Origin of the sequence: Streptomyces sp. NBC_00670, assembly GCF_036226765.1 — a bacterium.
Classification (GTDB): Bacteria; Actinomycetota; Actinomycetes; order Streptomycetales; family Streptomycetaceae; genus Streptomyces.
In genome coordinates this window covers 4212672-4324642 of the sequence record NZ_CP109017.1, presented here as the reverse complement: position 1 = coordinate 4324642, position 111971 = coordinate 4212672, and the positions used below count along the sequence as shown (strand labels likewise).

Annotated in this window: 105 protein-coding genes, 3 tRNA genes, 1 pseudogene and 1 riboswitch (2 of these 110 cut by a window edge); of the genes and pseudogenes, 37 read left to right on the top strand and 72 right to left on the bottom strand. The window is 71.9% G+C overall.

The window, feature by feature from the left end; all coding sequences use genetic code 11:
• Positions 1-817, top strand: partial view of a pyridoxal phosphate-dependent aminotransferase gene (locus tag OIE12_RS19220; protein ID WP_329136975.1) — the 3' portion only. Its footprint begins 410 nt before the window's first position; the window shows 817 of its 1227 coding nt (coding positions 411-1227); its start codon lies beyond the left edge, outside the window; the stop codon is at positions 815-817.
• Positions 818-951: 134 nt separating this feature from the next.
• Positions 952-2070, top strand: a complete 1119-nt coding sequence (locus OIE12_RS19215) for an adenosine deaminase (RefSeq protein WP_329136973.1) — start codon at positions 952-954, stop codon at positions 2068-2070.
• Here the strand turns inward: OIE12_RS19215 and OIE12_RS19210 are convergent.
• The 3 genes from OIE12_RS19210 to OIE12_RS19200 form a co-directional block, all read right to left on the bottom strand.
• Positions 2030-3091, bottom strand: coding sequence for a UDP-N-acetylmuramate dehydrogenase (locus OIE12_RS19210; RefSeq protein WP_329136971.1), 1062 nt, complete (start codon positions 3089-3091; stop codon positions 2030-2032). The genes OIE12_RS19215 and OIE12_RS19210 overlap by 41 nt on opposite strands.
• Positions 3092-3261: 170 nt before the next feature.
• The gene (locus OIE12_RS19205) at positions 3262-4707 is read right to left on the bottom strand and encodes a DHA2 family efflux MFS transporter permease subunit (RefSeq protein WP_329136969.1); all 1446 of its coding nucleotides are present in this window, start codon (positions 4705-4707) and stop codon (positions 3262-3264) included.
• A 112-nt stretch (positions 4708-4819) separates the two neighbouring features.
• Positions 4820-5389: a TetR/AcrR family transcriptional regulator gene (locus tag OIE12_RS19200; RefSeq protein ID WP_329136966.1), complete on the bottom strand. Its 570-nt coding sequence runs from the start codon at positions 5387-5389 to the stop codon at positions 4820-4822.
• 177 nt (positions 5390-5566) lie between these two features.
• On the opposite strand from OIE12_RS19200, the gene OIE12_RS19195 reads away from it, so the two are divergent.
• Positions 5567-5995, top strand: coding sequence for a hypothetical protein (locus OIE12_RS19195; RefSeq protein ID WP_329136964.1), 429 nt, complete (start codon positions 5567-5569; stop codon positions 5993-5995).
• A gap of 68 nt (positions 5996-6063) precedes the next feature.
• Here OIE12_RS19195 and OIE12_RS19190 read toward each other — a convergent pair whose 3' ends face one another.
• From OIE12_RS19190 to OIE12_RS19170, 5 genes are all read right to left on the bottom strand, one after another.
• Positions 6064-6492, bottom strand: coding sequence for a MaoC family dehydratase (locus OIE12_RS19190; RefSeq protein ID WP_329136962.1), 429 nt, complete (start codon positions 6490-6492; stop codon positions 6064-6066).
• Between the two features lie 5 nt (positions 6493-6497).
• Positions 6498-6953 (bottom strand): MaoC family dehydratase N-terminal domain-containing protein, encoded by a 456-nt coding sequence (locus OIE12_RS19185; protein WP_329136960.1) that lies wholly within the window; start codon positions 6951-6953, stop codon positions 6498-6500.
• Between the two features lie 120 nt (positions 6954-7073).
• Positions 7074-7238, bottom strand: a complete 165-nt coding sequence (gene rpmG / locus OIE12_RS19180) for a 50S ribosomal protein L33 (RefSeq protein ID WP_003948671.1) — start codon at positions 7236-7238, stop codon at positions 7074-7076.
• Positions 7239-7327: 89 nt separating this feature from the next.
• Positions 7328-7400, bottom strand: a tRNA-Met gene (locus OIE12_RS19175).
• A gap of 47 nt (positions 7401-7447) precedes the next feature.
• Positions 7448-7520: transfer RNA gene (locus OIE12_RS19170), tRNA-Thr, on the bottom strand.
• Between the two features lie 422 nt (positions 7521-7942).
• Here OIE12_RS19170 and OIE12_RS19165 point away from each other — a divergent pair.
• Positions 7943-9208 carry an amidohydrolase family protein gene (locus tag OIE12_RS19165; protein WP_329136957.1) on the top strand — a complete coding sequence of 422 codons (1266 nt, stop codon included), beginning with the start codon at positions 7943-7945 and terminating at the stop codon, positions 9206-9208.
• 106 nt (positions 9209-9314) lie between these two features.
• Positions 9315-9971 carry an SDR family oxidoreductase gene (locus OIE12_RS19160; RefSeq protein ID WP_329136956.1) on the top strand — a complete coding sequence of 219 codons (657 nt, stop codon included), beginning with the start codon at positions 9315-9317 and terminating at the stop codon, positions 9969-9971.
• A gap of 77 nt (positions 9972-10048) precedes the next feature.
• On the opposite strand, the gene OIE12_RS19155 is transcribed toward OIE12_RS19160, so the two are convergent.
• Complete coding sequence (locus OIE12_RS19155) at positions 10049-10261, bottom strand: hypothetical protein (protein WP_329136954.1); 213 nt, start codon at positions 10259-10261, stop codon at positions 10049-10051.
• Positions 10262-10461: 200 nt separating this feature from the next.
• On the opposite strand from OIE12_RS19155, the gene OIE12_RS19150 reads away from it, so the two are divergent.
• A complete protein-coding gene (locus OIE12_RS19150) occupies positions 10462-11526 on the top strand; it encodes a terpene synthase family protein (protein WP_329136953.1) in 1065 nt (354 codons plus the stop codon).
• Between the two features lie 87 nt (positions 11527-11613).
• On the opposite strand, the gene OIE12_RS19145 is transcribed toward OIE12_RS19150, so the two are convergent.
• Positions 11614-12237, bottom strand: a complete 624-nt coding sequence (locus tag OIE12_RS19145; RefSeq protein WP_329136951.1) for a CAP domain-containing protein — start codon at positions 12235-12237, stop codon at positions 11614-11616.
• A gap of 253 nt (positions 12238-12490) precedes the next feature.
• Between OIE12_RS19145 and OIE12_RS19140 the strand changes: the two genes are divergently transcribed.
• The gene (locus OIE12_RS19140; protein WP_030380893.1) at positions 12491-12727 is read left to right on the top strand and encodes a hypothetical protein; all 237 of its coding nucleotides are present in this window, start codon (positions 12491-12493) and stop codon (positions 12725-12727) included.
• An 84-nt stretch (positions 12728-12811) separates the two neighbouring features.
• Here OIE12_RS19140 and OIE12_RS19135 read toward each other — a convergent pair whose 3' ends face one another.
• From OIE12_RS19135 to OIE12_RS19120, 4 genes are all read right to left on the bottom strand, one after another.
• On the bottom strand, positions 12812-13597 hold the full coding sequence (locus OIE12_RS19135; RefSeq protein ID WP_329136948.1) for an ABC transporter permease: 786 nt from the start codon (positions 13595-13597) through the stop codon (positions 12812-12814).
• On the bottom strand, positions 13594-14478 hold the full coding sequence (locus tag OIE12_RS19130) for an ABC transporter ATP-binding protein (protein WP_329136946.1): 885 nt from the start codon (positions 14476-14478) through the stop codon (positions 13594-13596). Before OIE12_RS19130 ends, OIE12_RS19135 begins: the two co-directional genes overlap by 4 nt.
• A 186-nt stretch (positions 14479-14664) precedes the next feature.
• A complete protein-coding gene (locus tag OIE12_RS19125) occupies positions 14665-15708 on the bottom strand; it encodes a polyprenyl synthetase family protein (protein ID WP_329136944.1) in 1044 nt (347 codons plus the stop codon).
• 279 nt (positions 15709-15987) lie between these two features.
• Positions 15988-16069 (bottom strand) — tRNA-Tyr (locus OIE12_RS19120).
• Positions 16070-16278: 209 nt separating this feature from the next.
• Here OIE12_RS19120 and OIE12_RS19115 point away from each other — a divergent pair.
• Complete coding sequence (locus OIE12_RS19115; protein ID WP_329136942.1) at positions 16279-16767, top strand: YajQ family cyclic di-GMP-binding protein; 489 nt, start codon at positions 16279-16281, stop codon at positions 16765-16767.
• Positions 16768-16877: 110 nt separating this feature from the next.
• Here the strand turns inward: OIE12_RS19115 and OIE12_RS19110 are convergent, their stop codons facing one another.
• From OIE12_RS19110 to OIE12_RS19050, 13 genes are all read right to left on the bottom strand, one after another.
• The gene (locus OIE12_RS19110; protein ID WP_030382339.1) at positions 16878-17144 is read right to left on the bottom strand and encodes a GlsB/YeaQ/YmgE family stress response membrane protein; all 267 of its coding nucleotides are present in this window, start codon (positions 17142-17144) and stop codon (positions 16878-16880) included.
• A gap of 215 nt (positions 17145-17359) precedes the next feature.
• The gene (locus OIE12_RS19105) at positions 17360-17752 is read right to left on the bottom strand and encodes a YccF domain-containing protein (protein WP_329136940.1); all 393 of its coding nucleotides are present in this window, start codon (positions 17750-17752) and stop codon (positions 17360-17362) included.
• Complete coding sequence (htpX, locus tag OIE12_RS19100; RefSeq protein ID WP_329136938.1) at positions 17749-18612, bottom strand: zinc metalloprotease HtpX; 864 nt, start codon at positions 18610-18612, stop codon at positions 17749-17751. Before htpX ends, OIE12_RS19105 begins: the two co-directional genes overlap by 4 nt.
• Before the next feature lie 156 nt (positions 18613-18768).
• Positions 18769-20280 (bottom strand): NADH-quinone oxidoreductase subunit N, encoded by a 1512-nt coding sequence (locus OIE12_RS19095; protein ID WP_329136936.1) that lies wholly within the window; start codon positions 20278-20280, stop codon positions 18769-18771.
• Positions 20277-21851: a complex I subunit 4 family protein gene (locus OIE12_RS19090; RefSeq protein ID WP_329136934.1), complete on the bottom strand. Its 1575-nt coding sequence runs from the start codon at positions 21849-21851 to the stop codon at positions 20277-20279. The genes OIE12_RS19095 and OIE12_RS19090 overlap by 4 nt, the downstream gene beginning before the upstream one ends.
• Positions 21852-21857: 6 nt before the next feature.
• Complete coding sequence (locus tag OIE12_RS19085) at positions 21858-23849, bottom strand: NADH-quinone oxidoreductase subunit 5 family protein (protein ID WP_329136932.1); 1992 nt, start codon at positions 23847-23849, stop codon at positions 21858-21860.
• Positions 23846-24298 (bottom strand): NADH-quinone oxidoreductase subunit NuoK, encoded by a 453-nt coding sequence (gene nuoK / locus OIE12_RS19080; RefSeq protein ID WP_329136930.1) that lies wholly within the window; start codon positions 24296-24298, stop codon positions 23846-23848. The genes OIE12_RS19085 and nuoK (OIE12_RS19080) overlap by 4 nt, the downstream gene beginning before the upstream one ends.
• Positions 24298-25008, bottom strand: coding sequence for an NADH-quinone oxidoreductase subunit J family protein (locus tag OIE12_RS19075; protein WP_443053859.1), 711 nt, complete (start codon positions 25006-25008; stop codon positions 24298-24300). The genes nuoK (OIE12_RS19080) and OIE12_RS19075 overlap by 1 nt, the downstream gene beginning before the upstream one ends.
• Positions 25005-25565, bottom strand: a complete 561-nt coding sequence (locus OIE12_RS19070) for a NuoI/complex I 23 kDa subunit family protein (protein WP_329136928.1) — start codon at positions 25563-25565, stop codon at positions 25005-25007. The genes OIE12_RS19075 and OIE12_RS19070 overlap by 4 nt, the downstream gene beginning before the upstream one ends.
• Positions 25565-26533, bottom strand: coding sequence for a complex I subunit 1/NuoH family protein (locus OIE12_RS19065; protein WP_329136926.1), 969 nt, complete (start codon positions 26531-26533; stop codon positions 25565-25567). Before OIE12_RS19065 ends, OIE12_RS19070 begins: the two co-directional genes overlap by 1 nt.
• A complete protein-coding gene (locus OIE12_RS19060; protein ID WP_329136924.1) occupies positions 26530-27840 on the bottom strand; it encodes an NADH-quinone oxidoreductase subunit C in 1311 nt (436 codons plus the stop codon). Before OIE12_RS19060 ends, OIE12_RS19065 begins: the two co-directional genes overlap by 4 nt.
• Positions 27837-28613: an NADH-quinone oxidoreductase subunit B gene (locus tag OIE12_RS19055; RefSeq protein WP_443053858.1), complete on the bottom strand. Its 777-nt coding sequence runs from the start codon at positions 28611-28613 to the stop codon at positions 27837-27839. Before OIE12_RS19055 ends, OIE12_RS19060 begins: the two co-directional genes overlap by 4 nt.
• Positions 28604-29014, bottom strand: coding sequence for an NADH-quinone oxidoreductase subunit A (locus OIE12_RS19050; RefSeq protein WP_329136922.1), 411 nt, complete (start codon positions 29012-29014; stop codon positions 28604-28606). Before OIE12_RS19050 ends, OIE12_RS19055 begins: the two co-directional genes overlap by 10 nt.
• A 272-nt stretch (positions 29015-29286) precedes the next feature.
• On the opposite strand from OIE12_RS19050, the gene OIE12_RS19045 reads away from it, so the two are divergent.
• From OIE12_RS19045 to OIE12_RS19025, 5 genes are all read left to right on the top strand, one after another.
• On the top strand, positions 29287-30543 hold the full coding sequence (locus OIE12_RS19045; protein ID WP_329136920.1) for a sensor histidine kinase: 1257 nt from the start codon (positions 29287-29289) through the stop codon (positions 30541-30543).
• A gap of 128 nt (positions 30544-30671) precedes the next feature.
• Entirely contained in the window at positions 30672-32054 is a 1383-nt protein-coding gene (locus OIE12_RS19040; RefSeq protein WP_329136919.1) for a sensor histidine kinase, read from the top strand.
• Positions 32055-32170: 116 nt separating this feature from the next.
• Complete coding sequence (locus OIE12_RS19035; RefSeq protein ID WP_030379791.1) at positions 32171-32842, top strand: response regulator transcription factor; 672 nt, start codon at positions 32171-32173, stop codon at positions 32840-32842.
• Between the two features lie 185 nt (positions 32843-33027).
• A complete protein-coding gene (locus OIE12_RS19030; RefSeq protein ID WP_329136916.1) occupies positions 33028-34968 on the top strand; it encodes a 2-oxoacid:acceptor oxidoreductase subunit alpha in 1941 nt (646 codons plus the stop codon).
• Between the two features lie 130 nt (positions 34969-35098).
• Complete coding sequence (locus OIE12_RS19025) at positions 35099-36100, top strand: 2-oxoacid:ferredoxin oxidoreductase subunit beta (protein WP_329142057.1); 1002 nt, start codon at positions 35099-35101, stop codon at positions 36098-36100.
• Between the two features lie 17 nt (positions 36101-36117).
• On the opposite strand, the gene OIE12_RS19020 is transcribed toward OIE12_RS19025, so the two are convergent.
• On the bottom strand, positions 36118-36579 hold the full coding sequence (locus OIE12_RS19020; protein WP_329136914.1) for a winged helix-turn-helix transcriptional regulator: 462 nt from the start codon (positions 36577-36579) through the stop codon (positions 36118-36120).
• Between the two features lie 123 nt (positions 36580-36702).
• Between OIE12_RS19020 and OIE12_RS19015 the strand changes: the two genes are divergently transcribed.
• Together OIE12_RS19015 and rarD are read left to right on the top strand one after the other, a co-directional pair.
• Entirely contained in the window at positions 36703-37557 is an 855-nt protein-coding gene (locus OIE12_RS19015) for an SDR family oxidoreductase (RefSeq protein WP_329136912.1), read from the top strand.
• A gap of 234 nt (positions 37558-37791) precedes the next feature.
• On the top strand, positions 37792-38739 hold the full coding sequence (gene rarD, locus OIE12_RS19010; protein ID WP_329142055.1) for an EamA family transporter RarD: 948 nt from the start codon (positions 37792-37794) through the stop codon (positions 38737-38739).
• Positions 38740-39034: 295 nt separating this feature from the next.
• Here the strand turns inward: rarD and OIE12_RS19005 are convergent, their stop codons facing one another.
• Positions 39035-40513 carry a tetratricopeptide repeat protein gene (locus OIE12_RS19005; protein ID WP_329136910.1) on the bottom strand — a complete coding sequence of 493 codons (1479 nt, stop codon included), beginning with the start codon at positions 40511-40513 and terminating at the stop codon, positions 39035-39037.
• 286 nt (positions 40514-40799) lie between these two features.
• On the opposite strand from OIE12_RS19005, the gene OIE12_RS19000 reads away from it, so the two are divergent.
• On the top strand, positions 40800-41372 hold the full coding sequence (locus tag OIE12_RS19000) for a DUF6668 family protein (RefSeq protein WP_329136907.1): 573 nt from the start codon (positions 40800-40802) through the stop codon (positions 41370-41372).
• A gap of 96 nt (positions 41373-41468) precedes the next feature.
• Here the strand turns inward: OIE12_RS19000 and OIE12_RS18995 are convergent, their stop codons facing one another.
• The 4 genes from OIE12_RS18995 to OIE12_RS18980 form a co-directional block, all read right to left on the bottom strand.
• Positions 41469-42389: an ABC transporter permease gene (locus tag OIE12_RS18995; protein WP_329136905.1), complete on the bottom strand. Its 921-nt coding sequence runs from the start codon at positions 42387-42389 to the stop codon at positions 41469-41471.
• Positions 42376-43389, bottom strand: a complete 1014-nt coding sequence (locus OIE12_RS18990; protein ID WP_329136903.1) for an ABC transporter ATP-binding protein — start codon at positions 43387-43389, stop codon at positions 42376-42378. The genes OIE12_RS18995 and OIE12_RS18990 overlap by 14 nt, the downstream gene beginning before the upstream one ends.
• A 48-nt stretch (positions 43390-43437) precedes the next feature.
• Positions 43438-44736, bottom strand: coding sequence for a LolA family protein (locus OIE12_RS18985; protein ID WP_329136901.1), 1299 nt, complete (start codon positions 44734-44736; stop codon positions 43438-43440).
• 293 nt (positions 44737-45029) lie between these two features.
• Entirely contained in the window at positions 45030-46040 is a 1011-nt protein-coding gene (locus OIE12_RS18980; protein WP_329136899.1) for a polyprenyl synthetase family protein, read from the bottom strand.
• Between the two features lie 550 nt (positions 46041-46590).
• Positions 46591-46764, top strand: a riboswitch (cyclic di-AMP (ydaO/yuaA leader).
• A gap of 5 nt (positions 46765-46769) precedes the next feature.
• Between OIE12_RS18980 and OIE12_RS18975 the strand changes: the two genes are divergently transcribed.
• Complete coding sequence (locus OIE12_RS18975) at positions 46770-47255, top strand: transglycosylase SLT domain-containing protein (protein ID WP_329136897.1); 486 nt, start codon at positions 46770-46772, stop codon at positions 47253-47255.
• 69 nt (positions 47256-47324) lie between these two features.
• Here the strand turns inward: OIE12_RS18975 and OIE12_RS18970 are convergent, their stop codons facing one another.
• A complete protein-coding gene (locus tag OIE12_RS18970; protein ID WP_329136894.1) occupies positions 47325-48140 on the bottom strand; it encodes an HAD family hydrolase in 816 nt (271 codons plus the stop codon).
• Positions 48141-48566: 426 nt separating this feature from the next.
• Here OIE12_RS18970 and fahA point away from each other — a divergent pair, with 426 nt between their 5' ends.
• The 7 genes from fahA (at position 48567) to OIE12_RS18935 (ending at position 57023) form a co-directional block, all read left to right on the top strand.
• A complete protein-coding gene (fahA, locus tag OIE12_RS18965) occupies positions 48567-49790 on the top strand; it encodes a fumarylacetoacetase (RefSeq protein WP_329136892.1) in 1224 nt (407 codons plus the stop codon).
• A 195-nt stretch (positions 49791-49985) separates the two neighbouring features.
• Positions 49986-50771, top strand: coding sequence for a GntR family transcriptional regulator (locus OIE12_RS18960; RefSeq protein WP_329136890.1), 786 nt, complete (start codon positions 49986-49988; stop codon positions 50769-50771).
• A gap of 45 nt (positions 50772-50816) precedes the next feature.
• Positions 50817-51044, top strand: coding sequence for a 4Fe-4S dicluster domain-containing protein (locus OIE12_RS18955; RefSeq protein ID WP_030379773.1), 228 nt, complete (start codon positions 50817-50819; stop codon positions 51042-51044).
• A 37-nt stretch (positions 51045-51081) separates the two neighbouring features.
• Entirely contained in the window at positions 51082-52422 is a 1341-nt protein-coding gene (locus tag OIE12_RS18950) for an ABC transporter substrate-binding protein (protein WP_329136887.1), read from the top strand.
• Positions 52419-53291 (top strand): ABC transporter permease, encoded by an 873-nt coding sequence (locus OIE12_RS18945; RefSeq protein ID WP_329136885.1) that lies wholly within the window; start codon positions 52419-52421, stop codon positions 53289-53291. The genes OIE12_RS18950 and OIE12_RS18945 overlap by 4 nt, the downstream gene beginning before the upstream one ends.
• Positions 53275-54135, top strand: a complete 861-nt coding sequence (locus OIE12_RS18940) for an ABC transporter ATP-binding protein (RefSeq protein WP_329136883.1) — start codon at positions 53275-53277, stop codon at positions 54133-54135. The genes OIE12_RS18945 and OIE12_RS18940 overlap by 17 nt, the downstream gene beginning before the upstream one ends.
• Before the next feature lie 11 nt (positions 54136-54146).
• On the top strand, positions 54147-57023 hold the full coding sequence (locus tag OIE12_RS18935; protein WP_443053857.1) for a fumarate reductase/succinate dehydrogenase flavoprotein subunit: 2877 nt from the start codon (positions 54147-54149) through the stop codon (positions 57021-57023).
• 136 nt (positions 57024-57159) lie between these two features.
• Here the strand turns inward: OIE12_RS18935 and recQ are convergent, their stop codons facing one another.
• Entirely contained in the window at positions 57160-59097 is a 1938-nt protein-coding gene (gene recQ, locus OIE12_RS18930; RefSeq protein ID WP_329136881.1) for a DNA helicase RecQ, read from the bottom strand.
• Between the two features lie 208 nt (positions 59098-59305).
• Between recQ and OIE12_RS18925 the strand changes: the two genes are divergently transcribed.
• Complete coding sequence (locus tag OIE12_RS18925; protein ID WP_329136879.1) at positions 59306-59908, top strand: Uma2 family endonuclease; 603 nt, start codon at positions 59306-59308, stop codon at positions 59906-59908.
• A gap of 89 nt (positions 59909-59997) precedes the next feature.
• Here the strand turns inward: OIE12_RS18925 and nuoN are convergent, their stop codons facing one another.
• The 14 genes from nuoN to OIE12_RS18855 form a co-directional block, all read right to left on the bottom strand.
• Positions 59998-61656, bottom strand: coding sequence for an NADH-quinone oxidoreductase subunit NuoN (gene nuoN / locus OIE12_RS18920; RefSeq protein ID WP_329136877.1), 1659 nt, complete (start codon positions 61654-61656; stop codon positions 59998-60000).
• Complete coding sequence (locus tag OIE12_RS18915; RefSeq protein WP_329136875.1) at positions 61653-63224, bottom strand: NADH-quinone oxidoreductase subunit M; 1572 nt, start codon at positions 63222-63224, stop codon at positions 61653-61655. The genes nuoN and OIE12_RS18915 overlap by 4 nt, the downstream gene beginning before the upstream one ends.
• A 5-nt stretch (positions 63225-63229) precedes the next feature.
• Positions 63230-65176: an NADH-quinone oxidoreductase subunit L gene (gene nuoL / locus OIE12_RS18910; RefSeq protein WP_329136873.1), complete on the bottom strand. Its 1947-nt coding sequence runs from the start codon at positions 65174-65176 to the stop codon at positions 63230-63232.
• A gap of 15 nt (positions 65177-65191) precedes the next feature.
• Positions 65192-65491, bottom strand: a complete 300-nt coding sequence (gene nuoK / locus OIE12_RS18905; protein ID WP_006138880.1) for an NADH-quinone oxidoreductase subunit NuoK — start codon at positions 65489-65491, stop codon at positions 65192-65194.
• Positions 65488-66342, bottom strand: a complete 855-nt coding sequence (locus OIE12_RS18900; RefSeq protein ID WP_329136870.1) for an NADH-quinone oxidoreductase subunit J — start codon at positions 66340-66342, stop codon at positions 65488-65490. The genes nuoK (OIE12_RS18905) and OIE12_RS18900 overlap by 4 nt, the downstream gene beginning before the upstream one ends.
• Complete coding sequence (nuoI, locus tag OIE12_RS18895) at positions 66339-66980, bottom strand: NADH-quinone oxidoreductase subunit NuoI (protein WP_329136868.1); 642 nt, start codon at positions 66978-66980, stop codon at positions 66339-66341. Before nuoI ends, OIE12_RS18900 begins: the two co-directional genes overlap by 4 nt.
• On the bottom strand, positions 66973-68352 hold the full coding sequence (gene nuoH, locus OIE12_RS18890) for an NADH-quinone oxidoreductase subunit NuoH (protein WP_329136866.1): 1380 nt from the start codon (positions 68350-68352) through the stop codon (positions 66973-66975). Before nuoH ends, nuoI begins: the two co-directional genes overlap by 8 nt.
• Positions 68349-70865 (bottom strand): NADH-quinone oxidoreductase subunit G, encoded by a 2517-nt coding sequence (locus OIE12_RS18885; protein ID WP_329136864.1) that lies wholly within the window; start codon positions 70863-70865, stop codon positions 68349-68351. Before OIE12_RS18885 ends, nuoH begins: the two co-directional genes overlap by 4 nt.
• Entirely contained in the window at positions 70862-72250 is a 1389-nt protein-coding gene (gene nuoF / locus OIE12_RS18880) for an NADH-quinone oxidoreductase subunit NuoF (RefSeq protein ID WP_443053856.1), read from the bottom strand. The genes OIE12_RS18885 and nuoF overlap by 4 nt, the downstream gene beginning before the upstream one ends.
• Positions 72247-73107, bottom strand: a complete 861-nt coding sequence (gene nuoE, locus OIE12_RS18875) for an NADH-quinone oxidoreductase subunit NuoE (protein WP_329142052.1) — start codon at positions 73105-73107, stop codon at positions 72247-72249. Before nuoE ends, nuoF begins: the two co-directional genes overlap by 4 nt.
• Positions 73108-73139: 32 nt before the next feature.
• Complete coding sequence (locus OIE12_RS18870; RefSeq protein WP_329136859.1) at positions 73140-74450, bottom strand: NADH-quinone oxidoreductase subunit D; 1311 nt, start codon at positions 74448-74450, stop codon at positions 73140-73142.
• Positions 74451-74512: 62 nt separating this feature from the next.
• On the bottom strand, positions 74513-75325 hold the full coding sequence (locus OIE12_RS18865; RefSeq protein ID WP_329136857.1) for an NADH-quinone oxidoreductase subunit C: 813 nt from the start codon (positions 75323-75325) through the stop codon (positions 74513-74515).
• A complete protein-coding gene (locus tag OIE12_RS18860) occupies positions 75322-75876 on the bottom strand; it encodes a NuoB/complex I 20 kDa subunit family protein (RefSeq protein ID WP_307067722.1) in 555 nt (184 codons plus the stop codon). The genes OIE12_RS18865 and OIE12_RS18860 overlap by 4 nt, the downstream gene beginning before the upstream one ends.
• Before the next feature lie 13 nt (positions 75877-75889).
• Positions 75890-76249: an NADH-quinone oxidoreductase subunit A gene (locus OIE12_RS18855; RefSeq protein ID WP_030379754.1), complete on the bottom strand. Its 360-nt coding sequence runs from the start codon at positions 76247-76249 to the stop codon at positions 75890-75892.
• A gap of 800 nt (positions 76250-77049) precedes the next feature.
• Here OIE12_RS18855 and OIE12_RS18850 point away from each other — a divergent pair.
• Positions 77050-77862 carry a C40 family peptidase gene (locus OIE12_RS18850; protein ID WP_329136851.1) on the top strand — a complete coding sequence of 271 codons (813 nt, stop codon included), beginning with the start codon at positions 77050-77052 and terminating at the stop codon, positions 77860-77862.
• 107 nt (positions 77863-77969) lie between these two features.
• Here OIE12_RS18850 and OIE12_RS18845 read toward each other — a convergent pair whose 3' ends face one another.
• Positions 77970-79259: a geranylgeranyl reductase family protein gene (locus OIE12_RS18845; protein ID WP_030379752.1), complete on the bottom strand. Its 1290-nt coding sequence runs from the start codon at positions 79257-79259 to the stop codon at positions 77970-77972.
• A gap of 206 nt (positions 79260-79465) precedes the next feature.
• Between OIE12_RS18845 and OIE12_RS18840 the strand changes: the two genes are divergently transcribed.
• Positions 79466-79798, top strand: coding sequence for a PASTA domain-containing protein (locus OIE12_RS18840; protein WP_329136848.1), 333 nt, complete (start codon positions 79466-79468; stop codon positions 79796-79798).
• A gap of 22 nt (positions 79799-79820) precedes the next feature.
• Here OIE12_RS18840 and OIE12_RS18835 read toward each other — a convergent pair whose 3' ends face one another.
• From OIE12_RS18835 to OIE12_RS18820, 4 genes are all read right to left on the bottom strand, one after another.
• Positions 79821-80516, bottom strand: a complete 696-nt coding sequence (locus OIE12_RS18835; RefSeq protein ID WP_329136844.1) for a demethylmenaquinone methyltransferase — start codon at positions 80514-80516, stop codon at positions 79821-79823.
• A gap of 72 nt (positions 80517-80588) precedes the next feature.
• Complete coding sequence (locus tag OIE12_RS18830; RefSeq protein ID WP_329136842.1) at positions 80589-81917, bottom strand: acyltransferase family protein; 1329 nt, start codon at positions 81915-81917, stop codon at positions 80589-80591.
• On the bottom strand, positions 81914-84283 hold the full coding sequence (locus OIE12_RS18825) for a bifunctional polysaccharide deacetylase/glycosyltransferase family 2 protein (RefSeq protein WP_329136840.1): 2370 nt from the start codon (positions 84281-84283) through the stop codon (positions 81914-81916). Before OIE12_RS18825 ends, OIE12_RS18830 begins: the two co-directional genes overlap by 4 nt.
• A 19-nt stretch (positions 84284-84302) precedes the next feature.
• Positions 84303-84692, bottom strand: coding sequence for a hypothetical protein (locus tag OIE12_RS18820; protein ID WP_329136838.1), 390 nt, complete (start codon positions 84690-84692; stop codon positions 84303-84305).
• Between the two features lie 252 nt (positions 84693-84944).
• Between OIE12_RS18820 and OIE12_RS18815 the strand changes: the two genes are divergently transcribed.
• Positions 84945-85982, top strand: a complete 1038-nt coding sequence (locus OIE12_RS18815) for a chitinase (protein ID WP_329136836.1) — start codon at positions 84945-84947, stop codon at positions 85980-85982.
• A 109-nt stretch (positions 85983-86091) separates the two neighbouring features.
• Here the strand turns inward: OIE12_RS18815 and OIE12_RS18810 are convergent, their stop codons facing one another.
• Positions 86092-86295 carry a cold-shock protein gene (locus tag OIE12_RS18810; RefSeq protein ID WP_030379745.1) on the bottom strand — a complete coding sequence of 68 codons (204 nt, stop codon included), beginning with the start codon at positions 86293-86295 and terminating at the stop codon, positions 86092-86094.
• A gap of 300 nt (positions 86296-86595) precedes the next feature.
• Between OIE12_RS18810 and OIE12_RS18805 the strand changes: the two genes are divergently transcribed.
• The 4 genes from OIE12_RS18805 (at position 86596) to OIE12_RS18790 (ending at position 89977) form a co-directional block, all read left to right on the top strand.
• Positions 86596-87441, top strand: a complete 846-nt coding sequence (locus OIE12_RS18805) for a menaquinone biosynthetic enzyme MqnA/MqnD family protein (protein ID WP_329136834.1) — start codon at positions 86596-86598, stop codon at positions 87439-87441.
• Between the two features lie 54 nt (positions 87442-87495).
• On the top strand, positions 87496-88224 hold the full coding sequence (locus OIE12_RS18800; RefSeq protein ID WP_443053855.1) for a prepilin peptidase: 729 nt from the start codon (positions 87496-87498) through the stop codon (positions 88222-88224).
• 81 nt (positions 88225-88305) lie between these two features.
• Complete coding sequence (mqnC, locus tag OIE12_RS18795; protein ID WP_329136832.1) at positions 88306-89505, top strand: cyclic dehypoxanthinyl futalosine synthase; 1200 nt, start codon at positions 88306-88308, stop codon at positions 89503-89505.
• 22 nt (positions 89506-89527) lie between these two features.
• Positions 89528-89977, top strand: a complete 450-nt coding sequence (locus OIE12_RS18790; protein WP_329136830.1) for an imidazolonepropionase-like domain-containing protein — start codon at positions 89528-89530, stop codon at positions 89975-89977.
• A 13-nt stretch (positions 89978-89990) separates the two neighbouring features.
• Here OIE12_RS18790 and OIE12_RS18785 read toward each other — a convergent pair whose 3' ends face one another.
• Entirely contained in the window at positions 89991-91976 is a 1986-nt protein-coding gene (locus OIE12_RS18785) for an AMP-dependent synthetase/ligase (RefSeq protein ID WP_443053854.1), read from the bottom strand.
• Positions 91977-92344: 368 nt separating this feature from the next.
• On the opposite strand from OIE12_RS18785, the gene OIE12_RS18780 reads away from it, so the two are divergent.
• On the top strand, positions 92345-93286 hold the full coding sequence (locus tag OIE12_RS18780) for a MaoC family dehydratase (RefSeq protein WP_443053853.1): 942 nt from the start codon (positions 92345-92347) through the stop codon (positions 93284-93286).
• Here the strand turns inward: OIE12_RS18780 and OIE12_RS18775 are convergent.
• From OIE12_RS18775 to OIE12_RS18750, 6 genes are all read right to left on the bottom strand, one after another.
• Positions 93283-93954 (bottom strand): TetR/AcrR family transcriptional regulator, encoded by a 672-nt coding sequence (locus OIE12_RS18775; protein WP_329136828.1) that lies wholly within the window; start codon positions 93952-93954, stop codon positions 93283-93285. The genes OIE12_RS18780 and OIE12_RS18775 overlap by 4 nt on opposite strands.
• Positions 93955-94012: 58 nt before the next feature.
• Positions 94013-94333 carry a DUF4229 domain-containing protein gene (locus OIE12_RS18770; RefSeq protein WP_329136826.1) on the bottom strand — a complete coding sequence of 107 codons (321 nt, stop codon included), beginning with the start codon at positions 94331-94333 and terminating at the stop codon, positions 94013-94015.
• A gap of 150 nt (positions 94334-94483) precedes the next feature.
• Positions 94484-95008, bottom strand: a complete 525-nt coding sequence (locus OIE12_RS18765) for a GNAT family N-acetyltransferase (RefSeq protein WP_329136824.1) — start codon at positions 95006-95008, stop codon at positions 94484-94486.
• A gap of 7 nt (positions 95009-95015) precedes the next feature.
• Positions 95016-96179: an aminofutalosine synthase MqnE gene (gene mqnE / locus OIE12_RS18760; protein ID WP_329136822.1), complete on the bottom strand. Its 1164-nt coding sequence runs from the start codon at positions 96177-96179 to the stop codon at positions 95016-95018.
• A gap of 103 nt (positions 96180-96282) precedes the next feature.
• Positions 96283-96741, bottom strand: a complete 459-nt coding sequence (locus tag OIE12_RS18755) for an Lrp/AsnC family transcriptional regulator (RefSeq protein ID WP_329136820.1) — start codon at positions 96739-96741, stop codon at positions 96283-96285.
• Between the two features lie 18 nt (positions 96742-96759).
• Positions 96760-97473, bottom strand: a complete 714-nt coding sequence (locus tag OIE12_RS18750) for a UbiX family flavin prenyltransferase (RefSeq protein WP_329136818.1) — start codon at positions 97471-97473, stop codon at positions 96760-96762.
• 111 nt (positions 97474-97584) lie between these two features.
• On the opposite strand from OIE12_RS18750, the gene OIE12_RS18745 reads away from it, so the two are divergent.
• Positions 97585-98220, top strand: coding sequence for a rhomboid family intramembrane serine protease (locus OIE12_RS18745; RefSeq protein WP_329136816.1), 636 nt, complete (start codon positions 97585-97587; stop codon positions 98218-98220).
• Positions 98221-98250: 30 nt separating this feature from the next.
• Here OIE12_RS18745 and mqnP read toward each other — a convergent pair whose 3' ends face one another.
• Entirely contained in the window at positions 98251-99156 is a 906-nt protein-coding gene (mqnP, locus tag OIE12_RS18740) for a menaquinone biosynthesis prenyltransferase MqnP (protein ID WP_329136814.1), read from the bottom strand.
• The gene (locus OIE12_RS18735) at positions 99153-100610 is read right to left on the bottom strand and encodes a menaquinone biosynthesis decarboxylase (protein ID WP_329136812.1); all 1458 of its coding nucleotides are present in this window, start codon (positions 100608-100610) and stop codon (positions 99153-99155) included. Before OIE12_RS18735 ends, mqnP begins: the two co-directional genes overlap by 4 nt.
• 123 nt (positions 100611-100733) lie before the next feature.
• Between OIE12_RS18735 and OIE12_RS18730 the strand changes: the two genes are divergently transcribed.
• Entirely contained in the window at positions 100734-101033 is a 300-nt protein-coding gene (locus OIE12_RS18730; protein WP_329136810.1) for a PLD nuclease N-terminal domain-containing protein, read from the top strand.
• 98 nt (positions 101034-101131) lie between these two features.
• Here the strand turns inward: OIE12_RS18730 and ccsB are convergent, their stop codons facing one another.
• The 7 genes from ccsB to hemL all read right to left on the bottom strand — a co-directional run bounded on the left by ccsB (position 101132) and on the right by hemL (position 109146).
• On the bottom strand, positions 101132-102220 hold the full coding sequence (ccsB, locus tag OIE12_RS18725; RefSeq protein WP_329136809.1) for a c-type cytochrome biogenesis protein CcsB: 1089 nt from the start codon (positions 102218-102220) through the stop codon (positions 101132-101134).
• A complete protein-coding gene (resB, locus tag OIE12_RS18720; RefSeq protein ID WP_329136807.1) occupies positions 102220-104103 on the bottom strand; it encodes a cytochrome c biogenesis protein ResB in 1884 nt (627 codons plus the stop codon). Before resB ends, ccsB begins: the two co-directional genes overlap by 1 nt.
• Before the next feature lie 3 nt (positions 104104-104106).
• Positions 104107-104838, bottom strand: a complete 732-nt coding sequence (locus OIE12_RS18715; protein ID WP_329142042.1) for a cytochrome c biogenesis CcdA family protein — start codon at positions 104836-104838, stop codon at positions 104107-104109.
• Positions 104839-104872: 34 nt separating this feature from the next.
• A complete protein-coding gene (locus tag OIE12_RS18710; RefSeq protein ID WP_329136805.1) occupies positions 104873-105514 on the bottom strand; it encodes a TlpA family protein disulfide reductase in 642 nt (213 codons plus the stop codon).
• An 84-nt stretch (positions 105515-105598) separates the two neighbouring features.
• Entirely contained in the window at positions 105599-106930 is a 1332-nt protein-coding gene (locus tag OIE12_RS18705; protein ID WP_329136803.1) for a hypothetical protein, read from the bottom strand.
• Between the two features lie 189 nt (positions 106931-107119).
• On the bottom strand, positions 107120-107830 hold the full coding sequence (locus tag OIE12_RS18700) for a histidine phosphatase family protein (protein WP_329136801.1): 711 nt from the start codon (positions 107828-107830) through the stop codon (positions 107120-107122).
• A complete protein-coding gene (gene hemL, locus OIE12_RS18695) occupies positions 107827-109146 on the bottom strand; it encodes a glutamate-1-semialdehyde 2,1-aminomutase (RefSeq protein WP_329136800.1) in 1320 nt (439 codons plus the stop codon). Before hemL ends, OIE12_RS18700 begins: the two co-directional genes overlap by 4 nt.
• A 139-nt stretch (positions 109147-109285) precedes the next feature.
• Between hemL and OIE12_RS18690 the strand changes: the two genes are divergently transcribed.
• Entirely contained in the window at positions 109286-110038 is a 753-nt protein-coding gene (locus OIE12_RS18690; RefSeq protein WP_329136798.1) for a hypothetical protein, read from the top strand.
• Between the two features lie 112 nt (positions 110039-110150).
• Here OIE12_RS18690 and OIE12_RS18685 read toward each other — a convergent pair whose 3' ends face one another.
• Positions 110151-110912 carry a ZIP family metal transporter gene (locus OIE12_RS18685; protein WP_329136796.1) on the bottom strand — a complete coding sequence of 254 codons (762 nt, stop codon included), beginning with the start codon at positions 110910-110912 and terminating at the stop codon, positions 110151-110153.
• 268 nt (positions 110913-111180) lie between these two features.
• Between OIE12_RS18685 and OIE12_RS18680 the strand changes: the two are divergent.
• Positions 111181-111971, top strand: a pseudogene (locus OIE12_RS18680) (hypothetical protein); it runs 410 nt beyond the window's last position.

Here is a 111971-nt window from a genome sequence, read left to right as displayed (position 1 = left end):
CCCCGAGTCGATCCGGCTGGCCGGCGGCGTCCCGGTGGAGGTCGTCGCGGACGAGACCACCGGCTACCGGGTGAGCGTCGAGCAGCTCGAGGCCGCGCGCACCGAGAAGACCAAGTGCGTGCTGTTCGTCTCCCCGTCCAACCCGACGGGCGCGGTCTACGGCGAGGCCGAGGCGGAGGCGATCGGCCGCTGGGCAGTCGAGCACGGCCTGTGGGTGCTCACCGACGAGATCTACGAGCACCTCGTCTACGGCGACGCCACGTTCACCTCGCTCCCGGCGATCCTGCCCGAGCTGCGCGACAAGTGCGTCGTCGTCAACGGCGTGGCCAAGACGTACGCGATGACCGGCTGGCGGGTGGGCTGGATCATCGGCCCCAAGGACGTCGTCAAGGCGGCCACCAACCTCCAGTCGCACGCCACGTCGAACGTGAACAACGTGGCCCAGGTCGCCGCGCTGGCCGCCGTCTCCGGCAACCTGGACGCCGTCGCACAGATGCGCGAGTCCTTCGACCGGCGCCGCAAGCTCATCGTGCGGATGCTCAACGAGATCGACGGCGTGCTCTGCCCCGAGCCGGAGGGCGCCTTCTACGCGTACCCCTCGGTCAAGGAGCTGTTCGGCAAGGAGATCCGCGGCAGGCGCCCGCAGTCCACGGTGGAGCTGGCCGCGCTCATCCTGGAGGAGGCCGAGGTCGCGGTCGTCCCGGGCGAGGCCTTCGGCACGCCGGGCTATCTGCGGCTGTCGTACGCGCTGGGCGACGAGGACCTCGTCGAGGGCGTGAGCCGCATCCAGAAGCTGCTGGCGGAGGCGCGGGACTGAGGCTCGTCCGCCTGCGAACGCGGGCCTCGAGGTACTCGTGTGAGTACCTCGAGGCCCGCGTTCGTCTGTGCGAGCAAGACCACTATCGGGGAAAGCGGTACCGGGACGGTCCGGGCGTGCGGCAGGATCATGCAATGGAGCGTGTACGTGAACTCTCCGAGCAACGCGGTGCCCGCGATGTCTCCGAGCTGCCGAAGGCCCATCTGCATCTGCACTTCACCGGGTCGATGCGGCCCGCCACCCTGCTGGAACTCGCCGACAAGTACGGCGTGCGCCTGCCCGACGCGCTGACCGAGGCGCTCCTCGGCGGCGAGCCGCCGAGACTGCGGGCGACGGACGAACGCGGCTGGTTCCGCTTCCAGCGGCTGTACGACGCCGCCCGCTCGTGCCTGCGGGAGCCGGACGACATCCGGCGGCTGGTGCGGGAGGCGGCCGAGGAGGATCTGCGGGACGGCTCCCGGTGGCTGGAGATCCAGGTGGACCCGACGTCGTACGCCCCGCGCCTGGGCGGGCTGATCCCGGCGCTGGAGATCATCCTGGACGCGGTCGACTCGGCGCGCCGGGACACGGGCCTCGACATGCGCGTCCTGGTGGCCGCGAACCGCATGAAGCACCCGCTGGACGCCCGCACCCTGGCCCGGCTGGCGGTGCGGTACGCGGACCGGGGCATCGTCGGCTTCGGGCTGTCGAACGACGAACGGCGCGGCATGGCCCGCGACTTCGACCGCGCGTTCGCCATCGCGCGCGAGGGCGGTCTGCTGTCCGCCCCGCACGGCGGCGAGCTGACCGGCCCCTCCTCGGTCCGCGACTGCCTCGACGACCTGCACGCCGGCCGGCTCGGCCACGGCGTCCGGGCGGCGGAGGACCCGCGGCTGCTGGCGCGGCTGGCCGAGGCGGGCGTGACCTGCGAGGTGTGTCCGGCGTCGAACGTGGCGCTCGGCGTCTACGAGAAACCGGAGGACGTCCCGCTGCGCACGCTGTTCGAGGCGGGCGTGCCGATGGCGCTGGGCGCCGACGACCCGCTGCTGTTCGGCTCCCGGCTGGCGGCCCAGTACGAGATCGCCCGCCGCTACCACGGCTTCACCGACGCGGAGCTGGCGGAGCTGGCCCGCCAGTCGGTACGGGGGTCGGCGGCGCCGGAGGACGTACGGGCCGGGCTCCTGGCGGACATCGACGCCTGGCTCGCGGCCCCGCCGGCCGCGGCTCCCTCCGCTATGCCCGGAGATCGACGCCAATCATCACCGGCTCGTTGACGAGGGTGATGCCGAACGCCTCGCGGACGCCGGTGACGACCTCGCGGGCCAGCGCGAGGAGGTCCTCGGTGGTGGCCCCGCCCCGGTTGGTGAGGGCGAGGGTGTGCTTGGTGGAGATGCGGGCGGGGCCGCTGCCGTAGCCCTTGGTGAAGCCGGCTCTGTCGATCAGCCAGGCCGCCGAGGTCTTGGTGCGGCCGTCTCCCGCCGGGTAGGCGGGGGGCTCGACGCCGTCGCCGAGCCGCTCCCGTACACGCGTGCGGAAGGCCGCGAAGGCCCCGTCGTCGAGGATCGGGTTGGTGAAGAAGGAGCCGGCGGACCAGGTGTCGTGGTCCTCGGGGTCCAGCACCATGCCCTTGCCGGCGCGCAGCTTGAGCACGGTTTCGCGCGCGTCGGCGAGCGGCACGCGTTCCCCCGGCTCGACGCCCAGTGCCCGCGCGGTCTCGGCGTACCTCAGGGGCGCCGACAGTCCGCCGGCGTCCTCCAGTGCGAACCGGACGCGCAGGACGACGTACCGCTCGGGGTCGGCCTTGAAGCGGCTGTGCCGGTAGGAGAAGGCGCACTCCTCGTTGGAGAGGGTCACCGTCTCGCCGGCGCGGCGGTCGTAGGCGATCACCTCGGTGAGGGTGGCGGAGACCTCCTGGCCGTACGCGCCGACGTTCTGCACGGGGGTCGCACCGGCGGAGCCGGGGATTCCGGCGAGGCACTCGATGCCGGCGAGCCCGGCCTCGACGGTGCGCGTGACGACGTCGCTCCACACCTCGCCGGCCGCGACCTCCAGCCGGTTCCCGTCGAGCTCGATCCCGCGGGTGGCGATGCGCAGCGCGGTCCCGGCGAACCCCTTGTCCCCGACCACGAGGTTCGACCCCCCGCCGATCAGCAGCAACGGCGTCCCGGAACCGTCGGCCTCCCGCACGGCCTCGACCACCTCGGCATCGGAGTCCGCGGTGACCAACCGATCCACGGCCCCTCCGAGCCGGAAGGTGGTCAGGGGCGCGAGCGAAGCATCATGAAGTACCTGCACGCCATAAGCGTACGGTCCACCGTGCCCCTTCAGGGGCGCGGGGAACTGCGCGACAAGCCCCCACCGGCGGTCACCCGACAACGAATCCACGGGGTCCAAGGGGCGAAGCCCCTTGGGAGGACGGGAAGGGCAGGGGCGGCGGGGGCGAAACCCCCACCGCCCACCCGCCCTCAGCGCTCCGCCAACTCCCGCACACCCCCCGCCACAGCCACCGTCTCCTCCACCACCGCGGCCTTCCGCGAGCGCCGCCCCGGAATCAGCAGCGCCGCGCCCCCCGCAAGGGCGACAACCCCCGCCCCCACCACCAACGCCGGCCGCAACCCGTCCACGAACGACGCCGCCGTCTCGTAACCCCCCTGCGCCGAGAAGATCGACGACATCACGGCGACCCCCAGCGCACCCCCGATCTCACGCAACGCGTTGTTCGCCCCGGAAGCGATCCCCTGCTCCCCCACCCGCACACTCGACATCACCAGATGCGAGGCCGGCGCGAAGTACAGCGACATCCCCACCCCGCTCACGATCAGTCCCGGCAACTGCGCCGCGTACGACACGTCGGCCGTGACCACCGCGGCGAGATACGCCAGCCCCAGCGCCTGGAGGAAGAGCCCCGCGGCGACGACCGGCCGTCCCCCGACCCGGTCGGCGAGGTACCCCGCGACCGGCGCGATGAGCATCGGCATGCCCGTCCACGGCAGCATCCGCAGCCCCGCCTCGGTGGGCGAGTACCCGAGCACCCCCTGCATGTACTGGCTGAGCAGGAAGATCGAGCCGAACATGCCGAGGAACATCAGCAGGCTCGCCGCGTTGATGCCGGAGAAGGCGCGGGAGCGGAACAGCCGCATCGGCAGCATGGGGTTGGCGGCCCGCGCCCCGTGCACCACGAACCCGGCCAGCAGCGCGGCCCCGGCGAACAGCCCGGTCAGCACCAGGCTGCTGGTCCAGCCGTCGGCGGGCCCGCGGACCAGCCCGTAGACGATGCCGAAGAGGCCCCCGCTGACGAGCACGGTGCCGGTCGGGTCGAGCGGCGCGCCGGTGCCGTAGGACTCGGCGAGGCGCAGCCGGGCGAGCGGCAGCAGGGCGAGGCCTATCGGCACGTTCAGCCAGAAGATCCAGTGCCAGGACACGTGTTCGGTGAGGCTGCCGCCGATGAGGGGTCCGGAGGCGACGGCGAGTCCGTTGACGGCGCCCCAGATGCCGAAGGCCATGCCGCGCTTGGCGGCGGGCACGGCGGCGGTGAGCAGGGTCAGGGTGAGCGGCATCATGACGGCGGCCCCGACGCCCTGCACGGCCCGGGCGGCGATCAGTGAGTCGATGCCGGGCGCCATGGCCGCGGCGGCCGAGGCGCCGGTGAAGACGGTGAGTCCGGCCAGGAAGAGCCGCCGTCGGCCGAACCGGTCGCCGAGCGCGGCGCCGAACATGAGGAGGACGGCGAAGGTGAGCGTGTAGGCGCTCACGGTCCACTCCAGGTCGTCCAGCGCGCCGCCGAGATCCTCGCGGATGGAGGGCAGGGCGGTGGTGACGACGAGGTTGTCGAGCGCCGCCATGAAGCCGGCGGCGCTGGTGAGGAGGAGGGCCCAGACGGTCCCTCCCCGGTGTGCGGTCTGCTGTGACACGGTGACTCCCCCAGATTAGTAATTGACCACTAACTTTCTTGGACAGACGACGGCACGGCTCATGGCCGCACGCGTCACGGAACGGTGGGCCCGCGAGCCCCACCCCCGTCCCCTACTTCTCCAGCCGGCCCTTGATCCGGGCCGACGGGTACAGCCCTTCCCACACCCGGTGCTGGGGCGGGAACCCCATGGCGACGAGGCAGTTGATGAGCATCCCGTACGCCAGGAAGTCCGTCGTCTGGTCGATGTCCGCGCCGAGCGGGATGTGGACGGTGTCCCACATCTTCATCCACTCGGCGCGCACGGCCTCGCCGAACCCGTGGTCGCCCTCCTGCTCGGCGGCGGCCACGGCGACGTACATCTGCATCTGCAACTGCAACAGCTCGGGCCGGTCGGCGATGAGCTGCGTATAGGCATTGGCCATGGCGTGCAGGGCCTCCTCGCCCCTCAGCCCCTCCGACGCCCTCTCGAACGTTCTGGTGATCTCGGCCGTACAGCGCTCGGTCGCCGCGCGGAAGATCGCCCGCTTGTCCGGGAAGAGCCGGAAGAGGTACGGCTGCGACACCCCGACGCGTCTGGCGATCGCCTCGGTGGACGTGCCGTGGTAACCGCCGCGGGCGAACTCGCTCGTCGCCGCACGGATGACGCTCTCGCGCCGCTCCTCCGCGCTCATCCTGACCATGCGAGTAAGTTAGTGCTCAATCACTAACTAAGTCAAGCGGCCCCTGAAAAATGGCATGTGAGGGTCAACCAGCCGCCCCTAGGATCATGGTGACCTCGGCGGGCACCGCGGCGGGTCGCCCGGCGGCGACCCTCGGACAGGGGCGGAAGCCGCCGACCGACGGAAGGGGAACAGCACGTGAAGCCGGAGAAGTCGCGTACCCGCTGGATGCGCTCCGCCTCCCTGCTCCTGGGCGCGCTCGGACTGGTGGTCGTGACGGCCAACTCGGCCAGCGCCCAGACGATCAAGACCTACGGGGCCTACGAGGGCGGCGGCTGGGGTGCCTGGTCCCAGGATCCCGGCACCGACCAGTACGGCGACGCCACCCCGGGCGACTCGATCCAGGCGTGCGACAGCATCGCGGACGGGTGGGGCATCGAGGTGCGGCTCGACATCGGCCGGGACGGCGACATCGACCGCACGGTGAGCACCCGCGGGCACAGCTCGTTCTACTGCTCGGCCTGGAAGACCGGCAACATCGCGGAGGACACCCCGATCCGCATGTGGGTCGTGAAGGTGAAGGGCGACACGAGCTACCACCCGGTGTACTGGGACGGCCACGCGTAGGACAGCGGACGGGGACGGGCCCGCGCCTCCTCACGAGGGGCGCGGGCCCGTCCGCGTACCGGCGTACCTCAGGCCAGCCGGACGACCGCGCGGGACATGCCCAGGACCTTCTGCCCGGCGCTGGTGGCCGTCAGGTCCACGCGGACGGTGTTGTCGCCGAGCTTGGCGGCGACCTTGGCGCCGACCTCGATGAGCGCGCCCTTGTCGTCGTCCGGGACGACCACCGGCTTGGTGAAGCGGACGCCGTACTCGACGACCGCGCCCGGGTCGCCGGCCCAGTCGGTGACCACGCGGACCGCCGAGGCCATGGTGAACATGCCGTGCGCGATGACGTCCGGCAGCCCGACCTCCTTGGCGAACCGCTCGTTCCAGTGGATGGGGTTGAAGTCGCCGGAGGCGCCGGCGTACCGGACCAGGGTGGCGCGGGACACCGGGAACGTCCTCGCGGGCAGCTCGGTGCCGACCTCGACGTCGGCGTACGCGATCTTCGCCGTCATCGTCCTCACGCCTCCTCTGCGGCCGCGCGGGCCACGAGCTTGGTCCAGGCGGTCACGACGTGCTCGCCCGACTCGTCGTGCACCTCGCCGCGGATGTCCAGGATGTCGTTGCCCGCCAGGGACTTGACCGCCTCGATGGTCGAGGTGACCGTGAGCCGGTCGCCGGCGCGCACCGGACGGGTGTAGGCGAACTTCTGGTCGCCGTGCACGACGCGGCTGTAGTCCAGTCCGAGCTGCGGGTCCTCGACGACCTGGCCCGCGGCCTTGAAGGTGATCGCGAAGACGAAGGTCGGCGGGGCGATCACATCGGCGTGCCCGAGCGCCTTGGCGGCCTCGGGGTCGGTGTACGCCGGGTTGACGTCCCCCACGGCCTCCGCGAACTCACGGATCTTCTCCCGGCCCACCTCGTAGGGGTCGGTGGGCGGGTAGGACCGCCCCACGAAGGACTGGTCGAGCGCCATCGGCTCGGCACCTCCTGCTATTGGGTGAGTGGTTGGACGAACGCTTGGGTGGGCCGAGCCTACAAAACGACACGAGGCCGCCCCCCGGACTGCGGGGGCGGCCTCGTGTACGAGCCTTGTTTATCGCGTCTCGCGGTGCGCGGTGTGCGCGTTGCAACGCGGGCAGTGCTTCTTCATCTCAAGACGGTCCGGGTTGTTACGCCGGTTCTTCTTGGTGATGTAGTTCCGCTCCTTGCACTCCACGCAGGCCAGCGTGATCTTCGGGCGGACGTCGGTGGCAGCCACGTGAGTGCTCCTTGACGAACGGGTTGACTGTATGAACGCAGAAAAGAGTAGCCGATCGAAGGACCGACCCCGCAATCGGCTACTGAGAGTAGCGGTGACCGGACTTGAACCGGTGACACAGCGATTATGAGCCGCTTGCTCTACCGACTGAGCTACACCGCTGCAGGTGCGATCGGAGCCCGCCTTGCGACGGGAACCTCACTCACCAGAGCCCCAAAACGGAATCGAACCGTTGACCTTCTCCTTACCATGGAGACGCTCTGCCGACTGAGCTATTGGGGCGAGCGAGGAAGACATTACACGGTCGCCCGCCGTTCGCCCAAATCCGTTTCGTGCCGTGGGGCCCGACCTGTTCCGGGCCGGCTCGCGGGCCCGTCGCGGCGGCGGTTCCTCCCCCGTTCCCGCGGGGCTGCCGGGCTGGTGGCGGCTGGGCTTTCGGGTTCGTGGCGGCTGGGGCTGCCGGGCTTGTGGCGGCTGGGCTTTCGGGTTCGTGGCGGCTGGGGCTCAGGGCTTGTGGCGGCTGGGTTTCCGGGTCCGTCGCGGCGGTCTCGTGGGGCCCTGGAGCCACACCGGTACGACTATTTCGCTCCTCCCCGTCGCCGCCGGGCCGCCGCCCTAGGCTCGGCCTCACTCCGCGTGATCTTGGCCCTTCCGCCTCACGCGTCCGCCCGTGCCGCCTCGTGGCGCCCGATCCCAGGAGTGCGATGCCCGACGAGCGCCCGCAGCCGCCCCGCTCCCCCTTCCCGGCCCCCTCGGCGGCCCCGGGGTTCCCCGCCGGACCGGCCGGACTGCTGTTGTGCGGAGCCCGGCTCGTCGACGGCCGGACGGTCGACGTACGGCTGGGCGGCGACCGGATCGAGGCGGTCGGCACCGCCGGCAGCCTGGTGCCCGGCCCGGGCGGCTCCCGTCTCGACCTCGGCGGCCATCTGCTCCTCCCCGCCCCCGCCGAACCCCACGCCCACGGCGACACCGCCCTGTCCGCCGACGGCGACGGCCCGCCCGACTCCGACGCCGAGGAGGTCCAGCGGCGGGCCACCGAGGCCGCGCTGCTGCAGCTCGGGCACGGCGCCACGGCGCTGCGCTCGCATGTACGGGTCGGCGAGGTGCAGGGGCTCGACGCGCTCGCCGCCGTGCTCCGGGCCCGCCGCTCCCTGCACGGCCTTGCCGAGCTGACGGCGGTGGCGATGCCCCGCGTACTGACCGGGGCGGCCGGCGCGGACGGGCTCGCGCTGCTGCGGGACGCGGTGAAGATGGGCGCGGCGGTCGTCGGCGGCTGCCCGGACACCGACCCGGATCCGGCGGGGTACATGGAGGCGGTCCTGGAGGTCGCCTCCGAGCACGGCCTCCCCGTCGACCTGCACACCGACGCCGCCGACCCGGCGCGGCTCACGCGGATCGCGGCGATGGCGGGCGGGCTGCGGCCCGGCGTGACGCTGGGCCCCTGCGGGGGTCTGGCCCGGCTGCCGGAGGAGGCCGCGGCCCGGGTCGCCGACCAGCTGGCGGCGACCGGCGTCGGCGTGGTCTGCCTCCCGCAGGGCGGCTGCGGCGCGGCCGGCCTGCGCGAAACGCCTCCGGTGCGGCTGCTGCGCGCGGCCGGGGTGCGGGTCGCGGCGGGCAGCGGGGCGCTGCGGGACGTGTCGAACCCGGTCGGCCGGGGCGACCCGCTGGAGGCCGCCTACCTGCTGGCCTCGCGCCAGGGGCTGCGCCCGGAGACGGCGTACGGGACGGTGAGCACGGCGGCGCGCGCCGCGCTGGGGCTGCCGGAGGTACGGGTCGAGGCGGGGTTCCCGGCCGAGCTGCTCGCGGTGCGCGGTACGGATCTGGCGGGCGCGCTGTCGCTCGCGTACAGCAGGATCGTGGTGCACCGGGGGCGCGTGGTGGCGCGGACCAGTGCGGTGCGCGAGTACTGCGACTCGGCGGCGACGGCGGCGCTGGGGCTGCCGAGGCAGGGGCGGGGCGGGGTGTCGTAGGGGCGGGCCGGGGTGCCCGTCGTCTGGTCGGGGGCGCACGGCCGGGCGGGGTGCGCGCCGGGGCGTACGGCGGCGGGAGTGCCGCTCCCGGCGTACCGTCGGAATCATGCGCATTGTCATCGCTGGGGGTCATGGTCAGATCGCGCTGCGGCTGGAGCGGTTGCTCGCCGCGCGCGGCGACGAGGTGGCGGGGATCATCCGCCGTGCGGAGCAGGCCGACGACCTGCGGGCGGCCGGCGCCGAACCGCTCGTGTGCGATCTGGAGTCCGCGTCGGAGGACGAGGTCGCCGGGTTGCTGCGGGGCGCGGACGCGGTGGTGTTCGCGGCGGGCGCGGGGCCGGGCAGCGGGACGGACCGCAAGGAGACGGTGGACCGCGGCGCCGCCGTGCTGCTCGCGGACGCGGCCGCGCGCGCGGGCGTACGCCGGTATGTCGTCGTGTCCTCGATGGGCGCCGATCCCGAACACCCGGGGGACGAGGTGTTCGACGTCTATCTGCGGGCCAAGGGCGCGGCCGACGCGTACGTCCGCGGTCACTCGGCCCTGGACTGGACGATCCTGCGGCCGGGCCGGCTGACGGACGACGCCGGTACGGGTCTGGTGCGTCTGGAGGCGGCGACGGGCCGCGGCCCGGTCCCGCGCGACGACGTGGCGGCGGTCCTCGCGGAGCTTCTGGACACCCCGGCGACGGCGGGTCTGACGCTGGAGCTGATCAGCGGTTCGGCGCCGGTGTCGGTGGCGGTGAAGGCGGTCGCCGGGAACTGACGGGAGCCGAGGGGCGGGGGGCCTTCAGCGGTGGGCGGCGGCCGTTTCAGCGGTGGTACGTCGGGTGTCCGGAGGGTTCAGAAGAGGGGGAGTTGCCCGGGGAACTCGGGCACGGCGTAGCCGTCCAGCGCGGGCTGGGCGGCGTCCGGCCCGGCGGACCGCCGGGAGCCGGGGCAGGAGACGAGCTCCCCGGCGGCCCGTGCCCCGGGCGGATCGTGCCGCGCGAACCGCCCGGCGACGACGGCGATCTCCCGACGGCACTCGGGACAGGTCCTGCGACGCGACGACATGCCTTCAGCGTACGGGGAATGTCAATGGGAAATGCGGCGCCACCCGTTCGGCTGGCACCGCTTCGGCGGCGGGCATGGCTGGTCGCATTGCCGGCCCGGATTTCCGGATGATCGGGAATCCTTCGTCGTCCCTTCACCGGAAGGGTCGTCCTTTCACCGGAAGGTGTGTGCCCGTGTCCGTGCCCGCAAGGAAAACCCGCGTGTCCGAGGTGGAACTTCCTCCTCTTTACTGCCCGCTGGAATCCGCCGTGCATCCGCGGGTGCGGCGGGTCGAGAAACGGGCGGTGAAATGGATCGGCGACAGCGGTATGTGCGCCGACGAGCGGGAGAAGGCGTGGGTCGTGGCCACCCACAGCGCCGATTTCTTCGCCCGCTTCGCACCGGACGCCCCGGACGAGGACCGGCTGCTGGCCGCGGCCCTGTGGGTGTACTGGGGCTTCGCCTTCGACGACGCGCGCTGCGACAGCGGGCCGCTGAGCACCCGCCCCGCCCAGTTCAACGCGCTGGCCGGGCAGGTGCAGCGGGCGTGCGAGACGTCGTCCGCCAAGGGCGAGGACCGGTACATCGGCGCCCTTCAAGACATCGTCGACCGGTTCCGCGGCTTCGCGCCGCCCACGCAGGTCGCGCGGTTCGCCCACGCGCACCGGGCGTGGCTGTCGGGGGTGGCCTGGCAGGTCGGCAACCAGGCCGTCGGCCGGATGCCGGGGCTGGACGAGTTCCTCGCCATGCGGCTGCTCTCCTCCGGCGGCGAACCCACCTTCGCGCTGCTGGAGTTGGCGACGGGCGCCGAGGTGCCCGACCGTGACCTGCACCGTCCGGCGGTGCGCGCGCTGACGGAGATGGCCATCATGGTGGCCGCCCTCGACAACGACCGGCACTCGCTGCGCAAGGAGTTGGCCCGGAACCAGGCCGACCAGAACCTCTACACCGTGCTGATGCAGGAGCGGGGCATCGCGCTGCAGGAGGCGGTCGACATGGCGAACGGGCTGCGCGACCGCGTGCTGCAACGGTTCCTGCACCTCCACGACCGCGTCCGGCCGACCGCCGGCTTCGATCTCGCCATCTATGTGCAGGGGCTGCGGCACGGCATCCGCGGCAACAACGAGTGGGGGCTGCGGGTGCCGCGCTATCTGAGCCGGGGTCATTGGCCGGACGAGCGCGAGGAGATGCCGTTGAGCTGGGCCGACGCCCCGTCCGACACGCGGCCGGGGCCGGTGGAGGGGGCGCCGTCCATCGCCTGGTGGTGGGATCCGGACCTGAGGTGAGTCCGCGTACGGGTCACGGGTCACGGGCGCGGCGGGGCTTGTGCGAGGCGGGCGGTGGGGGTTTTCGCGGGCGGTGGGTGGGGATCCTCAGCGGCCCGAGGCCAGGTCCAGCGTCCACCACGGCCCGCCGGAGCCCGCCGCGACGCCGACCCCGGCGTCGCGGTATCCGCAGGTCAGGATGTTGGCGCGGTGCGGCGGGCTGCCCATCCACGCGTCGACGGCGGCACGGGCGGTGCGGGTGCCGGCGACGACGTTCTCGCCGCCGGCGCGCGGGTGATAGCCGGCGGCGCGCATCCGGTCGACCGGTGTGCTGCCGTCCGCCCCGGCGTGGCCGAGGCGGTGGTGGCGGGCCATGTCGACGCTGTGCGCCTGCGCGGCCCGGTTCAGCGCGGCGCGCAGCCGCAGCGGCCGGCAACCGGCCCTGGTACGGCTCCGGTTGACGGCGGCGATCACGCGCGCGGCGGCCTTGCTCCCGGCGCCGCGCCCGGGTGCGGTGCGGGACGGTTCGCGCGGGGTCGAGTCGCGGTCGCCGACCGGGGCGGGGACGTACGGGTCCGGGGCGCCGGGAGCCGGCTGCCAGCGGCCGGGAACCGCCACGGACCACGGGGGCGCCAGCCGGGCGGGCGAGGGCGGGACGGGGTCCGCCGGAGCGGCCGTGGCGGCGGGCGCCACGCACACGGGCGGCATGACGAGAAGAACGCTCCCGAGCACAAGCGCCCATCTTTTCATTCGACTCATCGGCGAATGCGTCCCCTCACTGTGCACATGATCCCAGGTCATCGTTTTTTCTTTTCCTTTTGTCATCGCCGCCCGGCCTGTCGCGGCGCACACCGTATCCACTTTCCCCCTTCGAGGGAAAAACGCATTCCCGGGACGGTCCCGGCGGGAACGCCGGACAACGGCGGATAGGGTGGGGCCCGCTCACTTCCCCATTCCCTTTCCGCTTTTCCAGGGAGGCTTCCCCATGCCCATGCGGATTCGCCGACTCGCCCTCGTGTCCCTCGCCGCACTGGCCCTGACGACGGGCGGTGCGGCGACGGCCGCCAGTGCCGCCCCGGCACCGGCCCGGCCCGTCACCGGCCCGGGTCCCGACGGCGGCTACCCGGGCGGCGGCCACGAGCGTCCGCTGCACTTCGGCCCGTTCGAGTTCCCCCGGTACGGCACCGTCTCCGGCGGCTTCTCCTGGGGCGTGCGGGACTAGGGCGTGTCCGGCACGAGCGGCGCGGCCCCCTTCCGGGAACTGTCCGGAAGGGGGCCGCGCGGCTGTGCGTGTCCACCGGTGCCGTCAGCGCTTGAGCGTGGCGGCGCTGGCCACGAGCACCAGGATCACGCACAGCAGGATCAGCAGGGCGTCCCGCACGAACAGCCCGGTGACGCCGGTGTGCGTGGCGGCCTCGCTCGCGGCCTGGACGGCGTACGTCATCGGCATCACCTTCGCTGCGGCCCCCAGGGCGCCGTGCATCTCGTCGCGCGGCACGAACAGCCCGCAGACGAGGAACTGCGGGAGGACCCCGGCGGGCAGGAACTGCACCGCCTGGAACTCGTTGCGGGCGAAGGCGCTCACCAGCAGTCCCAGCGCCAGCCCGAGGAGCGCGCCGAGCATGGCGATGACCATGAGCAGATAGGCGGGCCCCTTGATGTCGAGCCCGAGCGGGCCGACGGTCAGGAGGGTGGAGAGGACGGCCTGGAGCAGGGCCAGGACGGTGAAGGCGAGGCTGTAGCCGAGCACGATGTCCAGCCGTCGCACCGGCATGGTCAGCAGCCGTTCGGCGGTGCCGGTGGTGCGCTCGCGCAGGGTGGAGACCGAGGCCACCAGGTACATGACGATGACCGGGAAGATGCCGAAGACCTGAGGCCCGACCCGCTCGAACGAGGCGTCCGAACCGTCGAACATCAGCTTGAGCAGCACCATCAGCATGCAGGGGATGCCCAGCAGCAGGGCCGTGCTGCCGCGGTCGCGGGAGATCTGCTGGAGGACCCGTACCGCCGTGGCGCCGGTGATGGTGGGCGAGAACGGCAGCCGGTCGGCCAGGGGGGAGGTGCTGGAAGCGGTGCTGGAGGCGGTGCTCATGACAGCGAGTCCACGGCGAAGAAGGCCCGCTCGGCCTCGGGCGCGGGGGCCTGGTCGAGCAGGGTGGGCAGGGCGAGCGACGGGGGCTGGGCGGCAGCCCCTTGCCGGGCGCGCGCCTCGGCCTCGCTCGCGGCCCTGACCAGGTGCAGGAACGCCTCCTCCACATCCGCACAGCCGGTGTGTTCGAGGAGGGTGGCGCGGCCGGCGTCGGCGAGGAGGCGGCCGTCGCGCATCAGCAGCAGCCGGTCGCAGCGGTCGGCCTCGTCCATGACGTGGCTGGAGACCAGCAGCGTCGTCCCCTCCCGGACCAGCCGCTGGAACACCTGCCACAACTCCCGGCGCACCATGGGGTCGAGGCCGACGGTCGGCTCGTCCATCACGAGCAGGTCGGGCTTGTTGAGCAGCGCCACCGCGAGCGACACCCGCGAGTACTGGCCGCCGGACAGCCGGGCCACCAGCTTGTCCGCGTACGAGGCGAGGTCGACCTCCTTCACCACGCGCACCACGGCGTCCTCCCGGCGCCAGCCGCGCATGCCGAGCGCGGCGGCGAAGTAGCGCAGGTTCTCCAGCACCGTCAGGTCCGCGTAGACGGAGGGTGCCTGGGTGACGTAGCCGACGCGGGTGCGCAGCTGCGGGGCGCCGGCCGCGTAGCCCAGGACCTGGACATGGCCGGCGGTGGGCTGCTGGACGCCGACGACGGACCGCAGCAGTGTCGTCTTGCCGCAGCCGCTGGGACCGAGCAGCCCGACGACGCACCCGCGCGGAATCGTGAAACCGAGGTGCCGCAGGACGGTGTGGGAGCCGCGGACGACCTGCAGCCCGTAGGCGGCGACGGCCGGGAGGTCGCCGGGGAACGGCGCGTCGGATGCGATCTGCTGCACGACTCCACTGAGTTTCGTCACATCGGGCACTCGATTACGAATCATCCCGTTGCGGGACGACAGTCGTACTGCCGGGCATACGCGGCAAATACCCACCGAAGAGTCAACGGACCAGGGGGAGCAAAGTCACGCGCGGGGCGGAACGGGAATGCCGGGGTGCCCTACGCGGACCGGCGGTGGTCGCCGTCACACGTCACGGCGGGTCATCGCCCGGGCGATGTCGTGCAGTTGCCGGTAGGCCTCCGCCGTCGGCCGGGCGCACGACAGCGCGCGCAGGGCGGCGGACAACTGCCGGTGCGCCTCCTGCTGCGCCCCTTCGCGCCCGCCGGCCTCCTCGGCCAGTTCGCGCGCCAGGGCGACGTCATCGTCGTCCAGGGCGCCCGGGGAATCGTAGAGCTCCCGCAGCCGCCGTGCGGCCGTGCTGCCGCCGCCCAGGGCGATCACCACGGGCAACGACTTCTTCCGGGCCGCGAGGTCCGCCCCCACCGGCTTTCCGCTGCGCGCCGACCGGCCCCAGATGCCGAGGAGGTCGTCCACGCACTGGAACGCCACCCCGAGCCGGCGCCCGAACTCCCGTAGTCCGCACACCTGTACGTCGTCGGCTCCGGCCAGTACGCCGCCCAGGGCGCAGGCGCAGCCCATCAGCGAGCCGGTCTTGCCCTCGGCCATGGCCAGGTACTGCGCCACCGACACCTCGGGCGCCTTCTCGTAGGCGACGTCGCGGCTCTGGCCCTCGACCAGTTCCACCAGCGCGTCCACCAACTCCTTCACCGCGGCGGCGGCCCGCCGGGGCTGCGCCTCCGTCAACGCACGCATCGCGGCCACCAGGAGGGCGTCACCGGTGAGCACCGCGGCGGGCGTCCCGAAGACGGACCAGGCGGCCGGGCGGTGCCGGCGCAGGGCGTCCCCGTCGATGACGTCGTCGTGCAGCAGCGTGAAGTCGTGCACGAGTTCGACGGCGACGGCTCCCGGGACCGCGCCCTCGGCGCTACCGCCGACGGCCATCGCGGACAGCAGCGTCAGCGCCGGGCGGACGGACTTGCCCCCGCCGGCCGCCGGGGGCGTCGGCGTGCCGTCGGCCTCGCACCAGCCGCGGTGGTACCCGGCGACCCGGCCCTCGGCCGCGGGCAGCGCGGCCAGGGCGCCTCGCAGGGCGGGGCCCAGCAGGTCGTCGACCCAGCCCAGACGCGGGAACGTGCCGGCCGGAGCGGGGTCGGTGATCTGCGGCATGCACTACTCCTCGGAACTCGCACCGGAGACCGCGCCGGCGCCCACGGGCACGTCACGTACACACGCCAGTCAACCGGCTGCCGCCCACCCCGAAGAGACCACACCCCACCCTCACCCCAAGGATCACCGAGGCGGCCCAGCCCCATGACAGTGCACCCACCGGACAATCAGCCCGCCGCGCCGGCACACGACAAAAGGCCCTCGGCCCACCGCACCGATACACGACAAAGGGTCCGTAACCTGCTTCTGCAGCAGGTCACGGACCCTGTCTTTCCCGTGTGGCGGCGCCAGGATTCGAACCTGGGAAGGCTGAGCCGGCAGATTTACAGTCTGCTCCCTTTGGCCGCTCGGGCACACCGCCGGGGTGATCGCCGTGGAGGCCGCTCGTGCGGTGCTCCGTGGCAACGACGTAAACGATACCTGATGCAGGGGGGTGCTCCGCCACTCGGTTGATCAGTACCGGGGGTGCCTCGGGTGACTAGGCTTATGCGGATGCGGCCCCGGTCCGCGGTGCGTGCCGGGACCGTCGCGTACGCACCCCGATCCACCCGATACAAGGAGCCACAGGACATGGCCGACTCCAGTTTCGACATCGTCTCGAAGGTCGAGCGGCAGGAGGTCGACAACGCCCTCAACCAGGCCGGCAAGGAGATCTCCCAGCGCTACGACTTCAAGAACGTCGGCGCCTCGATCGCCTGGTCCGGCGAGAAGATCCTGATGCAGGCGAACTCCGAGGAGCGGGTGAAGGCCATCCTCGACGTCTTCCAGTCGAAGCTGGTCAAGCGCGGGATCTCGCTCAAGGCGCTGGACGCCGGTGAGCCGCAGCTCTCCGGCAAGGAGTACAAGATCTTCGCCTCCATCGAGGAGGGCATCTCCCAGGACAACGCCAAGAAGGTAGCGAAGATCATCCGTGACGAGGGGCCCAAGGGCGTGAAGGCCCAGGTGCAGGGCGACGAGCTGCGCGTCAGCTCCAAGAGCCGGGACGACCTCCAGGCCGTCATCGCCCTCCTCAAGGGCAAGGACTTCGACTTCGCACTGCAGTTCGTCAACTACCGGTGAGGCGGATCCTCGACCGCCGGTGAGGCCGGTGGCCTTCGACCGCCGGTGAACCGGGAGAGGGCGGGCGCCCCTGTGCGGGGTGCCCGCCCTCCGGCGTGGTCCGTGCGTGCTCAGCGGCGGGAGTCGCCGAACAGGATGCGGTAGACGATCAGCAGCACCAGGGAGCCGCCGATCGCCGCCGCCCAGGTGGCGCTGTCGAAGAAGTTCTTGGTGATCGTGTGGTCCAGCCAGCGTGCGGAGATCCAGCCGCCGATGAAGGCGCCCGCGACGCCGATGAGGGTGGTGCCCACGAAGCCGCCCGGGTCCTTGCCCGGGAGCAGGAACTTGGCGATGGCTCCCGCCAGCAGCCCCAGAATGATCCAGCCGACAATGGTCATGCCCTCAGCCTGCCTCTCCGCGCTGTGCCTGTGCTGTGCCCGCGCCGTTGGGTCGCGTCCCGGCCGGGCGCGGTTGTCTCGGGCCGCCCTGCGCCTTCCCGCCTCGTGCCTGCGACATGGTGTTCTTGTCGGGGAGGACGGTCTCCGCCGCGTCCGCGGTTGCAGTCGGCGCCGGGCCGTCGCCCGTGCGGGCGGCGTCCGGCGTGCCGGTGCCGTCAGCGCGTCGCGAAGGGCTGGTCCGTGCGGACGATCTCGCGGCCCAGCGGCACCAGGGAGACGGGTATGAGCTTGAAGTTGGCGATGCCGAACGGGATCCCGATGATCGTGAGGCACAGCATGACGCCGGTGACGATGTGGGCGAGCGCCAGCCACCAGCCGGCGAGTACCAGCCACAGCACGTTGCCGACGCAGGACGGGGCGCCCGCGTCGCGCCGCTCCACCGTCGTATAGCCGAACGGCCACAGCGCGTAGACGCCGATACGGAACGCCGCTATGCCGAACGGAATGCCGATGATCGTGATGCAGAGCAGCGCGCCGGCGAACAGATAGCCCAGGAACAGCCAGAAGCCGCTCAGTATCAGCCAGATGACGTTCAGAATGGTCTTCACCGCTGTCGACCTGCCATTTGTTCGAGTCGGGTGATGCGCTCCGCCATCGGCGGGTGGGTGGAGAACAGTCTGGAGAGCCCCTGACCGGGCCGGAACGGGTTGGCGATCATCATATGGCTGGCCGTCTCGATGCGCGGCTCGGGCGGCAGCGGAAGCTGCTTGGTGCCCGTCTCCAGCTTGCGCAGGGCGCTCGCCAGGGCCAGCGGGTCGCCGGTGAGCTGGGCGCCGGAGGCGTCCGCCTCGTACTCCCGGGAGCGGCTGATGGCGAGCTGGATGAGGGTGGCGGCGAGCGGGCCGAGGAGCATGATCATCAGCATGCCGAGGAGGCCGGGGCCGTCGTCGTCCCCGGAGCGGCCGATCGGGATCAGCCAGGCGAAGTTGACCAGGAACATGATCACGGAGGCGAGGGCGCCCGCGACGGAGGAGATCAGGATGTCGCGGTTGTAGACGTGGCTCAGTTCGTGGCCGATCACGCCGCGCAGTTCCCGTGCGTCCAGCAGGCGCAGGATGCCGTCGGTGCAGCACACCGCTGCGTTGCGCGGGTTGCGGCCGGTGGCGAAGGCGTTGGGGGCCTCGGTGGGCGAGATGTACAGGCGGGGCATGGGCTGGCGGGCCTCGGTGGAGAGCTCGCGCACCATGCGGTAGAGGGCGGGGGCCTCGAACTCGCTGACCGGACGGGCGCGCATCGCGCGCAGCGCCAGCTTGTCGCTGTTCCAGTACGCGTACGCGTTGGTGCCGAGGGCGACCAGGACCGCCACGATCAGGCCGGTGCGCCCGAAGAGCGAGCCGATGACGATGATGAGTGCGGACAGTCCCCCGAGGAGAACCGCGGTCCTGATCCCGTTGTGCCGGCGGTGCACGGTACGCCCTCCAAGTCGTGCGGCAGGGGAACCCTTTGTCTGGGGATGCTGTTGACGCCACTTCTCAGTGGATCCTCCCGGTCTGGTCAACGCCAGACGGGGTGGGCGAGTTCCCTTGTGCGCGCGGGGGCGTGCCCGTGGCGTACGGGTGACGCGTCAGAACAGCCCGGTGTCGGAGAAGCGCAGGACCAGCTGCGGCGCGCCGGACAGGGCGATGCCGACGACGCCGGTGAGGGCGAGCGCGGCGGTGAGCGGGGCCGGCAGCGGGTGCCGTACGGGGTCGCCGTCGGGGGCGCGGAAGAGCAGGGCCGTCCACTTCAGGTAGTAGAAGAGGGCGATCACGACGTTGACGGCCATGACGACGGCGAGCCAGCCGAGGCCCGCGTCGACGGCCGCGGAGAACACGGTGACCTTGGCGAACAGGCCGATGACGCCCGGGGGCAGTCCGGCCAGGCAGAGCAGGAAGAAGGCCAGCAGCAGCGCGGTGAGCGGGTTGGTGGCGTACAGGCCTCGGTAGTCGGCGACGCGGTTGCGGGCGTGGGCGCGGCCGACGAGGGCGGCGACGGCGAAGGCGCCGAGGTTGACGGCCGCGTACATGAGGGCGTAGGCGACGGTCGAGCCGACGGCGCGGTCGGTGTCCTTGGAGTAGGCGGCCGCGGCGATCGGCACCAGGAGGTAGCCGGCCTGGCCGACGGAGGACCAGGCGAGCAGGCGTACCGCGCTGTACGCGCGCGTGGCGCTCTGCCGCAGGGCGCCGACGTTGCCGACGGTCATGGTGAGGGCGGCCAGGGCGGCGAGCGCGGGGCCCCAGACGTCGGCGTACGAGGGCAGGGCGACGACGGTGACCAGGATGAGGCCGGTGAAGCCGACCGCCTTGCCGACGACCGAGAGGTAGGCGGCGATCGGCAGGGGTGCGCCCACATAGGTGTCGGGCACCCAGAAGTGGAACGGCACGGCGGCGGTCTTGAAGGCGAAGCCGACCAGGGTGAGGACGACGCCGGCCTGGGCGAGGGTGTGGAACTGGCCGTCGACGTGCTGGACGCGGCCGGCGAGCTCGGTGAGGTAGAGGGTGCCGGTGGTGGCGTAGAGGAAGCTGACACCCATGAGGGTGACGGCGGTCGCGGTCACCGAGGAGAGGAAGAACTTCAGGGCCGCCTCGGAGGACTTCCGGTCGCCGTGGCGCAGGCCGACGAGGGCGAACGCGGGCAGGGAGGCGACCTCCAGGGCGACGACGAGGGTGGCGAGGTCACGGGAGGCGGGCAGCAGGGCGGCACCGGCGGCGGAGGACAGCAGCAGGAACCAGTACTCGCCCTCGGGCAGGCCGCGGTCGGAGTCCTTGAGGGCGGTGACCGAGAGCAGGGCCGCGAGGAGGGCGCCGCCGAGGACGAGGAACTGGATGACGAGGGTGAAGGTGTCCACGGTGTAGCTGCACGCGCGCGTGGAGCCCTCTCTGCAGAAGGTGGCGCGGTCACCGTCCAGGAGGGGCAGCAGCAGGAGGCCGGCGGCGGCGAGGCCGGCCACCGAGACCCAGCCGAGCAGGGGCTTCCTGGACTCGGTGAGGAAGAGGTCGGCCACCAGTACGACGAGTCCCACGGCGGCGGTGAGCACGGTGGGCGCGAGCGCGAGCCAGTCGACGGACTGGACCGCGGAGGCGGCGAGGGGACTCATCGGGTGCCTCCTGCGAGGAGTTGCTGCACGGCTGGGTCGGTCAGGCCGAGGAGGGCCTTGGGCCACAGGCCGGCGACGACGGTGAGGACGACGAGCGGGGTCCAGGCCGCAAATTCGAACGTGTGGACGTCGGCGAGTTCCGGGGCCCCCTGTGGTACGGCGCCCATGCAGACGCGGCGGACCACGACGAGCATGTATCCGGCCGTGAGCAGGGTGCCGAACGCGGCGATCGCCATGAAGGTTAGGAAGGCGGGGCGGCTGAGGCCGGCGGCCGGGTCGAACGCGCCGAACAGCGCGAGCATCTCGCCCCAGAACCCGGCGAGTCCGGGCAGGCCGAGGGAGGCGACGGCGGCGAAGGCGAGCAGTCCGCCGAGGCGGGGCGCCCGGCCGTAGAGCGCGGCTCCGGCGCCCTTCGCCAGGGTGTCGAGGTCGATGGTGCCGGTGCGGTCCTTCACCCCGCCGACCAGGAAGAACAGCAGGCCGGTGATGAGGCCGTGGGCGATGTTGGCGAAGAGGGCGCCGTTGACGCCGGTCGGGGTCATGGTCGCGATGCCGAGCAGCACGAAGCCCATGTGGCCGACGGAGGAGTAGGCGATCAGGCGTTTGAGATCGCCCTTCGCACCCCGCCGGGCCAGCGCGAGGCAGGCCAGGGAGCCGTAGATGATCCCGGCGACGGCGAGGGCGGCGAGGTAGGGCGCGAAGGTGTGGAACCCGTGCGGCGCGATGGGCAGCAGAATGCGGACGAACCCGTACGTACCCATCTTCAGCAGGACACCCGCCAGCAGGACCGAGCCGACGGTGGGCGCGGCGGTGTGCGCGTCGGGCAGCCAGCTGTGCAATGGCCACATCGGCGTCTTCACCGCGAACCCTATCCCGATCGCCAGAACGGCGATGACCTGCACGGATGCGGAGAGTGACCGGCCGTTGTCAGTGGCGAGTGCCATCATGTCGAACGTGCCCGCCTTGAGCCCGATCAGGAGCAGGCCGAGCAGCATGACCACGGATCCGAGCAGGGTGTAGAGGATGAAGCGCCAGGCGGCCCGGGTCCGGTCCGCACCGCCCCAGCGGGCGATGAGGAAGTACATCGGGATGAGCACGGTCTCGAAGGCGAGGAAGAACAGCAGCAGGTCGAGGACGGCGAAGGTGGCGAGGGTGCCGCCCTCGAGCAGGAGCAGCAGGGCGACGAACGCCTTCGGGGACGGGCCCGCGGGCAGCTTGAAGTAGGAGTAGAGCGCGCAGAGGAAGGTCAGCAGCGCGGTCAGGACCAGAAGGGGGAGGGAGATGCCGTCGACGCCGAGGTGGAGGCGCACGTGGAGTGCGGGGATCCAGCTGATGTCGGTCGTGGCCTGCATCTTCGACGGCTGGTCGTGGTCGAAGCCGAGCGCGAGGACGATCGCCGCGATGAGGACGGCGCCGGTGACGGTCACACCGTGCCGCAGCACGGCCTGCTCGGGTGACTTCCCCTTCAGTCCGGGGGGCGCCGGCAGGAGGGCGGCGAGCGCCCCGAGAAGCGGGGCGAGGACGAGGAACGCCAGAAGGAACTGCATCACGGACTCGCTGATATCGATCACGCCTGCTCACGCTCCCGTGGCGACGAGGACGGCGGCGACCGTCAGGACGACGGTGCCGGCGAGCAGCGCGCTCACATAGGTCTGCACATTGCCGGTCTGGGCCCGCCGTACGGCACCGCCCAGCAGGCGGGGCAGGGCGCCCGCGCCCTGGACGTAGGTGTCGACGACCGCGCGGTCGAGGAACCGGACGAGCCGTGCGCCGGCCTGGACGGGGCGGACGAAGAGCGCCGTGTAGACGGCGTCGAGGCGGAAGCCGGCGGCCGCGGGGCGGTGCAGCGGACCGAGCAGCAGCCGTCCGGGGTCCGCCGGGTCGGGAGCGGAGGCCACGTCGCCGTAGGCGGGGGTGTGGCTGGCGATGGCCTCGGCCTCCACCTCGGCCGCGTCGCCCTCGGGGTGCGCGGCGACGGCGCCGAGCGGGGTGCGGGACGCGAGGGCGCTGGTGTGCCGCCAGGCGCCGTAGGTGACGACCACGCCGACCAGGGCGAGGCCGGTGCCGAGGACGGCGGTCTGGAGGGTGGGCGTCAGGTCCCGGCCGTCGAACCAGTCGGGCAGCACGCCGTAGGCGAGACCGAAGGCGAGGGAGGGGACGGCGAGCACCCACAGCACGGCGTTCATGACGACGGGCTGCCGGCCGTGGTCGGGGGCCTCGGTGCCCCGGCCGTGGAAGGCGAGCAGCCACAGGCGGGTGGCGTAGGCACCGGTGAGGAGGGCGGTGAACAGCCCGGCGACCAGGACGATCCAGCCCGCGGCGCCGGGTGCGTGCGCGGTGTGGCCGGTGGCCACGTGCTCGGCGGCGCCGAGGACGGCCTCCTTGGAGAAGAAGCCGCTGAACGGCGGGATCGCGGCGAGCGCGAGCAGTGCCACGGTCATCGTCCAGAAGGCGTCGGGGACGCGGGCGCGCAGGTTGCCCATGCGGGACATGGCGGCCAGCGAGTTGGTACCGGCGGCGTGGATGACCACGCCGCCGGCGAGGAAGAGGAGCGCCTTGAAGGCGCCGTGGGCGAGGAGGTGGAAGACGGCGGCGCCGCGGTCGCCGACGGCGAGGGCGCCGCTGAGATAGCCGAGCTGGCCGATCGTCGAGTAGGCGAGGACGCGCTTGATGTCGTCCTGGGCGAGCGCGGCGAGTGCCGAGCCGGCCATCGTGACGGCGGCCATGACGGCGAGGACGACCATCGCGGCCCGGGAGGCCTCGAAGACCGGAAGGAGGCGGGCGACGAAGTAGATGCCGGCGGCGACCATGGTCGCGGCGTGGATCAGCGCGGAGACCGGGGTGGGACCGGCCATCGCGTCGGGGAGCCAGGTGTGCAGCGGGAACTGCGCCGACTTGCCCGCCACGCCGGCCAGGAGCAGCAGGGCGATCAGGGTCGGGTGGTCGAGCCCGCCGTGCGCGACGGCGCCGAGGATCTTCGTCAGACGGAAGGAGCCGGTGTCGGAGGCGAGGGCGAGCAGGCCGATGAGGAAGGGGACGTCACCGAGTTTGGTCACCAGGAAGGCCTTGATCGAGGCGGCACGGGCCTCGGGGGTCTCCCAGTAGTGGCCGACCAGGAAGTAGGAGCAGATGCCCATGATCTCCCAGCCGACCAGCAGCACCATCAGGTCGCCGGAGTAGACGACGAGCAGCATCGCGGAGGTGAAGAGGGAGACGAGGGCGGCGTAGGAGGGGTAGCGCGGGTCGTGGCGCAGGTAGCCGGTCGAGTAGAGCTGCACACAGGTGGCGACGGTGCCGACGAGGACGGCGACGAGGGCGGCGAAGCCGTCGATGTGCAGGGCGAGCTCGATGGGGACCGAGCCGGTGGGGGTGAGTTCGGTGGCGGCGTCGACCGCGCCGTCGCCGCCCTGGCGGGCCGCGACCAGCACGGCCAGGACGAACGCCGCGAGGGTCGGCAGGACGGCGAGGGGACGGACGAAGACGGGGGCGGTGCGGCCGAGGAGCAGGCCGGCCGCGGCGCCGAGGAAGGGGAGGAGGGGGACGAGGACGGCGAGGGTGGTCGTGGTCACGCGGTGGCCTCAGCCTTCTGGGCCGCGGTGGCTGCCGGGCCGTCGCTGTCGTGATCGTCGCCGTCGGGGCCGTGGGACCCGCCGGATCCGCCGGGGCCCCGGTCGTCGTCGGACGGATCGTCGGGGCCGGGGAGTTCGGCGGTGTCGCGGAGCTTGTCGATGTCGGAGGTGCCGCGGTTGCGGTGCACGGCGAGGACGATCGCCAGGCCGATGCCGATCTCGGCGGCGGCGATGGCGATGGTGAACAGGGTCAGGGCCTGGCCGGAGTGGAGGTGGTCGCGGGCGGCGCGGTCGAGCCAGACGTCGAAGGCGACGAGGTTGAGGTTGACGGCGTTGAGCATCAGCTCGACCGACATCAGGACCAGGATCGCGTTGCGCCGGGCGAGGACGCCGTACAGACCGGTGCAGAACAGGAGGGCGGAGAGCACGGCGGGATAGGCGAGGTGCATCAGCGGACACCTTCCTCGGCCGGCCGCCGGCCGCCGCGGGCGCCCGGGACGGCGGGGGGCGTGGCGGCGTCGGCCTTGGCCTTGCGGGACAGGACGATCGCGCCGACGAGGGCGGCGAGGAGGAGGACGGAGAGGGCCTCGAAGGGGAGGACCCAGTTCTGGAAGAGGGCCTCGCCGGTGACCTCGGTGGAGCCGGCCGGGGCGCCGTCCAGGTCGACCCAGGTGGTGCGGAAGGCGTCGACGACCACCCAGACGAGGGCGGCCGCGGCGGCGACGGCCACGGTGAGGGCGGCCCAGCGGTTGCCGGAGTCGGCGTCCGGGGAGCGGCCGATGGGGGCGCGGGTGAGCATCAGACCGAACAGGAGGAGGACGACGATGGAACCGACGTAGATGAGGACCTGCACCCAGGCGATGAACTCGGCGGTGAGCAGGAGGTACTCGACGGCGAGTCCGCCGAGGGACACCACCAGCCACAGGGCGGCGTGCACGAGCTGCCGGGTGGTGACGGTGACCAGGGCGGCGCCGAGGGTGACCAGGCCGACGAGGAGGAAGGCGATCTCGACGCCGGTCGGGGAGAGGAAACCGTGGGTCTGCGCGGTGGCGGCGGTCGTCGTGACGTGCGTGGCGTGCGCCGCGGTGGTGTGCGCGGCGTGGGCGGCAGCGGTCGTCGCGGCGTGCGCCGCGGTGGCGGCGGCTGCGGTGAGGGTCACGACTCGCCTTCCTGCGGAGTGGATGCCTCGGACTGGGCGGTCGCGAGCTTGTCGGCGGTCTTGCGGGCGGCGGCGATCTCCTTGGGCTCCTCCGCGCCGGGGTCGAGGGCGGGCGGGGCCGGGACGGTCCACATCCACTCGCGGAGCTTGTCGCGCTCGTGGGTGAGGTCGCGGATGTCGGTCTCGGCGTACTCGAACTCCGGGGACCAGAACAGTGCGTCGAAAGGACAGACCTCGATGCAGATACCGCAGTACATGCACAGGGAGAAGTCGATGGCGAAGCGGTCGAGGACGTTGCGGCTGCGTTCGCGGCCGCCGGGGGCGGCCGCCGGGACCGTCTCCTTGTGGGAGTCGATGTAGATGCACCAGTCCGGGCACTCGCGGGCGCACAGCATGCAGACCGTGCAGTTCTCCTCGAACAGTCCGATCACGCCGCGGCTGCGGGGCGGGAGTTCGGGCTGGGCGTCCGGGTACTGCGCGGTGACGGTCTTCTTCGTCATCGTGCGCAGGGTGACGGCCAGACCCTTGGCCAGGCCGGAGCCGAAGACGGGGGACATCAGGAGATCACCACCTTGACGACGCCGGTGAGGGCGATCTGGGCGAGGGCGAGGGGGACGAGGACGGTCCAGGAGAGCTTCTGCAACTGGTCCTCGCGCAGCCGGGGATAGGTGACGCGGAGCCAGATGACGACGAAGGCGAGGACGGCGGTCTTCAGCAGGGTCCAGACCCAGCCGAGGCCGTCGGCGCCCCAGGGGCCGTGCCAGCCGCCCAGGAAGAGGACGGTGGTCAGACCGCACAGGACGACGATGCCGGCGTACTCGGCGAGGAGGAACAGAGCGAAGCGCAGGCCGGTGTACTCGGTGTACGCACCGAAGATGATCTCCGAGTCGGCGACGGGCATGTCGAACGGGGGGCGCTGCAGTTCGGCCAGTCCGGCCACGAAGAAGACCAGTGCGCCGACGATCTGCCAGGGCAGCCACCACCACTCGAAGGCGTCGAGGATGCCGGTGAGGGAGACGGTGCCGGCCGCCATCGCCACGGAGGCGGCGGTGAGCAGCATCGGGAGTTCGTAGGACAGCAGCTGCGCGGCGGTGCGCAGGCCGCCGAGGAGGGAGTACTTGTTGGCGGAGGCCCAGCCGGCCATGAGCGAGCCGAGGACGCCGATGCCCATGACGGCGAGCACGAAGAAGATGCCCGCGTCGACGGCCTGGCCGACGGCCCCCTCCCCGGGGCCGACCGGGATGACCAGCAGGACGAGGAGGTAGGGCAACAGGGCGACGGCCGGGGCGAGCTGGAAGACGCGGCGGTCGGCGTCGGCCGGAACGACGTTCTCCTTCTGGGCGAACTTCACGCCGTCTGCGACGAGTTGGGCCCAGCCGTGGAAGCCGCCGGCGTACATCGGGCCGAGGCGGCCCTGCATGTGGGCCATCACCTTGTGCTCGGTCTGGCCGACGATCAGGGGGAAGGTCAGGAAGACGATGAAGACGACGAGGAGTCGCAGGGCGACGTCGAGGGCGTCGTTCACTGCGTGCCTCCGGGGGTGGGGTGATCGTCGTCGTCCGGGCCGGGGGCCGGGGCCTCCGGGGCGGAGGTCGGGTCCTCCGGGTCGGAGGTCGGGTCCTCCGGGCCGGGGGCCGGGTTCTCCGGGTCGGAGGTCGGGTCCTCCGGGTCGGGGGCCGGGCTCTCCGGGTCGGGAGCGGCTTGCCGCGGGCGCGGCTCGGCGGGCGGTTCGGGGGTGGGCTCGGCCGGCGGTTCGGGGGTGGGGTCCTCGAAGGCCGGGCGGGCGTGGTGCCAGGGGGCGTCGGAGCCGCGGGGGGCGGGGTTCGCGTCCTCGGTGACGCCCGGCTCCGTGCGCTGGGAGGCCGAGCCGCCGCTCGCGGTGCGGGTGCGGCGCGGGCCGGCCGGGGTTTGGCCCCCGGCGTCGGGGCGCTGCGAGGCCGAGCCCTCGCCCGCCGAGCGGGCACGGCGGGGCGGCCGTGCGGGGGCGGTGCCCTCGGTGCCCTCCGTCGGCTGCGGCTCCGTCGGCCCCGCGGGCGCCGCCGTCGCGTCGGGCGCCGTCGTCACCTCGGGCGTCGCCTTCGCGTCGGGCGCCGCCGTCGTCGCTTCGGGCGCCGTCGCACCGGGAGCCGTCGCCCCCGGTGTCTGGCTCGCCGAGCCCTGGCTCGCCGTGCGGGTGCGGCGTGGGGGGCGGTCGGCCGGGGTGCGGGCGGGACGGTCGCCGGCCGCGCGGGCGCCGCGTGCCGGGCGGGCCGGGGCGGCCGGGAGCTGTCCTCTCAGCGGGCCCCACTCGTTCGGGTCGGGGACGCCCGGGGGCAGCATCTGGCGGCGCTTGGGCCCGCCGTGCTCCGACTCCCCCGGCTCCTTCGCGCCCGGCCACGCCTTGGCGACGCGGGCGGCGAGGACGAAGTCCTTGCGCAGCGGGTGGCCCTCGAAGGTCTCGGGGAGCAGCAGGTGGTCGAGGGCCGGGTGGCCCTCGAAGCCGACGCCGAACATCTCGTGGGTCTCGCGCTCGTGCCAGCCGGCGCCCGCGTAGACGTCCACGGCGGTGGGCAGGACGGGGGCCTCGTGCGGGACGGTCGTACGGACGAGCAGCCGTCGCACCGGGGAGAGGGCGACGACGTGGGCCGAGACGCGGAAGCCGGTGCCCGGTTCGTCGACCGCGCTGAGCCAGTCGAAGTAGGTGCAGGCAAGGGTGTCACGGGCGGTGCACAGCGCGGTGATCCACGCGGTGGGCGGTACGTCGACGGTGAGGAGGTCGTACGACTCCTCGGCGGTGGCGTCCGGACCGAAGAGCTCACCGACGGGGGCGGGCAGCCAGCCGGCCTCGGTCATCGCGCGCCTCCCCCGGAGCCCTCGGGGCCCTCGGAACGGCCGGCACCCTCCGAGCCCTCGGCGGCCCCGCTGCTCGCGGCACCCCCGGCGGTCCCGGCAGGCTCCGCACCCCCCACCGCCCCCGGAGGCCGTACCAGCCCCGACCGCAGCGCGGCCGTCGACGGGCGCGCCGCGCCAGCCTCCCCGTACCGCTCCCCGAGCGACTCGCGGGCGATCTTCTCCTGGAGCTTGATGATCCCCTGGAGCAGCGCCTCCGGGCGGGGCGGGCAGCCGGGGACGTAGACGTCCACGGGGATGATCTGGTCGACGCCCTTGGTGACGGCGTACGAGTCCCAGTACGGGCCGCCGCAGTTGGAGCAGGCGCCGAAGGAGATGACGTACTTCGGCTCGGGCATCTGTTCGTACAGCCGCTTCACGGCGGGCGCCATCTTGTCCGTCACCGTGCCGGAGACGACCATCAGGTCGGCCTGGCGCGGCCCCGGCGCGAAGGGGATCACGCCGAGCCGCATGAAGTCGTGGCGGGACATCGACGCGGCGATGAACTCGATGGCGCAGCAGGCGAGTCCGAAGTTGAAGACCCACAGCGAGTAGCGGCGGCCCCAGTTCAGGACCACCTTCATGGGTTCGGGCGCCAGCCGCGCCAGCGTGCCGAGCCGCCGGGGCTCGAGCGCGCCCGACGGCCCGGACGAGGCCGTCGACCCGGAAGGGGCCGGCGTGGGATCCGGCAGGAACACCGACTGGGAGCCGCCGGAAGGGGTGGGGGTCACGTCCATGTCAGGACGCCCTTCTTGTACGCGTAGAGCAGTCCGACGGCCAGGAAGCCGAGGAAGAGGAACATCTCGACGAGGGTCGCCGCGCCGTAGCCGGGCGCGGCGAACACCGTCGCCCACGGGAAGAGGAAGATCGAGTCGACCGCGAAGATCACGTAGAGGAACGCGTAGACGTAGTAGCGGACCTGGGTGTGGGCCCAGCCCTCGCCGACGGGGTCGACGCCGCACTCGTACGTCAGGAGTTTCTCGGGCGTGGGCACGGCGGGACGCAGCAGCCGGTTGGCGCCGAAGGCGACGGCGACGAAGAGCACGCCCACGACGGCGAGCAGTCCGACGACCGAGTAGGAGGAGAAGTAGTCCGCCGCGACGACGACCGTCTGTCCCGGCTGTTCCGGCTCCGGCACGCCCGCCCCTCGCTCCCTGACCTCGTGACTTCTGTGACTTCTGTGCACCTTCGCGGACCGTGTGGGTCCGGCGATCCGTACGCACGGGAGTCTAGGCCCTGCTAAAGAGACGGTAAGCAGCCCGTCACACCTTGAGATGCGGGGGTACCCTCCGCGCGCGCCGGCGCACGGCCGGGAGACCGGGAACGTCCCGCCGAGGTGGGGTTTTCCCCCGGTCGTCCGAGGCGGCCCTCCTCATGGCGTTCCCGCCGCCCGACCGGCACGCTGACGGCATGACCGAACACCTGACGACACCGACAGCGGGGACAGAGGGGCCGGCGGCGACAGCCGGGACCGCCGCGGACGGCGCGCGGCTGCCGCCCGCGCGCCTCGCCCTCACCGGGCAGACCTGGCGGGAGATCGCGCATCTGCTGGGGAACCTGCCGATGGCCCTCGTCGGCTTCGTCTACTCGGTGACGCTGCTCACCGTGGGGTCGGGGCTGGCGGTGACCGTGATCGGGTTCCCGCTGCTGGCCCTCGGGCTGGCCGGCGCCCGGCAGCTCGGCCGGGTGGAGCGGGCCAGGGCGCGGGCGCTGCTCGGCGTGCGGGTGGCGGAGCCGACGCCGCTGCCCGTGCTGGCGGGGGGCCGCTGGAGCCGCCGGCTGTGGCTGGCGCTGAAGGATCCGGTGGGCTGGCGGACGGTGCTGTACGACGTCATACGGCTGCCGTGGGCGGTCTTCACCTTCACCGTGACGGTGGTGTCGCTGTTCCTGCTGTGGCCCGTGCTGCCGTTCCTCACCCGTGGGCTGACCAATGTGGACCGGGTGATGGTGCGCGCGCTGCTCTCCCCCTCCGACGAGCTGGAGCGGCGGATCCGCGAGCTGGAGTCCGACCGCGGCTTCGTGGTGGACACGGCGGCGGCGGACCTGCGGCGGATCGAGCGCGATCTGCACGACGGGGCGCAGGCCCGGCTGGTCAATCTGGCGATGGGACTCGGTCTGGCCAAGGAGAAGCTGCTGGAGGACCCGGACGCGGCCGCGGCGATGGTCGACGAGGCGCACGGCGAGGTGAAGCTGGCCCTCCAGGAGCTGCGGGACCTGGCGCGCGGCATCCACCCGGCGGTCCTCACCGACCGGGGCCTGGACGCGGCGCTGTCCTCGGTCGCCTCGCGCTGCACGGTACCGGTGAAGGTCGCCGTCGAGCTGGCCGTCCGGCCGGCGGCCGCGATCGAGGGGATCGCCTACTTCACCGTCTCCGAGCTGCTGCAGAACATCAGCAAGCACAGCGGGGCGCGGTCGGCGGCGGTCGACGTGTGGCGGAGCGAGAACCGGCTGCTGATCCAGGTGTGGGACGACGGCCGGGGCGGGGCGCGGCTCGACGGCGGTACGGGCATGGCGGGGCTCGCGGACCGGCTCGGCGCGGTCGACGGACTGTTCGTCATCGACTCACCGGAGGGCGGCCCGACGACGGTCACGGCGGAACTGCCGTGGTGGGACCGGGACGGCCACCGGGAGGGGGCGGGCCGGGGCTCCGGGACGCGCCCGAAGTAACCCCGCACTCCCGGAGGTGGGGAAAACCCCCGCATCGGGACGCCGACCCGCTCCATGGCCCTGCGGCCCCCGGACGCGGAGGCTTGTGCACAGTGACGGAGCGACGACGACACGAACGGACGGCGGCGATGGCCACGCAGTACGGGCAGGGCTACGGGGCGGGGACGGGGTACGAGCAGGGCCCCGGGCAGGGGTACGGGCCCGGGTACGGCTCCGGGGGGCGGGAGCGGCGGCACCGGCTGCCGGCCGGGCTGCGGGCGCCGTTCGAGGGGCGGAGCTGGCGCGAGTTCTCGTACCTCATGCTCAGCCTCCCGCTCAGCATCATCATGTTCACGCTGGCCGTGACGATGGTGTCGCTCGGGGCCGGGCTGCTGGTCACCTTCGTCGGCATCCCGCTGCTCGCGGCGACGCTCGCCACCTGCCGCGGCTTCGGCACGCTGGAGCGGGCGCGGGCGCGGGCCCTGCTGGGCCTCGACGTGGCCGAGCCGGGGCCGCTGCGGCCCCGGGAGCGGGGGGTGCTGGCCTGGACGGGGGCGGTGTTCCGCAGCGGCTCCTCGTGGCGGCATCTGCTGTACGCGCTGCTGCACCTGCCGTGGGCGGTGTTCGCGTTCGCCGTCGCGCTGAGCTTCTGGGCGTACGGCTGGGCGATGCTGACGTATCCGCTGTGGTTCTGGGTCTTCCCGATGTGGGCCGGGCAGGGCGGCATCCAGCTGTTCGGCGACGAGGCGCACCGCGTCTACCTCGACAACCCGTTCGAGATCGGCGTGACGGCGCTGGTGGGGCTGCTGTTCACGATGGCCACGCCGTGGATCGTGCGCGGGCTGACCACCGTCGACCGGGTGCTGGTGTACGGGCTGCTCGGGCCGTCGCGGCTGTCGGCGCGGGTGGTGGAGCTGGAGTCGGACCGGGGGGTCGTCGTCGACACGGCGGCGGCGGATCTGCGGCGGATCGAGCGCGATCTGCACGACGGGGCGCAGGCGAGGCTGGTGGCGCTGGCGATGGACCTGGGGCTGGCGAAGGAGAAGGTCACCGAGGATCCGCGGGCGGCGGCGCGGATGGTGGAGGAGGCGCACGGCGAGGTGAAGACGGCGCTGCAGGAGCTGCGGGACCTGGCGCGCGGGATTCACCCGGCGGTGCTGACCGACCGGGGGCTCGACGCGGCGCTGTCGGCGGTGGCGTCGCGGTGCACGGTGCCGGTGCGGGTGGAGGTCGACCTGCCGGCGCGGCCGGCGCCGGCGATCGAGGGGATCGCGTACTTCACGGTGTGCGAGCTGTTGCAGAACATCAGCAAGCACAGTGGGGCGCGGCGGGGGGTCGTGGACGTGTGGCGGGTGGAGGACCGGCTGATGGTGCAGGTGGAGGACGACGGAGTGGGCGGGGCCGACGCGGGGACGGGGTCGGGGCTCGCGGGGCTGGCGGAGCGGCTGGACGCGGTCGACGGGATCCTGGTGGTGGATTCCCCGGTGGGCGGGCCCACGAGGGTGACGGCGGAGTTGCCCTGGCGGACGTGACGGTTCTCCCCCCCCGGGGGGAAAGAAGGCGCCTGGGAGGGACAGCTCCTGCACGCCCCCAACCCCTGCGATGCTTGTGCTGTCCGCAGCACAGGCAGCACAGGGGGTACATCGTCGTGGAGGACAGGGTGCGGGTCGTGATCGCGGAGGATTCCGTGTTGTTGCGCGAGGGGCTGACCCGGCTGCTCACCGACCGGGGGCACGACGTCGTCGCCGGGGTCGGGGACGGGGACGCGCTGATCAAGACGATCACCGAGCTGTCCGCCGACGGCGCGCTGCCGGACGTCGTCGTCGCCGATGTGCGGATGCCGCCCACCCACACCGACGAGGGCGTGCGCGCCGCCGTCGAGCTGCGGCGCAGGCACCCCGGGCTGGGCGTGCTCGTGCTGTCGCAGTACGTCGAGGAGCGTTACGCCACCGAACTGCTGGCCGATTCCAGCAGGGGCGTCGGCTACCTGCTCAAGGACCGAGTCGCCGAGGTCCGCGAGTTCGTGGACGCCGTGGTCCGGGTGGCGCGCGGCGGCACCGCCCTGGACCCCGAGGTGGTCGCGCAGCTGCTGGGCCGCAGCCGCAAGCAGGACGTGCTCGCGGGGCTCACCCCGAGGGAGCGCGAGGTGCTGGGGCTGATGGCGGAGGGCCGGACCAACTCCGCGGTCGCGCGGCAGCTGGTGGTGAGCGACGGCGCCGTCGAGAAGCACGTCAGCAACATCTTCCTGAAGCTGGGGCTGTCCCCGAGTGACGGGGATCACCGTCGCGTCCTGGCCGTACTGACGTACCTGAATTCCTAGACTGCCCGGCAGCCGTCGTTGACAATTTGTCAACAAGGGTGGTGCGTACGAGGCCATGCGGTCTCATTTCCACGTCCATCATGCGAACGGTCGAGGGAAGGCCACCCTTACCGACGTAGGGTTGTGCCGGAAAGGTCGGCGGGACGACCGCTCCCGGCCAGCCGCCTCGAGGGAGGTCCAGTTCAGTGACCAGCAAGGTCAGCAGCACAACGGAACAGGCCGACGGGGCCGACGGGGCCCTCGTGGGAGGACAGCGCAAACCGGCGGGCACCAAGGACGTCCGCCGGCTGGACCGGGTGATCATCCGGTTCGCGGGCGACTCCGGTGACGGCATGCAGCTCACCGGTGACCGTTTCACCTCCGAGACCGCTTCGTTCGGCAACGACCTGTCGACCCTGCCGAACTTCCCCGCCGAGATCCGCGCCCCCGCAGGGACCCTGCCGGGCGTCTCGTCGTTCCAGCTGCACTTCGCCGACCACGACATCCTCACCCCGGGCGACGCGCCGAACGTCCTGGTGGCGATGAACCCGGCGGCGCTGAAGGCGAACGTGGGCGACCTGCCGCGCGGCGCGGAGATCATCGTCAACACGGACGAGTTCACCAAGCGCGCGATGCAGAAGGTCGGCTACGCCGTCTCCCCGCTGGAGGACGGCTCGCTGGACGGCTACCAGATCCACCCGGTGCCGCTGACCACGCTCACCGTGGAGGCGCTCAAGGAGTTCGACCTCAGCCGCAAGGAGGCCGAGCGCAGCAAGAACATGTTCGCGCTGGGCCTGCTGTCGTGGATGTACCACCGGCCGACCGAGGGCACGGAGAAGTTCCTGCGGACGAAGTTCGCCAAGAAGCCGGACATCGCGGCGGCGAACATCGCCGCGTTCCGCGCGGGCTGGAACTTCGGCGAGACGACGGAGGACTTCGCCGTCTCCTACGAGGTCGCCCCGGCCGCGACCGCGTTCCCGACCGGCACCTACCGGAACATCTCCGGCAACCTCGCCCTGTCCTACGGCCTGGTCGCCGCCTCGCGCCAGGCGGATCTGCCGCTGTACCTGGGCTCGTACCCGATCACCCCGGCCTCCGACATCCTGCACGAGCTCAGCAAGCACAAGAACTTCGGCGTACGCACCTTCCAGGCCGAGGACGAGATCGCGGGCATCGGCGCGGCGCTGGGCGCGGCCTTCGGCGGCTCGCTCGCCGTGACCACGACCTCCGGACCCGGCGTGGCCCTGAAGTCGGAGACGATCGGGCTCGCCGTCTCCCTGGAACTGCCGCTGCTGATCGTCGACATCCAGCGCGGCGGCCCCTCCACCGGCCTGCCCACCAAGACCGAGCAGGCGGACCTGCTGCAGGCGATGTACGGCCGCAACGGCGAGGCACCGGTCCCCGTCGTCGCCCCGTGCACCCCCGCCGACTGCTTCGACGCGGCCCTGGAGGCGGCCCGCATCGCGCTGACCTACCGCACCCCGGTCTTCCTGCTCTCCGACGGCTACCTCGCCAACGGCTCCGAGCCGTGGCGCATCCCGGAGCCCGACGAGCTGCCCGACCTGCGGGTGCGGTTCGCCCAGGGCCCCAACCACACCCTGGACGACGGCACCGAGGCGTTCTGGCCGTACAAGCGCGACCCGGAGACCCTCGCCCGCCCCTGGGCCGTCCCCGGCACGCCCGGCCTCGAACACCGCATCGGCGGCATCGAGAAGCAGGACGGCACCGGCAACATCTCCTACGACCCGGCCAACCACGACTTCATGGTCCGCACCCGGCAGGCCAAGGTCGACGGCGTCGAGGTCGCCGACCTGGAGGTGGACGACCCGAGCGGCAGCGCCCGCACCCTGGTCCTCGGCTGGGGCTCGACGTACGGGCCGATCACGGCGGCGGTACGGCGGCTGCGCACGGCCGGCGAGCACATCGCCCAGGCCCATCTGCGCCACCTCAACCCCTTCCCGAAGAACCTGGGCACGGTGCTCGGGGCGTACGACAAGGTGGTGATCCCCGAGATGAACCTCGGCCAGCTCGCCACCCTGATCCGGGCGAAGTACCTGGTGGACGCCCACTCGTACAACCAGGTCAACGGCATGCCGTTCAAGGCCGAACAGCTCGCCACGGCTCTGAAGGAGGCCATCGATGGCTGAGACGACGACGGAGAGCACCGCCAGGCCGGCGGGCGGGGCCGCGGGTTCCGCGAACGGTTCCGCGGGCCGTTCCGCGGGTGGGGCGTTCGAGGCGCTTTCCCTCGTGCCGAAGGCGGCCGCCAAGCAGTCGATGAAGGACTTCAAGTCCGACCAGGAGGTCCGCTGGTGCCCGGGCTGCGGGGACTACGCGATCCTCGCCGCCGTGCAGGGCTTCATGCCGGAGCTGGGCGTGGCGAAGGAGAACATCGTCTTCGTCTCCGGCATCGGCTGCTCCTCCCGTTTCCCGTACTACATGAACACCTACGGGATGCACTCGATCCACGGCCGCGCCCCGGCCATCGCCACCGGGCTCGCGACCTCGCGGCGGGACCTGTCGGTGTGGGTCGTCACCGGTGACGGCGACGCGCTGTCCATCGGCGGCAACCACCTGATCCACGCGCTGCGCCGCAATGTGAACCTGAAGATCCTGCTGTTCAACAACCGGATCTACGGGCTCACCAAGGGCCAGTACTCGCCGACGTCCGAGATCGGCAAGATCACCAAGTCGACGCCGATGGGCTCGCTGGACGTGCCCTTCAACCCGGTCTCGCTCGCGCTCGGCGCGGAGGCGTCCTTCGTCGCCCGCACGGTGGACTCCGACCGCAAGCACCTCACCGAGGTGCTGCGCCAGGCGGCCGCCCACCCGGGCACCGCGCTGGTGGAGATCTACCAGAACTGCAACATCTTCAACGACGGCGCGTTCGAGCCGCTGAAGGACAAGCAGCAGGCCGAGGAGGCCGTGATCCGGCTGGAGCACGGGCAGCCGATCCGGTTCGGGGCCGACGGAGGGCGGGGCGTCGTCCGGGATCCGGCGACCGGGGACCTCCAGGTGGTCGAGGTGACGCCGGAGAACGAGGGGCGGGTGCTGGTGCACGACGCGCACTCCGCCTCGCCGACGACGGCGTTCGCGCTGTCGCGGCTCGCCGACCCGGAGACGCTGCACCGGACCCCGATCGGGGTGTTCCGCTCGGTGGACCGTCCGGTCTACGACACGCTGATGGCGGACCAGCTCGACGCGGCCGTCGAGCAGCACGGCAAGGGCGACCTGGCGGCGCTGCTGGCCGGCGGCGACACGTGGACGGTGGTCGGCTGAGCCGGCCGCCGACGCCCTTACGAAGCCCGGACCGCGGAGGTGGTCCGGGCTTCGTCATGTGCGGCGTGCGGCTCGTGGCGCGCCTTGTCGTGCGCCGCGCGCGCCTCGTCGTACGTGGTGCGGGCGCGTTGTACGTCGTCCATGCGCCGCTTCGACCACAGGGCGAGCGCGCGGACCTGTTCCGCCGCCTCGCGGCCCAGGTCCGTCAGCCAGTAGTCGACGCGGGGCGGGATCACCGGCTTGGCGTCCCGGTGGACCAGGCCGTCGCGCTCCAGGGTCTGCAACGTCTGCGCGAGCATCTTCTCGCTGACGGCCCGGCCGCCGGCCCCGTTCACCTCGCGGCGCAGCTCGCCGAAGCGATAGGGGCGGTCCAGCAGCGCGGTGAGCACGAGGACGGCCCAGCGACTGGTCACGTGTTCGAGGACGAGGCGGTGGGGGCACATCGCCTCACCGGTGACGTCCACCTTGCTCGTGGTCATTCCGGAACCCTACCCCGACACCAGTACCTTACTTCAAAGTGGGTACTGTCTTTTGGTTAGTGCAGCTCCTAGGGTGAGTGATGCCAGCGAACGTCCGCCCACCCCACAGGAGAGCACCTCACCATGAGCATCGTCGTCACCGGAGCCACCGGACACCTCGGCCGGCACGTCGTGGAGCAGCTGCTGGAGAAGGTCCCGGCCGAGCAGGTCACCGCCGTCGTGCGCGACGAGTCCCGGGCCGCCGACCTCGCGGCGCGCGGCGTACGGCTGGCCGTCGCCGACTACAACGCGCCCGAGACCTTCGACGGCCTGTTCTCGGCCGGCGACAAGGTGCTGCTGATCTCCGGCAACGAGTTCGCCAAGGGCCGGGTCCAGCAGCACACGGTCGTCATCGAGGCCGCCCGCGCCGCCGGAGTCGCCCTGCTCGCCTACACCAGCGCCCCGGACACCCTGAAGGCCTCGCTCGCCGACGACCACCGGGCCACCGAGCAGGTGCTGCTCGCCTCCGGCGTGCCGTACGCGCTGCTGCGCAACGGCTGGTACCACGAGAACTACACCGAGCAGCTCGCCCCCGTCCTGGAGCACGGCGCGGTCGTCCACGCCGCGGGCGACGGCCGGCTCTCCTCGGCCTCGCGCGCCGACTACGCGGCCGCCGCGGTGGCGGTGCTGACCGGCGAGGGCCACGAGAACACGACGTACGAGCTGGGCGGCGACGAGGCGTGGGGCTTCGCGGAGTTCGCGGCCGAGGTGGGCCGGCAGACCGGCAAGGAGATCCGCTACACCCCCGTCTCCACCGAGGAGTACGCGGGCATCCTGACCGGCGCCGGGGTCCCCGAGCCCTTCGCCGTGATGCTCGCGGGGGTCGACGCCGCCATCGCCAAGGGCGAGCTGGTGGTCTCGACCGGCGATCTGTCCCGGCTGGCCGGCCGCCCGACCACCCCGCTGGCCGACGCGATCGCGGTGGCGCTCAAGGGCTGAGCAACGCTTCCGGGGTGACCCCCGCCTGTCATGACCGTATGTCGATACGGGCATGACAGGCGGGGGTTTCCGGCGTTACCTTGCGAAAGGGTCGTGCGAGGCGGCCGTACCGAACAGTCGTGCGGGAGCAGCGCGCGAGAGGAGGCGCCGGTGGCCGGGCAGGCGACCAAGGGATCGACGGGGGCCGGCGGCGAATCGCGCACCGGCCTCCTCAACGGCTTCGCCGCGTACGGCATGTGGGGCCTCGTCCCCCTGTTCTGGCCGCTGCTGAAGCCGGCCGGCGCGGTGGAGATCCTCGCCCACCGCATGGTCTGGTCGCTCGGCATCGTGGGGGTGGCGCTGCTCGTGCTGCGCCGCTGGGCGTGGGCGGGCGAGCTGCTGCGGTCACCGAAGCGGCTGGGTCTGGTCACGGTCGCCGCCGCCGTCATCACCGTGAACTGGGGCGTCTACATCTGGGCGGTGAACTCCGGGCACGTCGTCGAGGCCTCGCTCGGGTACTTCATCAATCCGCTGGTCACCATCGCGATGGGCGTACTGCTGCTGAAGGAGCGGCTGCGGCCCGCGCAGTGGGCGGCGGTCGGGACCGGCGCCCTCGCGGTGGTCGTCCTCACCGTCGGCTACGGCCGGCCGCCGTGGATCTCGCTCTGCCTCGCCTTCTCGTTCGCCACGTACGGGCTGGTGAAGAAGAAGGTCAACCTCGGCGGCATCGAGTCGCTGGCCGCGGAGACCGCCGTGCAGTTCCTGCCGGCGCTCGGCTACCTGGTGTGGCTGGGCGCGCACGGCGGTTCGACGTTCGCCTCGCACGGCCCCGGGCACGCCGCGCTGCTCGCCGCGGCGGGTCTGGTGACCGCGCTGCCGCTGGTCTGCTTCGGCGCCGCCGCGATCCGGGTGCCGCTGTCGACGCTGGGGCTGCTGCAGTACCTGACGCCGGTCTTCCAGTTCCTGCTGGGCATCCTCTACTTCCACGAGGAGATGCCGCCCGAGCGGTGGGCGGGGTTCGCCCTGGTGTGGGTGGCCCTCGTCGTCCTGACCTGGGACGCGCTCCGCACGGCCCGCCGAACGGCCCGGGCCCTGCGGGTCGCCTCCGGCGGTTCGACGGCGCCCGGGGCACCGGAGCCGGCCCTCCGGGCGGAGCCCGCGACCCGACCGGAGGACGCCAAGGGCGCCGCCCCGAGCCGCTGAGCGCGGCGGGACGGAGCGGGGCAGGGGCGAAGGCGAACGGCAGCGGCAGCGGCACCGGCACCGGCAGCGACGCCTACGACGACGGCTCCGCCGGGAGGCCTCCGCCGGAAGGCCGCTCGGCGGGAGGCCGCTCGGCGGGAGGCTTCCGGCGCGCGAGCCGGAGCGGGCAGCCCAGCCTGCGGACCGAAGCGCCGAGAGCGCCAGGCCTTACCGGGCGCGCGGAACGGACGGCCCGACCGAAGGGTCCCGGCGTGCGGGCCGGGGACGGCCGCCGCGTCCGGGGTTCGCGCTTCGGCTAGCGCTCCTCGTCGAGCGCGCGGGCGCGTTCGGCGAGGCGGGTCATGCGGGCGCGGGCCGACTCGAGCTGTTCCAGGTCGTCGGCGGCGGGGCCCTCGTGCGCGGCGAGTTCGGTCCACGTGCCGATCAGGTCGCGGCCCAGGTGCAGTCCCTGGAGCGGGTCGCGCACCGCGCGCCAGGCGGCCGCCGCGCTCTGCACGTTGCCGTACGCGGCGCGTGCGTCGTGCAGGCGGTGGTGGAGCCGGGCGAGGTCGAGGGAGAGGTGGAACGAGCGGAGCGGGTCCCCGGCCAGATAGGCGATGTACGCGGTGAGTTCGCGCAGCCGCAGCACCTCCGGGTGCTCGGTGCCGTACGTCTCCGTGGCCTCCGCGACCGTCTCCTCGGCGAGTGCCGCGGCCTCGTCGACACGGCCCTGCCGCACCGCCTCGCCGATCCGCGTCATGGGGGCCGCGAACGGCCCGTCGGAGGCGCTCGGCGCGTTTCCGGGGTCGGGCTCCAGCACCACGTCGACGACGGAGTCGAACTCCCGCACGGGCGGCTCCTTGACCTCCTCGACGGGGACGGTGCGCGGCGCGGGGGTGGGCTTCCAGGCCGGGGCGGAGAACTCCGGGTCGGATTCGGGGTCGGGGGTGGCGGAAGCGGGCTTCGGCGCGGGGGCGGCCGGGGCGGGGGCCGGGGCGGGCTCCTGTGCCGGGGCCGGAGCCGGAGCCGGGCTCGGGGCCGACGTGACAGGCGGGGGGCCGAACTCGCCTCGCGGAGGCTGCACCGTGCCCGGCACCGGGGGCTGCGTGCTGCTCGCGGGGGCGACGGGACCGGCGGACAGGTCCTGGGCGAGCCCGGAGGCGGTGGTCGTGATCAGCGGTGTCTGTTCCGGGACCGCCCGCAGCATGAAGGTTGCCACGGTGTGCCCGGCGGACGCCGCCTCCGACCGCGCCTCCTCGGCGCGCCCGTCCTCGACCTGCCGGGCGCCGACGGCCGGCCCCTGGGCCGCCACCGCCGGTTCGGCGGGCGCCGGCGCGGGTGCCGGCGCAGGGGCCGGTGCCGCGGCCGGCGCACCCGCCGCCCGCTCCCGCACCGCCCGCTCCTCCACCGCCCGCAGCGCGTGCGTCGCCTTGTCGCGCCGGGGCCCCGGCGCGGCCACCGGCGCCGGGGCGGGCGCAGACACCGGGGCGGGCGCCGGCGCCACGGCCGCGAACCGCTCCGGCTGCCCCGCGTACGTGCTCGAACCGTCCACGTGGATCCGCAGCGGGATCACGTACCCGATGCGCTCGTCGTGGACCGTCGCCAGAACGGGGTGCCCGGTGGCGAGGGTGAGGCGGTGCAGGTGGTTGAGGACGGCTTCCTGGACCGACTCCCCCGTACCCGCGACGACCGGCATGCCGCCGACCGTCGCACCCCCGCCCGGCGCCGGCTCCCGCTGCGTCGGCACCCGGACCTCGATCGGGGTCACCGCGGCGCCGTTGCGCCCCGTGGACACGGCCCCCGCTGTGGAGCGGCTCCGCTTGTGTTCGCGGTGGAGTCGAGACATCGTTCCTCACTCGGGTCGTTCGGCGGCGGAGCGGGAGGGGGACCGTAAGACTGCCGGGAACCGTACGCTCCCTCGGCTCCAAGATCCCCATTCGCGTACGGTGTTGAGTCTCGCGCTTGTTTTCCGTGCCTGGCGTCACCGGGACGTGACATTTTCGTCCCAAGAACTCGTGCCCGATTCCGGGCGCCCCGCACCGCCGTGCGGATCCACCGGCCCGACGAGGAGGAGGCAGCCGATGCGGCCCAACGCAGGGCAGGGACCCGGCGGTCCGGGAGCCGCCGGGCAGGCACCCGGCGGACCGGACATCTGGCTGCGCGGGCCGGTGACCGGCGCCGCGTCCCCGCAGCGTCCCGGCGTGCCGCCCGCGACGGCCGGCCCCCGGCGGTTCAGCTGGGTGGCGACGCACGGCGGAGCCGGTACCACCACGCTCGCCGCGGTCTTCGGCGGTCACGACACCGGCCGCGCCTGGCCCCGTCCCGACCACGGCGAACCCCCCTCCATCCTGCTCGTCGGCCGTACGCACGCCACGGGGCTGGACGCCGTGACGAACACCCTCGACATCTTCCGCCGCGGCGACGCCCCGCCCGGCCTCGACCTCGACGCCGTCGTCCTCGTCGCCGACGCACCGGGCCGGCTCCCGCGCCCGCTCGCCCAGCGGGTCAAGGCGATCGACGCGGTGATCGACGTCTACCGCGTGCCGTGGGTGACGGCCTGGCGCACCAACGACCTGACCGGCCGCCCCCCACGCGAATGCGACCCCCTCGCCCGCCTCACCGGTCACCACGGCCCGCCCTCCGCCCCCCGCTGACCGGCCGCGCCCCCACGGCCGGTGGCAGGCCGTGAGCAAGGGGGAGCTGCTCAGGGGTGCTCAGGAAATGCCCCGGCCTGCCACCGGAACCCAGACCTAGGCCGTGATGTCCTTGGCCGTGAAACGGGCCCAGGCGGCCGAGCCGAAGACCGCGCCGTACAGGGCCTGGAGGCCGAGGTTGTGGAGGAGGTCGTCCCAGTAGACGGGGTCCCGCATCAGGTCCGCGAAGGACAGCCAGTAGTGGGAGAGCAGGTACGGCTGTATCGCGTGGAGCTGGGGTATCTGGTCGAGGATCTGCACGGTGATCAGCAGCCCGACCGTCGTAGCCATCGCCGCGATGCCGCTGTTGGTGAGGGTGGAGACGAACAGGCCGAGGGCCGCCACGCCGATCAGTGAGGCGGCGACGACGAGTGCGATGAGCAGTGCCCGCACGAGTCCGTCGCCGAAACTTATGCGGGTGCCGGAGATGGTGGTCAGCTCGCCCAGCGGAAACAGCAGCGCGCCGACCGCGAGTGCCGAGAGGGCCACGGCCAGGGTGGCGGCCAGGCAGAACGCCAGCACCGTCGCGTATTTGGTGAGCAGCAGCCGGGTGCGGCCGGCCGGGGCGACCAGGAGGTAGCGCAGGGTGCCGGCGTTCGCCTCGCCCGCGAGTGCGTCGCCCGCGACGACGCCGACGGCCATCGGCAGGAAGAAGGGGAGCGTCGCGGCGAGTGCGGTGAACACCAGGAACAGGCCGTTGTTGGTGATCTGCGCGAGGAACGCCGGGCCGCCCCCGCCCGTGCCGGAGCCGTCGCTCGTCTCGATCTTCACGGCGACCCCGACGAGCACCGGCACCGCGACCAGCACACCCAGCAGGGCGCGCGTGCGCCAGCGGCGGAAGGTGAGGGCCAGCTCGCTGCGGAACAGGCCGAGGGACCACAGCGGGCTCGGCCGCCCCGTCGGAGTGGAGGAGGAGGCGGCGCCCCGTACCGGAGCGGCCTCCGGCGCCGCCGGGTCCGTCGTCTCAGCCCGCGACATCGAAGCCCTCCCCCGTCAGCGCCACGAACGCGTCCTCCAGCGAGGCCCGTTCCACGGCGAAGCCCCGTACGCGCACCCCGGCCGCCACCAAGGCGGCGTTGAGGTCGGCGAGTTCGCCCTCCGGCGGCTCCCCGGTGACCCGGTCCTCGGCCAGTACGACGTCGTCCACGCCCTGTTCCTTCAGTACCCGGGCCGCGTCCGCCGCGTCCGGGGTGGTCACCACCAGCCGCCCCCGTGCACCCGCCGCCAGTTCGGCCACCGGGCCCTGGGTGAGGAGCCGTCCCCGGGCCATCACGGCCACGTGGGTGCAGACCTGCTCGATCTCGTCCAGCAGATGGGAGGAGAGGAAGACGGTGGTGCCGTCGGAGGCCAACTCCCTGACCAGGGTGCGGATCTCGCGCATGCCCTGGGGGTCGAGGCCGTTGGTCGGCTCGTCCAGGACGAGCAGCCGGCGCGGCTGGAGCAGGGCCGCGGCGAGGCCCAGCCGCTGCTTCATGCCGAGCGAGTACGCCCTCGCCTTCTTCCCGGCGGCCGCGGTCAGCCCGACCCGGTCGAGGGCCGCCCCCACCCGGGCCCGCCGGGTGCGCGGGTCGGCGGTGGGGTCGGCGGCGTCGTACCGCAGGAGGTTGTCGCGCCCGGAGAGGAATCCGTACAGCGCCGGGCCCTCGATGAGCGCGCCGACGTGCGGGAGCACGGCGCGGCCCGCGCGGGGCATGGGCCGACCGAGCACGTGCGCCGTGCCGGAGGTGGGCTCGATGAGGCCCATCAGCATCCGGATCGTCGTCGTCTTGCCGGAGCCGTTGGGTCCGAGGAAGCCGAAGACGCTGCCCGCCGGGACGGTCAGGTCGAGACCGTCCACGGCGAGCTGCCCGCCGCGGTACCGCTTGGTGAGCGCACGGGTGGCGATGACCGCGCCCGCACCGACATCGGCTGCCACGTCATCGGCTGCCGCGTCGTCGGCCCCCGCCTGCTGCCCCTTCGCGGCGGACGGTTGCTCCATGCGCTCCCCCACTCGTGCCGTACGGTCCGCTCCGGGCGGACCCCGTTCCTACTTGGCGGCGTCGGCCGCCTTCACCAGCGCGTCCTTCGTGACGGCACCCGCGTAGACCCTGCCGTCGTCGGTCATCAGCGCGTTGACCAGGCGGGTCGAGAAGACCGTGCCGGAGCCGAACTTGCCGGTCACCTTGTCCCCGAAGGAGCCCAGAAGGCCGGAGGCCGCGCTGTCGTCGGCCGGACCCGAGCCGTGCGAGGAGTCCGAGGGCATGCTCTCGTCGCCGCCGAACTCGGCTATCGCCGTCCAGCCCTCGCCGATCGTCCTGGCCCCCTCCGTGCTGGTGAGGCCGCCGAGTCCGGCGAGGCCGCCGCCCATCGCGCCGCCCGGGGCCCTGCGGGACTCCGGCTTCTTGGCGTCGTCCTCCTCGGTGACCTTGGTGCCCTTGGGCGGGGTGAAGTCGAACGTCGAGGCGGCCGGCCGGTCGAAGCTCACCTTGGTGAAGCCCGCGTCCACCACGGCCGCGCCGCCCGAGGACGGGGTGAGCGTGAACTTCAGCGGCAGCCCGGTGCGCGCGTCCACCGCGATGCTGATCGCGCCCACCGTCGAACCGGACTTCTCCGGCTTGACCAGGAGCTTGTAGGCGTCCCGGCCGGCGACGCGGACGGTGCCGTCGACCGTGACGGACGTCGTGCCGTCGGCGGCCTTCAGGACCTGCTCGGCGAGGGCCTTGGGAGTGACGGACAGCTCGTCGGACCCGGCGCCGTGGTGCTTGCCGCCGTCCTTCCCGCTCTTGCCGTCCTTCGCGCCGCTCGGCTCCTCGGCGTGGTAGGCCTGGTTGGAGGCGCTGTCGTACGCCCACACCTCGTCGCCGTTGTGGATGACGCTGTACTCGGCGGCCTTCTCGACGATGGACAGCTTGTGCTTGTCCGGGCCGTTCACGGCCACGCGCAGGGTGTGCGTGCCGCTCGCGAGTTCCGTCAGCTTCGAGGAGGGGTCGGCGGTGGAATCGCCGCCCTGCGGCGAGGCGCCGGAGAGCAGGCCGCTCTCCAGGCCGCCCAGGTCCGGCAGGCCCAGGTCGGTGGTGATCTTGACCGTGCCGGAGAGCTGGTCCACGTCCGACGCGGCGATCTTCTCGAGGAGTTTCTGCGCGCTGATCTTCGGCAGGTCGGGGTCACCGGAGTCGGCGAGCGCCGGGACGAGCCCGATCGTCGCCGCCGCCACCCCCACCACCGCGACCGGCACGACGTACCGCGTGGCCCTGCGCCGCGCTCCGCCCGCGTCGCCGGCGCTGCCGCCCGGGTGCTCGCCCGGGCTTCCGCCGGGAGTGATGTCGTCGGTTCCGTACGGTGCCATGTGTGCCTTACCTCCGTCGTCGGCGGCGGCGTGCCGTGCTCGCGCTCCCTCGGCGCGCTCCCCTCGGCTCTCGGTTCGCGCTCGAGCCGGGACTTCCCACCCCGTGCCGCCATTGTCACCCGAAGTCCGGGGAGGTGGTCCTCTCCATATGACCAAAAAGTCCGCGACGAGGCGTCAACCCCCGGAGCCAACTCCGCGTACTCCTGCGGTATGACACGAGGGTGGAAAGCGTCCACCCACCCGTAGGGGAAGAGGGGACCGACGGCCGGACAGAACAGCGGGGACCCGCGGCGTCACCCGGCCCGGTGCACCACCAGTTCGCACATCTCCGTGAGCGCCGTCTTCGCCGCGCACTCCGGCAGCGGGGCCAGCGCGGAGCGCGCCTCCTCCGCGTACCGCACCGTGTCCCGTCGCGCCTGTTCGAGCGCCGGGTGCTCGCGCAGCAGCTCCAGCGCCTCGGTGAGCCGGGCGTCGTCGCTCAGGTCGGAGTCGAGCAGCGCGCACAGGGCCGCGTCCTCCGGCAGCCCGAGCCGCTCGGCCCGCTCGCGCAGCCGCAGCACCGGCAGCGTGGGGATGCCCTCCCGCAGGTCGGTGCCCGGCGTCTTGCCGGACTCACGGGAGTCGGAGGCGATGTCGAGCACGTCGTCGGCGAGCTGGAAGGCGACACCGAGCCGCTCCCCGTACTGCGTGAGCACGTCCACGACCGTCTCGTCGGCGCCGGACATCATCGCGCCGAACCGGCAGGCCACCGCGACCAGCGAGCCGGTCTTGCCGGCCAGCACGTCGAGGTAGTGGTCGACGGGGTCCCGGCCGTCGCGCGGCCCGGCGGTCTCCAGGATCTGCCCGGTGACCAGCCGTTCGAACGCCTCCGCCTGGATGCGGACCGCCTCGGGGCCGAGGTCGGCCAGCATGTGGGAGGCGCGGGAGAAGAGGAAGTCGCCGGTGAGGACCGCGACCGAGTTGCCCCAGCGGGTGTTCGCGCTGTCCACCCCGCGCCGCACCTCGGCCTCGTCCATGACGTCGTCGTGGTAGAGCGTGGCCAGGTGGGTGAGCTCGACCACGACCGCCGAGGGCACGATCCCCGGCGCGTAGGGGTCGCCGAACTGGGCCGCCAGCATCACCAGCAGCGGCCGGAACCGCTTCCCGCCCGCGCGGACGAGGTGCTGGGCGGCCTCCGTGATGAAGGGGACCTCGCTCTTGGTGGCTTCGAGCAGGCCCTCCTCGACAGCCGTCAGACCGACCTGGACATCGGCTTCCAGAGCCTGGTCCCGCACGCTCAGCCCGAATGGCCCGACGACGGTCACGAGGGGTCTCCTGTCTGCTGGTGTCTGGTGACGGTTACACGGTTTGTCGATAGGTCGCTGCCCTCACTCAAGTCAGCGTATCCGGTCATGTTTCGATCACCACGAGCGCCCATGGTTCCAGGCCGGGACGTATCGGATCAGAGACGGCATGTTCGTGATCGGGTGATACGCGCAGTTATTTAGTGACACACGCATGATCACACCACGGTGCTTCCCCCGGCGGATCCCTCCGTCGCCGCCCGAACGGCACCGGGACCTCCCGCGCGGCCGACTTGCGGACATTCGAACCTTTCCGCACCATACGCCCGGCTCGTCCGGCCAGTGAGTTGGGTCACGCGCCACCCCTGCCGTGCGCGGACAACCGGAAGCACACATTCCCCTTACCCGGATACCCAGTTGGACTCCACGGCCCACAAAGGATCAACGACCCAAAACACCCACCACAAGATCAACCGGGGAGAACCGCGTTTTCGTCACTTGTTCCCCACAGGTTCTCTCGCATAGCTTCCTCCCCGATCCGGACGGAACGCCGAGTCCTGCCGCCGCCCGGAGCACCCATTCACCCATCTCGCACGGCAGGAGCGGGGGACCCAGGTAAGTCGCCGGTCCGGGCCAAGTCCCGGCACGGCTAGGGGTGAAGCCGGATCCGCACTCGCGTGCGGACCGGCCGGGCACCTCCCAGCCCGAACCCGACAGCTCACCTCGCAGGCGACGGAGAGGACATCCGCCATGCCCCGCTTCGCCCTGCCCGGCTTCCGCCTGCCCACCCGCGCCGTGATCGCCGCCGGCACCGGTGCCGCCGCCCTCGCCCTGCCGCTGTTCGGCGCGACCCAGGCGTCCGCCGCCACGACCACGGCGACCACCACCGCGGCCACGACCACCACGGCCGCCTACACCAACAACCTGGACGGCTGGATCCAGCAGTCCCTGGCGATCATGGCCCAGAACGGCATCCCCGGCAGCTACGACGGCATCCACCGCAACGTCATGCGCGAGTCCTCGGGCAACCCGCTCGCCGTGAACAACTGGGACTCCAACGCCGCGGCGGGCACCCCGTCCAAGGGCCTGCTCCAGATCATCGACCCGACGTTCCTCGCCTACCACGTGCCCGGCACCGCGCTCGACCCGTTCGACCCGGTCGCCAACATCACCGCGGCCTGCAACTACGCGGCCGCGCGCTACGGCTCGATCGACAACGTGTACGGCGCGTACTGAGCCGACCGCCTCCCAGGGGCACGACCGCCCCCAGGGGTCCGGCCGCCCGGGCGAGGGTCCGTACGGGCCTCAGCCCCGGTCCGGGAAGAGGCGTTCGAGGACGACGGCGATGCCGTCGTCCTCGTTCGACGCCGTGACCTCGTCGGCGACCGCCTTGAGTTCGGGATGGGCGTTGGCCATGGCCACGCCGTGGGCCGCCCAGTCGAACATGGGGATGTCGTTGGGCATGTCCCCGAAGGCGAGGGTCCCGGCCGGGGACAGCCCCAGCCGCTCGGCCGCCAGCGCGAGCCCGGTCGCCTTGGTCACGCCGCATGGCTGGAGTTCGACGGTCCCCGGCCCCGACATGGTGACCGTGGCCAGTGAACCGACCGCCCCCCGGGCCGCCGCCGCCAGTTCGTCGTCGGTGAGGAAGGGGTGGCGCAGCAGCACCTTGCTGATCGGCTCCGCCCACAGGTCGTCGCGCCGGCCGACCCGTACGGCCGGCAGCGTGGGGTGCGGCATGAGGTAGCCGGGCTCGATCAGCGTCAGCCCGTCCGCACCGTCCTGGTCGACGGCGGCGTACACCTCGCCGACCTCGGCCTCCACCTTGCCGAGCGCGGTCTCTGCCAGCTCCCGGTCCAGCGTGACGGACCACAGCAGCCGGTCCGCGCCGGCGTCGTACAACTGCGCGCCCTGTCCGCACACCGCGAGCCCCCGCCCGCCCAGGTCCTCCAGGAGCGGGCGCACCCTCGGCGCCGGCCGCCCCGTCACCACCAGATGTGTCGCCCCGGCCGCGGCCACCCGCGCGAGCGCGGCGAGGGACCGGTCGGAGAGCGTGTCGTCGCCGCGCAGCAGCGTTCCGTCCAGGTCAGTGGCGATGAGGGCATATGCGGTGGGTGCGGCCATGATCAGAGAATACGGATGTCACGCCCCACCGACCCGCCCCGAACCGGACGACGTCCGCTTTCTCGTGTGCAACGACCGGCCCGACAGCGACAGTTGGCGCACGGCGCCTACGCCGTCCGCCAACACCCGCCCGCGTACCGCCCGTCGTCCCGTCAACATCCGTCCCGCGAACTGCCCGTGGTCTCGTCAACACCCGTCCCGCATACTGCGCGCCCTCCTGTCAATACTCGTCCCGCACACTGCCCCGTCGTCTTGTCAACACCCGTCCCGCGCACTGCCCGTCGTACCGTCAACACCCGCCCCGCGTACTGCCCCCATGGCGGGCGACTCGGCCGTAACGTGTGGCGCGACCACCGGGAACGCGTCCCCTGCCACCAGCGGGAGCCGTGTCCCCGCCCGGCGCGCACGAAAGCGAGGCAGCACCGCATGCCCCCGTTCGACGTTCCCAAGGGCGCTCCCTTCGGCCCGCACAACCTCCCCTACGGCGTGTTCACCCCGCCCGGCGGCACCGCGCGGACGGTCGGCGTCCGGCTCGGCGACCACGTGCTCGACGCGGGCGCGGCGGCCCTCGCCCTCGGCTCGCCGTACGCGTCGCTGCTCGCCCGGCCGACGCTGAACCCGCTGCTGGCGGCGGGCCGCACCGCCTGGTCCGACGTCCGGCGCGCGCTGACCGCGTGGGTCACCGTTCCCTCCCATCAGGAGGCGGTCGCCGGACTGCTGCACCCGCTGTCCGAGGTGCGGCTCCATCTGCCCTTCGAGGTCGCGGACTACGTCGACTTCTACTCCTCCGAGCACCACGCGCGGAACGTCGGGCAGATCTTCCGCCCGGACGCGGCCGACTCCCTCACCCCGAACTGGAAGCACCTGCCCATCGGTTACCACGGGCGCTCGGGAACGGTCGTGGTCTCCGGCACGGAGGTGGTACGGCCGTCCGGGCAGCGCAAGGCGCCGACCGACGCCGAACCGGCGTTCGGTCCCTCGGTGCGGCTCGACATCGAGGCGGAGGTCGGCTTCGTCGTCGGGGCGCCCTCGCAGCTGGGCCGGCCCGTGCCGCTGTCCGCCTTCCGCGACCATGTGTTCGGGCTGTGCCTGCTCAACGACTGGTCGGCCCGGGACGTCCAGGCGTGGGAGTACGTGCCGCTCGGCCCGTTCCTCGGCAAGTCCTTCGCCACGTCGGTGTCGGCGTGGATCACCCCGCTCGACGCCCTGGAGGAGGCGCGGGTCGCCCCGCCGGAGCGTACGCACGCGCTGCTGCCGTACCTGGACGACTCCGGTTCCGACGAGGGGCCCGGCGGCTACGACCTGCGGCTGTCCGTCGCGGTCAACGGCCACGTGGTGTCCGAACCGCCGTTCGCCACGATGTACTGGACGGCCGCGCAGCAACTCGCCCACCTGACGGTGAACGGGGCCTCGCTGCGGACGGGCGACCTGTACGCGTCCGGGACGGTCAGCGGACCGGGGCCGCGCGAGCGGGGCTCACTGCTCGAACTGACCTGGAACGGCCGGGACCCGCTGGAACTGCCCGGGGGCGACCGCACGTTCCTCCAGGACGGCGACGAGGTCACGCTCACGGCGTGGGCCCCGGGGCCGGACGGGGCCCGGGTGGGGCTCGGCGAGGTGTCGGGGCGGATCGTTCCCGCGGAGCGGTAGAGCGCGGGGCGGTAGAGCGCGGGGCGGTAGAGCGCGGGGCGCGGCGGGAGAGGGGAGCAGGAAGCGGGACGCTGGTGGCGCATCTCGCCCCCTTCCCCCGCGAAACCCCAGGTCAGCCCGTGATCTGACGCTCCCCCACATGGCGCAACACTCCGGCAACACCCCATACCCCACTGTTTCAGTAGGGTTCCCCGCATGCCACCCACCGACCGCATCCGGGACCACGCCGGCCAGGGCGCGACCACCGTCGCCGCCCGCCGGCGCCGGCTGCGCGCGGACCGGGCGCGGCAGCTCGCCGACCTGCTGCGCCGGCAGATCCTGACCGGCGGCTTCCCCACCGGCACCCTCCCCCACGAGGCCGCCCTCGGCACCGAGTACGCCGCCTCCCGCAACACCGTCCGCCAGGCCCTGGACCTGCTGCGCGCCGAGGGCCTGGTGGACCGGCTCCCCGGCGTCGGCACGGTCGTCGTGGCACGCAAGTACCCGCACGGCCTCGACCGGCTGATGGGCCTCGCGGAAACCCTGCACGAACACGGCGACGTCACCAACGAGGTCCGCACCGTGGGCCCCGCCCCGGCGCCCGCCCCGGTGGCCGAGCGGCTCCGCCTCCCGGCCGGCGCCGACGTCCTCTACATCGAGCGCCTGCGCCGCCTGAACGGTCTTCCGCTCTCCCTCGACCTCACCTACGTCCCCCTCGACATCGGCACCTGTCTGCTCGGCGCCGACCTGGAGCACACCGACGTGTTCCGGCTCCTGGAGGCCGTGACCGGGCAGCCGCTCGGCCACGCCGACATCACCCTGGAGGCGGTGAACGCGGACGCCCACTCCGCCGCCGTGCTCCAGGCACCGCGCGGCGCCGCCGTCCTGATGCTGGAGCGGCTGACCCACCTCGCCGACGGCCGTCCCGTCGACCTGGAGTTCATCCGCTTCCGCGGCGACCGCATCACCATGGGCGGCCAACTGCGCCGCTCACGTCCCTGATTCCCTCCCGTCCTCTTCCGTCGTACGACCTCATCGGAGACAGCCATGGCCTTGGCGCCCCAGCGGGCCGACGTGCCCGTGACCATCGACGAGTCCAAGTGCATCGACGGCTGCACGCTCTGCGTGGACATGTGCCCGCTGGACTCCCTCGCCATCGACGAGAGCAACGGCAAGGCGTACATGCACGTCGACGAGTGCTGGTACTGCGGCCCGTGCGCGGCCCGGTGCCCCACCGGAGCCGTCACGGTCAACATGCCCTACCTGCTCCGCTGAACTCATCGACCCGCTCCGGCGAGAGGCCCGAACCCTCATGAAACCCAAGGCAGCCGCCGCGGCCGCCATGCTCCTGCTGCCGCTCACCGCCTGCGGCGGCAACGCGGCGGCCGGGGACGGCTCCACGGTCACCGTCACCGTCGGTTACCAGTCCAAGACCATCAACACCGTCACCGCCGGCACCCTGCTGCGCTCCCTCGGCTACTTCGAGAAGGAGCTGAACTCCCTCGGCGACGGCAAGCACTACAAGGTCCAGTGGCAGGACTACGCCACCGGTGCCCCGATCACCGCGCAGATGACCGCCGGGAAGATCGACATCGGCTCGATGGGCGACTTCCCGCTGCTGATCAACGCGGCCCGCGGCACCCAGCTCAACAAGCCGACCCGGCTGGTCTCCGTCACCGGCTACAACCTCCGCGGCGGCCTCAACACCATCGTCACCGCCCCGGACTCGACGCTCGCCTCCCTGAAGGACCTCCAGGGCAAGAAGGTCTCCACCAGCATCGGCTCCGCCGCCGACGGCACGCTCGTACGGGCCCTGCAACGCGCCGGGATCGACCCGGACAAGGGCGTCGAGAAGCTCAACCAGCAGCCCGCGGTCGGCGCCTCGGCGCTCTCCTCGGGCAGCGCCGACGCCCTCTCGCAGTTCGTCGCCTGGCCCGGACTGCTCGCCTACCAGGGCAAGGCCAAGGCCCTGTACGACGGCGCCGAGCTGAACCTGCCCACCTTCCACGGCGTCACCGCCGTCAAGGACTTCGCCGAGCGCCGCCCCGCCGTCCTGGAGGCGTTCCTCAAGGCCCAGGCCCAGGCGACCGACTACCTGGACGACCACCCGGTGGCCGCCGCCGAGAAGGTCGCGAAGGCCACCGGTCTGCCCGCCGAGGTCGTCTACCTCTACAACGGCGCCCACGGCATCGCCACCTTCGACCCCAGCGTCAAACCGCGGCTGATCTCCGCGCTGAAGCAGGACGTCTCGATCCTCAAGGCCGCCAAGCTGACCGGCGACATCGACGTGGACTCCTTCGTCGACGACTCCTACGTCAGGAAGGCACTCGGCGCCTCCTACACCGAGCGGCTCGCCGCCGGCCCGCCCGCCGCCGCGAGCGAGGCCTGGCCCAAGGGCGCCGACGCCACCAAGAGCTTCGACTCCCCGAACGCCCTGCTGAAGTACACGGCCGGGCACGGCAAGGACCTCCGCGCGGCCTACGTGCCCGACACCACCACCGGCACCCTGTGGTTCGCCGACAAGGCGGTCTGGGTGGCCGACGGCGACCGGCTGCTGCCGTTCGTCACCCAGGGCACCGCGAAGGCGTACACCGCCGCGCACGCGGGCGCCCGTACCGTCTCGTACGCGACGGCGCAGGAGCTGGCCTCATGACCCGGTATCTGCTGCGGATCGCCTCGATCGCCGCCGCCCTCGGCCTCTGGCAGGCGCTGACCGCCTACGACGTCGACGTGTGGCTGCGCTTCTCGCAGTTCCCGACCGTCACCGACGTGGCGCGCGCCTTCGCCGACCGGCTGTCCGGACCCGACTACTGGACCGACCTCACCGACAGCCTCACCCGGATCGTCCTCGGCTTCGTCCTCGCGGCGGTGCTCGGGGTCGCGGCCGGTGTGCTGGTGGCGCGCTCGCGGCTGGCCGAGGACCTGCTCGGCCCGGTCCTGGAGGTGATCCGGCCGATCCCGGCGATCGCCCTCGTCCCCGTCGCCATCCTCCTCTTCCCCTCCAACGAGCAGGGCATCGTCTTCATCACCTGCACCGCCGCCTTCTTCCCGGTCCTGGTCTCCACCCGGCACGCGGTGCGCGCGCTGGTCCCGGTCTGGGAGGAGGCGGTGCGGACCATGGGCGGCGGCCGGTGGCGGGTGCTGGGCTCCGTGGTGCTGCCGGGGGCCCTGCCGGGCATCTTCGGCGGGCTGTCGGTCGGTATCGGGGTGTCCTGGATCTGCGTGATCTCCGCCGAGATGATCTCCGGCCAGTACGGCGTCGGCTACCGCACCTGGCAGGACTACACCGTCGTCGACTATCCCGGTGTGTTCGTCGGCATGGTCACCATCGGCGTCCTCGGCTGGGTCACGTCCACCGCCGTGGAGCTGCTGGGGCGCCGGCTGACCCGTTGGCTGCCGCGCACCTCCTACGTCCCCGGCGCCCGCGCCCCCCGCACGTCCCGGGCGCGGAGCGCCGCACCGGCCTCCGTACCGGCGCACCCCGTCACCGAGAAGGCGGTCCCGCATGACCAGCTCATCTGACGTCTGCCGGGCACCCGGCACCGCACCCGCAGCCGTCGCGGCGGCCCCGGCCCGCGGTGCGGGGCTCGCGCTCCGGGGCGCCGCCCTCGGCCGGCCCGGAGCGCCCGCGCTCGCCGGCGTCGACCTCGACGTGGCACCCGGCGAGATCCTCACCGTCGTCGGCCCGTCCGGCTGCGGCAAGTCGACCCTGCTGCGCACCCTCGCCGGGCTGCTGCCCGCGCTCGACGGAACGGTGGAGCAGGACGGCCTGCCCCTCACCGCCCCCGCCGCCGAACGTGCCCTGGTCTTCCAGGAGGACGCCCTGCTGCCCTGGCGCACCCTGCGCGCCAACGTCGAACTCCCATTGGCCATCGCCGGACTGGCCCGCGCCGAGCGCCGGACGCAGGCGGAGGCCTGGCTGCGCCGGGTCGGCCTCGCCGAGCAGGCGCGGAAGCTGCCGCATCGCGTCTCCGGCGGGCAGCGCCAGCGCGCCCAACTCGCCCGCGCGCTCGCCGCGGCCCCGCGCGCCGTCCTGATGGACGAACCCTTCGGCGCGCTGGACGCCCAGACTCGCGCGGGGATGCAGGACCTGCTGGTGGACGTGCTCCGGGGCACCGGCGCCACGGTCGTCTTCGTCACCCACGACGTGGACGAGGCGCTGTTCCTCGGCGACCGCGTGGCCCTGCTCGGCGCGGGCCGGCTGCTCGGCGTGCGCGAGGTCCCGCGCCCCCGCGACCGGGCCGCCCACGACGACCCGGCCCGCGTCGCCCTGCGGCGCACGGTCCTGGAGTCGCTGGGGGACCGCCGGGAGCCCGCAACGGCCCCCTCGGCCCCCGCCGGCTCCTCCGCCCCCCTCAAGAACTGAAAGGCAGCCCCGTGGACATCCCCGCCCTCACCGACGCCGAAGAGCTCTCCTGCGACGTCCTGGTCATCGGCGGCGGCACGGCCGGCACGATGGCGGCGCTGACCGCCGCCGAACACGGCTCCGACGTGCTGCTGCTGGAGAAGGCGCACGTCCGGCACTCCGGCGCGCTCGCCATGGGCATGGACGGCGTCAACAACGCGGTCATCCCCGGCCGTGCCGAGCCCGACGACTACGTCGCCGAGATCACCCGCGCCAACGACGGCATCGTCGACCAGTCCACCGTCCGCCAGACCGCCACCCGCGGCTTCGGCATGGTGCGGCGCCTGGAGTCCTACGGGGTGAAGTTCGAGAAGGACGAGCACGGCGAGTACGCGGTGCGCCAGGTGCACCGCTCGGGCTCGTACGTGCTGCCGATGCCGGAGGGCAAGGACGTCAAGAAGGTCCTCTACCGGCAGTTGCGGCGGCGCGAGATGCGGGAGCGGATCCGCATCGAGAACCGGGTGATGCCGGTGCGCGTGCTGACGGCCGGGGGCCGGGCCGTGGGCGCGGCCGGGTTCAACACCCGCACCGGACGGTTCGTCACCGTCCGCGCGGGCGCGGTGATCCTCGCCACCGGCGCCGCCGGGCGGCTCGGGCTGCCCGCCTCCGGCTACCTCTACGGCACCTACGAGAACCCCACCAACGCCGGTGACGGCTACTCCATGGCGTACCACGCGGGCGCCGAGCTCACCGGCATCGAGTGCTTCCAGATCAACCCGCTGATCAAGGACTACAACGGCCCCGCCTGCGCCTACGTCGCCAATCCGTTCGGCGGCTACCAGGTCAACCGGCACGGCGAGCGCTTCGTCGACTCCGACTACTGGTCGGGGCAGATGATGTCCGAGTTCGCGGCGGAGGTGGCCGGCGACCGGGGGCCGGTGTACCTGAAGCTGAGCCATCTGCCGGAGGAGTCGGTCGCGGCGCTGGAGTCGATCCTGCACTCCACCGAGCGCCCCACCCGCGGCACCTTCCACGCCGGGCGCGGCCACGACTACCGCACCCACGACGTCGAGATGCACATCTCCGAGATCGGCCTGTGCAGCGGCCACTCCGCCTCCGGGGTCCGCGTCGACGACCACGCCCGGACGACCGTGCCCCGGCTGTACGCCGCCGGTGACATGGCGTGCGTACCGCACAACTACATGATCGGCGCGTTCGTCTTCGGCGACCTGGCCGGTGCGGACGCCGCCCAGTACACGGCTTACCAGGGCGAGTTGCCGGACGACCAGGTGCGCGAGGCGCACGAGCTGATCTACCGTCCGCTGCGCCATCCGGACGGTCCGCCGCAGACCCAGGTCGAGTACAAGCTGCGCCGCTTCGTCAACGACTACGTGGCGCCGCCGAAGTCGGGGGCCCGGCTGTCGCTGGCGCTCGAGGCGTTCGAGCGGATGCGCGGTGACATCGCGTCGATGGGCGCGCGCACCCCGCACGAGCTGATGCGCTGCGCGGAGGTCTCCTTCATCCGCGACTGCGCGGAGATGGCCGCGCGGTCCTCGCTGGCCCGTACGGAGTCCCGCTGGGGCCTCTACCACGAGCGCGTCGACCTCCCCGCGCGCGACGACGACTCCTGGCTCCGCCATCTCGATCTGCACAAGTCCCCCTCCGGTTCGATGGTCTTCACGGCACGGCCGGTCGAGCCGTACCTGGTGCCGGTCGAGGGCTTCACCCCGACCGGCGGTCCCGCCCGCCTGCTCGGCGAGGTCCACCCCGAGCAGGTCGCCACGGCCGGCGCGCGGGACGCGGCACCGGTCGCGGCCGGCGGTCCGGCCGACGCGGCGGCCGGCGCCGCCGGTGCGCCCGGCGCGGGCGGGGGCGCCGAGACGTCGGCCTCGCCCCGGCTGCTCGGGCTGCTCGCCCTCGCCGAGGAGGAGCCCGGCCTCGACGCGCTGCTGCCCTTCCTCGGCGACCCGGCCGCCCCGGTGCGCCGGGTCGCGGTCACCGTCCTCACCGAGACCGTGCCGTCCGGCACCGGGCCGGCGCTCGCCACTGCCCTGTCCGACGCCGACGCCGAAGTGCGCGCCACCGCCGCCGCCTCGCTGCGGGAGCTCGTGGAGACGCTCCCGGCGGAGCCGGCCCTGCGCGAGCCCCTCGTCCACGCCCTCGCCGGACCCGACCCCGTCGTCAAGGCCGCCGCCCTCGACGTCCTGCGCGCCCTGCGCCTGGGCGACGCCGGGATCTACGCCGGGGCGCTGGACGACGCCGACGTCACCGTCCGCATCGAGGCGGTCCGCGCCCTGGTGTCCGTGGACGCGGCCGGACCCCTGGCCCGGGCCGCCGCCGACCCCTCCCGCGAGGTCCGGGTCGCGGTGGCCAAGGCCCTGGCCACGCTGGGCACGGCGGGCGTGCCCGCGCCCGCCGGCCCGGGGGCCGGCTCCGACGCCGTTGCCGGCTCCGGTGCCGGCGGCCTCCTCGCCGCGCTGGAGCCGCTCACCGCTGACCCGGACGCCCTGGTGCGCGGGGCGGCCTTCGAGGCGCTGGCGGCCACCGGGTGCCCGGCGCCCTACGCCGGGCGGGCCGTCGCCGCGCTGGCCGACGGGGCCTGGCAGGTGCGGGCGGGTGCCGCGACCGCGCTGGGCGCCGCGGACCCCGACGTCGCGGTCCCCGCGCTGGCCAAGGCGCTGGCCGACCCCAACGCGGACGTCCGCAAGGCGGCGGTGCTGGGGTTGCTCCGGCATGCGGAGCGGGGGATGCCGGGCGCGCCCGACTCACTCGGAGCGGCCGATGCGGCCGACGTGACCGATGCGGCTGCGGCCGCGCGGGCGGCGTTGGCCACGGCCGTTACGGACACGGACGCGGACGTCCGTGCGTATGCGGCCCGGGCCGGGGCCCTGCGGGGGCAGGGCGCCTGAGAGCTCGGGGGGTTCGGTGCGTGCGCGGGTGTGGGTGAGTTGTGGTTGCTCGCGCCCGCGCGGCGCAGCCGCAGATCCACCACAGCCCCGCGCCCCTGACGGGGCCCCGGCCCCTCGTGGAAGGCGCCCGGCGCGGCTATATCTCCCCCTCCGCCTTGCCCTCTCCCTTTCCCTCTCCCTCTCCCTCTCCCGACAGGGACGCCAGCGCCCCCAGTACCCCTTCTCCGTACGTCGCCAGTTTCTTCTCGCCCACTCCGCTGATCGCGCCCAGTTCCGCCACCGTGGTGGGGTGGGCCGTCGCGATCTCGCGGAGGGTCGCGTCGTGGAAGATGATGTACGCGGGGACGCCCTGCTCGCGGGCCTGGTCGGCGCGCCAGGCGCGCAGCGCCTCGAACGAGGGGACCAGCTCGGCCGGCAGATCGGGCGCCGCCGCCCGCGCCTTGCGCTCGCCCCGGCCACCGCCGGACGACCGGGACGTCGTCGGCTTCTTCGGCTCCTTGCGCAGCGGCACCTCCCGCCCGCGCCACAGCACCTCGCCGCTCTCCTCGGTGAGCACCAGCGTGCCGTACTCGCCCTCCACCGCGAGCAGCCCCTGGGCCAGCAACTGCCGCACCACGCCCCGCCATTCGCCCTCGGCCAGCTCGTCGCCGATGCCGAACACCGAGAGCTGGTCGTGGTCGAACTGGATCACCTTCGCCGTGCGCTTGCCCAGCAGGATGTCGATGATCTGGCCGGTGCCGAACTTCTGCCGCCGCTCCCGCTCCAGCCGCCACACCGTGGAGAGCACCTTCTGCGCGACGACCGTGCCGTCCCACGTTTCCGGTGGGGTCAGACACGTGTCGCAGTTGCCGCAGGCCTCGGCCGCCGCGTCCTGCCCGAAGTAGGCGAGCAGCCGGCCCCGGCGGCACTGGGCGGTCTCGCACAGCGCGAGCATCGCGTCGAGGTGGGAGGCGGCCCGCCTGCGGAACGTCTCGTCGCCCTCGCCGGACTGGATCAGCTTGCGCTGCTGGACGACGTCGTTCAGGCCGTACGCCATCCAGGCCGTGGACGGCAGTCCGTCGCGGCCCGCGCGGCCGGTCTCCTGGTAGTAGCCCTCGACCGACTTCGGCAGGTCCAGGTGGGCGACGAACCGGACGTCCGGCTTGTCGATGCCCATGCCGAAGGCGATGGTCGCGACCACGACCAGGCCGTCCTCGCGCAGGAAGCGGGACTGGTGGGCGGCGCGGGTGCCCGCGTCCAGGCCCGCGTGGTACGGCACGGCCTCGATGCCGTTGGCACTGAGGAACTCGGCGGTCCTCTCCACCGAGTTGCGCGACAGGCAGTACACGATGCCCGCGTCACCGGGGTGCTCCTCGCGCAGGAAGGACAGGAGCTGCTTCTTCGGCTCCGCCTTCGGCACGATGCGGTACTGGATGTTGGGCCGGTCGAAGCTCGCCACGAAGTGGCGGGCGTCCGGCATGCCGAGCCGTTCGGTGATCTCCCGGTGCGTGGCGTGCGTGGCCGTGGCCGTGAGCGCGATGCGCGGCACGTCGGGCCAGCGCTCGCCGAGCAGGGACAGGGCGAGGTAGTCGGGGCGGAAGTCGTGGCCCCACTGGGAGACGCAGTGCGCCTCGTCGATCGCGAAGACCGAGATCTTGCCGCGGGAGAGCAGCTCGCGCATCGGCTCAAGGCGCAGCCGCTCGGGAGCCAGGTAGAGCAGGTCCAGCTCGCCGGCGAGGAACTCGGCCTCGACCATCCGCCGCTCGTCGAAGTCCTGGGTGGAGTTCATGAACCCGGCGCGCACGCCCAGCGCCCGCAGGGCGTCCACCTGGTCCTGCATCAATGCGATGAGCGGGGAGATCACGACGCCCGTGCCCGGTCTGACCAGGGCGGGGATCTGGTAGCACAGGGACTTCCCGGCGCCCGTCGGCATGAGCACCACGGCGTCGCCGCCCGCCACGACGTGCTCGATGATCGTTTCCTGTTCGCCGCGGAAGGCGTCGTATCCGAAGACCCGGTGCAGCGTGGCCAGCGCCTCGCCGTCACCGCCCGCCGCCGGTACGCCCACGTCGGTCATCACAGCCGTCCCGCCCATCCCGTGCATCGCTCGTCCCCCGTACGTCGTCCCTCGACCACTCCGTCCACGATAGGCGCCCCCGCCGACAGCCCCGGAGTTATCCACAGGCCGGTCCCTGAACCCAAGGTCAAAGACGCGGCAGTCGTTCACATGTACGTGTGGAGGCTGTCCGTTTCCGGCCGATAGTCTGAATGCACCGGCGAGACTCCGTCCCATGGGAGCACTGATGAGCGTCGCACCGAAGGCCTCCGAGCCCAGCTGGCCGATGCCACCCGAGGGCGGCTGGACCGCCGACGACCTGGACCGGCTTCCGAATCTGCCTCCGCACACGGAACTGATCGACGGGAGCCTGGTCTTCGTGAGTCCGCAGACCTTGTTTCACACGCGCACCATCGACTTCTTCACCTGGCAACTACAGTCTTTGGCGCCTGCCGCCTTCGAGGTCATCCGCGAGTTCACCATCGACATCGACCGCCAGAACCGGCCCGAGCCGGACGTGGTCGTGGTGAGTGCGGACGTGGTGCGGGACCCGGAGCAGACCCGGTTCCCGGCGGAAGCCGTCCTGCTGGCCGTGGAGGTCGTCTCGGAGGATTCCGTCTCCCGTGACCGCGAGACGAAGCCCCTGAAGTACGCCCGCGCCGGGATCGCCCATTACTGGCGGGTGGAGAACGAGAAGGGCCGGGCCGCGGTGCACGCCTTCGAGCTGGAGCCCACCACCGGCGCGTACACCAGTCTGGGCATCTTCCGTGAGCGTATGAAGGTGGACGCCCCCTTCCCCCTGGACCTCGACCTCACCGGTATCAGGATGCGCCGGGAGCCCAGCGAATAGCCGCGCGCGCCGTCCGGACGCACACGAAACGGCCCGGCACCCCGTGGAGAACGGGGTACCGGGCCGCAGCCATGCCAAGAACCGAACCCTCAGCGCACGAACACCCCCGCCTGGCTCGCCAGGTCCAGGAAGTACTGGGGGGCCACGCCCAGGACGACCGTGACGGCGACGCCCGCGGCGATCGCCATCGTCGTCATCGGGGAGGCGACCGCGACCGTCGGGCCCTCGGGGTTCGGGCGGCTGAAGAACATCAGCACGATCACCCGGATGTAGAAGAACGCGGCGACCGCCGAGGAGATCACGCCGACCACGACCAGCGGCATCGCGCCGCCCTCCGCCGCCGCCTTGAACACGGCGAACTTGCCCGCGAACCCGGAGGTCAGCGGAATGCCCGCGAAGGCCAGCAGGAAGACCGCGAAGACCGCCGCCACCAGCGGCGAGCGGCGGCCGAGCCCGGCCCACTTGGACAGGTGCGTGGCCTCGCCGCCCGCGTCGCGGACCAGCGTGACCACGGCGAAGGCGCCGATCGTCACGAAGGAGTACGCGGCCAGGTAGAACAGCACGGACGAGATGCCCGACGGCGTGGTCGCGATGACACCGGCGAGGATGAAGCCGGCGTGCGCGATCGAGGAGTACGCCAGCAGCCGCTTGATGTCGGTCTGGGTGATCGCGACGATCGCGCCGCCCAGCATGGTGACGATCGCCACCGCCCACATCACCGGCCGCCAGTCCCACCGCAGCCCCGGCAGGACGACGTACAGCAATCGCAGCAGCGCGCCGAACGCGGCCACCTTCGTCGCGGAGGCCATGAACCCGGTGACCGGGGTCGGGGCGCCCTGGTACACGTCCGGGGTCCACATGTGGAACGGCACCGCGCCCACCTTGAACAGCAGCCCCATGACGATCATCGCGGCGCCGACCAGCAGCAGCGCGTCGTTGCCCATCGTGCCGGCGAGCGCCGGGTCCACATTGGTGACCGTGCCCTCGACGACCTGCGCGATCCGCGCGTACGACACCGAGCCCGCGTACCCGTACAGCAGGGCGATGCCGAACAGGGTGAACGCGGAGGCGAACGCGCCGAGCAGGAAGTACTTGACCGCGGCCTCCTGCGACATGAGCCGCTTGCGGCGGGCCAGGGCGCACAGCAGGTACAGCGGCAGCGAGAAGACCTCCAGGGCCACGAACAGCGTCAGCAGGTCGTTGGCGGAGGGGAAGACCAGCATGCCGCCGATCGCGAAGAGCAGCAGCGGGAACGCCTCGGTCGTGGTGAACCCGGCCTTGACCGCGGCCTTCTCGCTGTCGCTGCCGGGCACGGAGGCGGCCTGCGCGGCGAAGGAGTCGACCCGGTTGCCGTGCGCGGCCGGGTCGAGCCGGCGCTCGGCGAAGGTGAAGACGCCGAGCAGTCCGGCGAGCAGGATCGTGCCCTGGAGGAACAGGGACGGTCCGTCGACGGAGATCGCGCCCATGGCGGCGACATGCGCCTTGGTGGTGCCGAATCCGTCGGCCGCCAGGGCGATCACCGCGGCGAAGGCGGCGCACAGCGCCACCACGGACACGAACACCTGCGCGTAGTACCGGTTCTTGCGCGGGACGAACGCCTCGACGAGCACCCCGATCAGTGCCGCGCCCAGCACGATCAGGGTGGGCGACAACTGCCCGTACTCGATCTTGGGTGCGTCGATCTTGGAGATCGGGTCGGCCGAGGCCGCCGCGGTTGTCCACAGGCTGTGGACGGCTGCTGTGCTCACCGTGCCGCCTCCACGTCGGGCTTGGGATCGGTCTTGTGTACGTCGGACATCGTGTGCTCGACCGCCGGGTTGACGAGGTCGGCGACGGGCTTCGGATAGACGCCCAGGAAGAGCAGCAGGACGATCAGCGGGGCCACGACCACCAGCTCGCGCACCTTCAGATCCGGCATCGTGGCGACCTCCGCCTTCACCGGGCCCGTCATCGTCCGCTGGTACAGGACGAGCGTGTAGAGCGCGGCGAGAACGATGCCGAAGGTGGCGACGATCCCGATGACCGGGTGCCGGGTGAAGGTGCCGACCAGGACCAGGAACTCACTGACGAACGGGGCGAGCCCCGGCAGCGACAGCGTGGCCAGGCCGCCGATCAGGAACGTGCCGGCCAGCACGGGCGCGACCTTCTGCACCCCGCCGTAGTCCGCGATCAGTCGCGAGCCGCGGCGCGAGATCAGGAAGCCGGCCACCAGCAGCAGCGCGGCGGTCGAGATGCCGTGGTTGACCATGTACAGCGTCGCGCCGGACTGGCCCTGGCTGGTCATCGCGAAGATACCCATGATGATGAAGCCGAAGTGCGAGATCGACGCGTAGGCGATCAGGCGCTTGATGTCGCGCTGGCCGACGGCGAGCAGCGCCCCGTAGATGATGCTGATCACCGCGAGGACCATGATCACCGGGGTCGCCCACTTCGACGCCTCCGGGAACAGCTGGAGGCAGAACCGCAGCATCGCGAAGGTGCCCACCTTGTCCACGACCGCCGTGATGAGCACGGCGACCGGGGCGGTGGACTCCCCCATGGCGTTGGGCAGCCAGGTGTGCAGCGGCCACAGCGGCGCCTTCACCGCGAAGGCGAAGAAGAAGCCGAGGAACAGCCAGCGTTCGGTGCTCGTCGACATGTCCAGCGAGCCGTTGGCACGCGCCTCCGCGATCTCCTGGAGGGAGAAGTTCCCGGTGACCGTGTAGAGGCCGATCACCGCGGCCAGCATGATCAGCCCGCCGGCCAGGTTGTAGAGCAGGAACTTCACCGCGGCGTACGACCGCTGGGTGGACGCCGTCTCCTCGCCGCCCTGGTGGGCGCGGTCCCCGAAGCCTCCGATGAGGAAGTACAGCGGGATCAGCATGGCTTCGAAGAAGATGTAGAAGAGGAAGACGTCGGTGGCCTCGAAGGAGAGGATCACCATCGCCTCGACCGCCAGGATCAGCGCGAAGAAGCCCTGGGTGGGTCGCCAGCGGCGGCTGCCCGTTTCCAGCGGATCGGCGTCGTGCCAGCCCGCCAGGACGATGAACGGGATCAGCAGCGCGGTCAGCGCGAGGAGCGCCACCCCGATGCCGTCGACGCCCAGTTCGTAGCGGACGCCGAAGTCGCTGATCCAGGAGTGCGACTCGGTGAGCTGGTAGCGGTCGCCGTCCGGGTCGAAGCGGACCAGGATGGCGATGGCCAGGCCGAGGGTGGCCAGCGAGACGGCCAGCGCGAGCCATTTGGCCGCGGTGCGCCGCGCGGCCGGCACGGCGGCCGTGGCGACCGCTCCCACCGCGGGGAGCGCCGCCGTCACTGTCAGCAGGGGAAAGGACATCGCTATCAGACCGCCCTCATCAGCAGGGTCAAGGCGATGAGCACCGCCGCACCGCCGAACATGGAGACCGCGTACGAGCGCGCGTAGCCGTTCTGCAGCCGCCGCAGCCGTCCGGACAGACCGCCGACCGAGGCGGCCGAGCCGTTGACGACGCCGTCGACCAGGGTGTGGTCGACGTAGACCAGCGAGCGCGTGAGGTGCTCGCCGCCGCGGACCAGGACGACGTGGTTGAAGTCGTCCTGGAGCAGGTCGCGCCGGGCGGCCCGGGTGAGCAGCGACCCGCGCGGGGCGGTGGCCGGGACCGGACGGCGCCCGTACTGCAGGTAGGCGATGCCGGCGCCGACGACCAGCAGCACCAGCGTGGCCGCGGTGACCGCCGCCGCGCTGACCGGGGAGTTGCCCTCCTCGTGCCCGGTGACGGGCTCCAGCCAGTGCAGGAAGCGGTTCCCGACGCCGAAGAAGGCGCCCGCGAAGACCGAGCCGAAGGCCAGCACGATCATGGGGATCGTCATCACCGAGGGCGACTCGTGCGGGTGCGGCTCCGCGTGCTCTCCGCGCTCCTCGGCGGCCGGTTCCACGTCGGGCTCGGCCGGGGAGGCGGTGGGCTTCTCGCGCCAGCGCTCCTCGCCGAAGAACGTCATCAGCATCACGCGCGTCATGTAGTACGCGGTGAGGGCCGCGCCCAGCAGGGCCGCGCCGCCGAGGATCCAGCCCTCGGTGCCGCCCTTGGCGAACGCCGCCTCGATGATCTTGTCCTTGGAGAAGAAGCCGGACAGGCCCGGGAAGCCGATGATGGCGAGGTAGCCGAGGCCGAAGGTGACGAAGGTGACCGGCATGTACTTCCGCAGGCCCCCGTAGCGCCGCATGTTGACCTCGTCGTTCATCCCGTGCATGACGGAACCCGCGCCGAGGAACAGTCCGGCCTTGAAGAAGCCGTGCGTCACCAGGTGCATGATCGCGAAGGCGTAGCCGATGGGGCCGAGACCCGCGGCGAGCACCATGTAGCCGATCTGCGACATCGTCGAGCCGGCCAGCGCCTTCTTGATGTCGTCCTTCGCGCAACCGACGATCGCTCCGAACAGGAGCGTGACCGCGCCGACGATCGTGACGACGAGCTGCGCGTCGGGCGCGGCGTTGAAGAGCGCCCCGGAGCGGACGATCAGGTAGACGCCGGCGGTCACCATCGTCGCCGCGTGGATGAGCGCGGAGACCGGGGTGGGGCCCTCCATGGCGTCGCCGAGCCACGACTGCAGCGGCACCTGGGCGGACTTGCCGCAGGCGGCGAGCAGCAGCATCAGCGCGATGGCGGTGAGCTTGCCCTGAGAGGCCCCGTCCACGCCGCCGAGGACCGGGGTGAAGGCGAAGGTCCCGAAGGTGGTGAACATCAGCATGATGGCGATGGAAAGGCCCATGTCGCCGACCCGGTTGACCAGGAAGGCCTTCTTCGCCGCGGTGGCCGCGCTGGGCTTGTGCTGCCAGAAGCCGATCAGGAGGTAGGAGGCGAGGCCCACACCCTCCCAGCCGACGTACAGCAGCAGGTAGTTGTCGGCGAGGACCAGCAGCAGCATCGCCGCGAGGAACAGGTTCAGATAGCCGAAGAAGCGGCGCCTGCGCTCGTCGTGCTCCATGTACCCGACCGAGTACAGGTGGATGAGCGAGCCGACGCCGGTGATCAGCAGGACGAACGTCATCGAGAGCTGGTCGAGCCGGAAGGTGACGTCGGCCTGGAAGCCGGCCACCGGGATCCAGCTGAACAGGTGCTGGGTGACGGCACGGTGGTCGGCCGCCTTGCCGAGCATGTCGGCGAAGAGGAGCACGCCGATCACGAACGAGGCGGCGGCCAGCACCGTGCCGATCCAGTGGCCGACGGCGTCCAGGCGGCGGCCGCCGCACAGCAGGACGGCCGCTCCGAGCAGGGGCGCCGCGATCAGCAGCGCAATCAGGTTCTCCACGATTCTTCCGACCCCTTACAGCTTCATCAGGCTGGCGTCGTCGACCGAGGCCGAGTGGCGGGAACGGAACAGCGACACGATGATCGCGAGGCCGACCACGACCTCGGCGGCGGCGACGACCATCGTGAAGAAGGCGATGATCTGGCCGTCGAGATTGCCGTGCATCCGGGAGAAGGTGACGAACGCCAGGTTGCAGGCGTTGAGCATCAGCTCGATGCACATGAAGAGCACGATCGCGTTGCGCCTGATCAGCACGCCGGTGGCGCCGATCGTGAACAACAGGGCGGCGAGATACAGGTAGTTGACGGGATTCACTGTGTGCCCTCCCCGCTCCTCGTGCGCTCCAGGCGTTCCTCGGAGCGCTGTTCCAGGGCCTTCAGGTCACTGAGCGCCTCGCGCGACACGTCACGGACCTGGCCGCGCTCGCGCAGCGTCCGGTTGACGGTCAGCTCGGAGGGGGTGCCGTCGGGCAGCAGACCGGCGATGTCCACCGCGTTGTGGCGGGCGTACACGCCGGGGGCGGGCAGCGGCGGCAGGTGCTTGCCCTCGCGCACCCGCTGCTCGGACAGCTCGCGCTGGGTGCGGGCCCGTTCGGTGCGCTCGCGGTGGGTGAGCACCATGGCGCCGACGGCGGCCGTGATGAGCAGGGCGCCGGTGATCTCGAAGGCGAAGACGTACTTGGTGAAGATCAGGGCGGCCAGGCCCTGTACGTTGCCGCCGGCGTTGGCCTCGCCCAGGCCGTCGAACTCCGTGAGCGAGGCGTTGCCGATGCCGCCGAGGAGCAGGACGCCGAAGCCGACGCCGCACAGCAGGGCCAGCCAGCGCTGGCCCTTGACGGTCTCCTTCAGGGAGTCCGCCGCCGTGACGCCGACCAGCATCACCACGAACAGGAACAGCATCATGATCGCGCCGGTGTAGACGACGATCTGCACGATGCCCAGGAAGTAGGCGCCGTTGGCGAGGTAGAACACCGCCAGGATGATCATGGTGCCGGCCAGCGAGAGCGCGCTGTGCACGGCCCTCCGCATGAACACCGTGCACAGGGCGCCCAGCACGGCGACCGTGCCGAGGATCCAGAACTGGACGGCCTCGCCCGTGGACGTGGAGTACGCCGCGAGCGTGGTGCCGCCGTCGAGGGGGGCGGCCAGGGTGGCGAGCGGGGTCATCGGCCGATCACCTTCTCCGAGGCCGGTTCGTCCGGGCCGGAGGTCGAGGCGGCCTCCTGCGGCGTCTCCCCCTTGGAGACGGCCACCTGACGCTCCGTGCCGGGCGCCGCCCGCGTCACCAGACCGCGGTAGTAGTCCTGCTCGTCGGTGCCGGGGAAGATCGCGTGCGGGGTGTCGACCATGCCCTCCTCGAGACCGGCGAGCAGCTGCTCCTTGGTGTAGATGAGGTTGGCGCGGCTGGAGTCGGCCAGCTCGAACTCGTTGGTCATCGTCAGCGCGCGCGTGGGGCACGCCTCGATGCACAGGCCGCACAGGATGCAGCGGGCGTAGTTGATCTGGTAGACGCGGCCGTACCGCTCGCCCGGCGAGTAGCGCTCCTCGTCGGTGTTGTCGGCGCCCTCCACGTAGATGGCGTCGGCGGGGCAGGCCCAGGCGCACAGTTCGCAGCCCACGCACTTCTCCAGCCCGTCCGGATGGCGGTTGAGCTGGTGCCGGCCGTGGAACCGCGGTGCGGTGGTCTTCTGCTGCTCCGGGTACTGCTCGGTCAGCCGCTTCTTGAACATGGCCTTGAAGGTCACGCCGAAGCCGGCCACCGGGTTGAGGAAACCGGGATCGGTGTCCTTGCGCTCGTCAGCCATCGGACGCCTCCTTTCCGTCACGCGTCGCGTGGGATTCGTCACTGGCAGTATCGGACCCGCCACTGACAATCAGCTCCCGCTCCCGGCTGGGGCGGCGCCTGGGCACCGGCGGCAGCGACTGTCCGGGCAGCGGCGGCACGGGGAATCCGCCCGCCATCGGGTCGAACGCCGTCTGTTCGACGGCGGGCTCCTGGCCCTCCTTGCCCTTGCCCTTGTCGCGGAACATGTCGAAGAGGAAGGAGAGCAGCAGCAGCGCGAGGACGCCGCCGGCGACGTACAGGGCGATGTCGGTGAAGCCGTAGTTCTCGTTCCGCAGCGCCCGCACGGTGGCGACGAGCATCAGCCAGACCACGGAGACCGGGATGAGGACCTTCCAGCCGAGCTTCATCAGCTGGTCGTAGCGGACGCGGGGCAGCGTGCCGCGCAGCCAGATGAAGAAGAACAGCAGCAGCTGGACCTTGACGACGAACCAGAGCATCGGCCACCAGCCGTGGTTCGCGCCCTCCCAGAAGGTGCTGATCGGCCAGGGGGCCCGCCAGCCGCCCAGGAAGAGCGTGGTGGACACGGCCGAGACGGTCACCATGTTGACGTACTCGGCGAGCATGAACATCGCGAACTTGATCGACGAGTACTCGGTGTTGAAGCCGCCGACCAGGTCGCCCTCGGACTCCGGCATGTCGAAGGGGGCGCGGTTGGTCTCGCCCACCATGGTGACGATGTAGAGGATGAAGGAGACCGGCAGCAGCAGGATGTACCAGCGGTCCTGCTGCTGTTCGACGATCGTGGACGTCGACATCGAACCCGAGTACAGGAAGACCGAGGCGAACGCGGCGCCCATGGCGATCTCGTAGGAGATCATCTGCGCGGCCGAGCGCAGACCGCCGAGCAGCGGGTACGTCGACCCGGAGCTCCAGCCGGCCAGGACGATGCCGTAGATGCCGACCGAGGCGACCGCGAGGACGTAGAGCATCGCGATCGGCAGGTCGGTGAGCTGCATCGCGGTGCGGTGGCCGAAGATCGAGATCTCGTTGCCGGCCGGCCCGAAGGGGATCACGGCGATCGCCATGAACGCGGGGATGGCCGCCACGATCGGTGCGAGGACGTACACCACCTTGTCCGCGCGCTTGACGACGAGGTCCTCCTTGAGCATCAGCTTGATGCCGTCGGCGAGCGACTGGAGCATGCCCCAGGGGCCGTGCCGGTTGGGACCGATGCGCAGCTGCATCCAGGCGACGACCTTGCGCTCCCAGACGATCGAGAACAGCACGGTCACCATCAGGAAGGCGAAACAGAAGACCGCCTTGACGACGACCAGCCACCACGGGTCGGTGCCGAACATCGACAGGTCGTCGGCGGCGAGGTACCCGTTCACGCCTCCACCTCCTTCGGGGCTTCCTTCGGGGCGTCGGCTGCGGGGGTGGCCGGGCCGATGCGGACGAGAGCGCCGGGCAGCACCCCGGTGTCGGAGGCGACGCCCCCGCCGGCGGAGTTCAGCGGGAGCCAGACCACCCGGTCGGGCATCTCGGTGACCTCCAACGGCAGTTCGGTGGTCCCGGACGGGCCGGTGACGGCGAGCAGGTCGCACTCCTTGACGCCCGCCTCGGCGGCCGTGGCGGCCGACACGCGCGCGTGGGCGGCGTGCCGGGTGCCGGCCAGGGCCTCGTCGCCGTCCTGGAGCCGGCCCCGGTCGAGCAGCAGCCGGTGCCCGGCGAGGACGGCCTCCCCGGCGGCCGGTCGCGGCAGCGGGACCGCCACCTCGACCGGGTCGGTGGCGCGGGCGCCGTCCCAGGCGCCGAGCCGGTCCAGTTCGGCGCGGGTGGTGCGCAGGTCGGGCAGCCCCAGGTGGACGTCCATGGCGTCGGCGAGCATCTGCAGCACCCGCGCGTCGGCGGGGGCCAGGCGGCGGGTCATCTGGTCGGGCTTGAGCGCGGCCTCGAAGGAGCGTGCCCTGCCCTCCCAGTTGAGGAAGGTGCCCGCCTTCTCGACGACCGCGGCGACCGGCAGGACGACGTCCGCGCGCGCGGTGACCTCGCTGGGCCGCAGCTCCAGGGAGACCAGGAAGCCGACCTCGTCGAGCGCGGCACGCGCGCGTGCCGGATCGGGCAGGTCGGCGATCTCGACGCCCGCCACCACCAGGGCCCGCAGTTCGCCCGCGGCGGCGGCCTCGACGATCTGTCCGGTGTCCCGGCCGTAGCGGTGCGGGAGGGCGGCGACGCCCCAGGCGGCGGCGACCTCCTCGCGCGCGCGGGGGTCGGTGGCCGGGCGGCCGCCGGGCAGCAGGGTGGGCAGCGCGCCCGCCTCGACGGCACCGCGCTCCCCGGCCCGGCGCGGGATCCACACCAGCCGGGCGCCGGTCGCGGAGGCGGCCCGTACGGCGGCGGTGAGCCCGCCGGACACGGCGGCCAGCCGCTCGCCGACGACGATGACGGCGCCCTCGCCGCGCAGCGCCTCGGCGGCCGTGACGCCGTCGTCCTCCAGGCCGACGCCGCCGGCCAGCGCGTCCAGCCACTCGGTCTCGGTGCCCGGCGCGGCCGGCAGGAGCGTGCCGCCGGCCTTCTCAAGGCCCCGGGTGGCGTGCGTGGCGAGCGCGAAGACCCGCTGTCCGTGCCCCCGCCATGCCTTGCGCAGTCGCAGGAAGACGCCGGGCGCCTCCTCCTCGGCCTCGAACCCGACCAGGAGGACGGCGGGCGCCTTCTCCAGGGCGGTGTACGTGACGCCGTCGCCGTCGAGGCTGTGGCCGTGTCCGGCGATGCGGGCGGCCAGGAAGTCGGCCTCCTCGGCGCTGTGCACGCGCGCGCGGAAGTCGATGTCGTTGGTGTCCAGGGCCACGCGCGCGAACTTGCTGTACGCGTAGGCGTCCTCCACCGTGAGCCGGCCGCCGGTCAGCACACCGGCGCTGCCCCGGGCGGAGCGCAGTCCCCGCGCGGCGACGTCGAGCGCCTCGGGCCAGGAGGCGGGTTCCAGGACGCCGTCGGCGCCTCGCACCAGGGGCGTGGTCAGCCGGTCGGGCTGCTGTGCGTAGCGGAACGCGAAGCGTCCCTTGTCGCACATCCACTCCTCGTTGACCTCGGGGTCGTTGGCGGCCAGGCGCCGCATGACCTTGCCGCGCCGGTGGTCGGTGCGGGTGGCGCAGCCGCCGGAGCAGTGCTCGCACACCGAGGGCGACGACACCAGGTCGAAGGGGCGGGAGCGGAACCGGTACGCCGCCGAGGTCAGCGCGCCGACCGGGCAGATCTGGATGGTGTTGCCGGAGAAGTACGACTCGAACGGGTCGTCCTCGCCGGTGCCGACCTGCTGGAGCGCGCCCCGTTCGATCAGTTCGATCATCGGGTCGCCGGCGATCTGGTTCGAGAAGCGGGTGCAGCGCGCGCACAGCACGCACCGCTCGCGGTCGAGCAGCACCTGGGTGGAGATCGGTACCGGCTTCTCGTAGGTGCGCTTCTTGCCGTCGAAGCGGGAGTCGGCCTGGCCGTGCGACATGGCCTGGTTCTGCAGCGGGCACTCGCCGCCCTTGTCGCAGACCGGGCAGTCCAGCGGGTGGTTGATGAGCAGGAGCTCCATCACCCCCTTCTGGGCCTTCTCGGCGACCGGGGAGGTGAGCTGGGTTTTGACGACCATGCCGTCGGTGCAGGTGATGGTGCAGGAGGCCATCGGCTTGCGCTGGCCCTCGACCTCGACGATGCACTGGCGGCAGGCGCCGGCCGGGTCGAGCAGGGGGTGGTCGCAGAAGCGGGGGATCTCGATGCCGAGCTGTTCGGCGGCGCGGATGACCAGGGTGCCCTTGGGCACGCTGAGCTCGGCGCCGTCGATCGTGAGCGTGACGAGGTCCTCCGGGGGCACCGCGGCCTCTCCCCCGCCCGAGGGGGTGCCAGTGGTCACGGTCATGCGTGCACCTCCGTGTGCTGGTCCGCCCAGGCCGTCGACCTGGCGGGGTCGAAGGGGCAGCCGCGGCCCGTGATGTGCTCCTCGTACTCCGCGCGGAAGTACTTCAGGGAGGAGAAGATCGGGGAGGCGGCGCCGTCGCCGAGGGCGCAGAAGGCCTTGCCGTTGATGTTGTCGGCGATGTCGTTCAGCTTGTCGAGGTCGGACAGGGCGCCCTTGCCGGCCTCGATGTCGCGCAGCAGCTGCACGAGCCAGTACGTCCCCTCGCGGCAGGGCGTGCACTTGCCGCAGGACTCGTGGGCGTAGAACTCGGTCCAGCGGGTGACGGCGCGCACGACGCAGGTCGTCTCGTCGAAGCACTGCAGGGCTTTGGTGCCGAGCATGGAGCCGGCGGCGCCCACGCCCTCGTAGTCGAGGGGCACGTCGAGGTGTTCCTCGGTGAACATCGGCGTCGAGGAGCCGCCCGGCGTCCAGAACTTCAGCCGGTGGCCGGGGCGGATCCCGCCGCTCATGTCGAGGAGCTGGCGCAGGGTGATGCCGAGCGGGGCCTCGTACTGGCCGGGGCTCGCGACATGGCCGCTGAGCGAGTAGAGCGTGAAGCCGGGGGACTTCTCGCTGCCCATCGACCTGAACCAGTCCTTGCCGTTTTTCAGGATGGCGGGAACCGACGCGATGGATTCGACGTTGTTCACCACAGTCGGGCACGCGTAGAGGCCCGCGACGGCAGGGAAGGGGGGACGCAGCCGCGGTTGGCCGCGGCGGCCTTCGAGCGAGTCGAGCAGCGCGGTCTCCTCACCGCAGATGTACGCGCCCGCGCCCGCGTGCACGGTGAGTTCGAGGTCGAGTCCGCTGCCCAGGATGTCCTTGCCGAGGTAGCCGGCGGCGTAGGCCTCACGGACGGCCTCGTGCAACCGCCGCAGTACGGGGACGACTTCGCCCCGCAGATAGATGAAGGCGTGCGACGACCTGATGGCGTAGCACGCGATGACGATGCCCTCGATGAGGCTGTGCGGGTTGGCGAACAGGAGCGGGATGTCCTTGCAGGTCCCGGGCTCCGATTCGTCGGCGTTGACAACCAGATAGTGAGGCTTGCCGTCTCCCTGCGGAATGAACTGCCACTTCATGCCAGTGGGGAACCCCGCGCCGCCGCGGCCGCGCAGTCCGGATTCCTTGACGTACGCGATGAGGTCGTCCGGCGACATGGCGAGCGCCTTGCGGAGTCCCTCGTATCCCTCGTGCCTGCGGTACGTGTCCAGCGTCCAGGACTCGTCCTCGTCCCAGAAGGCCGACAGTACGGGTGCGAGCAGCTTCTCGGGGCTCGTCCCCTCGCCGTCCTCGAACGTGTGCGGGCGGGTGGTGCCGCCGTCCTCGGCTGCCAAGGTCATCACTCCCCCTCCTCGGCGACGGGGCCCGCCGGGTGGGCCGGGTCGGATGCCGATGTGGCCTCGGGCGCGTCGTGCGAACTGAGGTGCTCGCTCGGCGACGGGTCGTGCGGTGCCGCGTCGCCGGGCGCCCCGTCCGAGGGCTGGTCCCCCGGTGTCTCGTGCGGTCCGCCGTCGCGCGGGTGCACCACGCGCGCGGGGGCCGTCTCCCCCTTGGCCAGGCGCAGCCCGGTCAGCGAGGCGTGTCCGGCGCCGCCGGAGGCCGCGACGGCCCCCTCCCGCTCGTCGGGGAAGCCCGCCAGGATCCGGGCGGTCTCCTTGAAGGTGCACAGGGGGGCGCCGCGGGTCGGGGAGACCTCGGCCCCCTCGCGCAGCTCGTCGACGAGGCGCTTGGCGCTCTGCACGGTCTGGTTGTCGAAGAACTCCCAGTTGACCATCACGACCGGGGCGAAGTCGCAGGCCGCGTTGCACTCGATGTGCTCCAGGGTGACCTTGCCGTCGTCGGTGGTCTCGCCGTTGCCGACGCCGAGGTGCTCCTGGAGCGCGGAGTAGATCGCGTCACCGCCCATGACCGCGCACAGGGTGTTGGTGCAGACGCCGACCTGGTAGTCGCCGCTCGGCCGGCGCCGGTACATCGTGTAGAAGGTGGCGACGGCGGTGACCTCGGCGGTGGTGAGGTCCAGCATGTCGGCGCAGAACCGCATGCCGGTGCGCGTGACGTACCCCTCCTCCGACTGCACCAGGTGCAGCATCGGCAGGAGGGCGGAACGGGAGTCCGGGTAGCGGGCGACGATCTCGCGCGCGTCCCGTTCCAGCCGGGCGCGGACGTCGTCCGGGTAGGGGGGCGCGGGCAGCTCGGGCATGCCCAGGCCAACGCCCTTCGAGGGGGTGGTGGTCACCGGTCGACGCCTCCCATCACGGGGTCGATGGACGCGACGGCGACGATGACGTCGGCGACCTGGCCGCCCTCGCACATCGCCGCCATGGCCTGCAGGTTGGTGAAGGACGGGTCGCGGAAGTGGACCCGGTAGGGCCGGGTGCCGCCGTCGGAGACGACGTGCACCCCGAGTTCGCCCTTGGGCGACTCGACGGCCGCGTACGCCTGTCCCGGCGGGACGCGGAAGCCCTCGGTCACCAGCTTGAAGTGGTGGATCAGGGCCTCCATGGAGGTGCCCATGATGTTCTTGATGTGGTCCAGGGAGTTGCCCATGCCGTCCGGTCCCAGGGCGAGCTGGGCGGGCCAGGCGATCTTCTTGTCGGCGACCATGACCGGGCCGGGTTCCAGCCGGTCCAGGCACTGCTCGACGATCCTGAGCGACTGGCGCATCTCCTCCAGGCGGATCAGGAACCGGCCGTAGGAGTCGCAGGTGTCGGCGGTCGGCACGTCGAAGTCGTACGTCTCGTAGCCGCAGTAGGGCTGCGACTTGCGCAGGTCGTGCGGCAGGCCGGTGGAGCGCAGGATCGGCCCGGTGGCGCCCAGCGCCATGCAGCCGGTCAGGTCGAGGTAGCCGACGTCCTGCATACGGGCCTTGAAGATGGGGTTACCGGTGGCGAGCTTGTCGTACTCCGGGAGGTTCTTGTCCATCTTCTTCACGAACTCGCGGATCTGGTCCACCGCGCCGGGCGGCAGGTCCTGGGCGAGTCCGCCGGGGCGGATGAACGCGTGGTTCATGCGCAGGCCCGTGATGAGCTCGTAGATGTCGAGAATGAGTTCACGATCACGGAAGCCGTAGATCATGATCGTGGTCGCGCCCAGTTCCATGCCGCCGGTGGCGATGCACACCAGGTGCGAGGAGAGCCGGTTGAGCTCCATCAGGAGCACGCGGATGATCGTGGCGCGGTCGGGGATCTGGTCCTCGATGCCGAGCAGCTTCTCCACGGCGAGGCAGTAGGCGGCCTCGTTGAAGAAGGGCGTCAGGTAGTCCATGCGCGTCACGAACGTGGTGCCCTGGGTCCACGTCCGGTACTCGAGGTTCTTCTCGATGCCGGTGTGGAGGTAGCCGATGCCGCAGCGGGCCTCGGTGACGGTCTCGCCGTCGATCTCCAGGATGAGCCGGAGCACGCCGTGGGTGGACGGGTGCTGCGGGCCCATGTTGACGATGATGCGCTCGTCGTCGGACTTCGCGGCGCTCTGGGCGATCTCGTCCCAGTCGCCGCCGGTCACCGTGTAGACGGTGCCTTCGGTGGTCTCACGTGCTGATGCCATCGAGGAGGCGGTCCCGGAGGGACTCGATGAGGGGTGGTGGCCGGGTGACGGGTTGGGAGTGCTCACGAGTACGACCTCCGCTGGTCCGGAGCCGGGATCTGGGCGCCCTTGTACTCGACGGGGATGCCGCCGAGGGGATAGTCCTTGCGCTGCGGATGGCCCTGCCAGTCGTCCGGCATCATGATCCGCGTCAGCGCGGGGTGGCCGTCGAAGACGATGCCGAAGAAGTCGTACGCCTCGCGCTCGTGCCAGTCGTTGGTCGGGTAGACGGGGACCAGCGAGGGGATGTGCGGGTCGGCGTCGGGGGCGCTGACCTCGAGCCGGATCAGCCGGTTGTGGGTGAGCGAGCGCAGGTGGTAGACGGCGTGCAGCTCGCGGCCCTTGTCGCCGGGGTAGTGCACGGCGCTCACGCCGGTGCACAGCTCGAAGCGGAGCGCCGGGTCGTCGCGCAGGGTCTTCGCGACGGCGGGCAGGAACTCGCGCTCGATGTGGAAGGTCAGCTCGCCCCGGTCGACGACCGTGCGGTCGATGACGTTGCCGGGGACGAGGCCCTGTTCCTCCAGGGCGCCCTCCAGCTCGTCGGCGACCTCGTCGAACCACCCGCCGTAGGGCCGGCCGGCCGCGCCCGGGAGCCGGACGGAGCGGACCAGGCCGCCGTAACCGGAGGTGTCGCCGCCGTTGTTGGCGCCGAACATGCCGCGCTGGACGCGGATCTCCTCGCCGCCCTGGCCGCGCCGGCCCGGGAGGTTCTCGGCGGACAGCTCCTTCTCGGGGTTGGGCGCGTCCGCGGCGCCGGCGGCCTTCGCGGCACCGGCGGCCTTCGCATCGCCGGGCGCGTTCTTCCCGTCACCCGGTGTGCCCTTCGCGTCGCTCATCGCAGCAGCCCCTTCATCTCGATCGTGGGCAGGGCCTTGAGCGCCGCCTCCTCCGCCTCGCGGGCCGCCTCCTCGGCGTTCACGCCGAGCTTGGAGTGCTGGATCTTCTGGTGGAGCTTGAGGATCGCGTCCATCAGCATCTCCGGGCGCGGCGGGCAGCCGGGCAGATAGATGTCGACGGGGACGACGTGGTCGACGCCCTGGACGATCGCGTAGTTGTTGAACATGCCGCCCGAGGAGGCGCAGACGCCCATGGAGATCACCCACTTCGGGTTGGGCATCTGGTCGTAGACCTGCCGCAGCACGGGCGCCATCTTCTGGCTGACCCGGCCCGCGACGATCATCAGGTCGGCCTGGCGCGGCGAGCCGCGGAAGACCTCCATGCCGAACCGCGCCAGGTCGTAGCGGCCGGCCCCGGTGGTCATCATCTCGATGGCGCAGCAGGCCAGTCCGAAGGTCGCCGGGAAGACCGACGACTTGCGCACCCAGCCCGCGGCCTGCTCGACGGTGGTCAGCAGGAAGCCGCTCGGCAGCTTTTCTTCGAGTCCCATGTCCTTTGGCCCCTCAGTCCCATTCCAGGCCGCCGCGCCGCCATACGTACGCGTACGCGACGAAGACGGTGAGCACGAAGAGCAGCATCTCCACGAGCCCGAAAATCCCCAGGGAGTCGAAGGTGACGGCCCAGGGATAGAGGAAGACGATCTCGATGTCGAAGACGATGAAGAGCATCGCCGTCAGGTAGTACTTGATGGGGAACCGCCCGCCGCCGGCCGGCGTGGGGGTCGGCTCGATTCCGCACTCGTACGCCTCGAGCTTGGCGCGGTTGTACCGCTTCGGACCGATCAGCGTGGCCATGACCACGGAGAAGATCGCAAAGCCTGCCCCGAGGGCTCCCAGTACGAGGATGGGCGCATACGCGTTCACCGCTCCTCGCTCCTCTCAGTCGGCACTGACTGCTGGCGGTTCGCCGAGCTCGCGGCCCCTTTTCCCGTCCCGCTCTCCCCACCCGTTCCGACGAAGATCGCGTTCATGTGAAGCAGGTCACAAGCCCAACTGCCCCGCATCCTATGCCCGGGGGTCTGTGATCTGCGACACGGGGGTCAGCATGTACTTTGTGATCTCCACCACCCGGCGAAGGATCATGAAGTCGGATGAGCGGTGATCTTCGTACGCGAAGCATCCGGACGATCACCAAGAGCTGACATTTCCGCTCGTCGACGCAGGTCACAGCGGTGGTCCCTCTATCAAGCGGCCGCCGTCCAAGGCAAATTGGCGCGGCGCCAGATCGCTTGATAGAGGGAGCTGTTCACGCGTGGGCGTGAGCCGGGGCCGCATTGGTGACGGATACGGACATGTGCCCGCATTCACGAGCGGCCGGGCGCCGGGGGCGGGCCGGCCGGCACCGAGGACGGGGCCGACGGGCGCACCGCCGGGGCGCGACCCCGCATTCCTTCTGACGGCCACTCACCTTGTGACCTGCGCCACACCCACAGCGGGCACCCAAGAACCGGGCTTGGCCAACTGTCCCAACCGATGGTAGGTGCGGGGCAATTCGGGCGTAACAGCGAAAGACCATGATCACGGGCTTGATCGACAGCGCCCGCTATGCCCGTTACGGCGTCAATGAGGGGCGCGCCGGAGGAAATTAAGGTCTCGATTGAACAACTGTGGCGGAGCACACGTTTCTTGAAGGTATGGAGGAGCCCCTGGTACCGCTTAGACCCATGTCCCACACCGCTCACATACGAAGCCACCGGAAACCCCGCCGCAACGCGTCCACGGTCGCGGTGCGGGCCGGAGTCGCCGGTGGTGTGCTCAGCACCCTGGCAGTGGCCGGTGCCTCGGCCCAGGCCAGCGCGGCCGAGCCGGTGACGCAGACACTGGAGCTGCCCACGCTCACGGCCGATCTCGCCACGCAGATCGCGCAGTCCGCGGACGCCACCCAGCAGGCGGCGGCCAACTACCAGCTGCGGGCCGAGCGCGACGCGGCCGCCGCCAAGGCCGCCAAGGAGGCCAAGTCCGACCTCGCCGACGCCAAGAAGGAGGCGAAGGCGAAGGCCGAGGCCAAGCGCAAGGCGGAGGCCGCGCGCAAGACCGCCGAGGCCGCCTCCCGCTCCTCGGACCGCACCACCCTCGCCTCGACCGCCTCGACGGCCACCAGCACGTCCTCGTCCACGGCCACCGGGTCGGCGGCGGCGGTCGTCGCCTTCGTCAAGGCGCAGGTCGGCAAGGCGTACGTCTCCGGTGCCACCGGTCCGTCGGCCTACGACTGCTCCGGTCTGGTGCAGACCGCCTTCAAGCAGGTGGGCATCAGCCTGCCGCGTGTCTCGCAGGACCAGTCGACGGCCGGCACGCAGGTCTCGCTGAGCAATCTGCAGCCGGGCGACATCCTGTACTGGGGCAGCGCGGGCAGCGCGTACCACGTCGGGGTCTACGTCGGCGACGGCATGTTCGTCGGGGCGCAGAACCCGTCTTCCGGTGTCGTCGAGCGGCCGCTCTCGTACGATCCGCCGAGTGGTGCGGTGCGGGTGCTCTGAGCATCACCGTGGCGTGACGGTCTGACGTCACCGTGTCCTGACGGACGGAAGCCACCGCCCCTTTCCCGGGGGTGGTGGCTTCCGCTTGTCCGGGCGTCCGGAAGCCCCTACGCCTTCGGGGCCACCTTCGAGAGGCCGTTGATGATGCGGTCCATCGCGTCGCCGCCCGTGGGGTCCGTGAGGTTGGCGAGGAGCTTGAGGGTGAACTTCATCAGCACCGGGTGGGTCAGGCCGCGCTGCGTGGCGATCTGCATGACCTTCGGGTTGCCGATGAGCTTCACGAAGGCGCGGCCCAGGTTGTAGTAGCCGCCGTAGGTGTCCTTGAGGACCTGCGGGTAGCGGCGCAGCGCGATCTCGCGCTGGGCGGGGGTCGCCCGGGCGTGCGCCTGGACGATGACGTCGGCGGCGATCTGCCCCGACTCCATCGCGTACGCGATGCCCTCGCCGTTGAACGGGTTGACCAGGCCGCCCGCGTCGCCCACCAGCAGCAGGCCCTTGGTGTAGTGCGGCTGGCGGTTGAAGGCCATGGGGAGGGCGGCGCCGCGGATCGGGCCCGTCATGTTGTCCGGGGTGTAGCCCCAGTCCTCCGGCATCGAGGCGCACCAGGCCTTGAGGATCTCGCGCCAGTCGAGCTCCTTGAAGGCGGCGGAGGTGTTGAGGACGCCGAGGCCGACGTTGCTCGTGCCGTCGCCCATGCCGAAGATCCAGCCGTAGCCGGGCAGCAGCCGGTCCTGGGGGCCGCGGCGGTCCCACAGCTCCAGCCAGGACTCCAGGTAGTCGTCGTCGTGGCGGGGCGAGGTGAAGTACGTGCGGACGGCGACGCCCATCGGGCGGTCCTCGCGGCGGTGCAGGCCCATCGCCAGGGAGAGCCGGGTGGAGTTGCCGTCGGCGGCCACGACGAGGGGGGCGTGGAAGGTGACCTCCTTCTTCTCCTCGCCGAGCTTGGCGTGCACGCCGGTGATGCGGCCGGTGCGGTCGTCGGTGATCGGGGCGCCCACGTTGCAGCGCTCGTACAGCCGGGCGCCGGCCTTCTGGGCCTGGCGGGCGAGCTGCTCGTCGAAGTCGTCGCGCTTGCGGACGAGTCCGTAGTCCGGGTAGCTGGCGAGGTCGGGCCAGTCGAGTTCGAGGCGCACGCCGCCGCCGATGATGCGCAGGCCCCGGTTGCGGAGCCAGCCGGCCTCCTCGGAGATGTCGATGCCCATGGCGACGAGCTGCTTGGTGGCGCGCGGGGTGAGGCCGTCGCCGCAGACCTTCTCGCGGGGGAAGGCGGTCTTCTCGAGGAGCAGGACGTCGAGGCCGGCCTTGGCGAGGTAGTAGGCGGTGGTGGAACCGGCGGGTCCGGCCCCGACGACGATCACATCGGCGGTGTGTTCGGTGAGGGGCTGGGGCTCGGTCACGTGGGTCTCCCCGAGGCTCGAGGGTGGGATGCCGGGGCTCGGCGGTGGACAGGGGCAGTCTATTCAGGGGCGTTGGCCGGGGCGGCCGAGGGCCGGGGCGTGCGGGGTGCCGTTCGCCGACCGGGTTCTTCCCGTCCCGCCGCCCCTGCCCTTACCGGGCGGGCCCTCGCGCGCTTACCCTGGGGGTACCGCTGGGGGTGACAGCTGTGCGTATAACACCCGAAACACCCGACGTGCGGGTTCCGCGTCTCGTGGGGCTGATGGCCGTGGACGCCCGGGAGAGCGCCGCGGAACACGGCGTGCTGCTCTCCGCGCCCGACCGGCCCGACTTCGCCATGACGACCGTCGTCGACTACGTCGTCCGCCAGTACCCGCCGCCCGGCACCGAGGTCCCGCGCGGCGCCGTGGTCACCGTCTGGTTCGAGTTCGGCGAGGGCGAGGGCGGCGGTGGCGTACGGGAGCCGCGGCGGCCGGTCCCGCCACCGGGCGGGATGCGGCGGGAACTGGACGAGCCGGGAGAGTCCCTGTTCATCCGCTGAGCGCGCGCCGGGCCCCGGGGCCTCACTTCTCCTTGAAGCCCCGGTGCAGGGCCACCACGCCGCCCGTCAGGTTGCGCCAGGCCACCTTCGACCAGCCGGCCCCGGTCAGGCGGGCGGCGAGCGCGGCCTGGTCGGGCCAGGCGCGGATGGACTCGGCGAGGTAGACGTACGCGTCCGGGTTGGACGACACCGACCGCGCCACCGGCGGCAGCGCCCGCATCAGGTACTCGGTGTAGACCGTGCGGAACGGCGCCCACGTCGGGTGGGAGAACTCGCAGATCACGACCCGGCCGCCCGGCTTCGTCACCCGGTACATCTCGCGCAGCGCGGTGTCCGTGTCCTGCACGTTGCGCAGCCCGAAGGAGATCGTCACCGCGTCGAACGTGTCGTCCTTGAACGGCAGCTTCGTCGCGTCCCCGGCGGTGAACGGCAGCCAGGCGTGCCGCTGCTTGCCGACCCGCAGCATGCCGGTCGAGAAGTCGCAGGGGACGACGTACGCGCCGGTCCGTGCGAACGGCAGCGACGACGTCGCCGTACCGGCCGCGAGGTCCAGCACCTTCTGCGCGGGGCGTGCGTCGACCGCCTGGGCCACCGCCTTGCGCCACACCCGGTCCTGGCCGAGCGAGAGGACGTCGTTGGTGAGGTCGTACCGCTCGGCCACGCCGTCGAACATCGAGGCGACTTCGTGCGGCTGCTTGTTCAGGGATGCGCGGGTCACCCGGCCATTGTGGCAGCACGGGCCTGACGGGCCCGGACGCGCCCCGGGGCCGCACCGGGCCCGGCCCGTCTCTCACCCCGGCAGCAGTCGCGGCCGCTTCCTCGCCGCCACGTCCTCCACCCACCCGCACACCAGCACGCACGCGGCGATCAGGAGCCAGCCGATGCCGAACATGAACCACTGGCTCTCCAGCGGCAGGTACTTCTCGAAGGCGGGGACGTTCCAGAACTGGTCGATCAGCGGCACCGCGAGGATCAGCGCGATCTCGTGCCAGAGGTAGACCGTGACCGCGCGCGCGTTGAACACGGTCACGATCCGGTCCAGCCGCCGGTACCGGGTCAGCCCGGCGAAGTCGATGCGGAACCGCGCCTTCGCCCACATCAGCAGCAGCACGTACCCGGCCGACCAGAACGCCTGCGCGAGCGGGATCTCGTCCAGGTCGTACGTGCCGCCCGCGTCCGCCTGGTGGCTGAACGCGTACCAGCCGCCGTAGCCGACCGCCGCGAGGGAGAAGAACGCCACGGCCGCCGGTTTCAGCCGCTCCAGGACGCCGTCGCGGTGCGCGAAGCCCAGGATCCAGCAGAAGAGGTACGTCGCCAGGTCCCACAGGGCGGTGCCGAAGCGGTCGTCGCCCGGGTCCCACGCGAACTGGAACACGACGACCGGCACGAGGGACAGGAACAGCACCGGCAGCGGCGCCCGGCGGAAGAGGCGCAGCAGGACCGGGGAGAGCAGCACGAACCACAGATACGTCCGCAGGTACCAGAGGATCTCCCAGGCCTGCTCGCCCCACGCGTTGCCCGGCGGGTCACCGAGCGGGACCACCCAGTAGACGATCTGCCAGCCCGGCATCCAGTCGTGGATCAGCATGGCCAGCACGACGAAGACGCCCCAGAACCAGAAGGGCGGCAGCAGCCGGCGGACGCGGCTGCGGATCACCGTGAGCGCCGGGCGCTGGAGCGACCTGGCCATCAGGGTGCCGGCCAGGGCGAACATGATGCCCATGGAGGGGAAGACCATGCCGCACCAGGCCCACCCGAAGGTGTGATACGTGACGACACGGATGAGCGCGGCCGCGCGGAGGGAGTCAAAGTAGCGGTCCCGCTTGGGGGGCGACGGGGGGCCGGGAGCGACCGGGGCCTCGGGCTCGGGCTCGGCCACAGGTTCGGCCTCGGCCACGGCCGACGGCGCCTCGAACTCGGCCGTGTCGGCGACGGGGCCGGCGGCCGTCTCCGGGGCCGTCGCGTAGGGCGCGTACTCGGCTTGCGGCGCGTACGACGGCTGGTGGGGGTACGAGGGCTCGTACGGGTACGAGCCGTACCCGTACGGGTCGGTCCCCGGTTGCCCGCCGTACCCCTGCCCGTACCCGTACTCCCGCTGCTGCTCCTCCCCCCAGCTCATCGGCCCGCCCCCGCCGGGGTGCCGACCTCGCCGGTGCGCTTGAGCTTCTGCCAGCGCAACCGGCCGCCGGTGAGCGCGGTGACGCAGGAGTGGATCAGCACCAGGTACATCATCTGCCGGTACGCCAACTGCTGGAGCGGCAGCATCAACAGGTACCGGTACTTCTCCCGGTCCAGCCGGAACGCGTACGCCGCGCACACCAGTTGGATGCCGAGCACCGCCAGCCACGCCAGCAGGGACGCCTTGAAGTCGACGAAGATCATCGCGTAGGCGGTGAACACGTCGATCAGCGGTGCGAAGACCGGCGTGACGATCTGGAACAGCACCACCAGCGGCATCCCGACCCGGCCGAACCGGCCCGAAGGCCCCTTGTCCGTGAGCGACTTGCGGTGCTTCCACAGCGCCTGCATGGTCCCGTACGACCAGCGGTAGCGCTGCGACCAGAGCTGCCCCAGCGAGCCGGGCGCCTCGGTCCAGGCGCGGGCGTGCTCCTGGTAAACAACCCGCCAGCCGCCGCGGTGCAGGGCGATGGTGATGTCGGTGTCCTCGGCGAGCGTGTCGTGGCTCATGCCGCCCACCCCGATCACCGCGTCCCGCCGGAACGCGCCGATCGCGCCCGGGATGGTGGGCATGCAGCGCAGCAGGTCGTACATCCGGCGGTCGAGGTTGAAGCCCATCACGTACTCGATGTGCTGCCAGGCTCCGATCATCGTGTTGCGGTTGCCGACCTTGGCGTTGCCCGCGACCGCGCCGACCTCCGGGTCGGCGAACGGCTGGACGAGCTGGTGCACGGCGTCCGGCTCGAACACGGTGTCGCCGTCCATCATCACGACGATGTCGTGACTGGCGTTCCACACCCCGTTGTTGAGCGCGGCCGGCTTGCCCGCGTTCTCCTGGCGGACGACGCGGACGTTGGGCATCCCGAGGGCCTCCACGATGTCCGCGGTGCCGTCCGTGGAGCCGTCGTCGACGACGATGATCTCGATCGGATGGGTGCTCCGCGCCAGCGAGTGCAGCGTGTTGGCGATGCACTCCTTCTCGTTGTACGCCGGGACGATCACGCTCACCGGCGCGGTGACCGTCGGCCCCCAGCCGAACCGGCGTTTGTTGCGCTGTCTGTAGTGGCGCCGGGCGAGGATCAGCATCATCCCGAAGCGGCCCATCACCGCGACGCCGACGACGGTGAGGCCACCCGCGAGGACGGGCACGGTCCACTCGGCGACGGCGACGGCGTAGATCAGCGCCTTGCCCTCGTAGAGGGTCATGCCGGTCGCCCTGTGCTGGGCGCTCTGCTCGACGGCGGCCGTTCCGGTGCCGCCGCCCTCGGTGCCCGGCTGCTCCCCACCGGGCTGCTGCCCTCCCGCGACGACCGGACCGGAACCGTCGGCGGAGCCGGAACCGTCCGCGGAGCCGTTCCCGGAGCCGGAACCGGAACCGTTCTGGGAGCCGGCTCCGGAACCGCCGTCGGCCTCCGCCCGCTCCGCCGCCGCGTTCGCGGCCATCGCGCCGCTGACCGTGGTGAAGGTGTAGCCCTTCTTCCGCATCTTCTCGATGTACGTGCCGAGCGCCTTCACCGTCTGGCTGCGGTCGCCGCCGGCGTCGTGCATCAGGACCGCCGCGCCCTTGTTCTTCTTCGGCGTGGCCCACTGCACGATCTTCGCGACGCCCGGCTTCTTCCAGTCGTCGCTGTCGGTGTCCACGAAGACGCTGGTGTAGCCGTCGGCGCCGAGCTCCTTGTAGACGGGGTAGCTGTAGTTGTCGATCGCGTCCGGCTCGGAGGAGTACGGCGCCCGGAACAGGGTCGTCGTCACCCCGGCCGCGCCCGCGAGCGCCAACTGGGTCTGCTGCATCTCGCGCCGGATGCGCGACTGGCTCTGGTACGACAGGTCGACGTGGGTGAAGGTGTGGATGCCGACCTCGTTGCCCTGCTCCACCATCGTCTTCACGACGCCGGGATAGCGGGAGACCATCGAGCCCACGAGGAAGAACGTGGCCGGGACGTCGTACTTCTTCAGGACCTCCAGCACCTGCGGCGTGTACGTGGGGGTCGGGCCGTCGTCGAAGGTGAGGACGATGGTCTTCTTCGGTATCGACTGGCTGACGGGCTCGCCGTCGCGGAAGGTCAGGATCGGGCCGCCGTCGAGGACCTTCTCGGGCACCTCGTCGTAGGCGGCGTTGTCCCGTACGCGCTCGTCGCCCCCCACCTCGGCGCGCAGATAGCCGTCGAGCAGCATCACGCTGGTGAGGCCGAGCAGGAGCAGCAGGGCGAGGATCACGCGCGGCCGCTGAAGGGCCGCCGCGCGGCCGGCCGCGCGTTCGATGCGGGAGGGGGCGCGTCGGCGGCCGCGGGAAGTCGTCGTGGTCATGGGTGTCGGGGTTCTCCGGTCAGTGGGCGGTGGCGGACGCGGAGGGGGACGGGGCGCCGCTGGGCGCACCCGAGGGCGGGGCCCCGGTGCCGGGGGTGCCGGTGGGCGCGAAGCCGCCCTGCGGGCCGTTGCCGCCGGGCGCCGAGCCCGCCCGGCCGCCGGCGCCGAAGGGCAGCAGCGAGGACGGGTTCACGGAGAGGCCCCAGCCCATGAAGGCCATGCCGAGCACCACCGCGTACCCGAGACAGACGGCGCCGAGGAGCAGGCCGAGCCGGCGCAGCAGTCTTGCCCTGCGCCCGGAGGTGTCGACGAACACGGGCCCCTCGCCTGACCCGTTGCCGCGTTTGCGACGGCGACCGCGCGCGGCGGGCGCGGCGGCACGGCTTTCGATGGCGGACTCGGATTGCATTCCCCAGACGGTAGAAGACCTTTATGTGACTCAAACTCTGGATGAGTTGTGAGCCGGCCCAGAAAATTCGCCGAACCTGTCCGTTCCCTGGGTGAAGCGAGCCGTTTCTGTCATCGGCGGCACAGCGGCGTGTGCTTCATTTACTCTTCGCAATGCCCGGGACGGTCGGAATGCCCTTCCGTTTCCCGGCGATGAGACGGAAATCACCGTCCTGAGACGGGGGCGGACATCACGAAAGCGGGTGCGTGTGCGATGAGGAGTTTCCTGAAGCCGGCCGCCGGGCTCGTCTGCCTGGTGGCCCTGGCCTGCGCCGGGTGTTCCGCCGGCGACGGGGACTCCTCCTCGTCCGGCGGCTCGGACGCGGCCCCTTCGGCGGGCGCCGGGGACGCGGACGGCTCCTCGGGCGGGTCCTCGACGTCCTACGCGCCGTATGTGAGCGCCACCACCGCCGTGGACATGGACACGGCCGGGTCGCCCTCGGTGTACAACCTCGCCTTCGTGATCTCCGACGGCGACGACTGCGCCCCGGAGTGGAACGGCGAGTACGCCCTCGACAACACGGCAGTGAAGTCGCGCATCGAGGCGCTCAAGGAGTCGGGGGCCGCGGTGCGGGTCTCCTTCGGCGGGTCCTCCGGGAAGGAACTGGCGGCCACCTGCGACAGCGCCTCCGCACTCGCGAAGGCGTACGGGGCCGCACTGGACGCGGCGGGGACCACCCTGGCGGACTTCGACATCGAGGGCGACGAACTGGCCGACCCGGACTCGGTCGCACGGCGTTCCGAGGCGATCGCGTTGCTGCAGAAGCAGCGCGCCGATCTGTCGGTGTCGTTCACGCTGCCCGTGATGCCGTCGGGATTGGAGACGGACGGAGTGGCGTTGCTGGAGTCCGCCAATGACCACGGAGTACAGGTCTCCACGGTCAACATCATGACGATGAATTACGGGAGTTCCTACACCGGGGACATGGGCGACTACGCGATCACCTCGGCCAGGGCCGCGCACGATCAACTGGAGAAGGTGTTCGGCCTGTCGTCGAAGGCGGCATGGCGGGGACTGGCGCTCACCTCGATGCTCGGCGTGAACGACGTGGCCGGGGAGACGTTCACGCTCGCGGACGCCAAGCAGGTGCGGACGTTCGCGGAAGGGAAGGGGGTGGCCTGGGTGTCGATGTGGTCGACGTTCCGGGACCAGCGGTGCGAGGACGGCTCCGCGTCGGCCGGGAACGCGGCGACGGACTGCAGCGGGGTGGAACAGGGGCAGGGCGACTTCGCGGAGGCGTTCTCGGGGTGAGGGCGGCCCCGGATGCGACGGCCGGGGCCGAAAAGGCAGGAGCCCCTGCGCCTGGCGGGCGCGGGGGCTCCTTGGGTACTGCTCGTCGGGTCCGGATCGGGCCGGGAACCTACATGGGGGTGACGTTCTCCGCCTGCGGGCCCTTCGGACCCTGCGTGACGTCGAAGCTCACCTGCTGGTTCTCCTCAAGCGAACGGAAGCCGTTCGCGTTGATCGCGGAGTAGTGGACGAAGACGTCCGGGCCGCCGCCTTCCTGGGCGATGAAACCAAAGCCCTTTTCGGCGTTGAACCACTTCACGGTTCCGGTAGCCATAAGCCCTCCTTGGGCCCAAAGGGTCGCCCTGCTCCAGAACCCTGCGATTGTGAAAACTCAATGCCGCACAACTGCATACGTCTGAAAACGACGAGAGCCCGCGGTCACATGCTCCGCAGGCTCTGTACTGCAAGGGAAACCAAACTGCAACTTGCTGCGAGCCTAGCACGCAGGCACCGGGATGCAACAGGGAGCAAGATCACGTCACCCGGATGTTTGAAGGTCCCGGAGGCCGATTGACCGGAACGGCCCCGTACCCCCAGGGGCCGCGGCCCCGCGGGCGGGGTCTAGTCTCGCGATGTGGACAATTCTCGCATCCGGCCGCGCGTCGGCCACATCCAGTTCCTGAACTGCCTGCCTCTCTACTGGGGGCTCGCGAGAACCGGGACGCTCCTCGACCTCGAGCTGACCAAGGACACCCCCGAGAAGCTCAGCGAGCGGCTGGTCGCGGGCGAGCTCGACGTCGGTCCCGTCACCCTCGTCGAGTACCTGAAGAACGCCGACGACCTCGTCGCGTTCCCCGACATCGCCGTGGGCTGCGACGGCCCCGTGATGTCCTGCGTGATCGTCTCCCAGGTGCCGCTGGAGCAGCTGGACGGCGCCCGGGTCGCCCTCGGCTCCACCTCCCGCACCTCCGTGCGCCTGGCGCAGCTGCTGCTCGCCGAGCGGTTCGGGGTGCGGCCCGACTACTACACCTGCCCGCCCGACCTCGCCCTGATGATGCGGGAGGCCGACGCCGCCGTCCTCATCGGCGACGCGGCGCTGCGTGCCAATCTGCACGACGGGCCGAAGTACGGGCTGGCCGTGCACGACCTGGGCGCGCTGTGGAAGGAGTGGACGGGGCTGCCGTTCGTCTTCGCGGTGTGGGCGGCCCGCAAGGAGTACCTGGAGCGCGAGCCGGAGCTCACCCGCCAGGTGCACCAGGCGTTCCTCGCCTCCCGCAACCTCTCCCTGGAGGAGGTCGGCAAGGTCGCCGAGCAGGCGGCCCGCTGGGAGGCCTTCGACGCCGAGGTGCTGGAACGGTACTTCACGACGCTGGACTTCCGGTTCGGCGGTCCGCAGCTGGAGGCCGTCACGGAGTTCGCGCGCCGGGTGGGCCCGACGACGGGCTTCCCGGCGGACGTGAAGGTCGAACTGCTGGACTGAGCGCCCGCCCGGCACCGCTCCCCCGGCGCCCGCCCCGCGCTCTACTGTGGGGGCGTGGATGCCGTGGGGTGGGCGGTCGTGGGCGTTGCCGGTCTGTGGGGGGCGGGCGCGGGCGCCCTGGTGCCCCGGCTCGCGTACCGGCTGTCGGTGGCGGCCGGCGAGCCGTGGCGGGACCGGTGCCCCGAGGGGCACCGCATCGGCGGCTGGCTCGGCCGCGCGCGCTGCCCGCAGGGCGGGGCGTACGGCCCCGGGGGCGCCCTGGTGTGCGCCGTGACCGCCCTGGTGTGCGCGGCGCTCGCGCTCGCCACCGGGACCCGGCCCGAACTCGCCGTGTGGCTGCTGCTCGCCCCCGCCGGGGTGCTGCTGACGATCGTCGACTTCCGGGTGCAGCGGCTTCCCGACGTGCTCACCCTGCCGCTCGCCGCCCTGGCGCTCGCCCTGCTGGGCGCGGCGGCCGTGCTGCCCGAGCACGCGGGCCGCTGGCGCACCGCGCTGCTCGCCGCGCTCGTCCTGGGCGCCGGGTACTTCCTGCTCTTCCTGGTCAACCCCGACGGCATGGGCTTCGGCGACGTCAAACTCGCCCCCGTCCTGGGCGCCGTCCTCGGCTGGTACGGCTGGGGCACGGTGGTGCTCGGCACCTTCACCGGCTTCCTCCTCGCCGGTCTCTACGGCCTCGCCCTCGTCCTCACCCGCGGGGCCACCCGGCGTACGGCCATCCCCTTCGGCCCGTTCCTGATCGCGGGCGCGTACGCCGGCCTGCTGATGGGGGCGTACGCGGCGTAGGGCGCCCGGAAATTCCCGGGTGAACCCCCTGGCGTACGCTGGACCGGTCCGCCCCACCCCTGGACGAAAGGGACACCCCCGGTGACCGAGAAGGCCGACCTTCAGCCCGTCCTCGACCGCGCCGCCACGGGTGGACGCATCACCCCCGAAGAGGCCGTCGCCCTCTACCGCGACGCCCCGCTGCACGCGCTCGGCGCCGCCGCCGACTCCGCCCGCCGCCTCAAGTACGCCGGTATCGAGCACATCGCGACGTACATCATCGAGCGGAACATCAACTACACCAACGTCTGCGTGACGGCGTGCAAGTTCTGCGCCTTCTACGCCGCCCCGAAGGACACCGCCAAGGGCTGGACGCGCGACCTCGACGACATCCTGCGCCGCTGCGCGGAGACCGTCGAACTGGGCGGCACGCAGATCATGTTCCAGGGCGGCCACCACCCGGACTACGGCGTGGAGTACTACGAGAAGCACTTCGCGGCCATCAAGAAGGAGTTCCCGCAGCTCGTCATCCACAGCCTGGGGGCGAGCGAGGTCGAGCACATGGCCCGCATCTCGGGGGTGACGGTCGAGGAGGCGATCTCCCGCATCCACGCCGCAGGGCTCGACTCCTTCGCGGGCGCCGGCGCCGAGCTGCTCCCGGAGCGGCCGCGCAAGGCGATCGCCCCGCTGAAGGAGTCCGGCGAGCGCTGGCTGGAGATCATGGAGACCGCGCACCGGCTGGGCGTGGAGTCCACCTCGACGATGCTGATGGGCACCGGCGAGACCAACGCCGAGCGCATCGAACACCTGCGCATGATCCGTGACGTGCAGGACCGCACGGGCGGCTTCCGCGCGTTCATCCCGTACACCTACCAGCCCGAGAACAACCACCTGAAGGGCCGCACCCAGGCCACGCTCTTCGAGTACCTGCGGATGATCGCGATCGCCCGCCTGTTCCTGGACAACGTCCAGCACATCCAGGGTTCCTGGCTGACCACCGGCAAGGAGGTCGGCCAGCTCTCGCTGCACTACGGCGCGGACGACCTCGGCTCGATCATGCTGGAGGAGAACGTCGTCTCCTCGGCCGGCGCAAAGCACCGCTCCAACCGCCTGGAGATCATCGACCTGATCCGCAAGGCGGGCCGCGTCCCGGCGCAGCGCGCCACGACGTACGAGCACCTGGTGGTGCACGACGACCCGGCCAACGACCCGGTCGACGAGCGCGTCGTCTCGCACATCTCCTCCACGGCGATCGCGGGCGGCACGGCCCACCCCGAGCTGAAGCTGCTGGCGTCCAACTGACGCCGCGGAAGGGCGTGTTCCGGTGCTGACCCTGCATGCGGCGGACGCGCTGCGCGTCACGTGGGAGGCGGAGCCGGTCGCGGACGGCGCGGTCGCCGTCGAGGGCGACCGGATCGCCGCGGTCGGCACGCTCGCGGAACTGACGGCGCGGTACCCGGCGGCCCGGGTGCGCCGCTGGTCCGGCACGCTGGGCCCCGGTCTGACGCACGAGGGCCCGCTCCCGGACGCCCCGAGCCCCCGGGAACGGATCCACGAGGTGCTGAAGCGGGGCGCGGTGGCGGTGACGGCCGCGCACACCCCCACCCCCGACCTCCGCGCGGCCGCCACCCGCAGCGGCGTGACGGTCCTCCCCGCCGCACGCCCCCCGCTCCCCCTCGCCCCGGGCCACCGGGCCGACCTGACGGTCCGCACGGCGGAGGGCGAGTGCCAGGCCACGATCTGCGCGGGGCGCCTGCTCCACCGCCGCAGGTAGCCCCCCGCGCCCCCTACACCGCGTACAGCTCCTCGATCTCCGCCGCGAAGTCCCGGGAGATCTCCGTGCGGCGGAGTTTCATCGACGGGGTCAGATGGCCCGCCGACTCCGTGAAGTCGCCGGGCAGGACGCGGAAGCGGCGGATGGACTCGGGGCGGGAGACCAGGCGGTTGGCCTCGTCGACGGCGCGCTGGAGGACCGCGTGCAGGTCGGGGTCGTCCAGCAGGAGTTCCGGGGGGACCCCGTGTTTGCCGTTCATGCGGCGCCAGTGGGTGATGCCGTCCGGGTCCAGGGTGATCAGCGCGGCGACGAACGGGCGGCGGTCGCCGAGCAGCATGCACTGGGAGATCAGCGGATGCGAGCGGAGCCAGTTCTCCAGCGGTGCCGGGGCGACGTTCTTGCCGCCCGCGGTGATCAGGATCTCCTTCTTGCGGCCGGTGATCGTCAGATGGCCCTCGTCGTCGAGGGCGCCCAGGTCCCCGGTCGGCAGCCAGCCCTCGACGGTGCCCGGCACGACACCGCCCGCGTGCGGGTCCCAGTAGCCGCGGAACACATGGCCCCCGGCGAGCAGGATCTCGCCGTCGGCCGCGATCCGCACCCGCGTGCCCGGCAGCGGCCGGCCCACCGTGCCGAGCCGGGGCCGCAGCGGGGGCGTCACCGTGGCCGCACCGGTCGTCTCCGTCAGGCCGTACCCCTCGAAGATCTGGATGCCGGCGCCGGCGTAGAACGCGGCGAGCCGGCGGCCCAGCGGCGAGCCGCCGCAGATGATGTACCGGACCCTGCCGCCCATCGCGGTGCGGATGCGGCGGTAGACCAGGGGGTCGTAGAGCGCGCGGGCCGCCCGCAGCGCCCGGCCGGGGCCGCCCCCGGTGCCGTGCTGCCGGGCCTCCATGGCCTCCCCGTACCGTTCGGCCACCGAGGCGGCCCGGTCGAACGAGGTGGCCCGGCCGCCCGACTCGGCCTTCGCGCGGGCCGAGTGGAACACCTTCTCCAGCATGTACGGGATGGCCAGCAGACACGTCGGCCGGAACCCCGCCAGGTCCGCCAGCAGATCCTCGGTGCGCAGGCTGGGCGCGTGCCCGAGGGTGACGCGGGCGCGCAGACAGGCAACGGCGACCATCCGGCCGAAGATGTGCGACAGCGGCAGGAACAGCAGCACCGACGGCTCCTCGCTGTGCTGCGCCCGGAAGACCGGGTGGAGCAGCTCCACCGCGTTGTCGACCTCCGCGAGGAAGTTGCCGTGGGTCAGGGCGCAGCCCCTGGGCCGGCCGGTGGTGCCGGAGGTGTAGACGAGGGTGGCCAGCGAGTCCGGGCCGAGGACGCCGCGCCGGACGGCGACCTCCTGGTCGGGCACGGCACGGCCCAGTTCGGCGAGCCGGTCCACGTGGCCCTTGTCGAAGACCCAGAGGTGGTGCAGGTCGGGGAGCCGGTCGCGCTCGGGGCCGAGGGCGGCGGCCATCGCGGTGGTCTCGGTGGCCAGGGCCACCGCGCCGGAGTCCTGGAGGATCCAGCGCGCCTGGAAGGGCGAGGAGGTGGGGTAGACCGGGACGGTGACCAGGCCGGCCGCCCAGGCGGCGAAGTCCAGCAGGGTCCACTCGTACGTCGTGCGTGCCATGACGGCGATCCGGTCGCCGGGGGTGAGCCCCTCGGCGATCAGCCCCTTCGCCAGCGCCAGCACCTCGGCGGCGAACCGTGCCGCGGGCACGTCCGTCCAGCCGCCGGAGGCGTCGACACGGCGGCGCAGAACGGTTTCCTCCGGGGCCGCAAAGGCGTTGTCGAACGGGATGTCGGCCAGCGAGCCGTGTGTGACCGGGGCGGCCAGCGGCGGCACCGCCGCCTCCCGGACGACACCGTCCAGCCGCTTGAGCTCCGGCTCCACCAGTACGGGGGCGCCGGGCCGCGTGCGGTCGCGGCCCGGCGCGGGCGGGACGGCGTACGCGCCGGCGTACGGGCCGGAGTGGGCGGCGGACACGGGTGGGGCGGGATGCGGGGTGGACACGGGCGGCTCCTGGGCGTTCGGCGACGAAACACCTCTTGCGTGTGCGGGTACGGACCGCGGGGGCCGGTGCGTTCACCCGCGGGAGGTGCCGCGGCCGGACACAGAGGCGTCACCGGGCGTTACCGGTGTCGCGACGGCGATCGTATTGCGCCGCGGTGTGGACCTTGTGGCGTTTCGGGGGGCGTACGGCGCCGGGGGTGTGTGCGTTGCCCTACGGGGGTGCGCCGTGGTCCACGCGCCCCCCTTCCCCACCCCGCGCCGTTTCGCATCGACTTTACCGCCGGTAACCTGACTCCGGAGTAAGCAGCGCAAGCCCGCCGCACCCCCGCAACCCCCCCTCGGCCCGTCTCACCGCTCCCGGAGATCCCGTGCAGACCACCGGCCACACAGACCCCACCAACTCCGCACCCGCCACAAGCCCCACTGCACCCACCGGACCCACCGAGCCGGCACCCACGACCGTCCCCCTCTCCTCCGTCCCCGCTCTCCTCCCCTCCTACGTCCGCGGGGCGCTGCTCTCGCCGTTCAAGCGGTCCCGGCCGGACGCCGTGCCGCCCCGGGACCGGCTCGTGGTGCCCGGGGTGCGGATCGACCTCGCCCGGCTCGCCGCGTACGAGCGGATCTGCGGGTTCGCCACCGGCGCCGACGCGCTGCCGGTGACGTACCCGCACGTGCTCGCCTTCCCCCTGGCCATGCGGCTTCTGAGCGGCCGTCGCTTCCCGCTGCCGCTGCTCGGCCTCGTGCACACCTCGCTGGAGATCGTCCAGCGGCGCCGCCTCGGTACCGACACGGCGTACGAACTGGCCGTGCGCGTCGAGGGCCTGACGCCGCACCGGCGCGGCACGGAGGCCACCGTGGTGACCGAGGCGCGGGCCGACGGCCGCCCCGTCTGGGAGTCGCGCAGCACGTATCTGGCCCGCCACCGCACGCCCGCCGGCGCGGAGACCCCCGCGCGCCCCGCTCCCCCGGCCCTGCTCCCCGCCACCGCCGAGTGGCGGCTCGGCGCGGACGTCGGACGGCGGTACGCGGCGGTCTCGGGCGACCGCAACCCGATCCATCTGCACCCGCTCACCGCCCGCCTGTTCGGCTTCCCACGCCCCCTCGCGCACGGCATGTGGACGGCGGCCCGCTGTCTGGCCGAACAGCCCGTCGGCGAGTCCGTGCGCGTGCGGGCGGAGTTCAGGGCGCCGGTGCTGCTCCCGGACACCGTCGTCCACGCGACCGACGGCAGGGGCCGCTTCCAACTCCGCACCGGCGAACGCCTGCACGTGACGGGAACGGTGGAACCGACCCCGGGGCGGAACGGCTAACCGCCCGCCGCCACCGGCACCTGCGTTCGCTCCGGCGGGATCCACGGGCGCCCCTCCATCAGCCCGCCGAGCCCCGCCCAGGCGAAGTTCATCAGCGTGCCGGCGGCCTGCCGGGCCGGGATGCCGGGGGTGGTGTTGGCCCAGGCCGCGAGCGACTCGGCGGCGCCGACCAGGGCCTCGGCGAGCGCGGCGGCCTCCTGCCGGGGCAGCTCCCGGTCGCGGCGGCCGGCCCGGGAGGCGTCCGCGACGAGCTGGGTGACGAAGGCAACGATCTCCGCACGCATCGCGCCCACCTCCGCCGCGAACGGCTCACCCGTCGTACGGGCCTGGAGGTGCAGCACGGCCCAGCCGTCCGGGTTCTCCGCGGTGTGCGTGAAGAACGCCAGCAGCCCCTCCCAGAGCTGCCGGTCGGCGGGGAGCGACGGGTCCACCCCGGCACGCACGGCGGCGGTGAGCGCCGCCGCCTCCCGGCGGATGCAGGCGGTGAAGAGATCTTCCTTGGAGTTCAGGTACAGATAGACCAGCGGCTTGGAGACACCGGCGAGTTCGGCGATCTCGTCCATCGAGGCGCTGCGGTAGCCGCGTCGGCCGAAGGTGCGGACGGCCGCGTCGAGCATCTGCCGTTCGCGCACGGCCCGCGGCATCCGCCTGCTCTTCGCTTCGCCCATGGCCACAGGGTAGTTGCAGAACCCGCACACGTGCCCGGGCGCGGACCCGGGCAAGGGTTCAGGAGGCCTGCTCCTGGGCCCGGCCGGTCTGGGTCCGGGACCGTACCGCCTCGTCCGCGTCGTCCTCCTGGCTGCGGTTGGCGTCCAGGTTGGCCTTCATCCGGTCCACCCGGCGCACGACGTTCGCCGAGGCCCGGTCCCGCTCGCCCCGCAGCACCACGAAGCTGATCGGCGCGGAGATCACCAGGGCGAGCAGCACGATCCACATGCCGTTGGAGTCGCCGAGTCCGCGCGGGACGATGCCCGAGTAGACGAGGCCCCAGACGACCACGAGGCAGCCCGCGAAGATCCCAAGGCGCATCAGCGTGTAGCGGAGCATCTCAATCCACTCTTCCGTCCCGAACAGGTCCCGGACGTTCCGGCGCGAACAATCCGGCGCGAACGCCGCCAAAGGCGTCGTCCCCACCCTCCAGTGAAGCACGCGCACCCCCCCGATCTTGCAGGGGGCCCTGGCGGGCCGCGCTCCCGGTCAGCCGAGCGGGAGCAGCATCGTGATGTCGTCGCGGTCGTCCCCCGGGGCCACCCGGATCGCGCCGGGCACCCGGCCGACTTCCTTGTAGCCGCAGGACTCGTAGAACCGTTCGAGGCCGTTGCCGCCCCGGCAGGTGAGCCGTATCGCGTCGATGCCGGGCATGCCGCGGACGGCCTCCTCGGCGGCGGCGAGCAGCTCGCGCCCGTGGCCGCGGCCCTGCCGGCCGGGGTGGACCATCACCGTGTAGAGCCACACCCAGTGCCGCATCAGCCGGTGGGTGTTGGCCGCCACGAAGGCCGCCGCGACGATCTCGCCCGTCTCGTCGCGGCCGACGAGGAGCCGGGTGTGGCCCTCGGCCATGGCGACGAAGTGGCGCACCAGCGCCGGGCGTATGTCCTCCGGCTCCACCGGCGGCACGAAGCCCACCGAGCCGCCCGCGTTGGACACGTCCGTCCACAGGGTGAGCAGGCCGTTGCGCAGTTCGGGCGTGACGGCCGGGTCGAGTGCGAAGGTCAGGGACACGGCCGCCTCACACCCGCATCGGCTGGGGCTCGTCGCGGCGGGCCGGGTCGGCGCCGTCGTACTCGCGGATGATCTCGTAGCGCGTGTTGCGCTCCACGGGGCGGAAGCCGGCGTCGCGGATCAGGTCGAGCAGGTCCTCGCGGGTGAGCTTGTTCGGCGTGCCGTAGTTGTCGGCGTCGTGCGTGATCTTGTACTCGACGACCGAGCCGTCCATGTCGTCCGCGCCGTGCTGGAGGGCGAGCTGCGCGGTCTGCACGCCGTGCATCACCCAGAAGACCTTGACGTGCGGGACGTTGTCGAAGAGGAGGCGGGAGACCGCGAACGTCTTCAGGGCCTCCGCGCCCGTCGCCATCTGGGTGCGCGCCTGGAGGCGGTTGCGGATCTTGCCGTCCTTCATGTCGACGAAGTCGTGCTGGTAGCGCAGCGGGATGAAGACCTGGAAGCCGCCGGTCTCGTCCTGGAGTTCGCGCAGCCGCAGCACGTGGTCGACGCGGTGGCGGGGCTCCTCGATGTGCCCGTACAGCATGGTGCACGGGGTCTTGAGGCCCTTCTCGTGCGCCAGGCGGTGGATGCGCGACCAGTCCTCCCAGTGGGTGCGGTGGTCGACGATGTGCTGCCGCACCTCCCAGTCGAAGATCTCCGCGCCGCCGCCGGTCAGGGACTCCAGGCCCGCGTCGATCAGCTCGTCCAGGATGTCGGAGGCGGACATCCCGGAGATCGTCTCGAAGTGGTGGATCTCCGTGGCCGTGAACGCCTTCAGGGACACGTCCGGCAGGGCGGCCTTCAGCTCCCGCAGCGAGCGCGGGTAGTAGCGCCACGGCAGGTTGGGGTGCAGGCCGTTGACGATGTGCAGCTCGGTGAGGTTCTCGCCCTCCATCGCCTTGGCGAGCTTGACCGCCTCCTCGATGCGCATCGTGTACGCGTCCTTCTCGCCCGGCTTGCGCTGGAAGGAGCAGTAGGCGCAGGACGCCGTGCACACGTTGGTCATGTTGAGGTGGCGGTTGACGTTGAAGTGGACGACGTCGCCGTTCTTCCGCGTCCGCACCTCGTGGGCGAGCCCGCCGAGCCAGGCCAGGTCGTCCGACTCGTACAGCGCGATGCCGTCCTCGCGGGTCAGCCGCTCACCGGACCTGACCTTGTCCTCCAGCTCGCGCTTGAGCCCGGCGTCCATGCGATACCTCATTCTCTCCGTGCAGACTCAGACAACCGTACGCCCGCGCGCACGCTCCCCCGCCGCGGACCCGGCCCCGCGTCGGCGGGGCCCGCCGCGGACCTCAGAGCACCTCTTCGGGCAGCTCGCCCACCCTGTTCTCCCACTTCGTGGAGAGCACGATCGTGGTACGGGTCCGGGAGACGCCCTTGGTGCCGGACAGCCTCCTGATGGTCTTCTCCAGGCCGTCCACGTCGGAGGCCCGCACCTTGATCATGAAGGAGTCGTCGCCCGCGATGAACCAGCAGTCCTCGATCTCGTGCAGGTCCTTCAGCCGCGTCGCCACGTCCTCGTGGTCGACGGCGTCGGAGAGCGAGATGCCGATCAGGGCGGTGACGCCGAGCCCGAGCGAGGCGGAGTCCACGGTGGCGCGATAACCGGTGATCACGCCGGCCGCCTCCAGGCGGTTGATGCGGTCGGTGACACTGGGTCCCGACAGACCGACGAGGCGGCCCAGCTCCGCGTAGGAGGCCCGGCCGTTCTCCCGCAGGGCCTGGATGAGCTGCCTGTCCACCGCGTCCATGCGATCGCTGGCCTTCCGCTAGTTGTGGTTGTGGGGGTGTTGCGTCGTCGTACGGCCGCCGCCGAGGTCGCCCTCCCAGCGGCGGTAGAGGGTGTGCGGGACGCCCGCCGCGTCCAGGGCCCGACCGGCGACGAAGTCCACCAGGTCCTGGATGTGCGTCGCCCCGGCGTAGAAGGCGGGCGAGGCGGGCAGGACCGTCGCCCCGGCGTCGTCCAGGGCGACCAGGTGCCGCAGGGTCTGGCCGTTCAGCGGGGTCTCGCGGACGGCGACGACCAGGCGGCGCCCCTCCTTGAGCGTGACGCTCGCCGCGCGCTGGAGCAGGTCCTTGGAGAGCCCGAGCGCGACCCCGGCCACGCACGCCGTCGACGCGGGCACGATCAGCATGCCCTTGACGGGGTACGACCCCGAGGACGGCCCCGCCGCCAGATCACCCGCCGCCCAGTGCCGGACGGCGCTCAGATCGGCGGCCTCGGCCGCGAACGTCTCCGGCTTGCCGTCGGCCCCCCGGGCCAGCCAGGCCCGCAGATCCTCCCGCCAGTGCGCGTCCCGGAAGCCGATGCCGGTCTCGTCGAGCAGGGTGAGCCGCGAGGCGCGGGACACCACGAGGTCCACGCTCTCGCCCGCGGCGAGCAGCGCGCGCAGCACGGCTGCGGCATACGGGGTACCGGAGGCGCCCGACACCCCTACGATCCAAGGTGTACGCGCCGTCCTGCCTGTGTTGGCCGGGTTCACGACACCGAGCCTATCCGGCGCCGGGTGGCGGGAACCGGACGAGGGGTCCGACCGTTGACCGGACGGGAGGAGTCGGACGACTCACCCGGCGGATCACTGGTGGGGGGAGCCATGTGGGGTACGGAAGGCAGGGGTAGGGACGGCGGCGCGCTGCCCGCGTGGTCGCGGGGCGAGCGGGCGGGGGCCGCGGCCAAACTGATGGCCGGCTGGGTCGCGCTGCTGTGGCTCCTGGAGCTCGTCGACGTGGCGAGCGGCCACGCGCTGGACGGCCTCGGCATCGAGCCGCGCCGCGTGTCCGAACTGGTCGACGTCGTGCCGGCGTCCTTCATCCACTTCGGGTTCGGGCACGTGGCCGCGAACAGCGTGCCGCTGCTGGTGCTCGGTTTCCTGGCGGCACTGAGCGGGATACGACGGTTCGCGCTGGTCTGCGCGCTGATCGTCGTCGCCGACGGTCTGGGCGTCTGGCTGGTGGCCCCGGCGGGCACCAACACCGCGGGCGCCTCCGGGCTGATCTTCGGCCTCTTCGGCTTCCTCCTGGTCAGCGGCTTCACGGAACGCCGCCCCCTGGGTGTGGTGGCCGGCCTGCTGGTGGCGGCGGTCTGGGGCGGCTCGATCCTGACCGGCCTGGCCCCCACCCAGACGGGCATCAGCTGGCAGGGCCATCTGATCGGCCTCATATCGGGCGTGGCGGCGGCGTTCCTGTTCCGGCGCGGACCGGCGGGGGCACGAGGGGCTCCGACGGCGTAGGGGCGGCGGTTCCCGGCCCGCGCCGCCCGGTCAGACCGTCAGCCCGCGCACCAGCAGGTCGAGCAGCGCGCACACGAACAGCGCGATCCCGATGAAACCGTTGACGCTGAAGAACGCGCGGTTCAGGCGGGTCAGGTCGTGGGGGCGGACAAGGGTGTGTTCGTAGAGGAACGCGCCGGCGACGATCACCAGGCCGAGCCAGAAGAAGGCGCCGGCGTCGGTGGCGAGGGCGAACCAGACGAAGAGGGCGGTGGTGACGGTGTGACAGGCCCGGGCGCCCCAGATCGCGGCGGGGATGCCGAAGCGGGCGGGCACGGACCGCACGCCGACCTCGCGGTCGGTCTCCACGTCCTGGCAGGCGTAGATCAGGTCGAAGCCGCCGATCCAGATGCCGACGGCCAGGCCGAGGATCACCGCGTCCCAGGACCAGGAGCCGCTGATCGCCAGCCAGCCGCCGATCGGGCCCATCGCCTGGGCGAGCCCCAGGATGGCCTGCGGGAAGTTGGTGAACCGCTTGCCGTAGGGATAGACCACCATCGGGACGACGGCGACGGGGGCGAGCGCCAGGCACAGGGGGTTGAGCAGGGCGGCGGCGCCGAGGAAGACGACGAGGGCGACGAGCGCGCCGGTCCAGGCGTGCTTCACCGACATCGCGCCGGTGACGAGCTCACGGTGGGCGGTGCGCGGATTGCGGGCGTCGATCTCGCGGTCGATGATCCGGTTCGCGGCCATGGCGAACGTGCGCAGCCCCACCATGGCGACGGTGACGAGCAGCAGCCGGCCCCAGTGGATGTTCTCGTCCCACTCGTACATCGCGGTGAGGGAGGCGATGTAGGCGAAGGGCAGCGCGAACACGGAGTGTTCGATCATCACCAGGCGCAGGAACGCCCTGGTGCGCCCCGGCTGCTGGGGCAGGGCCGCGGAGGCGCTGGTCACAGTCCGTACTCCTTCCACCGGCGGTCGACCTTCGCCGCCGTCTCGGGGTCCGACAGGACCATCTCGGGCCAGCCCCCGTCGCGCGTGTACCCCTCCTCGGGCCACTTGCGCGTGGCGTCGATGCCCGCCTTGCCGCCCCAGAACTGCTGGTAGGAGGCATGGTCGAGATGGTCGACGGGGCCTTCGACGACGCTGAGGTCGCGGGCGTAGTCGGTGTTGCCGAGGGCGCGCCAGGCGACCTCGTGCAGGTCGTGGACGTCGCAGTCGGCGTCGACGACCACGATCAGCTTGGTCAGCGACATCATGTGGGCGCCCCACACGGCGTGCATGACCTTCTGGGCGTGTTTGGGGTACTTCTTGTCGATCGAGACGATCGCGCAGTTGTGGAAGCCGCCGGCCTCGGGGAGGTGGTAGTCCACGATGTCCGGCACGATGATCTTGAGGAGCGGGAGGAAGAACCGCTCCGTGGCCCGGCCGAGCGGGCCGTCCTCCGTCGGGGGCCGCCCCACGACGATCGACTGGAGCAGCGGGCGCCTGCGCATCGTCACGCAGTCGATGGTGAGCGCGGGGAACTGCTCCTGCGGGGTGTAGAAGCCGGTGTGGTCGCCGAAGGGGCCCTCGGGGAGCATCTCGCCGGGCTCCAGCCAGCCCTCCAGGACCACCTCCGCCTGCGCGGGGACCTGGAGCGGGACGGTCTTGCAGTCGACCATCTCGATCCGCTTGCCCTGCACGAACCCGGCGAACAGGTACTCGTCGATGTCGCCGGGGAGCGGGGCGGTGGCCGCGTAGGTCACGGCGGGCGGGCAGCCGAAGGCGATCGCGACGGGCAGCCGTTCGCCGCGGCGGGCGGCGACCTGGTAGTGGTTGCGGCTGTCCTTGTGGATCTGCCAGTGCATGCCGATGGTGCGCTCGTCGTGGCGCTGGAGGCGGTAGAGGCCCAGGTTCCGGATGCCGGACTCGGGGTCCTTGGTGTGGGTGAGCCCCAGGTTGAAGAAGGAGCCGCCGTCCTGGGGCCAGGTGAACAGCGCGGGCAGCGCGTTCAGGTCGACGTCGTCGCCGCGCAGGACGACCTCCTGGACGGGGGCGCTGTCGGACTTGACCTTCCGCGGCGGGACGTGCGCCATCGCGCCGAGCTTGCCGAAGGCCTCGCGGACGCCGACGAAACCGTGCGGCAGCTCCGGCCTGAGCAGGCCGCCGATCTTGTCCGAGATGTCGTTGTACGACTTCAGGCCGAGGGCCTTGAGGAGGCGGCGGTCGGTGCCGAAGACGTTCATCGCCAGGGGCATCGCGCTGCCCTTGACGTTCTCGAAGAGGAGGGCGGGGCCGCCGGACTTCTGTACGCGGTCGACGATCTCCCCGACCTCCAGGTACGGGTCGACCTCGGCCTTGATGCGCTTGAGGTCGCCCTCGCGTTCCAGCGCCCGGAGCAGGGAGCGAAGATCGTCGTAAGCCATGCGAACCAGTATCCGTCACGGGCTAACCTGGGCCCGTCACCGGGGCCGACCTGGTCCCCTCATCGGGGCCGATCCGGTTCCGCCACCGTCACCGTCCTACGGTTCCTGGGGGAACGCGCGACCATGCTCAGGTATCTGCCCTTCCTGCTGGTGCTGGCCTTGTGGATCTTCGCCTTCGTGGACTGCCTGAACACCCCGGAGGAGGAGGTGCGGGGGTTGCCGAAGGTGGTGTGGGTGATCGTGATCCTGCTGTTCGGGGAGGTGCTGGTGGGGCCGGTGGCGTGGTTGATCGCGGGGAAGAAGCGCGGGTTCGGCGCTGCCGGTGCCGGCGCCGGTGCGGGGCGCTGGGTGGCGCCCGACGACAATCCCGAGTTCCTGAAGTCGCTGGGGGAGGACGGGAAGCGGCGGGACGCGGAGGGCTGAGCGGGGGGGTCCTCGCCCCCGCCGCCCTTACCCTTCCCGGCCCCAGGGCTCCCCGCCCCTTCGACCCCGGAAAGCGCTTCAGAGCTCGGGGGCGGGGGTTACACGCCCGCGTACGAGTGCTTGCCCGAGACGAAGATGTTGACTCCGTAGTAGTTGAAGAGCCAGCAGGCGAAGGCGATGAGGGCGATGTAGGCGGCCTTGCGGCCCTTCCAGCCGGCGGTGGCGCGGGCGTGGAGGTAGCAGGCGTAGGCGACCCAGGTGATGAAGGACCAGGTCTCCTTGGGGTCCCAGTTCCAGTAGCGGCCCCACGCGTCGCCCGCCCAGATCGCGCCCGCGATGATCGTGAACGTCCACAGGGGGAAGACCGCCGCGTTGATCCGGTACGCGAACTTGTCCAGGGAGGACGAGGCCGGGAGGCGTTCCAGGACGGACGTGGCGAAGCGGCCCGGCTTGCCGCCGGTCGCCAGCTTGTTCTCGTAGGAGTCCTTGAACAGGTACAGGATCGTGCCGACGGCCCCGACGTAGAACACCGCGCCGCAGAAGATCGCGGTGGAGACGTGGATGTAGAGCCAGTACGAGTGCAGCGCGGGCACGAGCTGGTCGCTCGCCGTGTAGAGCACGGTGACCGCGAGACCCAGGTCCAGCAACACCGTCGTGATCAGCGGCAGGCCGAGCCAGCGGACGTTCTTGCGCAGCGCGAGCAGGACGAGGAAGACGCCCACCGCGACCGTGGAGAACGTGATGTTGAACTCGTACATGTTGCCCCACGGCGCCCGTCGCACCGAGAGCGCGCGCGTGAGGACGCCGGCGAACTCGATGAGGAACGAGAGCACGGTGAGCGAGACGGCGATCCTGCCGTACATGTCGCCCTGCTCGTCCCCGCCGTGGGCGCCCGGTCCGTCCGGCACGTCACGGGAGCCGGCCGCGGCGCGGACGACGACCTCCGGGCGGTCCAGGACGGCGGTGCCCCCGGCCGTCTTGACGGTGACCGCGGGGGCCTGCGCCCGCTTCGCCCCGGCCCCGTCGGCGGTCAGCGCGCTGGCCGTGCGGGCCACCTTGCTGCGGCTGCCGAACAGCCATTCGGCGATGTAGGCGAAGAAGGCCAGGGTGTAGACGGCCATCGAGGAGTAGATGAGCGTGTTGCTCACGCTCGCGAGGTGTTCGTTGGTGGCGGCGGCGAGGCTCATCACTGCTTCTCTGCCCCTTCGGCGGCGGAAACGGGGGGTTCGGGGGCCGGCTCGGCGGCCGGTTCGGCGGTGGACTCGGTGACGGGCTCGGTGGCGGGCTCGGTGCTGTCCGGCTCCCGGTCGGGGGCGCGGCCGGCCGCGTCGTCGGACGTCTCCGTCCGCGTCGGGGCCCGTTCGTGGACGCGGGCGGCCAGGTCGCCCAGTTCCTGCGGGAGCTTCGCGGACTCACTGCGGCCCAGGCCCGCCATCTCGACGACCGTGACGCCGTCGGCGCCCCGCACGGCCCGCACCCACACCCGGCGGCGCGAGATGAACAGCGAGGCGGCCAGCCCCAGGATCGCGGCGACGGCTCCGGTCAGCGCCCAGATGCTGCCCGGCTCCTGGACGATCTGGAAGCCGGCCCACTCCTTGACGTCCTTCTCGAAGGTGATCGAGCCGTTGCCGCCCGGCAGCTTCATGGTCTCCCCCGGCAGCAGCCGGGACTTGAGGATGTCGCCCTTGGCGTCCTTGAACTGCTTCGCGTGCGAGGTGTCCAGCTGGTACACGTTCTGCGGGATGCCGGAGTCGGCGCCGAGACTGCCGTGGTACGCCGACAGCGCGAGTACCGGGTAGTCCAGCGCCGGGAACTGGGAGAACATCGTGCCCTTGCCCTCACCCGCGAACGTCGGCACGAAGAACGCGGCGAAGCCGAGCTGCTCCTTCTTCCCCTGGGCGTTGGTGTAGCCGTCGAGCACCTTGATGGCGCCCTGCGAGGTGACGTTGGAGTCGATCGGCAGCAGCGGCACGGCCTGGTGGAAGACGACCTTGCCCTTGGCGTCGCGCACGGTGACGACCGGGGCGTAGCCGTGGCTGACCAGGTAGACCTTGGAGTCGCCGATGTGCAGCGGGTGGTTGACCTTGACGGTCGTCTTCTTCTGCTCGCCGCCCGCACCCTGGCGGTAGGTGATCGCCGCCTCGTAGGTGCGCGGGGTGCCCTTGTTGGGGCCGGTGCGCTCGTAGGTGCCGGTGAAGCTCTTCAGGTCGAAGCTGAACGGCACCAGGTCGTCGGCGGTGAAGAGGCTGCCGGACTTGATGTCGTCGTACTGGGTGGGCGTGTTGGCGAAGCCGTCGCCCTCGATGACCAGCTTCTCGCCGTCCGACTTGTACAGCTGGCCCCAGGCGAAGGAAACCAGCAGCACGATCAGCGCGATGTGGAAGATCAGGTTGCCCAGCTCGCGCACGTACCCCTTCTCGGCGGCGACCGCGTCCCCGGCGACGTGCGCGCGGAAGCGGCGCTGCCGCAGCGCCCCCAGCGCGGTGGCGCGGACCTCCTCGGGGTCGGCGTCGGTGCGCCAGGTCGCGTACGCGGGCAGCCGGGTCAGCCGGCGGGGCGCGCCCGGCGGCCGGCTGCGGAGCTGGCCGACGAACTGCCAACTGCGCGGGATGATGCAGCCGATGAGCGAGACGAACAGCAGGATGTAGATCGCGGAGAACCACACCGAGCTGTAGACGTGGAACAGTCCCAGCCTGTCGTAGACGGGGCCGAGGGTCTTGTGGGCGGCCTTGAAGTCCTCGACCTTGAGCGCGTCGGTGCCCGACTGCGGGATCAGCGAGCCGGGGATCGCGCCGAGGGAGAGCAGGAAGAGCAGGATCAGCGCGACCCGCATGGAGGTCAGCTGCCGCCAGAACCAGCGGGCCCAGCCGGTGATCTCGCGCAGGGTCCAGGTGAGCCACCCCTTGGCGCCGGGGCCGCGGACCCCGCCGAAGGAGCCGGGGACGACGGTGTCGGTGGGGGCGGTGGAGAGCTGGGAGCCGGCGGCGCCGAGGTCCTGGTCGTCTCCCACCACGTGCGCCGGCCCGGGTGCCGGGTCGGTGGTCGTCTCGGTGGTCGTGGACTTGCTCATCGATCAGATCCCCACAGTGAAGCCGTTGGACCAGGTCTGCATCTCCTGCACCAGGTGGTCCCAGGCGCCGGTGAGCAGCAGTACCCCCGTGACGATCATCATCGTGCCGCCGATCCGCATGACCCACACGTAGTGCCGCTTGACCCAGCCGAAGGCGCCGAGCGCCTTGCGGAAGGCGACGGCGGCGAGCACGAACGGTACGCCCAGACCGAGGCAGTAGGCGACGGTCAGTATGGCCCCGCGGCCCGCGCTCGCCTCGTTGGAGGAGAGGGCGAGCACGGAGGCGAGGGTCGGGCCGATGCACGGCGTCCAGCCGATGCCGAACAGCGCGCCGAGAAGCGGCGCGCCGACCAGGCCCGCGGCGGGACGGCGGTGGAAGCGGAACTCGCGCTGGGTGAGCCAGGGCATCAGGCCCATGAAGAAGACGCCGAGCGCGATCATCAGCACGCCGAGCACCTTGGAGAGCGTGCCGCTGTACTCCTGCAGCGTCTGCCCGAAGTAGCCGAAGAGCGCCCCGCCGGAGACGAACACCACGGTGAACCCGGCGACGAACAGCGCGGCCCCGCCGGCCATCCGGCCGCGTCTGGCCTCGGCCAGGTCGGTGCCGGTGACGCCGGTCACGTAGGAGAGGTAGCCGGGGACGAGCGGCAGGACGCACGGGGAGAAGAAGGAGACGAGGCCGCCGAGCACGGCGACCGGCACCGCGAGGAGCAGGGCTCCGTTGCGGACCGTCATGTTCGGGTCGGTGGCTGCGGCGAGGAGCACGGCGTCAGTTCTCCGCCACGACCGGGTCGAGCATCTCGTGCAGCTTGTCCTCGCTCAGCGGCTGGAGCGTGCGCGCGGCGACCTTGCCGTCGCGGTCGAGGATCAGCGTGGAGGGGATGGCCTGCGGGTTGAGCGTGCCCTTCTTGAAGCGCAGCAGCAGCCGGCCGGTGGGGTCGTACAGGCTCGGGTAGGTGATCCCGTGGGCCTTCTCGAACTCGACGGCCGGGGTGGTGCTGGTGTCCCGGGTGTTGATGCCGACGAACTGCACGCCCTTGCTCGCGGTCTCCTTGGCGACCTTGGCGAAGTTGTCGGCCTCGGCCCGGCAGGGCGAGCACCAGGAGCCCCAGACGTTGAGGACGACGACCTTGCCCCGGTAGTCGGCGACGTCGAGCTGCTTGCCGTCGATGGTCTTGCCGGACAGGTCGGGCGCGGTCTGCCGGTCACCCTTCTTCGCGGTGTCTATGCCGTCCTTGCCGGCGACGAAGTTGGTGTTGCCGGAGCCCCCGGAGATGCCGCCGGAACCACAGGCGGTCAGCAGGAGTGCCGCGACGGCCGCCCCGGCACCGGTCAGGGCGGTGCGGCGACGGCTGCTGCGACGGCTCACGGTGCGGTTCGGACGCTGGGGGGTGCGGCGGGCGGCACTCATGTGAAAAGTTTCGCATGTCCGTTCCGGGGATCTTGCGCACCCCCCTCGCGGACCGAAACCCGCATTTCAGGCAGGGTGCGCGGGTCAGGCGGCGTCCTCGGAACCCTTGCCGGTCCCGGTGCCGCTGCCGGTCTCCGTGCCGGTGCCCTCGCCCGTGTCCGTGCTCGTCCCGGTGTCGTCCTTGAGGAACTCCTTCCAGCCGCCGGCCGGCTTCTGGCCGACGTCGAGCGACTGGAGCTTCTCGACGATCTCGGGGCGCTGCACGTCCAGCCAGTCCACGAACTGGCGGAAGGAGACCAGGCGCACGTCGGCGCCCTTCTCCTTCTCCCGCGCGATGTGCTTGAACGCCTGCTCGACGGCGTCCATGTAGATGCCGCCGTTCCACTCCTCGAAGTGGTTGCCGATGAAGAAGGGCGCCCGGTTGGACTCGTAGGCCCGCTTGAAGCCGTTGATGTAGGCGTTCGCGGCCTGCGTGCGCCAGCCCGGGTAGTTCGAGGGCGGGGCCTTGGTGGAGTTCACGGACTGGTTGGCCAGCATGTTGTAGTCCATCGAGAGGACCTCGAAGCTGTGGCCCGGGAACGGCACGCCCTGGAGGGGCAGGTCCCAGACCCGGTTGCGCTGCTCGGGCCAGCGCTGGCGGCCGCCGGGCGAGGAGGCGTCGTAGCGCCAGCCGAGCTCGCGCGCGGTGGGGAGCAGGTTGTCCTGGCCGAGCAGACAGGGGGTGCGGCCGCCGACGAGCTCCTTGTCGTAGTCGAACGGGAGCGAGGGCAGGTCGGTCCAGCCGGTGTTGGTCCGCCACTCCTTGACGAAGGACTTGGCCTGGTCGATCTCGCTGCGCCACTGCTTGGGCGTCCAGTTGGCGACCGTGCCGTGGCCGGAGCAGAAGTGGCCGTTGAAGTGGGTGCCTATCTCGTGGCCGTCCAGCCAGGCCTGGCGTATGTACTTCAGCGTGAGCTTGATGTGCTCGTCGGTGAGGTAGCCGATGTCGGAGGCGCCGGGGGCGTTGTTGGGCCCGTGGTACATGCGCTTCTTCGACTCCGGGAGCAGATAGAGCCCGGAGAGGAAGAACGTCATGTGCGCGTCGTGCTCCTTGGCGAGCTTGAGGAAGCGCGGGAAGAGGCCGTTGCCGACCTCGCCGGCGCCGTCCCAGGAAAAGATCACGAACTGCGGCGGGGTCTGGCCGGGCTCCAGCGGCACGGGCTTGTCGGGCTGGTGCGGCTGGGCCCCGGTGTCGGACGTGGAGCCGTCGCCTATGGGGCGCGCGGTGGGCTTGGGGCTGCTGGACTCCTTCTTGCCGGAACCGCCGGCGTGGGTGGCGGCGTCGTCGTCCTTGCTGCCACCGCACGCGGCGAGTCCCATCGCCGCGGCGGCGCCCGCACCGAGCCCGATCATTCCTCGCCGGCTGATGTTCCGCATGGGGCGGCCCCTTGTTCTCGCTGCACTCAGCTTCCGCTCAGCTGACTCCCAGCTGACACAGAGGTAGAGGGCGGGGGCGAGTCGGGGGTTCCGTTCGGGGGAGGGTTATGCCCCGGTTGTTACGAAAATACGATCATTCAGCTCAGCGAGAGATCGGGGGCGGTGCCTCTCACAGGCACCGCACACGCCTCACGCCCCGAACGCCTTGGTGTTCCCCTTCCCCTTGCCTCCGGCAAGCAGATGCGCCGGCACCAGGTCGCGAGCCGGCTCGGTGTACCCCACCGAGACGATCCGGTCCCCCTGGAACGTGAACGTCGTCAACGACGCGAGCGTGCACTGCCGCTTGCGCGGGTCGTGCCACAACCGCCGCTTCTCCACGTACGACCGCAGGATCCAGATCGGCAGCTGATGGCTGACGCACACCGCCTCGTGCCCCCGCGCCGCGTCCCGCGCGGCGTGCAGCGCCCCCATCATCCGTACGACCTGGTCCACGTATGGCTCGCCCCAGGACGGCTTGAACGGGTTGACGACGTGCTTCCAGTTGGCCGGCCGCCGCAGCGCGCCGTCGCCGACGCCGAAGGTCTTGCCCTGGAAGACGTTCTCCGCCTCGATCAGCCTCTCGTCCGTGGCGAGGTCGAGACCGTGCGCCTTGGCGATGGGCGTCGCCGTCTCCTGGGCGCGCTCCAGCGGGGAGGCGACGACATGGGTGACGTCACGGGTGGCGAGGTGCTCGGCGACCCGCTCGGCCATCTTCCGGCCCAGCTCGGAGAGGTGGTACCCGGCGAGCCGCCCGTACAGGACGCCCTCCGGGTTCTCGACCTCACCGTGCCGCATCACGTGCACGACGGTGATCTCGTCGTTCCTGCTGTTGTTCCTGCTGTCGTTTCCGGGGGTGCTCATGCGGCCGTGGCCTCCGCTGCTGCTCGGGCCGCCGCCGGAAGGGCGTCGGCGATCCGCTCCAGGGCCCGGTCGTCGTGCGCGGTGGACACGAACCAGGACTCGAAGGAGGAAGGGGGAAGGTGGACGCCCTGGGCGAGCATCGAGTGGAAGAACGCGGTGAAGCGGTACGACTCCTGCGCGCGGGCGTCCTCGTAGTTCCGCACCGGACGGTCGGTGAAGAACACGGAGAACATGTTGGAGGCGTTCTGCACGGTGTGCGCGACGCCCTCCTTGGTGAGCGCCTGAGTCACCAGCGCCCGCAGCCGCGCGGAGACCGCGTCGACCGTGGCGTACGCGGCGTCGTCGAGGAGCCGCAGCTGGGCGAGGCCGGCGGCGGTGGCGACCGGGTTCCCGGAGAGGGTGCCGGCCTGGTAGACGGGGCCGGCCGGGGCGAGGTGCGCCATGACGTCGGCGCGGCCGCCGAACGCGGCGGCGGGGAAACCGCCGCCCATCACCTTGCCGAAGGTCATCAGGTCGGGCTCGACGCCGTCGACGCCGTACCATCCGGCACGGCTGGTGCGGAAGCCCGTCATGACCTCGTCGGAGATGTACAGCGCGCCGTCCTCGCGGCACAGGTCGCGCAGGCCCTGGTTGAAGCCGGGCAGCGGCGGGACGACGCCCATGTTGCCGGGCGAGGCCTCGGTGATCACGCAGGCGATCTCGCCGGGGTGCGCGGCGAAGGCGGTACGGACGGCGTCGAGGTCGTTGTACGGCAGCACGATCGTGTCGCCCGCCTGGGCGCCGGTGACACCGGGGGTGTCGGGCAGGGCGAAGGTGGCGACGCCGGAGCCGGCCGCGGCGAGGAGCGCGTCGACGTGCCCGTGGTAGCACCCGGCGAACTTCACCACCTTCGCGCGCCGGGTGAACCCGCGCGCGAGGCGGACGGCGGACATGGTGGCCTCGGTGCCGCTGGAGACCAGCCGGACCTGTTCCAGGGGCGCGACCCGGGCGACCATCTCCTCGGCGAGCGCGACCTCGCCCTCGCCGGGCGTGCCGAAGGAGGTGCCGCGGGCGACGGCCTCCTGGACGGCGGCGATCACCTCGGGACGGGCGTGGCCGAGGATCATGGGTCCCCAGGAGCACACGAGGTCCACGTATTCCCTGCCGTCGGCGTCGGTCAGGTACGGACCGGTGCCGGACACCATGAACCGGGGCGTACCGCCCACGGCACCGAAGGCGCGGACCGGAGAGTTCACGCCGCCCGGCGTGACGGCCTCGGCGCGCTCGAAAAGAGTCTGCGAAACTGGGGCTTCGTACGGATAGCTCACATGAGCCATGGTGTCAGAGGCGTCGGGGATTCCGCGGACTGGTGTTTCACCGCACGTTTCGGCGAGCGGCCGTGGGGGAGGTCACTGACACGATGATCGGGTTGCGCGGCGGGGACCACGAGTCCTAGAAAAGCAGTCGGGTGGAGATATGCATCGCGGTGGCGGACTGGGCGAGGGGACCGATGACCTGGGTCCTCGGCGTGCCCGGCGGGGAAGGCACCGGCGCGACGCGGAGGAGACGACAGAACCACGACAAACACGAGCGACACCGCAGCCACCGCAGACGTCCCAGACATCTCAGGCACCGGATCTCGAGGCTTCACCGGCGGAACCTGAGCGGATCGAGCGGCTGGCGCGTATGGATGGCATGGACCATGCGAACCGTAGGGCTGACCACAGGCCGGATCGACTCGGCGACCGTCTGGGCGATCGACTCGGCGCAGGAAGCGGGAATGGTGGCCGGGTGGGGGTGACGTACAAGTACTTCGGCGCACCCGACGGCGCCACGGCGGCCCGTGTCCCGATCTCGATGCGCCCCGAGGAGCTCGGCGGGGACGAGCTCGGCATGGGCGGCATGTTCACCAAGATCAAGCCGGAGACGATGGCGGCGATGGTCCTCACGGGCATCGAGGGCGTCCCGCTGCACAAGGTCCCGCCGCTCGAACTGGTGGTCCTGCATCCCGACTACGCGGTCGTGAAGCTCCCCATGACGGTCGTCGACCCGCTGCGCGGCATAGGCGAGGAGGCGGTCGGCGCCGCCGCCTTCATCTGGTCCACGGTCCCCGACCGCGGCGGCCCCCGCGACGCGTTCAACGTCTACCAACTGCTCCACGAATGGCAGGACTTCAGCCACCGCCTGCACGAGGCGGGGCATCAGCCGTACTGCCTGGTGTGGCCCTGAGCCGAGGCTCCACCGGCAGCGGGCGGGGCCTTCGGGCCCCGCCTCTCTCCTCTCCCCGGCCGCCCGCGTCACCCGGCGGGAAGGATGGAGGACAGCCCGCCGGCGCCTCCGGTCACGCGTGCGACAGCGCGAAGGAGACCAGGAAGCCGCTGACGGTGACCAGGCCGATCGCCAGAGGGGTGTCCTGGAACGCCTCGGGGATCATCGTGTCCGCGACCATCGCCAGGATCGCGCCCGCGGCCACGGCCGTCACCGCGGCGACCACCGCCACCGACAGACCGCCGACCACGCTGTAGCCGAGCACCGCGGAGACGGCACTGGCCGCGGCGATCGCCCCCCAGACGCCGAAGACATAGCCCTTCCCGCGCCCGGCCCGCTTCATCCCGGCCGAACTGGACAGTCCCTCGGGGATGTTGCTGATGAACACCGCCGCCACCGTGACCAGGCTGACCGCACCGCCGTCGAGCAGGCTGACGCCGATCACCGCCGACTCGGGCACACCGTCCAGCAGCGCCCCGAGGGCCAGCGCCAGGCCCGAGCCGCCCTGCCCCTCCTCGGAGGGCTGCGACTGATCCCTCCGGTGACCCGAACGTTTGCGGTGACGGGCGCCGCGCCGGGCCAGCCACACGTTGCCGGCCGTGTAGGCCACCGCCCCGCCCAGCGTTCCGAGGGCCGCCGGGCCGAGACCGCCCTCTTCGTAGGCCTCCCCGACCAGTTCGAACGAGACGGCGGACAGCAGCACGCCGGCGCCGAAGGCCATCACCCAGGCGATGACCTTCTGCGGCACCCGCAGCGCGTAGCCGCACCCCGCTCCCAGCAGCAGGGCGCAGCCCGCCAGCAATCCCCATCCACCTGCTTGCATCACTTCCGGCATTGGCTCCGTGTACCCACACGAGCGAGCTGTGATCAGTGCGCGCGGTCCGCCGGCGTCAGGACGGGGCGCGAACGCTCTTCGCTCGGGAGCACGACATCCGCCAGTCGGGATGACCCACCGGGGGGAACCGAGCGGGCCGCGGGCGTGAGCGGTGGCTCAAAAGCGCGCAGGGTGAACAGACTGGGGAGCCGGTCCGTGCTCGTCGCCCGAAACGGGGTACTCCGGCGCCCGAGTCCCCCGCTCGTCCCGTCCCCAGGAGGCAACGCCCATGACGTTCAATCCACTGGAGCAGCGGGGTATCCCGCTGGACCGCCAGGTGCGCAGCTGGCGTGAGCTGAACGTGGCTCCGATCGATCCCGGACCACTGCGACCCGTACACCCGGTGCCGGATCATCACGATGAACGGGATCGAGATCGAGGCGATCATGTTCAGCCACCAGCTCGCCCGCCACACTGTGGACCCCGAGATCAAGCGGCAGCTGGCGCGGGTGCGCTACATCGAGGCGCAGCAGCAGAAGGTCGTGAACTGGCTGCTGCCGGGTGTCTCCTCGGTGCTGGAGACGACGATCGCGTACGAGCAGGTCGCGGTGGACCTGACGGCGTGGGTGGCGCGGATGGAGCCGGACCCGTACCTGACGCAGGCGTACCAGTTCGGTGTGCTGGAGGACTTCGATCACCTGTACCGGTACGCGAACCTGTACGAGATGATCGAGCACCGCAAGGCGGAGTCGATCGTCGACGGCCTGACCGAGGTCATGCCGGGAAGGCCCACCAGGGTCCACCACCGGGACCCGTACGACAACGTCCGCGACCCGTACGACAAGGACCGGGCCAATCCGCTCTCCAAGCTGCACGCACTGACGATCATGTCGGCGGAGCAGCAGACGATGAACTTCTACCTGAACACCGGCCCCACCTACATGGAGCCGATCGCCCGTCAGCTCTACCAGGAGATCGGGCTGATCGAGGAGGAGCACGTCACCCACTACGAGTCCCTCGTGGACCCGGGTGAGACGTGGTGGGAGCAGCTGGTCAACCACGAGTACAACGAGTGCTACC

Bases quoted from the DNA above. Each gene is read 5' to 3' on its own strand.
- OIE12_RS19215 (WP_329136973.1), top strand. From the start codon at position 952: ATGGAGCGTGTACGTGAACTCTCCGAGCAACGCGGTGCCCGCGATGTC.
- OIE12_RS19200 (WP_329136966.1), bottom strand. From the start codon at position 5,389: ATGGTCAGGATGAGCGCGGAGGAGCGGCGCGAGAGCGTCATCCGTGCG.
- OIE12_RS19190 (WP_329136962.1), bottom strand. From the start codon at position 6,492: ATGACGGCGAAGATCGCGTACGCCGACGTCGAGGTCGGCACCGAGCTG.
- OIE12_RS19185 (WP_329136960.1), bottom strand. From the start codon at position 6,953: ATGGCGCTCGACCAGTCCTTCGTGGGGCGGTCCTACCCGCCCACCGAC.
- OIE12_RS19165 (WP_329136957.1), top strand. From the start codon at position 7,943: ATGCCCGACGAGCGCCCGCAGCCGCCCCGCTCCCCCTTCCCGGCCCCC.
- OIE12_RS19160 (WP_329136956.1), top strand. From the start codon at position 9,315: ATGCGCATTGTCATCGCTGGGGGTCATGGTCAGATCGCGCTGCGGCTG.
- OIE12_RS19155 (WP_329136954.1), bottom strand. From the start codon at position 10,261: ATGTCGTCGCGTCGCAGGACCTGTCCCGAGTGCCGTCGGGAGATCGCC.
- OIE12_RS19140 (WP_030380893.1), top strand. From the start codon at position 12,491: ATGCCCATGCGGATTCGCCGACTCGCCCTCGTGTCCCTCGCCGCACTG.
- OIE12_RS19135 (WP_329136948.1), bottom strand. From the start codon at position 13,597: ATGAGCACCGCCTCCAGCACCGCTTCCAGCACCTCCCCCCTGGCCGAC.
- OIE12_RS19125 (WP_329136944.1), bottom strand. From the start codon at position 15,708: ATGCCGCAGATCACCGACCCCGCTCCGGCCGGCACGTTCCCGCGTCTG.
- OIE12_RS19115 (WP_329136942.1), top strand. From the start codon at position 16,279: ATGGCCGACTCCAGTTTCGACATCGTCTCGAAGGTCGAGCGGCAGGAG.
- OIE12_RS19110 (WP_030382339.1), bottom strand. From the start codon at position 17,144: ATGACCATTGTCGGCTGGATCATTCTGGGGCTGCTGGCGGGAGCCATC.
- OIE12_RS19095 (WP_329136936.1), bottom strand. From the start codon at position 20,280: ATGAGTCCCCTCGCCGCCTCCGCGGTCCAGTCCGTCGACTGGCTCGCG.
- nuoK (WP_329136930.1), bottom strand. From the start codon at position 24,298: ATGCACCTCGCCTATCCCGCCGTGCTCTCCGCCCTCCTGTTCTGCACC.
- OIE12_RS19070 (WP_329136928.1), bottom strand. From the start codon at position 25,565: ATGTCCCCCGTCTTCGGCTCCGGCCTGGCCAAGGGTCTGGCCGTCACC.
- OIE12_RS19060 (WP_329136924.1), bottom strand. From the start codon at position 27,840: ATGACCGAGGCCGGCTGGCTGCCCGCCCCCGTCGGTGAGCTCTTCGGT.
- OIE12_RS19055 (WP_443053858.1), bottom strand. From the start codon at position 28,613: ATGGACGTGACCCCCACCCCTTCCGGCGGCTCCCAGTCGGTGTTCCTG.
- OIE12_RS19045 (WP_329136920.1), top strand. From the start codon at position 29,287: ATGACCGAACACCTGACGACACCGACAGCGGGGACAGAGGGGCCGGCG.
- OIE12_RS19040 (WP_329136919.1), top strand. From the start codon at position 30,672: ATGGCCACGCAGTACGGGCAGGGCTACGGGGCGGGGACGGGGTACGAG.
- OIE12_RS19025 (WP_329142057.1), top strand. From the start codon at position 35,099: ATGAAGGACTTCAAGTCCGACCAGGAGGTCCGCTGGTGCCCGGGCTGC.
- OIE12_RS19020 (WP_329136914.1), bottom strand. From the start codon at position 36,579: ATGACCACGAGCAAGGTGGACGTCACCGGTGAGGCGATGTGCCCCCAC.
- OIE12_RS19015 (WP_329136912.1), top strand. From the start codon at position 36,703: ATGAGCATCGTCGTCACCGGAGCCACCGGACACCTCGGCCGGCACGTC.
- rarD (WP_329142055.1), top strand. From the start codon at position 37,792: ATGTGGGGCCTCGTCCCCCTGTTCTGGCCGCTGCTGAAGCCGGCCGGC.
- OIE12_RS19000 (WP_329136907.1), top strand. From the start codon at position 40,800: ATGCGGCCCAACGCAGGGCAGGGACCCGGCGGTCCGGGAGCCGCCGGG.
- OIE12_RS18995 (WP_329136905.1), bottom strand. From the start codon at position 42,389: ATGTCGCGGGCTGAGACGACGGACCCGGCGGCGCCGGAGGCCGCTCCG.
- OIE12_RS18990 (WP_329136903.1), bottom strand. From the start codon at position 43,389: ATGGAGCAACCGTCCGCCGCGAAGGGGCAGCAGGCGGGGGCCGACGAC.
- OIE12_RS18985 (WP_329136901.1), bottom strand. From the start codon at position 44,736: ATGGCACCGTACGGAACCGACGACATCACTCCCGGCGGAAGCCCGGGC.
- OIE12_RS18975 (WP_329136897.1), top strand. From the start codon at position 46,770: ATGCCCCGCTTCGCCCTGCCCGGCTTCCGCCTGCCCACCCGCGCCGTG.
- OIE12_RS18970 (WP_329136894.1), bottom strand. From the start codon at position 48,140: ATGGCCGCACCCACCGCATATGCCCTCATCGCCACTGACCTGGACGGA.
- fahA (WP_329136892.1), top strand. From the start codon at position 48,567: ATGCCCCCGTTCGACGTTCCCAAGGGCGCTCCCTTCGGCCCGCACAAC.
- OIE12_RS18960 (WP_329136890.1), top strand. From the start codon at position 49,986: ATGCCACCCACCGACCGCATCCGGGACCACGCCGGCCAGGGCGCGACC.
- OIE12_RS18955 (WP_030379773.1), top strand. From the start codon at position 50,817: ATGGCCTTGGCGCCCCAGCGGGCCGACGTGCCCGTGACCATCGACGAG.
- OIE12_RS18950 (WP_329136887.1), top strand. From the start codon at position 51,082: ATGAAACCCAAGGCAGCCGCCGCGGCCGCCATGCTCCTGCTGCCGCTC.
- OIE12_RS18945 (WP_329136885.1), top strand. From the start codon at position 52,419: ATGACCCGGTATCTGCTGCGGATCGCCTCGATCGCCGCCGCCCTCGGC.
- OIE12_RS18940 (WP_329136883.1), top strand. From the start codon at position 53,275: ATGACCAGCTCATCTGACGTCTGCCGGGCACCCGGCACCGCACCCGCA.
- recQ (WP_329136881.1), bottom strand. From the start codon at position 59,097: ATGGGCGGGACGGCTGTGATGACCGACGTGGGCGTACCGGCGGCGGGC.
- OIE12_RS18925 (WP_329136879.1), top strand. From the start codon at position 59,306: ATGAGCGTCGCACCGAAGGCCTCCGAGCCCAGCTGGCCGATGCCACCC.
- OIE12_RS18915 (WP_329136875.1), bottom strand. From the start codon at position 63,224: ATGTCCTTTCCCCTGCTGACAGTGACGGCGGCGCTCCCCGCGGTGGGA.
- OIE12_RS18900 (WP_329136870.1), bottom strand. From the start codon at position 66,342: ATGACCCCGCTCGCCACCCTGGCCGCCCCCCTCGACGGCGGCACCACG.
- nuoI (WP_329136868.1), bottom strand. From the start codon at position 66,980: ATGGCTGACGAGCGCAAGGACACCGATCCCGGTTTCCTCAACCCGGTG.
- OIE12_RS18885 (WP_329136864.1), bottom strand. From the start codon at position 70,865: ATGACCGTGACCACTGGCACCCCCTCGGGCGGGGGAGAGGCCGCGGTG.
- nuoE (WP_329142052.1), bottom strand. From the start codon at position 73,107: ATGCCCGAGCTGCCCGCGCCCCCCTACCCGGACGACGTCCGCGCCCGG.
- OIE12_RS18870 (WP_329136859.1), bottom strand. From the start codon at position 74,450: ATGGCATCAGCACGTGAGACCACCGAAGGCACCGTCTACACGGTGACC.
- OIE12_RS18865 (WP_329136857.1), bottom strand. From the start codon at position 75,325: ATGAGCGACGCGAAGGGCACACCGGGTGACGGGAAGAACGCGCCCGGC.
- OIE12_RS18860 (WP_307067722.1), bottom strand. From the start codon at position 75,876: ATGGGACTCGAAGAAAAGCTGCCGAGCGGCTTCCTGCTGACCACCGTC.
- OIE12_RS18850 (WP_329136851.1), top strand. From the start codon at position 77,050: ATGTCCCACACCGCTCACATACGAAGCCACCGGAAACCCCGCCGCAAC.
- OIE12_RS18830 (WP_329136842.1), bottom strand. From the start codon at position 81,917: ATGAGCTGGGGGGAGGAGCAGCAGCGGGAGTACGGGTACGGGCAGGGG.
- OIE12_RS18825 (WP_329136840.1), bottom strand. From the start codon at position 84,283: ATGACCACGACGACTTCCCGCGGCCGCCGACGCGCCCCCTCCCGCATC.
- OIE12_RS18820 (WP_329136838.1), bottom strand. From the start codon at position 84,692: ATGCAATCCGAGTCCGCCATCGAAAGCCGTGCCGCCGCGCCCGCCGCG.
- OIE12_RS18815 (WP_329136836.1), top strand. From the start codon at position 84,945: ATGAGGAGTTTCCTGAAGCCGGCCGCCGGGCTCGTCTGCCTGGTGGCC.
- OIE12_RS18810 (WP_030379745.1), bottom strand. From the start codon at position 86,295: ATGGCTACCGGAACCGTGAAGTGGTTCAACGCCGAAAAGGGCTTTGGT.
- OIE12_RS18775 (WP_329136828.1), bottom strand. From the start codon at position 93,954: ATGGGCGAAGCGAAGAGCAGGCGGATGCCGCGGGCCGTGCGCGAACGG.
- OIE12_RS18770 (WP_329136826.1), bottom strand. From the start codon at position 94,333: ATGCTCCGCTACACGCTGATGCGCCTTGGGATCTTCGCGGGCTGCCTC.
- mqnE (WP_329136822.1), bottom strand. From the start codon at position 96,179: ATGGACGCCGGGCTCAAGCGCGAGCTGGAGGACAAGGTCAGGTCCGGT.
- OIE12_RS18755 (WP_329136820.1), bottom strand. From the start codon at position 96,741: ATGGACGCGGTGGACAGGCAGCTCATCCAGGCCCTGCGGGAGAACGGC.
- OIE12_RS18745 (WP_329136816.1), top strand. From the start codon at position 97,585: ATGTGGGGTACGGAAGGCAGGGGTAGGGACGGCGGCGCGCTGCCCGCG.
- OIE12_RS18735 (WP_329136812.1), bottom strand. From the start codon at position 100,610: ATGGCTTACGACGATCTTCGCTCCCTGCTCCGGGCGCTGGAACGCGAG.
- OIE12_RS18730 (WP_329136810.1), top strand. From the start codon at position 100,734: ATGCTCAGGTATCTGCCCTTCCTGCTGGTGCTGGCCTTGTGGATCTTC.
- ccsB (WP_329136809.1), bottom strand. From the start codon at position 102,220: ATGAGCCTCGCCGCCGCCACCAACGAACACCTCGCGAGCGTGAGCAAC.
- resB (WP_329136807.1), bottom strand. From the start codon at position 104,103: ATGAGCAAGTCCACGACCACCGAGACGACCACCGACCCGGCACCCGGG.
- OIE12_RS18715 (WP_329142042.1), bottom strand. From the start codon at position 104,838: ATGACGGTCCGCAACGGAGCCCTGCTCCTCGCGGTGCCGGTCGCCGTG.
- OIE12_RS18710 (WP_329136805.1), bottom strand. From the start codon at position 105,514: ATGAGTGCCGCCCGCCGCACCCCCCAGCGTCCGAACCGCACCGTGAGC.
- OIE12_RS18705 (WP_329136803.1), bottom strand. From the start codon at position 106,930: ATGCGGAACATCAGCCGGCGAGGAATGATCGGGCTCGGTGCGGGCGCC.
- OIE12_RS18700 (WP_329136801.1), bottom strand. From the start codon at position 107,830: ATGAGCACCCCCGGAAACGACAGCAGGAACAACAGCAGGAACGACGAG.
- hemL (WP_329136800.1), bottom strand. From the start codon at position 109,146: ATGGCTCATGTGAGCTATCCGTACGAAGCCCCAGTTTCGCAGACTCTT.
- OIE12_RS18690 (WP_329136798.1), top strand. From the start codon at position 109,286: ATGCATCGCGGTGGCGGACTGGGCGAGGGGACCGATGACCTGGGTCCT.
- OIE12_RS18685 (WP_329136796.1), bottom strand. From the start codon at position 110,912: ATGCCGGAAGTGATGCAAGCAGGTGGATGGGGATTGCTGGCGGGCTGC.